This is a genomic window from Bacillus sp. AR4-2 (genome assembly GCF_008274865.1).
GTDB lineage: Bacteria > Bacillota > Bacilli > Bacillales > Bacillaceae_G > Bacillus_A > Bacillus_A cereus.
Window position 1 is genome coordinate 5,106,372 of sequence record NZ_CP031062.1, and the last position, 115,343, is coordinate 5,221,714.

Consider the following 115,343-nt stretch of genomic DNA (forward strand, 5'->3'; position numbering starts at 1 on the left):
GCTCTTGCCGGCGCTGTATTCACATTGCAAGACGCAACTGGCAAAGAAATTATGAAAGATTTAACAACAGATGATCACGGAGTATTAGTTATTCCTGATTTAGCACCAGGGGATTATCAATTTATCGAAACAAAAGCCCCTGAACATTATAAATTAGACAAAACACCTATTAAGTTCACAATTAAAAAAGGTAGTAAGGAAGATCTTCCTATCCCTGTTACTGTAAAAAATAGTTTACTTACAGGTGGCGTCACTTTAACAAAAGTTGATGATATTGATAGCACTACTCTTGAAGGTGCAGAATTTATAATCGTTGACGCTCATGATACTAAAAAGGTAATTCGCAAAGGTTTAACGACTGATAAAAACGGTAAAATTTCTGCTTCTGATTTACGTCCTGGAGACTATCAATTTATTGAAGTAAAAGCTCCAAAAGACTATACCTTAAGCAAAGACCCTATTCCGTTCACTATCGAAAAAAGTCAAAAAGAGAATATTACTGTTACTGCTACTAACAGTTTAAAGAAAGGTGCAGTAACATTAACAAAAATTGATGACATCGATCGTACGATGCTCGAAGGTGCAATTTTTAAGATTGTTGATATGAATGGTAAGGAAGTTCATACGAATCTCGTTACAGATAAAAACGGTAAAATTTCTGTTTCTGATTTACGCCCTGGAGACTATCAGTTCATTGAAACAAAAGCTCCTGAGCACTATGTATTAGATGAAACAACGATTCCATTTACAATTGAAAGAAGTCAAACGAAAGAGATCAATGTTACAAGCAAAAATGCTTTGAAAAACGGTAGCGTTGAACTAACAAAGATTGACGATATTGATATGAATACAAAACTTGCTAACGCCGTATTTAATTTATTAGATGCAGACGGGGAGCTAGTTGAAGAAGGCTTAAAAACAAATGATGAAGGTAAAATTGTTGTTGAAAATCTACGTCCTGGTACGTATCAATTCGTTGAAACAATTGCTCCTGAACATTACGATTTAGATAAAAAACCTATCGTATTTACAATTAAAAAGAGCCAAACTGAAACCCTTCATGTCACTGCTACAAATGCTTTAACAAAGGGTGCAGTTAAACTTTCTAAAGTAGACGATGTTGATGGCACTGTTCTTAAAGATGCAGTATTTAAAATTGTTAATATGAACGGTGATGTAGTTCATAAAAACCTTGTTACAAATGAACAAGGAATAATCGAAATTAACGACCTACGTCCTGGTGATTACCAATTCATCGAAACGAAAGCTCCTAAGCATTACGTTTTAGATGAAACACCAATCAAATTCACTATTGAAAAAGGACAGAAGAAAGATATTTCTTTAACTGCTACAAATAGCTTAAAACAAGGTAGTATCGAATTACTTAAAGTTGATGATTTAAACACTCAAACAAAACTTGCCGATGCGGTATTTAATTTACTAGATCAAGATGGCAAAGTACTTAAAACAGATTTAAAAACAAACAGTGAAGGTAAAATCGTTATCGAAAACTTACGTCCTGGTACGTATCAATTCGTTGAAATAACGGCTCCTGAACACTATGATTTAGACAAAAAACCAATTATATTTACAATTGAAAAAAGCCAAAAAGATATTGCTACCGTTACTATGGAAAATAGTTTAACAAAAGGCGGCGTGGAACTTTCTAAAGTGGATGAAGTCGATGGCACTACTCTTGAAGGCGCAGTATTTAAAATTGTGGATATGAATGGCACTGTAATTCGCAAAGATCTTGTTACGAATCAACAAGGTAAAATTAGCGTTTCTAACCTACGTCCTGGTGATTATCAATTCATCGAGACAACGGCTCCGAAACACTATGATTTAAACAAAGAGCCAATTCCATTCACAATCACAAAGAGCCAAGCTGATCCTATCTCCGTTACAGCTACAAATAGCTTAACGAAAGGCGCTGTGGAACTTTCTAAAGTTGATGATGTAGATGGTACTGCTCTTAAAGATGCGATATTTAAAATTACTGATATGAATGGTAACGACATTCGCACTGAGCTTACAACAGATGTACATGGAAAAATTTCTGTTTCTGACTTACGTCCTGGGGACTATCAGTTTATTGAAACGAAAGCTCCTGAACACTATAAATTAGATAGTACACCTATTAAGTTTACAATTAAGAAAAGCCAAAAAGAAATGCTCCAAGTTACTGCTACAAATAGCTTAACTGAGGGTGCTGTAGAATTAATAAAAGTGGATGATATAAACCCAGATACAAAACTTTCTGATGCAGTGTTTAACATCATCGATGCGAAAGGTAAAATTGTTCGCACTAATTTAACTACTGATAAAGATGGTAAGATTACTGCTACGAACTTACGCCCAGGAGACTATCAATTCATTGAAACGAAAGCTCCGAAAGATTACGATTTAAATAAAACACCTATTAGTTTCACTATCGAGAGAAGTCAACTAACTCACGCTTCTATTACTGCTAAGAATGGCCTAACAAAAGGTGGCGTGAAATTAACGAAAGTTGACTCTATAGATAAGAAAGAAATGCTAGAAGGTGCGGTATTTAAAATTACTGATCTGAACGGTAACGATATTCGTACGAATTTAGTTACCAATAAAGACGGAAAAATAATCGCTAAAGACTTACAACCAGGAGACTACCAATTTATTGAAACGAAAGCTCCTAAACATTACGACTTAAATGAAGAACCTATTAAGTTCACAATCGAAAGAAGTCAAACAAAGCATGTCTTCGTTACAGCTATTAATAGCTTAACGAAAGGTAGTGTGGAGTTAATTAAAGTTGATGATGCCAAGCAAAACACAACACTTGAAGGTGCAGTATTTAAAATTGTTAATAAGGATGGACACGATGTTCGTACCGATTTAACTACTGATAAAAACGGCCGTTTAGTTGTGGATGAATTACCACCAGGAGAGTATGAGTTTATTGAAACAAAAGCTCCTGAACACTATGACTTAAACGACACACCTATTAAGTTCACAGTTAAAAAAGGCCAAGAAAAAATCGCCTCTGTTACTGCTACTAACAGCTTAACTAAAGGCGCAGTTGAATTAACTAAAGTTGATGATATCGATGGTACTACTCTTGAAGGGGCTATCTTTAAAATTGTAGATATGGACGGTAAGGATATTCGTTCTGATTTAACTACTGATAAAGATGGGAAGGTTTCTGTTTCTGATTTACGTCCAGGAGATTATCAGTTTATTGAAACGAAAGCTCCAACTGGCTATGATTTAAACATTAAACCAATTCCTTTCACAATTACGAAAGGACAATCTCAGGTTACCTCTGTTACAGCTTTAAATAGTTTAACAGCAGGTTCAATTGAGTTAACTAAAGTTGATATTGATCACCATGGAACACTTGAAGGTGCCATTTTCAATATTTTAGACCAAGATGGAAAATTCATCCGAGAAGGTTTAAAAACAGATCAACACGGAAAAGTAATCGTAAATGATTTGAAACCTGGTACTTATCAATTAGTAGAAACAAAGGCTCCTAAAGGCTATCAATTAGATGCATCACCAATAAACTTTACAATTGATAAAGCCCAAGCTACGCCACTACAAATTACAGTTTCAAATAAAAAAATTGAATCTTCTTCAGGTGGGGATGACAAGCCAGTTACTCCTCCAAATAAAGAAGAAAACAAAGGCAATGAAATATCTGAGAAACACGAAAACGGAACTTCCGAAGAAACATCGAATAAAACAGATAACAAACAGCAAGATGATCGAAATACGGATAAACACCTTCCAAATACAGGTCATAAAGAAGACCCTACACAAACAGTAGGTATCCTTCTTCTACTAGCTGGATTATTAAGTATTTTGGCTACAAAACGCAAAAAAAATTATTAATAATTTTTTCACATCCAATCAATTTCTTAATTGATTGGATGTTTTTTTATACAAAAAGGACGATACATAAAGTATCGTCCTTTTAACGGGGTGAGGCTGCCCAAAAGTACGGAAAACCTTTGAACAGCCTCTTATTTTCATATGGATGCCTTACATATATCACTGATAATAATTATGAAATGCGGAAACATAATTACCATCAACTGATTCAAACATGAGAAATGAAACCCTACAGTGATTCCATTCCTCTACATAATCTAAAGTTTGGGTACACTAGATTCATGCAATGTAGGAGCTTTCAGAGTAGAAAGCGAACCTTCGTTTAAAATGATAGCATACATATCTCCCTCAAAAATATGCAAATATGCATATATCGTTTTTATTTCTCAATGTCTGAATATTGAAAAATAAAAGGTGCAAAGGTAAAATAAAGTCATTATCCGTCTTCTTTTGTCAGTCAGAGAGAATAGAAGAATAGGAGAGGAAAAAATGAGAAAATCATTGAAACAAAAAATAGTAAGCTCTTTGCTTGCTGTATCACTCGCTGTTAGCTTAGCTCCAATTGGGCAAGCAAAAGCGGATTCCACGTCAGAGGTTACACAAACTCCATCTATTACAAAACAGATTGATCCAAACCGCGCGATTGAACATGTTCGTTTCTTATCTGAAACAATTGGTCCTCGCCCCGGTGGAACAAAATCCGAAGAATGGGCTTCTCGTTACATTGGTATGCAGCTTAAATCAATGGGCTATGACGTAGAATATCAACCATTTCAGGTGCCCGATCAATACGTTGGATTCATTGAATCACCACTATCAACAAAACGTAATTGGCAAGCTGGTGCTGCTCCTAATGCACTCATTTCTACAGAAGCTGTTACAGCTCCCCTTATCTTTGTTCAAGGTGGGACAAAATTAGAAGATATTCCAAATGAAGTAAACGGTAAAATTGTTTTATTTGAAAGAGGAACAACAGTTACAGACTATAATAAACAAGTTGAAAATGCTGTTAGCAAAGGTGCAAAAGGTGTTCTTTTATACAGTTTAATTGGCGGACGCGGAAATTATGGACAAACCTTCAATCCCCGCCTAACGAAAAAGCAATCTATCCCTGTCTTTGGTCTTGCTTATGCGCAAGGAAATGCATTTAAAGAAGAAATCGCTAAAAAAGGGACAACAATTCTTTCCCTAAAAGCGAGACATGAATCTAAATTAACATCTCTAAATGTTATCGCCAAAAAGAAACCAAAAAAGAGTACAGGTAATGAAAAAGCAGTCGTTGTAAGCTCGCACTATGATAGTGTTGTCGGAGCACCTGGCGCAAATGATAATGCTTCTGGAACTGGATTAGTATTAGAACTAGCTCGTGCTTTTCAAAATGTAGAAACTGATAAAGAAATTCGCTTTATTACCTTTGGTTCTGAAGAGACTGGATTACTTGGTTCGGATTATTACGTGAATAGTCTATCCCAAAAAGAACGCGACCGTATTTTAGGTGTCTTTAACGCCGACATGGTTGCAACAAATTATGATAAAGCAAAGAATTTATACGCTATGACACCTGATGGCTCTACAAACTTTGTAACAGACGCTGCCTTGCAAGCAGGTAAACAACTAAATAATGACCTCGTCCTACAAGGTAAATTCGGTTCTAGTGATCATGTTCCATTTGCTGAAGCTGGTATTCCTGCTGCTCTATTCATTTGGATGGGTGTGGATAGTTGGAATCCATTAATCTATCATATTGAGAAGGTATACCATACACCTCAAGATAACGTATTAGAAAACATTTCACCTGAACGAATGGGAATGGCATTAGACGTTATCGGAACAGGAGTTTATAACTCGCTTCAAAAACCTGTTCCTCAAACTGAACAGAAAGCTGCTTAATCATTTAAAAGACCACTGATTTTATCAGTGGTCTTTTATTGAGAAAAAATATATATGCATAAAAGCATATTTTATCCTACCCATTATCGTATACAATATTAACTGTAACAACACCGATTACAACTAATAAGGAGGCTTTTTCTATTATGAAAAAAATGATTTTAGCAGGTGCATTAACTTTAGCAGGAATTACTGGAGCTACTGCGTTTATTCCTGAAACAAAAGTCGCTGCTGCCGCTCAAGAACAAAGCTTTACAAAATTTTATTCTTTGCAAACTGGAGGTAGTTCTGAACAAGAACCTATTTTCCTTCAAAAAGGACAAGAACTAACAATTCATCCTAACAGCAAAACTCCTAGTTACAGTGTTTATGACTCAAATCATAACCTAATTGGACGTTATTCTGATGGTTACGGCCGAATTTTCACTGCAAAAACAGATGGAAATATGTATGTTCAATTTCATGCACCTTACGTTTACTATAGTCCTGTTAGTTTTTCTGTTACTTATACTATTCAATAAAAAAGAGGTCCTTTATAGGGCCCCTTTTATTTCTCTTGCCAATTCACTTTTACGAATCCATCTTTCACTTTTAATCCACTTATATTCAATACATACTCTTCATTTGCTTTTAAAGTAACTGTAAAACTACCTTTTTTCGATTCACAGATTTCCTTTAACTCCTTTATCCACATAAGAAAGTTGGTGCCTTGATGAAAAAACCTTTATCCACGTCTCTTGAAAAATATCTTCCGCATCTTCTTTCGTTTTCGCTAACTTATAGCATAAGGAATATATTTGCTTCTTATATATATATCAATTAATTCTTCTACCTTTTCTTCCATCATAAGCCTCCTGTCATTTATATAAGACGACGCAAATTCCCTTTTTGTTTGATAAAATTTTATTTTTTTATTATCTCCACATAAAAAGGCAATCACAACATCGTGTGATTGCCTTTTATTTAAAAACGAAAGTCCGCTTCCGCTTTTCTTTATGTCCAGCTCTGCCTCCTAGCCCCTTCTGTCTAAGAACCTTCCCCACTAGAAGATAAAATGCATCTTCTGTGGGAAAGAACCTTAGCCTTCGGGACTAAACAGTCGGCTCCGCTTTTCTTTATTGTCTAGCTCCAGCAGCTAGAATACTCGGTGGCTTCGCGCCTTCCTCCGAGGCAAAGTACGCCTCTCTCTCAGGAGCTCCATCCCCCTCCTATTCTAAACGAGCCGCTTCCGCTTTTCTTAATTACATTTTTTCTGGTGCAGATACTCCTACGATTGCTAATGCATTTTGAAGTGTAGTGCGTACTGCTTTCATTAACTCGTAACGAGCTTTACTTAATTCTAAATTATCTTGGTTTAATACTTTTTCTGCATTGTAGAAGCTGTGTAATGTTGCTGCTAATTCAAATGCATAGTTTGTAATACGGTGTGGTAGACGTTTTTGTGCTGCATCCGCAACTACCGCTGGGAATTCACCAAGTTTTTTCAGTAACTCTACTTCTTTTTCAGAAGTAACAAGTTTGTAGTTCACATCTCCGCCTGTAGCTAATCCTAATTCTTCACCTTGGCGAAGGATGCTGCATACGCGAGCGTGAGCGTATTGTGCATAGTATACTGGGTTTTCATTAGATTTTGATACAGCTAAGTCCATATCGAAGTCTAAATGAGAGTCACCGCTACGCATTGCGAAGAAGTAACGCATTGCGTCCACGCCTACTTCTTCCATAAGCTCACGAAGTGTAACTGCTTTACCCGTACGCTTACTCATCTTCATTTTTTCACCATTTTGGTATAGTTGTACCATTTGGATGATTTCTACTTCAAGCGTGTCTTTATCGTAACCAAGTGCTTGAATAGCAGCTTTCATACGTGGAATATAACCGTGATGGTCAGCACCCCAAATGTTAATTAACTTATCGAAACCACGCTCTAATTTATCACGATGATACGCGATATCTGGCGTTAAGTATGTGTAAGAACCATCATTTTTAATTAATACACGGTTTTTATCGTCACCGTAAGTCATTGAACGGAACCAAGTTGCACCGTCTTCTTCAAAGATCTCATCGCGCTCTTTTAATACAGCAAGTGCTTGATCAATTTTCCCGTTTTTGTATAATGATGTTTCTGAGAACCATACATCAAATTTAACGCGGAAGCTTTCTAAGTCTTTTTGAAGTTTTGCTAATTCATATTTTAAACCGTACTCACGGTAGAATTCATAGCTTTCTTTTTCATCAGCTTTCGCATAACGATCACCGAATTCTTCTGCTAAACGTTTACCAATTCCAATGATATCCGCACCATGGTATCCGTCTTCTGGCATTTCTTTTTCTAAGCCTAAAGCTTGCATGTAACGAGCTTCAACAGAAAGAGCTAAGTTATGAATTTGGTTACCAGCGTCATTAATGTAGTACTCACGAGATACATCGTATCCTGCTTTTGCTAATAGGTTACATAAAGTGTCACCTACTGCCGCACCGCGTGCATGTCCTAAGTGAAGGTCACCTGTTGGATTCGCAGATACGAACTCAACTTGTACTTTTTCACCTTTACCAGTATTCGTTTCACCGTAAGCTTCACCAGCGTTTACGATTGTTGGAATTAAATCTGTTAAGTAGCTATTATCCATATAGAAGTTAATAAAACCAGGACCAGCGATTTCGATTTTTTCAATAGAAGCTTTTGCTTTATCGAAGTTTGCAACTATTTCTTCTGCAATCATACGAGGTGCTTTTTTCGCAACGCGTGCAAGTTGCATTGCCATATTTGTAGAGAAGTCACCATTTGTTTTATCTTTTGGAGATTCTAATACAACGTTTGGAATTTGTTCTTCTGTCGCTAATTCTGCCTTTAATACAGCAGCCTGAATTTCTTCTTTAATCAATCCTTTTACCTGTTCTAAGGAATTCATTATTTTGCCTCCTTCAAATTAATTGTAATAGTATATCTGCCAGCTTCTTGTTCACTTAGAAGCAATGCGTACGTTAAGAAGAGTTGTCCTTTTTTCTTTTCATCCGACCATTTAAAAAGAACGTTATCAGTCTTTGTTTGCAATGCAAACGTACCAAGTTCACTCGTATACGTACCAGTTGTCCATTCACCTTTCGCATGCGTCTGACGCATAGAAACAGCACCTGAACGCATAATGAGAACTTGTTCATCTTGAATTTTAATAATTGTTTTCACTTCGCCTTGTTCGTTCGGCTCCTGGAATGTTACATATGTACCTTGACCTTTTACATAGTATTGACCATTTGCTTCAAAAGCAACGGTTTCCTTCCTCGCCCCTTCACGGATTTCTGTTACGAAATGAACGTGTACCGGCAAGCCTGCAAGTTGTTTCTCCACGTCTTGCACACCTTTCAAATGTTATAGATATTAAATACTACTTATAATAAATCACTTTTCCTATCATATCAAAAAAAGACTCTGTCTGTCTGCTGAAAAATCAGGAAAACTCCATTTCAAAAAATAATTCACTTCTACTTTATTTCATATGATAAAATATTTTTTAAATCTAAATATTCTTTCAATTAAAGAGGTGAATGTAGTGATACCAACAAAGTTAAAAAAGGGTGCTGAAATACGAGTGATTTCACCATCGTGTAGTTTAAGTATTGTTTCAAATGAAAATAGAAAACTTGCTATAAAAAGATTAACTGACATGGGCTTTCAAGTTACATTCTCAAAATATGCTGATGAGATAGATCGATTTGCTTCCTCCTCTATTTCTTCCCGCATTCAAGACCTCCATGAAGCATTTCGAGACCCTAATGTAAAAGCTATTTTGACTACACTTGGCGGATACAACTCAAATGGTTTATTGAAACATCTCGATTATGATTTAATTCGTGAAAACCCGAAATTTTTCTGTGGTTATTCTGATATTACTGCCTTAAATAATGCAATTTACGCAAAAACAGGGCTTGTTACATACTCAGGACCCCATTTCTCTTCGTTTGGAATGGAGAAAGGGCTCGGGTATACAACCGATTACTTTTTAAAGTGCTTAACTTCTAATGAGCCTATTGAAGTTCTTCCATCTGAAACATGGAGCGATGATTCTTGGTATATAGATCAGGAAAATCGAGAATTTATTAAAAATGAAGGATATGTTTCAATTCAAGAAGGAGAAGCTACGGGAGATATTATCGGTGGCAATATGAGCACATTTAACTTACTGCAAGGTACACCATATATGCCAAATTTAAAGGAGAAAATTTTATTTATTGAAGAAGATAGTTTAACTGGAACATCTACTCTTAAAACTTTTGATCGTTATTTACATTCCCTTATGCAGCAGCAAGGTTTTGAATACATAAAGGGAATCGTTATAGGAAAGATGCAAAAAGGTGCAGAATGTACGATAGAAGACATTCAAGAAATGATTGCTTCAAAACCTGAACTTGCACATATCCCTATCATTGCAAACGCAAGTTTCGGGCATACAACCCCGATTTTCACTTTTCCAATTGGTGGACGTGCAAAAATTATTTCTCACAAAGAGAAGACATCTATCACTATTTTAACGTACTAAAAAAGGAGCGAATGAGTCGCTCCTTTTATGGTTTTTCTATTTTTTCCAACGCTTTTTGCGGAATGGATTCTTTCGGGATTTCAGCCCATCCTTTTCCTTGCATACCTTTTGCATAAATTTTTATAAACGCCCCCGTATGCAATTCACGGTTCATCATTCTTTTAATAACCTGTAACTTTCCATCTTCTGTATACCCTTTAAAAGTATACAAGTATTCTCCGTCTTTTTTCTCACCTTTATCTATAACCGCATAATAATCTTGTATTTCTTTATTTGAAAAGAAGTTGTCTACAAAAGCATGTACACCTTCTGTTTTTGTGTTCAAATAATACGCTGTTCCACCTAGAATAATGGCGAATACAGCTAAAACTTTAATTACCAATTTCATACATGAACCTCCTGTTTGCACTTCTTTCTCGCTAGTATTATATCTATACTTGTATTATACGGAAAAGAGCATACTATACTCTATCTAAAAGTCTTACACTTTCCTTACATTATTGTAAGGGATTTTTTCTTACAGCCAGTTCCCAAGAAAAAATTTTTCCGTTTCATACACTTTTATATTATTATTGAATGATACGAATTTTTATTACAAAAATCAAAGGAGACAGTTTTCAAATGGCTATCTTGCAAGGTTTAGCACTATTACTTGTTGTACTTTGTCTATTTACACTTTTCAGTTACCGTGCGCCTTACGGAATGAAGGCGATGGGTGCTTTAGCTAATGCAGCAATTGCAAGTTTTCTTATTGAAGCATTTCACCGTTATATAGGTGGAGAAATGTTTCATAATGACTTTTTACAATCAGTAGGAGAAGCTTCCGGTAGTATGAGCGGTGTCGCAGCAGCGATTTTAGTCGCATTAGCAATCGGTGTTTCCCCCGTATATGCTGTTTTAATTGGTATCGCTACTAGTGGATTCGGTATTTTACCAGGATTTTTCGCTGGATACGTTTGTGCCTTCGTCGTGAAATTTCTCGAAAAGAAATTACCAGCTGGTGTGGAATTTTTAGCAATCCTATTTATCGCTGCACCAATCTCACGCGGAATGGCAATGCTTATGGATCCGCTCGTTAACGCCACACTTGGTAAAATCGGTTCTATGATTTCAGTTGCAACTACAGAAAGTCCTATCATTATGGGTATTATGCTTGGTGGATTAATAACAGTTATTTCTACCTCTCCACTGAGTTCTATGGCACTAACTGCAATGCTTGGATTAACAGGTTTACCAATGGCAATTGGTAGTCTGGCTGTAGCAGCTTCAGCCCCAATGAACTTTATTTTCTTTAAACGCTTAAAAATTTGTTCAAAGAAAGATACAATTGCTGTAGCAATCGAGCCTTTAACACAAGCCGATGTTGTTTCAGCAAATCCGATTCCAATTTATGCGACAAACTTCGTTGGCGGTGCACTTGCTGGTATTATTACCTCTCTGTTCCAGCTCGTTAATAATGCACCAGGAACAGCATCACCAATCCCAGGACTTCTTGTCTTATTCGGATTTAATGACGTTGTAAAAGTAACAATTGCTGCTATATTATGTGGAATCGTTACCACTATTGTCGGATACATCGGATCTATTGTGTTCCGTAAATATCCGATCCGCTCTGCTGATGAAATTCGCGGAGTTACTTCGGAAGAGAAGGTTGCATAAGAAAAAGAGCTATTCCCATCGTTTAGGAATAGCTCTTTTTTGTATCGCGTAACGGCAAATGAAATTATATCGGCGGTTTTTTTAATATATCGGCGCAACTCGAATTATATCAGCGATTTTTTTAATATATCGACTTACCGGCACATAACGACAAAATAAGAGCCCTCTAATCATATAGAGGGCTCTTACTTTATCTAGCTGCAGCGGCTAGAATAATCGGTGGCTTCGCTTCTTCCTTCGAGGCAAAAAGCGCCTTTTGCAGGAAAGAACCTTAGCCACTGGGCCTAAACAGTCGGCTTCACTTTTATTTCACCCAACCGAGCAGCATTTCCCGCACGAATTTGCTTGCTGCGACTGGTGTTTGATCACTATGGTCGTAGACTGGAGCTACTTCTACCAAGTCTGCTCCAACTACATTTATATTTGAATTTGCAATTGCTACGATGGAATCTAATAATTCTTTAGATGTGATACCACCAGCTTCTAACGTTCCTGTTCCTGGAGCGTGAGCTGGGTCTAATACATCAATGTCGATTGTGACATAGACTGGGCGGCCAGCAAGTTTCGGTAATACTTCTTTTAACGGTTCTAATACGTCAAATTTGTATAAGTTCATACCTACTTCTTTCGCCCATTCAAATTCTTCCTTCATTCCAGAACGAATTCCGAAAGAATATACGTTTTCCGGACCAATTAAATCACACACTTTACGAATTGGTGTAGAGTGGGATAAAGGCTCCCCTTCATACGATTCACGTAAATCAGTATGAGCATCCATGTGGATGATTGCTAAATCCGGATATTTTTTTGCCATTGCCTTAAAAATTGGCCAAGACACTAGGTGCTCACCGCCGAGACCTAGTGGAAACTTATCGGCATCTAAAAGTTTTGATACATACTCTTCAATCATGTCTAAGCTGCGTTGTGCGTTTCCGAATGGTAATGGGATATCACCCGCATCAAAATATTTTACCTCTTCTAGTTCACGATCTAAATACGGGCTATATTCTTCAAGACCGATTGATACTTCACGAATACGTGCAGGGCCAAAACGAGATCCCGGACGGTAACTTACTGTCCAATCCATAGGCATCCCATAAATAACTACCTTTGACTCTTCAAAACTTGGATGACTTTTAATAAATACTTTACCTGAATAAGCTTCATCAAAACGCATATTCTTTTCCTCCTTATGTGGAACTTAAGGTATCCCAACCTTTCACTATTTCTCAAATTTGGAGCGAATTGCTCCTCTTTCTCGATTTACCGGGTCTTCTTTTTAACAACAAGAAGACGATTTTCTCTACAGAAGTGTAAGTAGCTAGCATGTTCAAGTCTTCTGGACAAACACCTTAAATGAGCTACTTACACTTTATTTGTTTGATACAATTCTCTTACTTAATTAAATCGCCAACAAATTTCGGTAATGCGAATGCTGCATTGTGTAATTCTTTTGTGTAGTATTTCGTTTCGATTTCGTGGAAACGCTCTTCACTTACTTCTAATGGATCATGTTTTTTAGATCCAATTGTGAACGTCCAAAGACCACTTGGGTAAGTTGGAATGTTTGCTGTGTATAAACGAGTGATTGGGAAGATCTCTTTTACGTCTTTAAACACAGTTGTAATTAGTTCTGGTGTAAACCAAGGGTTGTCCGTTTGTGCAACGAAAATACCATCTTCTTTTAACGCTTTTGAAATTCCAGCGTAGAAGCCTTTTGTAAATAGGTTTACCGCTGGTCCTACTGGCTCAGTAGAATCTACCATAATTACATCGTATTCATTTTCGCTTTCTGCGATATGTAGGAAACCGTCTCCTACTTTTACTTCTACACGCTCATTATCTAATGCGCCTGCAATTGATGGTAAGTATTGTTTAGAGTACTCAATTACTTTTCCATCGATTTCAACAAGAGTTGCTTTCTTTACACTTGGGTGTTTTAACACTTCACGAATAACACCACCATCACCGCCACCAACAACTAATACGTTTTCAGGGTTTGGATGTGTAAATAAAGGTACGTGTGCTACCATTTCGTGATAAACGAACTCATCTTTTTCTGTTGTCATAACCATGCCATCTAAAATAAGCATGTTTCCGAACTCTTCCGTTTCGACCATATCAAGTTTTTGGAATTCTGTTTGCTCCGTATGTAATGTGCGGTTAATACGCGCCGTAATCCCAAAATGTTTTGTTTGTTTCTCAGTGAACCATAGTTCCATCGTACAATCACGCCTTTCAATGCAAATTTATAATAGGGACATCATTAATGTCCCCTAACAAAAATAAAACAAAACATCCAAAATGTATAGTTAAAAGTACAAAAATACCGAAAATATATTTTAGTCAGAGGGTTCTAACATATGTGTGGAAAGGGTTTGCACCGTAAAAGGAAAGAAAACCCTTTCTTAAGAAAGGGTTTTTGTCTCTATTTCTAATGGTTTACGAATTGGAATTAGGATCATAATACAACCAACTAACACAACAATTCCACCTACTAAAAACGGACTTTGTGGTGAAACAGTATGACCGATAATTCCTGATAAAATCGGAGCAATCGCACCACCTAACCAACGAACAAAGTTATAAACACCTGACGTAACAGATCTTTCATAAGGTGAAATATCCATTACATAACTTGTATATAATGCATTGTTTAAGCCAGATGCCAACCCTGATAAAACGATAAGAGTAATTTGTAACCACATAATTTTCACAAAGAATAGTGCAATTAAGAAAATCGCAAATACGAGTAAACTACCCTTCAATAATGTTTTTGGTTCATATTTCCCTTCTAGCTTATGTGCTAAAATTGCAGAACCGTAAGCTAACGCGAGTCCCCATCCGCAAAATACAAAGCCTAATTGAATAGCTGATAAATGCATAATAAGTGGTGAATATGCTAACACGACAAAAAATCCGTAGTAGTATAGCATCCCTGAAATGGCACCTTGCATAAATGGTTTATACTTCACCAGGTTAAGTAATTCCCCTACGCCAGCAGCCTTACGCTTCACTTTTCGTTCTGGTTCTTTTACAAAAAAGAATACTAAAATAAATGCTAAGAAAATTAAAATACTCGTCGCGAAAAACGGATAACGCCAAGAATGACCACCTAATATCCCGCCTAATAACGGTCCGCCAGCCATACCTAAGCCGATAGCTGCTTCGTATAATCCTACTGCTTCATGAACTTCTTTACTTAATGCAATCAATAAAGTCATCGCCGTCGCGAAGAACATCGCATTCCCTAATCCCCATCCAGCGCGGAAAAGAGATAATTGAGCAATCGTTTGCGACATACCACATATAAACGCAAATACAGTCACAATCGCAAGACCGATTGTCATCATCCGTTTATCACCAAATCTCGATGCAAATATACCAGCTGGTAACATCATAATTGCCATCGTTAAAATATAAGCGGTAAATAACATTTCAACTTGCCAATGCGATGCACCAATTTTCTCTGCAATAATCGGCAAAATTGGGTCGACTACTCCTATACCCGAAAAGGCAAGGAAGGTAGCCACCACTGTAATCAATCTCCCTAGTTTTTGTTTGCTCTCCATTTTGATTACTCTCCTTTTGTGCTCTCTAAAAATGTTACTGCACGATGTAAACTATCTTCTAGTTCTGCCTTTACACGTTGCATTTGCTCCATTTTTTCGTCTAACGTTTGCACTTGTTTTTCAAGCATATCTTTAATTTCTTGAATCACTTCACGATCACGAGGGTTTTCGCTATTTCTTCTTTGCTCCATTCTTTCTTTTAGTGATAAGAAATGCTGCATTTCTTGAAGTGTGATTCCTAGCACTTCTTTCGCTTCTACAATTCTTTTAATTCTGGCAATATCCTCATCCGTATACAGACGGATATTTCCCTCACTACGTTCTGGGGGATGAATTAAACCAATTTCCTCATAATAACGAAGTGTACGTTTTGTTAAACCGACTTGCTTTGTTACTTCATCAATTTTATACATGTTTATTCCTCCCTTCACTTGATTATTACATTTTACGTTAACGTTAACTTTTCTGCAACTGTTAGACTTTTGTAAATGTTTGTCATATTCAATTGTATTTTCCCTAAAGCAGTTTCATAATAAAAGAAAAGAGATAATAAGGAGAATTTCACATGAGTAAACCACTTATTTTCGCTCACCGCGGAGTAAAAGGAACACATCCCGAAAATACGATGATTGCCTTCCAAGAAGCAGAACGCATTGGTGCTCACGGAATTGAACTCGATGTCCACTTATCAAAAGATGGTGAACTTGTCGTAATTCACGATGAAACCGTCGATCGTACAACAAATGGCGTTGGACTTGTTTCTGAAAAAACGGTAGAGGAACTACAATTATTGGACGCTGGTAGCTATAAAGACCCTTCTTTCCATGAAGCAAAAATCCCAACGTTGCGTGAGGTTTTCATTTGGCTTTCCACAACGAACTTACAACTAAATATTGAATTAAAGACAGATGTTATTCATTACCCAAATATTGAGGAAAAAGCTGTTGCACTTGTGCGTGAATATCATCTTTCTAATCAAATTGTATTTTCATCATTTAACCATGACTCTGTTTCATTATTAGCAGAAATTGCTCCTGAAATCCCAAGAGCAATTTTATATGATACACCACTTGCTGATCCAATTTCCGAAGCAAAACATAGAGAAGCAAGTGGATTACATCCAAACTTCCAGTTATTAACGAAAGAATTTGTGCAGTTAGCACAAGAGCAAGGATATGTTTTCCGTCCATATACAATTAATGAATACAAAGATTTACAAACTATGATTGATTATGGTGTAGATGTCATCATTACCGATTGGCCAGCACGTGCCTTTGAGCTCCTTTCTTAATGGAAAGGGCTTTTTTATTTTCGAAATTTCATTGTTTAAAATAAACGAAAACCCTCAATACTAATACAATAACGCTTGTATTAATGAGGGGCTGAAAAAAGATGGATCAAACTATGAATCCAAAACTTAAAAAATATAAACGTCTTTTCTTCACCGCAATGTTTTCGTGCGTCCTTTTCTTCGTTTTTTCTTTTTTTGTTATTATTATAGTTGCAAAAATTATGGGACCTCCTCCTGTTGCGGTCCCGCAAACAAGCGTCTTTTACGCAAACGATGATACTGTTATTGGACAAAGTAACGAAATTCAAAAACGTTACAATGTCTCTCTTAATGAAATTTCACCTTATGTAAAAGAAGCGACCCTTTCTATTGAAGATCAAAGATTTTATAAACATCACGGCTTCGATTTGAAACGGATTGCAGGTGCAATTGTTGCTGATTTAAAAGCGATGGCAAAGGTACAAGGAGCTAGTACAATTACACAACAATACGCGCGTAATCTGTATTTAGATCATGATAAAACGTGGAAACGAAAATTGTTAGAGGCAATGTACACTATCCGCCTTGAAGTAAACTATAATAAAAATCATATTTTAGAAGGATATTTAAATACAATTTATTACGGACATGGCGCTTATGGCATCGAAGCTGCGTCCCGTCTATATTTCGATAAAACGGCAAAAGAGTTAACATTAGCAGAAGCTAGTATGCTGGCAGGTATCCCGAAAGGGCCAAGTGTCTATTCTCCCTTTTTGAAAGAGGATCGTGCTAAAGGACGACAAGCTCTCATATTAGATGAAATGGTAAAGCAAGGATATATTACGAAGCAACAAGCAGCCTTAGCGAAGAAAGAAACACTAACTTTTGCCTCATTAGATACGAAAAAAGTAGCAGAGGTCGCACCATATTTCCAAGATGCTGTACAAGCTTCGCTTCTTCGTGATGTCGGATTAGACGAACAAGCTTTACAACGAGGTGGCTTACGAATTTATACAACGCTAGACCCTAAGCTACAAGCTGTAGCAGAACAAGCTGTAAAGGATCATATACCTGACACAACAAACATACAAACTGCTCTCGTCTCTATGAATCCAACGACAGGTGAAGTGGCTGCTCTTGTTGGCGGAACCGATTATACTACGAGTCAATTTAACAGGGCTACACAGGCCATTCGTCAGCCTGGTTCTACATTTAAGCCATTTCTATATTATGCGGCATTAGAACGAGGATTCACGCCTGCTACGCGCTTAAAAAGCGAATATACTGTATTCACCTTAGGTGACGGCGTTTCAAAGTATAAACCGAAGAACTATAAAGATTACTATGCCGATGATTTCGTAACGATGGCACAAGCTCTCGCAGTCTCTGATAACATATATGCTGTGAAAACGAATTTGTTTTTAGGAGATGACGCGCTTGCAAAAACAGCGAAACAATTTGGAATTACAAGTGCCTTAAAAGATGTACCTTCTCTAGCTCTCGGTACATCACCAGTAAAACCAATTGAAATGGTTAACGCTTATAGCATGTTCGCAAACGGTGGAAAAGGAGTAAAACCTACTTTCATTCGCCGCATTATGGATCATGAAGGAAATATATTATACGATGCTCATTTAGAGAGTAAACAAGTTCTCGACAAGAGCAAAGCGTTTGTAATGGAAGAAATGATGACTGGTATGTTTAATAAGAAACTAAGCAGTTATGCTGCTGTAACTGGCCAATCGATGTTATCAAAATTATCAAGAACATATGCCGGCAAATCTGGTTCTACTGAAACGGATAGTTGGATGATCGGATTTACTCCGCAAATCGTAACAGGTGTATGGGTCGGATATGATCAACCTAAATCTATTTCAAACGTAGCAGAACAAGGATATGCGAAGAAAATATGGACTGATACGATGGAGAAAGGCTTAGATGGACAGCCTAAAAAAGAATTTAAACAACCAAGTGACGTCGTAGCGGTTAATATCAATCCAGAGAACGGTAAAATTGCTACAAAAAATTGTCCTATTTCTGTGAAAATGTATTTCGCTAAAGGTACCGAACCGACTGAATATTGTATGGATCACGTCGATGATAAAGAAGAATTTGAAAAAACGACTGAAGAAAAGAAAAAAACAAGTTGGTGGAAAAAATATCTTCCTTGGTAAAAAAAATAGCTGACGGGCACCCGTCAGCTATTTTTTATTCACTTAATAATGCACGGCGCAATTCTTCACTAGATTCGTTCCAAATCGCTTCATTATGTTCTTTCAAGAACGTACCAAGTACCTTTTTAGATGATTCATCCATATGGTCAACCATAATGTGACGCTTCAATGATTTATCCATTTTATTTACGTGTTCTGGAAGTGATTTATATCCGCGGCGAATCTCACGGTCAACTGTCATTTCACAAGCTGTTACACCTGCGTAATACGCACCTGTCGCAGTTCTTTCAATTGTTACCCATACAAGCCAAAATGGTTTTCCATTTGGAACTTCATCTTTATTTGTTAAAAACTTAATACCTTTTTCTACTGTACTACGCGCATGCATCGCACCGATATCAACGAATGCAGTCTTCTCTAGTACATCAACAAATACAGGTGAAATGTTTTCTAAGCTTAATGCCCCAACACCAAATCCACCATGTCCATCTGTTGAATCATTTTTCACGATATTAAAACCGATTTTTTTCTTTTTCTCTGTCATATGTAAAATCCTCCTCACTTAAAAATTATAAAAGGCCAAAAATAGGCGCAATGATGCTATCTAAAAATACAAATACATGCGGAATAACTACCTGAAAAATAGGTTGAATTGTATAATTACTAAGCGGTGTAATAACGAGAATTAATAACGCAATTGCCCCGTATTTTTCATACTGTGTCATTTTCGCGCGAATATTTGCTGGCGCTAAATCCTCCACAACTCGATATCCATCAAGTGGCGGGATTGGTAATAAGTTAAATACAAGTAAAACGATATTCAGCATAATAAAAATCTGGAAAAATTGAGCTAACGTATCTGCCACTGCAGATGGAATTGAGTATAATACACCAAATTTTAATAAGCTATACCAAATAATTAAACCAATTGCACTTAAAATTAAGTTACTAATCGGCCCTGCAATTGAAACTAATATACCTGCCAGACGCGGTCTTTTAAAGTTATATGGGTTAACAGGAACTGGTCTTGCCCAACCGAATCCAAGAATTAATACTGCAATCAAACCGATAGGGTCTAAATGGGCCATCGGTGATAACGTTAAACGCCCTTGTCTCTTTGCTGTATCGTCCCCAAATTTATATGCAACATATGCATGTGCAAATTCGTGAACGGATAGTGCAATAATAATTGCCATTGCTACTAACGGAATTTCGTGCAATGGATATCTAAATAACTGATCCATACTTCATCTCCTCTTCCATATGTCAAAAAAAGAAATTATTTGTTTTTTCGATTGTTCTTCCCCATAATCCGCTATAATAAGAGTGTAACTTACATAAAAGGAGCGATTGTACATGCCATACGTAACAGTGAAAATGCTAGAAGGACGCACAGAAGAACAAAAGAAAGCTCTTGCTGAGAAAGTAACAACAGCAGTAAGCGAAACAACTGGTGCTCCTGAAGAAAACATCGTTGTTTTCATCGAAGAAATGTCTAAAAACCATTATGCAGTTGGCGGAAAACGCTTAAGCGACAAATAATTTCAAGTTTTTTCATAAGAAGCAGCCATTAGCTGCTTCTTATTTCTTTCCTTCTAACAACTCAATAATTCTCTCTTTATATTTTCCTTTTCTTCCATCTTCATAGATTAAATCATGTGGATAGAATAGCTTTTGATCCGTTCTTTTCTTACCTGTAATCGCCTCAACAATATCCGACTCACGTGAAAGCTCTCTAAGCTCTCCGTTTGGCATAAGAAGTAGGATTGGTAGACGCTCTTCTTCTTCTCCTGCACGATAAAAGTCATACGGTAAGTCTGATGTTGAATCAACTACTAAATAATACTCCGGATCAAGTCCAATCTTTTTAAATAAACTACTTAATTCCATCCAATTATCTAAACCGTGTTTATCTGTAAACTCTACATATTTAAATAGATTTCGATTCATAAAACGGCGGCATAAATCGCTTAAAATTGGATCTTCTTCTTCCTGCCATACTTGGAAGTAGTAATACATAACGTTCTCGTCTAACTTTAAATAATCCTCTACTGTTACTTCTTCTTCAAATAAAGAATAGAAATGAACAGGATGATTTTTAAATGTATAATACTTCTCGTGCAGTGATTTCGCACGGTGTAAAATCTTCGTTAAAATAACTTCTGCACTTCGCGTTACCGGGTGGAAATATACTTGCCAATACATTTGATAACGACTCATAATGTAATGCTCAACAGCATGCATACCACTATTTTTAATGACTACTTGATTCCCATACGGACGCATTACACGCAGTATACGTTCCATATCGAAGTTTCCGTACTTTACGCCTGTAAAATAAGCATCTCTTAATAAATAATCCATACGATCCGCATCAATTTGACTTGAAATCATACTAATCGCTAATTTATTAGTAGACGTTTTTGCAATTACATCTGCTACCTTTTGTGGAAACTCCTTATCAACACGACTTAATACATCATTAATCTCCGTATCGCCAACGATAATCTTTTGCGTAAATTTCTCATGATCTAATGAAAATACTTTTTCAAACGAGTGAGAAAATGGGCCGTGGCCGACATCATGAAGTAATGCCGCACATAAACATAACAATCTATCTTCAGCATTCCAATTTGGTCTGCCATCAAACACATCATCAATCATACGACGAATAATTTCGTATACACCTAACGAATGAGTAAAGCGACTATGCTCTGCACCGTGAAATGTAAAAAATGTCGTTCCAAGCTGCTTAATACGACGCAAGCGTTGAAATTCTTTCGTTCCGATTAAATCCCAAATAACACGATCACGCACGTGCACATATTTATGTACTGGGTCTTTAAACACTTTTGTTTCGCTGAGTTTGTCGTTTAAATATACCACTTTCCGACATCCCCCTTTCTTTACTACATTCTTACTTTATATTATAAACGAAATGAGAAACAGAAAGAAATGAAAGACTGTATTAATTCCCTTTATAAAAAGAAAAAATCACCTTTACCGAAGTAAAAGTGATTTCCTTTATACATTATTTACCTAAAACGAATTCAGCAACTTCGTCTAAGATCATATCTTTCCCAAGTGGGAAGTAACCTTTGTTTAAGTCTTCATTTTTAATTGTAAATACGTGGTTGTTTTTAACAGCGTTCATGTTTTTCCAAATTGATTCTTCTTGGAATTCTTTCAAGCGCTGAGAACCGTCACCAGTTGTAAACACGAATAAGTAATCTGGGTTGTAATCGATTAAAGCTTCTTTTTGTACTTGTACTAACGGTTTATCAGTTGGTGTGCCTTTAACTGCTGGTAGTTTTAAATCATTAAAGATTACGCTACCGTAACCGTAGTCACCGTATACGCGGAAAGCATTTGGATATGCAGCCATTTTCATAAATGTTGCTTCACCAGTTTTAGCAACGATTTTGTCATGTAATTTGCTTGCTTTTTCATCATACTTTTTGAACCATTCTTTTGTTTCTTTTTCTTTACCGAAGATTTGACCTACTTCTTCAAATTTTGGACGCCATTGATCTAATGGAGTGTTTAACATAACTGTTGGTGCAATTTTAGATAATTGATCATAAATCTTTTCTTGACGATTATTTACAAGAATTAAATCTGGTTTTGCAGCAGCTACTGCTTCGATGTTAATTTTATCGCCCCAAGCAGAACCAACTGGTTTAACGTCTTTTAGTTTCTTTTCAATATGTGCATCAATTTTTTCTTGAGATGTATTAGCAGTAATAACCGGTTTCATACCGAAAATTAATAATTCTTCTGTTGAACCACTAAGGTCAGCAATTTTCTTTGGGTTTGCAGGAATTTTAATTTCCCCTTTTGCATGTTTTACAGTGCGCTCTTCAGTCTTTGCATCTGCTTTCTTTTCTTCTTCTTTGTTAGAACAAGCTGCAAATAGTACAGAAGTCACAACTAGTACCATTGCTAATAGTGCCATTTTAAAATTCTTCATGTTCCCACTCCTTCTAGCTGTATTTATCTTATAAGTTACAACGAACTATAAGAAACAAAGATAACAATTAATCAATATATATTTATTAATTGTTGTTAATAACCCATTCTAACGGGCGTTCAACTTCCCATTCTTATATAAGAAGCTCAACGTCCATTAGAAGTCCCCCTCTTCACGAGGGGGTTCTACTTATGCTTTTTTACGCAATTGATTACTAATCATCGCTAAATCATATGTTAAACAAATTGGCTTACAGTTTACTGGACATGGAACGATTTGAGCTTCAATCTCAAATACGTTACGAAGTGTTTCACTTGTCATAACTTCATCTGGCGTTCCTTGTTTCATTAACTTACCTGCTTTTAATGCAATCATATGATCTGAGAAACGAGAAGCGTGATTTAAGTCATGGATAACCATAACAATCGTTCTACCTTCTTCTTCATTTAACTTTTTCAATAAGTTTAATACTTCTAATTGATGAGCCATATCTAAGTACGTCGTTGGTTCATCCAATACAAGTAATTCTGTTCCTTGTGCAAGAGCCATTGCAATCCAAACACGTTGACGTTGACCGCCTGATAGCGCTTCTGCTGGACGATTCGCAAATTCTTTCATTCCTGTCACTTCAAGTGCCCAGTTAATGTAGCGATAATCCTCTTCTTTCAACGTGCCAAACCCTTTTTGATGAGGGAATCTTCCATATGACACAAGCTCAAATACAGTAAGACCCGTTGGTACTTCTGCAGTTTGTGGTAAAATCGCCATTTTCTTTGCAATTTCTTTCGTTGGCTGTTTCTCAATTGCTTTTCCGTCAAGATAAACAGTACCTTGCTTTGCCTTCAAAATACGAGACGCCGTTTTTAATAATGTGGACTTCCCACAACCATTTGGTCCAATAATTGTTGTAATTTTCCCTTCCGGAATTTCAACTGTTAACCCATCAATAATTAAACCTTCATTATAGCCAACAGATACCGCATCCACCGCTAAAGTTGCCATACGAAAAGCCTCCCTTTATTTTGTCCTCATAAGTAAATAAATGAAATACGGTGCACCAATTACAGAAATAACAAGACCGACTGGTATTTCTGAAGTTGTTAGTACACTTCTTGAAATTACGTCTGCGAATAAAAGTAAAAACGTTCCTATTAGCGCAGCTGTGGGCAACATAATTTGATGTTTACCACCAACAAGGCGCCTTGCTAAATGCGGGGCCATTAAACCGATAAAGCCAATTCCACCGGCAACAGCAACAGATGCACCTGCTAAACAAACTGCAATAAATAATAATTTACGTCTTTCTTTTTCTACGTTTACACCAAGGCCAACTGCTGTAGAATCGCCTAGGTTCATTACATTTAATATGTGTGCTTTACTTATAGCAAGCGGTAAGAAAATAACCATCCATGGAAGTACACTTAATACGAATTTCCAATCTGTCCCCCATAGACTTCCCGCCAGCCAAATCGTAGCAAAACGAAAATCGTTAGATGTCATCTTCATAGAGAAAATTAAACTAACAGCTCCAAATCCAGCTGCAACGGCAATACCGACTAGTATTAATCGAGTCGATGAAACGCCGTCTTTCCATGCTAGTAAATAAATAATTACCGCTGCTAATATCGCTCCAACTAGTGCGAAGAATGGAAGAATGAATACAGATAAAAATGTACCAGTCCCTACTTTTCCGAAGAAGAAGTAGACGAATATAACAACTGTTAATCCCGCTCCAGCATTAATACCTATAATACCTGGATCAGCAAGCGGATTTCGTGATAAACCTTGCAAAATCGCGCCTGACATAGCTAAAGCAGATCCGACTAGTATAGCAATTACCATACGCGGCATACGGAATTCAAATAAAATAACAGACTGATCTTCAGCCCCTAGTCCAACCAATGACTTTAATACGTCCATTGGCGGGATTTTAAAAGTTCCTGTATTTAAACTAATAAGAAATATAGAAACGATTAGTCCTACTAAAATCGTTAATATAGAAATGTTCTTTTTTGTTAAGACACTCGTCCTCACATCTTTCCTCTCCCTTCATTACGTGCTAAGTAGAGGAAGAATGGAACCCCAATTAGCGCTGTAATTGCTCCAATTGGCGTTTCAAATGGCGGGTTAATAACGCGAGATAACATATCTGCACATTCAATTAACAGCCCACCTAAGACCGCAGAACATGGAATAACCCATCTATAGTCCGAGCCTACGAGGAAACGAGTCATATGCGGAATTACAAGACCAACAAATCCAACTGATCCTGCCATGGAAACTGCGGAACCCGTTAAAACAAGAACAAGTACTGTTCCGATAAATTTAATCAATGTCGTATTTTGACCAAGTCCAATTGCAATTTCTTCACCGAAGCTCAAAATTGTAATATATCTCGACATCATAATTGCGATAAAAAGACAAACAAGGCCAATTGGCACTAACATATTAATACTTTGCCATTTCACTCCAGCGACTCCGCCTGCATTCCACATACTCACCTCTTGGGCAAGATTGAAATACAATGCGATTCCAGATGAAATTGCCCCTAATAAAGCACTAATAGCTGCACCTGCTAAAGCTAATTTCACAGGTGTTAATCCACCTGGTGAAGAAGATCCAATTCCATATACAATGCTTGCACCAAACGCAGCTCCAATAAAAGATGCGATAACAAACATTAAATAAGGTGAATTAGGGAAAAATGCATACATAATTGCAATTCCAAATACAGCTCCATCTGTAATCCCCATTAACGATGGTGAAGCAAGTGGATTTCGCGTCATACCTTGCATAATTGCTCCTGATACCGCTAAAAAGGCACCTGCAACTACGCCCCCTATTGCTCTAGGCATGCGAAGCTCTTGAATTACGTTATGATGTGTAATAGATCCATCAAACTGAAATACAGCTTGCCATACAGTCTTTAAACTAATATCTGCAGCCCCAAAAGAAATAGAAACTGCCATGCTTAAAGCTAACAAAATTGTACCCGCTACTAAAATAATAGAAGCGATGAGCGGTCTGCTCTTAATCTCTTTAACATTCTCTTCTTGCTGTTCTATACTGCTTGCGCTCGCTTCCATCCCTCAACCATCCTAACCAATAACATATATTTATTGAAATGAAATTTATTCTCAAATAGTAATAAAAAAATTAGGTGAATTGTTATTTCCCTGATAATGATTCTCAGAATCAGACACTTCTATTCTACCTATCGCTTTAAAAGACTGTCAACCATTATTTTGAAATATAAATTTATATAAATTGGAATTTTAATACAAAAGTTATGTCCATCCTTTAGAAAACGTTCATCCACACAAGATTACTTTCGCAGAATAAACCATTCCTCTTATGGGCATAAAAAAAGAAGAGGAATCTTTTCACTCTTCTTTTTCTTACTTATTTAACTTTGCTTCAATTTTCATGATTAACTCATCTTCTGTTGGAGCCGCAACTGGACGGTTATTTACAAATGCGAATGATTTTTTACGACCAGGACCACAGTAAGACTGACATCCAACTTCAATCGTTGCACATGAATCTACTTTTTTTAGCTTCGGAACTAACGTTTTAACGTTCGTTGCCTGACAGTCATCGCACACGCGAAACTCGTTTCCCATTATATAACACTTCCTCTATTTTAAACTTTTCTCAAGTACATTTAAAAATAAACACTAAATGGTATTTTACCGCTCTTTGAAGCTCGTTGCAAGTTTCCCTACAAAGCCTATTCTCTACATATTGCTACATATTTATATGCTCTCCTACAGAAGCGCTCACCATTCATGGGAAAATTTTTACCTTTCATCGAAATCTACCATATTTTTAAAAGCTTTGTATAAAAGTTTATTTTTTTGCCCATTATAAAAATAGGAAGTTCATAAAAAGAAAGGGAGTTGAATCTATGAAAGTAAGACAAGATGCTTGGACAGATGAGGATGATTTATTACTTGCTGAAACGGTACTTCGTCATGTTAGAGAAGGAAGTACGCAATTAAATGCATTTGAGGAAGTAGGGGATCAGTTAAATCGTACATCTGCTGCTTGTGGTTTCCGCTGGAATGCTGTTGTTCGCTATAGCTATGAACAAGCTCTTCAACTAGCAAAAAAACATCGTAAAGATAAAATGCGTGCTGCAAGCGGTGAACAAGCGAAAAAACGTTTACTTTATACACCACCAGCTTCAGATTCGATAACTGATTATGAAGAATTAGTACAAGAAGAATCAATCGTACAATATAAAGAAGCTATTCCATATCAAGAATCTACTGCTCCTGCTGCAAGAAGCTCTATGACAATGCAAGATGTTATTTATTTTTTACAAACAGTCGGATCTTCAAATATAAAAGTGACAGCTCTTGAAAACGAGAATACGAGATTGAAACAAGAAATTAAAGCACAAATCCTTCGGAATGAGGAACTAGAAAAGAAACTAGAAAAATTAGAAAAGCAATCTCATACTGTACAAGAAGATTACGAAACACTTATGAACATTATGAACCGTGCTCGTAAATTGGCAGTCATGGATGACGAAGAACGTTCTCAAACATCTTTCCGAATGGACCGAAACGGTAATTTAGAAAAAATTGCAGAATAAGAAGGATGCATGTAATGCATCCTTTTTATTATTTCACCTCTAAGCTCCCCCTTTATATGTGAGAAAACTCCATTCTTCATTTTTTGCTATAATAGAGATTGTCATTTTAAAGATAAGGGGTTAGTTATATGAGCAATTCCCGTTCCATTTTATCTCAGCCAGAGTGGCGCATTGTAGATCAATCTAGTTTAGGACCAACATTCCATGCACTTCAGTCATTCGCAATGGACGACACATTATGCACAAGCATTGGAAATGGCAAGTCAGCCGCAACAATGCGTTCTTGGGTTCATCACAATACAATTGTCCTTGGCATTCAAGATTCACGCCTTCCGCATTTAGAAGAAGGTATTTCTTTTTTAAAACAAAACAACTTCAATGTCATTGTTCGTAATTCTGGCGGGCTTGCGGTCGTGCTTGATGAAGGTGTTTTAAATGTATCACTTTTATTTCAAGAAACAGAAAAAGGTATCGATATCGATCTTGGATACGATACAATGTGGCATTTGATTAAGGAGATGTTAAAGGATTACGACGTTACTATCGAGGCAAAAGAAATTGTTGGCTCTTACTGTCCTGGTAGTTATGACTTAAGTATTCGCGATCAAAAATTCGCTGGTATTTCACAACGTCGTATTCGCGGGGGTGTCGCTGTCCAAATTTACCTCTGTGCTACCGGAAGTGGCTCTGAGCGCGCCGCACTCGTTCGTGATTTCTACAACCTAGCAATTCAAGGGGAAGAAACACGCTTTACGTACCCTGAAATTGTACCAAGTACGATGGCCTCACTCTCAGAATTACTTGGCGAAACCATTACAGTACAAGATTTAATGATGCGTCTTTTAAAAACATTGCAGCAATTCGCTCCAAAGTTAACAACATCTCAATTAACAATAGACGAGATTCCTTTATATGAGACGAATTTACAACGTATTATTGATCGTAATAATAAAGCACTTGGCTTAGAAAAATAAAGACCGTCGCTATAATAGCGACGGTCTTTATTTCAATTCATTATAGAATTAAAGTGCTTGAGCTGCTGTAATTAAAGCTAACTTGTACACTTCTTCTTCGTTACATCCACGAGACAGATCATTTACAGGCATGTTTAAGCCTTGTAAGATTGGTCCTACTGCTTCGAAGTTACCTAAACGTTGAGCGATTTTGTAGCCGATATTACCAGCTTCTAAGCTTGGGAATACGAATACGTTAGCATCACCTTTAATTGTAGAACCTGGAGCTTTTTTCTCAGCTACAGATGGTACGAATGCAGCATCGAATTGGAATTCTCCATCTAAAGTTAACTCAGGAGCCATTTCTTTTGCAATGCGAGTTGCTTCTACAACTTTTTCTGTTTCTGGAGATTTCGCAGAACCTTTTGTAGAGAAGCTTAACATAGCAACACGTGGATCAATGCCGAATAACTCAGCAGTTTTCGCACTTTCGATACCGATTTCAGCTAAATCTTGGCTGTTTGGTGCAATGTTAATTGCGCAATCAGCGAATACATATTTCTCTTCTTCACGTACCATGATGAATACGCCAGAAGTTTTTGTAACGCCTGGTTTTGTTTTAATAATTTGAAGTGCTGGACGAACTGTATCAGCTGTAGAGTGAGCTGCACCACTTACTAAACCGTGTGCTTTGCCCATGTATACAAGCATTGTACCGAAGTAGTTTTCGTCTTTAAGGATTTTGCGAGCGTCTTCTTCAGTTGCTTTACCTTTACGGCGTTCAACGAAAGATGCTACCATTGCATCCATTTCTTCGTATGTAGCTGGGTCGTAAATATCAACGCCTGCTAATGTTAAATTCATGCTAGCAGCTTTTGCGCTAATTTCTTCCTTATTACCAACTAAGATTGGTTTTACTAACTCTTCTTTTGCTAAACGCTCTGCAGCGCCTAAAATTCTTTCATCAGTTCCTTCAGGAAGTACGATAGAAATGCCTTTTCCTTGAACTTTTTCTTTTACTGTTGTAAATAAGTTGCTCACGAATAAACCCTCCTACATATGTTAAAAAAACTCTATCTTTAAGAATACTGCTTTTCTTCTATATTTTAAACTTATAGCTCCCAAAAAATAGATAAAATAAAAATGATTATATTTTCATAAAATTCAGCCGTTAAATTCACCTTGCTTAAACACTTAAATGTGACAATTTTATGCGCCAAGGTTTTATATAGATGATTTTAAAACTATATATGCTATAGTTAACGTGTAAAACTATCATTAACTGAGGTGAATAGAATGAGTGAAGCAACAACAACGTTAGATGGCTGGTATTGTTTACATGATTTACGTTCTATTGATTGGGCTGCATGGAAAACATTATCTAGCGACGAACGCGGACAAGCAGTGTCTGAATTTTTAAATGTCGTTGAAAAATGGAACGAAGTAGCTACTGCGAAAAAAGGTAGTCACGCAATGTATACAGTTGTTGGCCAAAAAGCTGATATTATGCTTATGATTTTACGTCCAACAATGGAAGAGTTAAATGAAATTGAGACAGAATTGAATAAAACAACTTTAGCTGAATATATGGTTCCTGCATATTCTTACGTATCTGTTGTTGAATTAAGCAACTACCTTCCAGCTGATGAGGATCCATACCAAAACCCGCAAATTTTAGCTCGTTTATATCCTGAATTACCGAAAGCAAATCATATTTGCTTCTATCCAATGGATAAGCGTCGCCAAGGTGATGACAACTGGTACATGCTTCCTATGGAAGAACGTAAAAAAATGATGTACAGCCATAGTAAAATTGGTCGTCAATACGCAGGTAAAGTACGCCAAGTGATTTCAGGATCTGTTGGATTCGACGATTTCGAATGGGGCGTAACATTATTCGCTGACGATGTTCTTCAATTTAAGAAACTTATATACGAAATGCGCTTCGATGAAGTAAGTGCTCGTTATGGTGAATTTGGAACATTCTTCGTTGGAAACATTTTACCAGACGAAAAAGTAGAGAAATTTTTACACATATAAATGGTGAAAAGGAACGAAATTCGTTCCTTTTTTTATTCTTCTCTATATTTATCCTCAAAAATCTCCTTTTTTCTGCACTTTTGAAGAAAAACCAACATTTTTTCAAATTTCTTGTAAAATTGTAACCTTTTTATATGTAAAGATATGCTAAAATGATACGAGCTATATGCTAAATAACGATGCGAAGGTGATAATCTATATGAAAAAAATCTTGTCTATTTTACTATTGCTTGTATTGTCAATTTCTTCCTTAGGAGTAACAACATCCCATGCGGAAGAAAAAATACATATTGAGGCGGCGGCTGCACTTTTATTTGATGCAGATACAGGAAAAATACTTCACGAGCAAAATCCAGATGAATTGCTAGCTATTGCTAGTATGTCAAAATTAATTGTTGTTTACGCTGTTTTAGAAGCAATTAAAGAAGGAAAAATCACATGGGATACGAAAGTAAATATTTCTGATTACGCTTATGAAGTCTCTCGTAATAATGAATTCTCTAATGTACCGTTCGAAAAAGGACGTCAATATACTGTAAAAGAATTATATCATTCTATTGTTATATTCTCTGCAAATGGATCTAGTATTGCTTTAGCAGAACTTCTTGCAGGAAGTGAGAAAAACTTCTTAAATCTTGCAAATGAACATGCTAAAAAGCTAGGATTAAAGAAATATAAATTTGTAAACGCTACGGGCTTAAATAACGCTGACTTAAAAGGAAAACATCCTGAGGGTACTGATCCAAATGCAGAAAACTCTATGTCAGCTCGTGATATGGGTATGCTTTCAAAAGCAATGATTACAAAGTATCCAGAAATGCTAGAGGATACAAAACAAAGATTTAGAAACTTCCCAGACAATCACCCAAAACCAATTCGTATGGAAAACTGGAATTGGATGTTACCAGGAGCTGCTTTCGCTTATGAAGGTACTGATGGTTTAAAAACTGGAAGTTCTGATACAGCTGGATACGGATTTACTATTACTGCTAAACGTGGTGATGTACGTCTTATCTCGGTTATTATTAAAACAAAATCAATGGATGAACGTTTCACAGAATCTCGTGAATTAATCGAATATGGATTTAATAACTTTGAAAAACAAAAACTAAAAGTTAATAAGAACAATACAATCTCTGTAGTAAAAGGGAAAGAAGACCAAGTAACTGTTGCACCCGAAAAAGAAATAACAGTAATTGCGAAAAAAGGTAGCAAAGAACCTTATAAAATTGGGACTGAATTAGATAAATCTCTTGCTGAAGATGGACATTTAGTTGCTCCTATTAAGAAAGATGCCAAAGTAGGCTCAATTACTTTAGAATCAACTGATAAATATGGTTTCTTAGACGGTAGTAAAAGTATGAAAGTTACTGCAAAAACGACAGAGGAAGTTGAAAAAGCAAATTGGTTTGTGTTAACAATGCGCTCTATTGGTGATTTCTTCTCAAACTTATGGTCTAAAGTTTTTTAACAAAAAAGCTGGCTCACGCTAGCTTTTTTTATTTTCCGCTCTCAATGTAAAACTTCGTTTGGTTGTCATATCTGAGCCCTTTTCCTCATACGTATGAACTAGTAATTGTTACACACTTCATCTAGAGATAAACCTCTTTCCAAAAGGTATTCCAAAAAGAGAGGTGACACATAATGGGAGTTATTGCTTATAACGAAGAAGATGTAAAGTTGTTAGCTAGACTGATGCGTGCTGAAGCCGAAGGAGAAGGGCAACAAGGAATGTTAATGGTCGGAAACGTTGGGGTAAATCGTGTCCGCGGAAATTGTTTAGACTTTAAAAGCATTCGTAATTTACGTCAAATGGTTTATCAAAACCCCGGCGGTTTTGAAGCAACGCAAAAAGGATATTTTTATCAACGGGCACGCGAACAAGATATTGCCCTAGCGAGACGGACCATTCAAGGGCAACGTTTTTGGCCTGCCAACTTTGCCTTATGGTTCTTTAGACCTGAAGGTGCATGTCCACCAACTTGGTATAACCAACAAAACTCTGGTCGCTTTAAAAAGCACTGCTTCTTCCAGCCATCTGCTGGAGACTGCCCTAGCGTATATTAAGGAATAAAAATGAGGAGGGATTTTTGAATGGCACAGCAACAAAATCCGTACTATGGAACAGGTTTTTATCAACCATCTGGAACTTATGTACAACCGCAACAAATGACTCAACAACAGCAGCAAGCGATGCAACAACAAACAGCTCAAGCTGCGCAAGCTCAATATGCAATTTCTCAAGGCATGTTACCTCTAGAGCAATCCTATATTGAAAATATCCTTCGTTTAAACAAAGGTAAGCAAGCTACGGTTGTAATGACCTATGAACGTGGCAGTTCCCTTGGCACACAATCTTATACAGGTATTATTGAAGCAGCTGGCCGTGACCATATCGTTATTAGTGAACCGCAATCAGGAAAACGCTATTTACTACTAATGATCTACTTAGATTACGTAGAATTTCCAGAAGAAATTACGTATTTACCTAGTCAACAAGCAACTTATACTCCAAGACCATAAAAAAAGCTGGCAAATGCCAGCTTTTGTTTTTTATAATCCTTTTACAACTGCAGTCCCTACTAGAATCCACGCCACAATAAACGCTACACCACCAAGAGGTGTAATTGGACCAAAGAACTTAATACCTGTCGTACTTAATGCATACAAACTACCTGAGAACATAATAATTCCAGCTACCATTAGCCAACCAGCAGTAGTTAAAAGTGATGATTGAACCTTATCCATCAATAAAGCAACTACGAATAGTCCACCTGCATGAAACATTTGATATGTAACGCCTGTTTTCCACACTTCTAACATTTTTGCAGAAATTTTATTTTCTAAACCGTGTGCTCCAAAGGCCCCTAACGCAACAGATAGCCCCGCTGCAATACAACCTAGTAAAAAGAAAATTTTCATCTTAATTCCCCTTTTTTACCTTTATCATAAGCAATTTTTTCATATAAGCCAAACGATTTATCTTCTAAAAATCAAATAAAGAATTACCGTTTGCATCACTTTCTTTTATATATACTGGCTCCCCAGAAACAGGTGCAATTGGTTGCATAGTTGTTACTGGTTGTGATCCAATTACTTGCGATGGAATTTGCGGTTCTCTATATGTAGATGTTTCAACTTGTTCATCTAATAATAAGTCACATAAAGCACGCACAACTAATAAATGTTCTTTTGACTTTTGTCCTTCACTACTTTTCGCCTTCGCAATTTCATTCGCCATTTTATTTAAAATCTTGTCGCTAGATATTTGCATTCCTTATCACCTCGTACTTTGTAATTCTTTCTCGAATTGTCCCAATTTCTCTACTGAACCAAATACTATTATCATATCACGTTCTTTCAATTTTTCCTGCCCTGTCGGATTATGTATAATATTCCCATTTCTTGAAATCGCTAATATTGTTACATCAAACTGATTCCTTACATTACTCTCTAGTAACGATTTACCAACTAATATTGAATCTTTTCCAACTAGAATTTCTTCAATGACAAATGACTGTTCTACTCCATACAACACTGTATCAATATAATGAACGGTTAATGGATTTGCAATACCTTTTGCGATATGAATACCTGCCATACTAGATGGATTAATAACCTTATTTGCACCGGCGCGCCTTAATTTCTCTTCAGTTTCTGGCTTTTCAGATCTCGCAACAATTTTAATCGTATCGTTTAATCCTCTTGCTGTTAATGTAATAAATACATTTTCGGCATCATTTGCAACAATAGCAACTAAACCAGCCGCTTTTAAAATTCCGGCATTATGTAATACTTGATCTTCCGTTGCATCTCCATGTACAAATAAAAGCTTTTCCTGCTCCAATATACTTTCATCTTTATCAACAACGACAAACGGAATATTCTTTTCTTGCAATTCATGTACAACTTGAAGCCCCACTCTACCGCAACCACATACTATAATATGATTTTTCAACTGTGCTATTTGTTTATCCATCTTCTTCCTCCGTACTGCATGAAATAAATTCCCTTCAATAATCATAGCTGCCACTACCCCAATTGCATACGTAACAATACCTACGCCAACAGGAATAATAAGAAGCGCAAATACTTTCCCCGCTTGCGTTACAGGAACGGCATCTCCGTATCCAACAGTCAATACAGTAATCATTGTCATCCAAAATGCTTGAAACAAACTAATCTCTTCAATCGTCATAAATCCTATCGTTCCTAGAATTACAACAAAAGTCATACATATAACTGCTATCCATAATTGCTTACGTGCATTCATACCGTGTTTCAACTCTTTTCTCTATCTACATCTTTGCCAGTGGAAATAAAATACGTATATACTAGATACGGAATCTATGAAAGAGGTTGATATAATGAAGACATTTCTTTCCGCCTTACAATGGGCACTATTTATTTTAGCTGGAAGCCTTATTGTACCAATTAGTGTCGCAACTAGTTATGGCCTTGATGGTGCTGAAGCTATCGCATTCGTACAAAGAACGTTATTTGTTCTAGGTTTTGCTGGTCTCTTGCAAGCTATATTTGGGCATAAACTTCCTATTCAAGAAGGTCCTGCTGGCCTTTGGTGGGGAATTTTCTCCCTTTACGCAAGTTTAGGCGTCGTGCTATTTGGATCAAGCAATGAGACACTTAAAGTTCTTCAATATGCTTTCTTATTAAGCGGTATTATTTGTATTATTCTTAGCGTTTTTGGACTTATTGATAAACTCGTTCGCTATTTTACACCGACAGTCATTGGAACGTATTTATTTCTTCTTGTCGCGCAGCTTAGTGGCTCCTTCTTAAAGGGAATGTTTGGCCTTGATGGAAAACATACAGAAGTACAACCTAACGTATTTATTCTTTCACTCATTGTTATTTTACTATCCTTTTTCATCATGAAGCTACCTATTATTGGACAATATTCCGTTCTTTTCAGTATCGTATGCGGCTGGATATTATTCGCATGTTTCGGATTATCTAATCCAATAACACCAGTGACAGACATAATCCGTTTTCCATCCTTATTTGTTTTCGGAATGCCTCGTGTTGAATGGAACATGGTAATTACGGTCATTTTCGTTACACTCTTACTTCTAACAAATATGTTAGCAAGTATTCGCGTTGTACAAAAGGTTGTCTCTAAATATGAAGAAAACGCTGCATCAGATCGTTTTAAACAAGCTGGCATTATAACAGGAATCAACCAATTGCTAGGCGGCCTATTTTCAGCTATTGGGCCTGTCGCTATTTCTGGATCAGCAGGTTTTATTGCAACGACTAATATTTATAAACGTCTCCCGTTTATATTAGGGTCAAGCTTTATTATTGTCGTTAGTATATTTCCAAAGATTACTTCATTCTTTGCAGCAATCCCTGTTGCAGTTGGTTATGCCGCTATTTATCCTGTATTCGCAAGCATGATTGGTCTCGCCTTTCGAGAATACGAAACTGTCCAGGATAAAGAACGATTATTTAAAGTAGCCGGTCTTTCAATCTTTACAGGAGTCGGAGTTATGTTTGTTCCAGCAGGAGCATATTCCACCCTTCCACCATTTCTAGCATCGTTTTTAAGTAACGGTCTCGTTCTTGGATCTGTAATGGCAATCTTGCTAGAAATACTATTTTCTCGTTCCGCTACAAAACAAATATCTTAAATTGGAAAACTTCCATTATTGCACTCTACCTTTAGAGTTGTTACGATAAAATCAAACTTTAATCATTGGGGTTTTATTCTTCCCCAATGATTATTAACCAATATTATGAGCAACAACTCATAATAATTTATCTACTTCTTTTCAAAGAGGTTTGATGTCTTACTATTATTCCTCAACATCTTCATGAACATGTATTTTGATTTCAATTAAAGAAAGGAATTTTCTATATGACTTATAAAATGATTGTTTTAGATTTAGATGATACTTTATTACGTGATGACCATACTATTTCACCTCGTACGAAAGAAGCGTTAATGACTGCACAAGAGCAAGGTGTAAAGGTTGTACTTGCTTCTGGACGTCCAACGTTTGGTATGCGCAATGTAGCCAAAGAACTTCGTTTAGAAGAATACGGCAGTTTCATTCTATCTTTTAATGGTGCAAAAATTATTAACTGTAAAACAAACGAAGAAATCTTTAGTAGTACGCTATCTCCTGAAATCGTTCACAACCTATTTGAAATTAGTCAAACTGAAGATGTATGGATTCATACTTATATGGGCGATGATATCGTAACGGAAGAAAATAATCCTTATACTGAAATTGAGGGCGATATTACCGGTATGCCAATTGTTGTAGTAGATGACTTTAAAGCCGCAGTTAAAGAGCCTGTAGTAAAAGTATTAATGAATAAAGAGGCTGAACGCCTTGTTGAAGTTGAAAAGAAACTACAAAAACAACTAGAAGGCCAATTAAGCGTGATGCGTTCGAAACCATTCTTCTTAGAATTTACAGAAGCCGGTGTTACAAAAGGAACGAGCTTAAACAAACTGATTCAAAAGCTTGGCATTAAGCGTGAAGAAGTTATCGCAATGGGCGATAGCTATAACGACCAAGCAATGATTGAATTTGCTGGTCTTGGCGTTGCAATGGGCAATGCACCTGATGATATTAAAGAAATTGCAAACTACGTAACAGATACAAATATGAACGATGGTGTTGCAAAAGTTGTAGAGAAATTCGTTTTAAAAACGGATGTACTTGTTTAATATTTTCATTCACAAAACCTATTTGAAGTCAAATACTTCAAATAGGTTTTTATTTAAATTCTCATGCTTTTGTGACTATATTTTGAACTTTGCACTATTCTCGTAGTGTAAACTTTCTTTTTGTATATAATGAAACAAAATAGACTATTTTATTTTGAAAAAGAATACAAATTTACTATATACAAGCATACGTTAAAGGAGGCTACTTTATGTTATCTACACCAATCGGACGATTAAGAGCAATTGGACTAGTTGAAGGTATTTCTTTCCTATTACTATTATTTGTAGCAATGCCATTGAAATATTTCGCAGGATTTGCAACAGCTGTTAAAATTACAGGCATGGCTCATGGTGTTCTATTTATTCTATTCATCTTTGCAGTAATTCAAGTAACAATCGTACACCGTAAATCAATTTTATGGGCACTTGGAGCATTCGTTTCATCAGTTATCCCATTTGGTACTTTTGTACTAGATGCAAAATTAAAGAACGAGCAACAATGATAATAAAAAGGTAGTTAACAACTGTTAACTACCTTTTCTATTTATAAATTTGGAATTTCCCAATCAATTTCTCTTTCGCCCATATTAGCTAAAATCGTATTTATTTTAGAATATGGCTTACTACCAAAGAAACCACGTCTTGCCGATAATGGGCTTGGATGTACAGATTCGATAATATGATGGTTCGGATTTGTAATTAATTTCTTCTTCGCCTGCGCATGGCGCCCCCACAATATGAAAATAACTGGCTTTTCACGTTCGTTCAACAGTTCAATTACACGATCTGTGAAGTGCTCCCATCCTTTTCCCTTATGAGAATTTGCTTCGCCTTGACGAACTGTTAATACGGTATTTAGTAATAATACTCCTTGTTCCGCCCATTTTACTAAATAACCGTTATTCGGGATTTCATAACCATATTCATCTCGAAGTTCTTTATACATATTTAACAATGACGGTGGTGTTTTAACACCAGGTTGCACAGAAAAGCTTAAACCATGCGCTTGATTCGGTCCATGATATGGATCTTGCCCTAAAATGACAACCTTTGTATTTTCATAACTTGTATACTGAAGAGCGTTAAAAATATCTTCTACCTTCGGATAAACAACATGCGTGCTGTATTCTTCTGTCAAAAAACTGGATAGAGTAAGATAATACTCTTTCTCGAATTCTGGTGCCAATAGTGGCTCCCAATCATTCTTTAAAACATTTTCCATACTGTCACTTCCTGTCTAATTAATTCACCATATCCTGTCTTGTAAATACTACGAACGAAATAACAAGAGAAACAACTGCCCAAACAGTTAAATTCATCAAAGAAAATCCCATCGATAAACCTTGTAATGCAGGTAATTTTCCTGATAAATAATCCGTTAATGATAAATTCACACTAAAAATATATTTGGCGCCTTCCCAAGATGTTGCGAACGAGCTTAAAATACCGCCTGCAATTAATGCAGCTAGCATAACGCCCATACCAGCTGGTGTATTACGAATTAAAACAGAGACCATAAATGATATAGTTCCGACAACGATAGCAACAAACCAGGCTAGTCCATACGCCATTAAGATGTATTGCCACTGCGGAATAAGATGCACAAAGTTCGTATTTAACGTTTCCTTATCAATGACGAATCCTGTTAAAACAGGTAAATTCCATCCCGAGTACCCAAATACAAGCCCTGATAATATGTAAGCAAACAAACCTACAAGAAACAGTATGAGCGAAATGAAAAATAACATCGTCACGTATTTACTAAGGAGTATTTTCCAGCGCCGAATCGGCCGCGTAAGTAACATCTTCATCGTCCCATCACTTCGTTCTCCTGAAACGATATCAATGGCGACAATCATTACGAGAAGCGGAATAAATAATGTAATTCCTTGTTCAATAAATGCTCTGACAAAAGTCGGTGCACCCGGTGCCATCGGATTAATATCATGATCTAAATAATATTGTTGTTGCTCAACTCTTACCTTTAACCAATCACGCCATTCTTCTGGCAACCTAGAATTGTTCAACCGGTTCTGAGAATCAACAATTTGCTGTTGCAATGAAACCTTCCAATCAGTTGTACCGAGTCTTTTTTGTGTCGTTTCTATTTCACGATACTGCGCATACACAAAAAGCGGGATCAAGATTGCTAAAATAAGCATGACAACAAAAATACGTTTCTTGCGGTAAATCTTTTCTGATTCATTTAAAACTAGATTCGCAAATTCACGCATGCTGCTCACCCCTTGTGAGTTCAATAAATAAATCTTCTAGCGTAAATACAAGCTCCTTAACGCTATGTACATCTATTTCATTTGCGACAAAGTGTTTATTCCAACTACTTATAGATGCAATATCCATGCGGCATAGTAATCGATCGCCTTCTACACTCACTTCCCTTACTTCTTCGGCCGCTTCTAGCATATCTTTCGCCTTAGAAGTCGGTGTAACAATCCATTCTACACGATCACTTGCTGTTTTAATTAATTCTTCAACCTTGGCAACTGTTATCATCTTTCCTTTATGAATAATAGCAACGCGATCGCATATCATTTGCACTTCACTTAGCAAGTGGCTTGAAATAAACACGCTCATATTTTCTTCTTTTACAAGCTTATGTATAAATTCCCTAAGTTCTCTAATCCCTGCTGGATCTAAACCATTCGTTGGTTCATCTAATATGAGCAATTTCGGATTTCCAAGGAGCGCCTGCGCAATTCCAAGGCGTTGTTTCATACCAAGTGAGTACGTTTTTACCTTGTCATGAATTCTTTCATCTAAATGAACCATTTCAGCAATTTCAATAATACGTTCATCTGATATATCACCTAACATACGAGCAAATTGCTTTAAATTTTCCCATCCCGTTAAATATGTATACAACTCTGGGTTTTCAACGATACTCCCAATTTGACGCATCGCTTCTCTGAAATTTTCCTTAATCGAATAACCACCGATAGAAATCGTACCTTCTGTCGCCTTAATCAATCCGACTAACATTCGAATGGTAGTCGTCTTTCCAGCACCATTTGGTCCTAAGAACCCGAACACTTCTCCTTGCTTTACATCAAAGGAAATATTCTCTACAAGAGTCTTCTTTCCAATTACCTTCTTCAAGTCTCGTACGGAAAGTATCGTCGTCATTTTACCCCTCCTTGTTCTAGTTTTAATTTACTTACAACATTTTGAACTAAACGTTCTGCCATATACGTATAACCTACTTCGTTCGGATGAAAATGATCAGAGTATAATAAATCTTTCCCGCGGTTTTGGAATAAATCAAATGTCGGTGTAATATACACATTTTTATCGTTTAGCGCTAATTTCTCTAAAGATGCATTCCAGTCCACAACAATGTTTGAAGACCCTTTTAAATCTTCTACATCTTCAAAAGGATTGTATAAACCAAGCCAAAAAATCGGACTATCTGTATTTAATTTACGAATTTCTCCTATAATTTTCTTTGCTTCATTTTGAAACGTCTCTGTGTCAGGACGATACGTCTCTAAATCTATTTTCCCAAGTGATTCCCAGCCTGGGAACAAATCATTTCCACCAATCGTTAACACAATTACATCTGCTTGCTTAATTGAATATTGAGCGCCATTACTTTCAATTTGTTTTAATAAATCGGGCATTTTTGCACCACTAACTGCTAAATTTGTTAATGCAATTTTTTGCTTATAATCTTTTTGTAAATCCTCTTTCATTCGCCCAACATAGCCAATTCCTTCTTTATCACCAACGCCACGCGTTAATGAATCACCTAAACTAACGATTTGTAACGTTCCCGTTTTCTTTTTCTCTTTTGCCACTACATCGGTCTTTTTAATTAAATTTGAAGCTTTCGGATTTAATACATCATTTACACCTGAAACAAAGCCATATGCAAATAAACAGAAAGATGCAATTGTAATGAGTAGAATTACTTTTACTACTTTTGATCTCATATCAAAACCCCTTTTAGCCCTCATAGATTGTCCATAATTATACCAAACGAAATTTTGAAAAGCGATTTTCACACCTTCTCAATTATGTCGTTTCTCTATCTATTAACTCTGGTAATAACTCTATATGCTTCACATCTAATTTCTCTTCATTAATCTTTTCATATAATAATTCAAACGCTTTTACTCCAACGTTTTTACTAGAATGCGAAATCGTCGTTATACCCAATATATCTGCCACCTCTTGATCATCACACCCGATAATCGTAATATCCTCCGGAATACGAATTCCTTGTTTTTTTGCTTCTGTAACCATCCCCGCTGCAATATGGTTACAAGATACAAGGAACGCTGTCGGTTTTACTGACATATGAGCCCATTCTCTAATTACATTGCGTCCATCTTCCACTGTAAAACAACCTTCAAATTTCCAGGTCTCTAACGGTGTTACGATACTCTGTTGAAGCGAATCTTCATACGCCTTCTTTCGTCTTTGGCTATTAACACTATTACTTCTTCCAATACAATATCCAATACGTGTATGACCGGCATCTATTAAGCTTTTCATCCCACGTGAAAATACTTTGTAGTAATCGATATGGACACTTGAAATGCATTTTGAATCTATTTCTTCACACATAACAATCGGGCCGAATTTCGTATATTCTTCAAGCTTCTCCTTACTATTTGTCCGAGAACAAATAATAACCCCATCAAGCTTTTTCATTTTTAACATATTTAAAATTTCTAGTTCTCTTTCTTCGCTATAATTCGTCTGGCAAAGCATCATATTATAATTATTCTTTGCTGTTTCTTTTGATATTCCCTCGATAATAGCGCTATAATATTGATCATTTACGTGTGGCAATAAAACGCCAATTACATTCGTTTTTCCTTTCACTAAATGAATTGCATTCACGTTTTGCGTGTAATTTAATTCTTCTATAATCGCTAAAATTTCTTTTCGTTTCTGTTCATTTACGTACGGATGATTATTTAGTACACGTGAAACAGTTGAAACAGATACTCGAGCAAGTTCAGCAATCTTTCTTATATTTGTCATCTCATTTTCCCCTTCTCACAAAAATTCTCCCTTGACCTGGTAAGCTTTCCACAATATATCCTTTCCTAGCAAATACATTTAGAAAGGATATACAACTATGCTTCGATTCAAATTAGAATATATATTTTTCATTGGCGGTTTACTCATTCTTGCCATCGGTATTAATATGATGACGACAATTACTTCCTTTGGACTTAGCCCTTATGATTCCTTCTTTATTGCACTATATCAAAATTTTGGGATAAGTATTGGTTTTTGGATTTTCATGATTAACTTTGCCTTTACACTTATCGTACTCTTTTGGAATAAAAAACAAATTACAATCGGTACAATTATAACGATGGTTCTTATTTCTCTTTTTGTTGATTGGATTGGTTCCATTACAACTATTATGGACGCTATCCGCTCTCTTCCAAAATATATAACACTTATTTGCGGAAATCTATTCGTTGGAGCTGGAATTGGTCTTTACGTCTCTACAAACCTTTGTGCAGCGCCTCAAGAAGCTTTCGTTTTAACGGTTGCCGAGAAGAAAAAATGGACGTTTAGAAGAACAGAGATTTCATTAGCCTTTTTATTTTTAACGTTAAGCTTTTTATTAGATGGACCTATCTATTTTGGAACAATCATCTTATCCTTTACAACAGGCTGGATTATCCAAGCATTTATTCAAGTTGGTACGCAGATTTTAAATAGAAAAGAGCCTATTAAGCAAGCTGCTTAATAGGCTCTTTCTGTTTTATGGTAAGAGATACTACTTAGCATCCCCTTCAATTCGATAGTTCGCTTTCAAACAATCTATTTCTTCATACCCTTGCAACGTATGTAGAATATAATCATAATCAGCAAGAGACGCACGATGCGTTACAATTACAATTTCAGCCTTTCCTTTCTCTTCAAGCGGCATTTGAATAATTTTCTCAAAGCTAACTCCGCGCTCAGAGAACAATGAAGTAATTTTTGCAAATACACCAATTTCGTCTTTTACATGCAGTCTTAAAAACTTTTTCACGACAATTTCGTCTGGCTCTTTTAATACTTTTTGATATTGTGGGACTACAGCACTATTTCCTGTTACCCCTAATCTAATATTTTGCATTACAGCAACTAAATCCGAAACAACAGCTGTAGCTGTCGGTAAACTTCCTGCGCCTGGTCCATAAAACATCGTTTCCCCAACTGCTTCACCGTACACATACACAGCGTTATATTCATTTTGTACTGCTGCAAGAGGATGTGTATTTGGAAGTAAAGTTGGTTCAACTGTAACCTCCAATTTTTCACCATCTCGTTTTGCAAGACCGATTAATTTAATTGTATAACCTAAGCTCTTACTGTATTCAATATCTTCCTCTGTAATAGAGGTAATACCTTTTACTTTCACATCTCCAAGCTCTACATTTGTAGAGAAACCGAGGGTAGCTAAAATCGTCATTTTTCTTGCTGCATCTAAACCTTCTACATCTGATGTTGGATCTGCTTCTGCAAATCCAAGTTGTTGGGCTTCTTTTAACACGTCGTTATATGCTCTCCCTTCGTCTGACATTTTCGTCAAAATAAAATTTGTTGTTCCATTTACAATTCCCATTACTTTCGTAATAAGATCTGAAGAAAGTCCTTCTACGATACTGCGTAAAATTGGAATTCCCCCTGCCACACTCGCCTCATAGAATAAATCAGCCTTATTATCTTTTGCTGTCGCTAATAATTCAGCTCCATGTAATGCCATTAAGTCTTTATTTGCAGTTACAACATGCTTTCCGCTTTTTAAAGCTTGTAAAATATATGATTTTGCATCATCAATGCCACCCATCACTTCAATAACAACATCAATATTTGGATTATCTAAAATTTCATTTGCATCTTGTGTTAATAGAGTAGAAGGTACCTCTACCTCTCTCTCTTTCTCAATGTTTTGCACTAATACTTTCGTTACCTTCACTGGACAACCTACTTGGTGTATGAGTCGTTCTTGATGATCCGTAATAATACGAACCACACCACTGCCAACTGTCCCAAGACCTAATAACCCAACTTGAATTTCTTTCATAGTACTGTCCACCCCTCAAAAATTGTGTTTAGATGAAATTATATGAGTAAAAAATCTGAAAAACAATGTATTTTGAACATTCGGAAAAATAAAGGTTAATCTTTACAAGGAAAACGTTGCCACGTGTTACACAATCTTTCTTTACAATATATAAGGGGTTTCTTGATACACGTAATAATTCAACCAATTAGAAAACAATAAATTACCATGACTCCTCCACCTAACAAGCGGCTTTTCATCTGGATTATTATGTTTAAAATAGTTTTTTGGCACATCAATATTTAATCCCTTGTCACGATCTCGTTCGTATTCTTGTTTTAACGTCTCACAACTATATTCGCTATGTCCAAGGGCAAACACTTGCCTTCCTTCTGACCCAATAACAAGGTGAACACCTGCTTCTTCAGAGTTTGCTAACAATGTTAATTCTTTCACTCCTCTAATATCATTCTCTCGTACTTCTGTATGACGAGAATGCGGAGCAAAAAACAATTCATCAAATCCTTGTAATAATTTCACATGTTGCTCGCAAACTTCATGTTCAAATACACCGAACACTTTTTCCTTAAGGGGATACTTTGGAACACCATAATGATAGTACAAGCCAGCCTGTGCCCCCCAGCAAATATGGAGCGTAGATGTTACATTCGTTTTTGAATACTCCATAATATGTTTAAGCTCTTCCCAATAATCTACCTCTTCAAAAGCAAGGGTCTCCACTGGCGCTCCTGTAATAATGAGCCCATCAAACTTTTCATTTTCAATATCACGAAACGTTTTATAAAAGCTTGTTAAATGTTCTTGCGTTACATTACGCGATAGATGTGATTCCATATGAAGCAAATGAACATCTAATTGTAACGGTGTGTTTCCAATTAAGCGAAGTAATTGCGCCTCTGTATCTTGTTTCGTTGGCATTAAATTTAATATAGCAATTTTTAAAGCACGTATATCTTGTGTTTCTGCCCGCTCCTTCGTCATTACAAAAATATTTTCTTTTTGCAACACTTTGCGAGCCGGTAAATCTTTATCAATTATGATCGGCATGTGTTTTGCCTCCAACTAGAGCTGCTTCCAAATCTGCAATAATATCAGAAACATCTTCTATACCAACCGATAAACGAATTAAATCAGATGTAACACCCGCTAAACGCTGATCTTCAGCATTTAATTGTCTATGCGTCGTACTAGCAGGATGTATAACGCAAGTTCGTGCATCAGCTACGTGCGTTACAAGAGTTGCTAGTTTTACATTTGCGATAAATTCTTTTGCTGCTTCTAATCCGCCTTTAATACCGAAAGTTAAAACACCACTAGCACCTTTTTTCAAGTACTGTTGTGCTAATGAGTAATTTTCATTACTATCTAAGCCTGGATAATTCACCCATTCAATACGTTCATGATTAGCAAGCCACTTAGCAACTGCAAGAGCATTTTCACTATGACGTTCCATTCGTAAATGCAATGTTTCTAAGCCAATATTGCTAATATATGCATTGAATGGGCTCATACAATTTCCATAATCTCTTAATAGCTGAACACGTGCTTTCACAATATACGCTGCTGCACCAAAGTTTTGAACGTAACTTACACCGTGATAACTTGGATCTGGTTCAACAAGTTCAGGATACTTTCCATTTGTCCAATCAAAGTTTCCACCGTCAATTACAATACCGCCTAAGGAGCTCGCATGCCCATCGATATACTTCGTCGTAGAATGAACAATAATATTTGCCCCATGTTCAAACGCCTGGCATAAATAAGGAGTTGCTAATGTATTATCAACGATAAAAGGTACCTCTAATTCTTTAGCGGCAGCTGAAAATTCTTTAAAATTTAAAACATTCATCGCTGGATTTCCTAACGATTCTGCATAGATAAGTTTCGTCTTGTCATTAGCAAGCGCCGTGATTTCATCTGCCGTTAAATTTGGATTAAAGAACGTAACATCAATGCCAAGCTTACGTAAACTCACCCCAAATAAATTAAACGTTCCCCCGTAAACAGTTGAAGAGCAAAGTAAATGGTCTCCACTACTACAAATATTTAAAACTGCGAGCATAATAGCTGCTTGCCCAGAAGCCGTTGCAACAGCTCCTACACCGCCTTCTAAATCTGATAACTTCTGCTCAAATGCTGCTAGAGTAGGGTTTCCAATACGTGTATAAATATATCCTTCTGCCTCTAAGTTAAATAGAGCTGCTAAATCATCCGAAGTATCGTATTTATACGTTGTGCTTTGATAAAGTGGTAAAACACGTGGTTCACCATTCTTTGGCGTATAGCCACCTTGCACACAAATTGTTCCTTTTCCCCATGATTCTCCCATCTCTCATTCTCCTTTCTTTTATACAAAATAAAAAACTGCCCCTTTCCTGAAAACAAGAAAGGAGCAGTTTGAAAACACGCTCTAAAGGCTCTTTCTTATCTCTCAGGATTACTACCTGCAGGATTTGGCACAATTCCGTTATACGGCTGTTGCCAAGGTTTCATCGGGCCTGTCCCTCCACCTTTTCTTGATAAGACTATGCAATTACCGTTGATTTTATAGCAATAATTTCCTAATGTCAAACGGTTTTTCTGAATGTTCTAAAATAAATGTTAACAGTTTCATATAAAGCAACAAAAGAAATATATTCTAGTCTATTTCAAAAAAGACCTTTAAAAACCTCAAATCAGTCTATAAAATTAAATAAGTAATTTAACCTATAAATTCAAATTCCCCAAAAGTTAGCCTATATGTTGAATAGGCCATCTTCTCAAAAAGATACTATATATATTCAATCCATTTTTCACTAGTATATTTCACTTTTTTCCCTACTAAGATTTACATAACGGAGGTATAACATGACAAATAAAAAAGATATGCATTACATACTTGCTCTATATGGCATTCTTCTAGGATCTATAGTAGGAGCTACAGTCTGGTTATTTTTAGTCACAATAAATATTGGAATCCACTTTATTTGGGGATACTTGCCTGAAGTTCTCTCTTTTCCCTCTTATTACACCCTTTGCGTAACAATAATTGGCGGGGTCCTTGTTGGTCTATCACAAAAACATTTCGGTACATACCCACGCCTTATGCCTGAAGTAATGGTTGAATATAAAAAAACTGGTCGAATCGAATATCGCTTTGTCCATCGGGCTACTTTAACAGCGATTATTGTTTTAATTTTCGGTGCTAGTCTTGGTCCAGAAGCCGCACTAGTTGGAATTATAGGCGGACTGTGCACATGGGTAGGGGATCGCTTTAAATTTGCCTTAAAGGGTATGAATGAGCTAACCGAGATCGGAATTGGCGCTACTTTAAGTGTCATTTTTAACGCACCATTATTCGGTTATTTAGCACCAAATGAAAATGAGGGGGAACAAATTGCTGCTTTTTCTAAAGGAAAAAAAGCGATTGTATACTTAGCTACTACTTTTGCAGGTTTTTCTGTTTATTTACTACTGAGTAAACTTGATAATCGTGGATCCTTTATTGTTGATTTCGGGGAAGGTGCACTTTCTTTCAATGAATGGATTGCATTTCTTCCACTTGCTAGTATCGGCGCTATAGTTGGTTTCTTTTATTTCAAGTTAGAATTCACATTAGAAAAGTTAATTCACCCTTTTAGAGAATACAAGCTGACACTCGGAATTATCGGTGGTATTTTATTAGGAATTGGGGGAACTTTTCTTCCGTACACATTATTTTCAGGGGAACATCAATTAAAAGAATTAGTTGTTGAATGGAGCCATTTATCTTTTTGGATACTACTTCTTTCAGGGATTTTAAAGTTGTGCATTACTGCCGTTTGTTTGAACACAGGGTGGCGAGGTGGACATATCTTCCCAATTATATTTTCTGGTTCAAGTATCGGATACGCTGTAGCATCTATTCTTCCTATAGATCCAGTAGCATCTGTTGCCATCGTAACGACAGCAATTTCAAGCTATGCGTTACGAAAGCCAATAGCTATAACATTACTATTACTTATGTTTTTCCCGCTTAATTTACTATTGCCCATGCTTGGTGCAGCTGCTATCGGGAATGCCTTTCCACTCCCAAAACATAACGAAAATAAAAATTAATAAAAATAGGCAGTGGGGACGAAAGCTCCACTGCCTATTTTTATTACACATGCTGCTTTAATAAAGCTTCTAACTCCTCAAAATTATGCACTTCATATGTCGGTATAATCCCACTATCATTTAATTTCCTTTCTGGATTAAACCAACAAGTATCAATTCCCGCTACATATCCACCTTTAATATCAGCGCTTAATGAATCCCCAATAATCAGCCCTTCTTCAGGTGCAAAGTTAGGAATCCGTTCAAAAACATAATCAAAATACTCTTTCATCGGTTTTTGAAAACCTGTATCTTCCGAAACAAAGACATCTTTAAATAATGAATGTAACCCTGCATTACGCAAACGTTTATCTTGCGTCTTAGAAACACCATTTGTCACTATATACAATTCATACTCCCCTTGAATTTGATTTATAAATTCAAACGCACCTTGCATGAGTTGATTTCCTTCTTCTAAGTAGTTACGATAATTATTTTCAAATAATATTCCATTTACTTCTTCTCCATACTCTTTAAACAACAGAGAGAATCGTGTATTTACAACTTCATTGCGTGATAGTTCACCTTTTTCAAAAGCATCCCAAAGACCTTTATTTATTTTTTTATAACGAGTCTCTATCTCGTCTGTTAAAGGGATTCCCTTCTCTTCAAAAAGTACCCGTAAAGCCACTTTTTCAGCCTTTTGGAAGTCTAGTAATGTATCATCTACATCAAATAACAATGTTTTATATTTTTTCATAAATTCATCACACTCTCTTTTCTACAAAAACAAATTTACATAAATCGTATCATTCCTTCTTGTAAAGATAATAGGAGATATCTCATACTATACATAGGGGTGAAAATATGAAAATCAGCAAAAATGAGGAAGAAATTTATCAATACATGCGAATCCATCAATTCCATACCCTATTTTCATTTCATGTCTTGCCATATGTAGAGCTGCATTCTTTTCAAACGAAAGAGATGATATGTAGCGAAGGAAATGCTCTTCCTTATCTCTATTACTTAATTTCTGGGAGAGCCAAAATATATATGAGTCATAAAAACGGGAAGGTTTCATTAATTAATTTTATTCAAGCACCATCTTTTATCGGAGAATTAGGATTAATAGAAGTAGAAAATATTACTAAGTCCGTTGAAGTACTAGAAGATTGTGTATGTTTGGCACTTCCTCTTAAAGATTGTCAGCAACTTTTATTACAAGATGCAACGTTTTTACAGCACTTATGTAAATTTATTGGAGAAAAGACAATTACTCGCACTGAAAATTACGCAAAAAACTATAGTTATCCTTTTGAAAATCGATTAGCTGCTTTTATTTTATTAACAGAGCAAAATAATTGTTATATAGAAAAGCATACCGAGGCCTCGGAATATTTAAATGTCAGCTACCGTCATCTTTTATATGTATTAAATCAGTTTTGCCAACAAAATTATTTAAGAAAAGAAGGCCGAACATATTATATACAAGATCGAAATACATTAGAAAAGCTTGCTGATGAACTAAAAATATAAAAAAGCAGCATTAACGTTTACATGTTAATGCTGCTTTTTTCGAGTGACGATTATAATTTTAATTAAAATTTACTTGCTACTTTAGCTGCTTCTTCAAGACCTGCAGCGATGATTTCTTCTGCTTTATCTGGGAATTGGTTATGCCCTTCAATAACTACTGTTTCCATGTTTGTTGCGCCGAAGAAGCCCATCATACTTGCTACATATTTAACAGCCATTTCTACCTCAGCTGCTGGACCTTCTGAATATACGCCGCCTCTTGCATTTAATAATGCAATCTTCTTATCTCCAATTAGGCCAACTGGACCCTCTGGCGTATATTTAAACGTTTTACCAGCACGGTTTAAATAATCAATATATGTGTGCAATACTGCTGGAATCGTTAAGTTCCATAATGGGAAGCCGAAAACAACTTTATCAGCTTCTAGGAATTGATTTAAATACTTATCAGCAACTGCTACTGCTTTTGCTTCTTCTTCTGTTAAATCAAATCCTTTACCTACCTTGAATGTACCATTGATCATGTCTACGCCTACGTATGGTAATTCTTCTTTATATAAATCAAGTTCTACTACTGTATCATTTGGGTGTGCTTCTTTATAGTTTACTAAAAATGCCTCATATAATTTTACACTAACTGCTTGTTCCGCTGGACGGTTATTTGCTTTAACGAATAAAACTGTTGCCATTATTTATTCCTCCTAGTACTCACTCTTATGTTGTTATATGCTTTCAAAAAAGGTATCCCTTGTAATTGTTGTTTTGTTGCTTACAAACATATTTTATCTTTATATAAAGACAATTTCCTCCTCACATAGACGTATTTTTCCATAAAAAAAGTCCACCTTCTAAAGGCGAAGTTGGTCTTACGACTTTCGTCTTATACAATTCCATTTTTAACTGCATATAATGCCGCTTGCGTACGATCAGATAAATTCAACTTACTCAAAATGCTACTTACATGCGCCTTAACCGTCTTTTCTGTAATAACTAAAACAGATGCAATTTCCTTATTGCTCATCCCTTTCGCTAATAGCTGCAATACTTCATTTTCTCTCGCTGTTAGCACATCCACTTGAATAGAAGGTTCTTCTTCCTTTTCTTCTACAGGTAATGTTTGAGAGAGAAGAGCATTTGCTATATCCGGATGTAATTGAATATTACCTTTATATGCGCTTCGAATAGCCTCAACAAGCTGATCTGGTTCTACATCTTTTAAAATATACCCACTTGCTCCAGCCCTTAATGCAGGTAACACATGCGCCTGATCAGAAAAGCTAGTTAATACAATTACTTTCACATTTGGATACTCTTTTTTTATATATGCCGTCGCCTCAACACCATCCATTTCAGGCATATATAAATCCATTAATATAACATCTGGATTTGTTTCTCCTACTTTCACTAACGCTTCTTTCCCATTATTCGCTTCTCCAACTAACTCTAAATCTTCCTGTGTACTTAAGAAAAATGCTAATCCTTTTAAAACGACTGTATGATCATCAACTAACAATACTTTTATTTTCACAAACTTCCCTCATTTTCACATCATAATGGTACATTTACTTTTACGCTCGTTCGTTTATTACTACTTACAATTTTAATTGTTCCACCAACTAATTCTACTCTTTCACGCATCGTAGTCATACCTAGTGATTTCTTTTCTTTTATATTCTTTTCCACAAAGCCCTTTCCTTGATCAACTATTTCTAATGATACATTTTTCTCATTCACTGTAAAATAAATCGTCGCTTCTTTTACACCTGCATGCTTACTTACATTGTTCAGTGCTTCTTGGCCTATGCGCCACAAAGCTTCTTCTACTACACGAGGTAAATCACGAACACCCGTAACTTGCTCCCTAATTTTCAGTCCCAAATTTTCACCGTACTGCTTTAGAGCTGGCAATAATCCTTTTTCTAATCCTGCCGGACGAAGCTGCCAAATTAATGTCCTCATTTCTTTCAAAGCTCCTTGCGCAAGTTCACGCATCTCATGCAAAGATTGATCTACCTTTTCATTTTTACCTTTTAAAACTGCCTCGGCGCCTTTTGTCATGAAGGTTAATGAAAATAATTTTTGCGAAACAGAATCATGTAAATCTCTTGCTAACCGATTTCTTTCTTCCATTCGTACAAGTTCACGGCGCTGCTCGTTTAACCTCAAATTCTCTATTATTAACGAAACATGGTTCGATAATGCTTGAATTACATCTATTGTATTAGCATCAAACTCTCCATTATTCAAACTAACACATAAAACACCAAATATATGGTTTTGAATATGTATTGGTGTAGCAATAACAGCTCGATTTAGATGTACATTATGTCCTATTTGATGTTTTATTAGAACTGGTTCATCTTGTTCTAACGCCTTCTTGGCCGCCTTCTTGGCCGCCTCTTTTACATCCTCTTGTAACTCTTCCTGAACGTAAGACGCTCGCAGAGATAATTCTTTTTCCTCCCTAATAAAAAGCGCTACTTGATTCCATTGAAATACTTCACCTACGTGATTTACCACCTTTTCAGGTAGTACATTAAACTTATGAATCATTTTTAAATCTTGAATGAAACGCTCTAATTTCACATAATAATGTGCTCTTCTCTTTTCATTTTCATATAATTTTGTTCGCTTTAAAGCCGTACCAATTTGGAAGGCAACCGATTGGAGTAATACTAATTCTTCTTCTGAAAAATGTGTTTTACCCGGACTTGCAACATTTAACACCCCAAATTTTTCTCCCCCAGCTTTTAAAGGAACCGTAGCATGATGAAGAATGCCCTCCGTATCCCCCCAATTATATTCAATTGCATTATTAATTCTTTTACATTCAATAATATTAACGGCTCTCTCTAATTTTCCATCTACAAAACCTCGTAAACACCAACATTCACCTTCGCACATCGGGCGTTTATTTTTATATGTAAGTGCCTCTGGTAATTGATAATCAATTAACTTCGTATACTTCCCATTTTCATCCGCAAGAAAAATCCATCCTGTCGTTAAACCTGTTACACTTAGCAATTTCTCGAGGACAGCTTGCAATACATGATATGTATCATTTGATGTATTTAATGTTTCTGCAATTTCCTTTAATATAACTAATTCATTCGTACGATTATCTCGAAACATACTCATTCTCCTGCATACAAGATTTTAAATAGCTCTTAAAATAAATCATCTACTTTTCACTTTGTACTTATTCGTAACATTGATATAATGGTGAAAACATAGTTTTCATTATATCACTCGAGGGGGCTTTCATAATGACATTAAATAAAGCACTTACTATCGCTGGTTCTGACACAAGTGGCGGTGCTGGTATACAAGCAGATTTAAAAACATTCCAAGAACTGGGCGTATACGGAATGACATCTCTTACAACAATCGTAACGATGGATCCACATAACGGTTGGGCACATAACGTATTTCCAATCCCAGCTTCTACATTAAAACCACAATTAGAAACAACAATTGAAGGTGTTGGCGTAGACGCTTTAAAAACAGGTATGCTTGGATCAGTAGAAATTATTGAAATGGTTGCAGAAACAATCGAAAAGCACAATTTCAAAAATGTAGTAGTTGACCCTGTTATGGTATGTAAAGGTGCAGATGAAGCATTACACCCTGAAACGAACGATTGCTTACGTGACGTTCTTGTGCCAAAGGCATTAGTTGTAACGCCAAACTTATTTGAAGCTTACCAATTAAGCGGTGTGAAAATTAATTCTCTTGAGGACATGAAAGAAGCAGCGAAGAAAATCCACGCTTTAGGTGCCAAATACGTACTAATTAAAGGCGGAAGCAAACTTGGTACGGAGGCTGCAATCGACGTCCTATATGATGGAGAAACATTCGATCTTTTAGAATCAGAAAAAATTGATACTACAAATACACACGGCGCAGGTTGCACATATTCTGCTGCAATTACAGCAGAACTTGCAAAAGGAAAACCTGTGAAAGAAGCAGTAAAAACTGCTAAAGAATTCATCACAGCTGCTATTCGTTACTCATTCAAAATTAACGAATACGTAGGTCCAACTCACCATGGTGCATATCGTAAATTCGTTGTATCAAAAGAACTTGTCTAATATATAAATAAAAACACTCACAAGGTTCATACATTGCCTCTGTGAGTGTTTTTTATAAGCTTTATGTCTTCCGGTCATCTTATCTTTAAGATGCAGAGCTGACCTTATTTCTACCATTTCGTTTCGAGTAGTATAACGCATCATCCGCCGCTTGAATAAATTGCTCTGATGCCCCTTCATACTCTGAAACCCCTACCGAAACTGTAATTTTTATTTTTGTTCCATCTAACAATTCAAATGAATGTTTTTCAACAGCTATACGAGTTTGTTCCCCAACATGAATTCCATAAGCTATTCCTTTCCTTGGTATCAAAAGCGCAAACTCCTCTCCACCCTTTCGAAAAACCAAATCCGGAAATGCTGACATTTCTCGCAAAATATGCCCTACTTGTTTTAACACTTCGTCTCCCGCTGGGTGCCCATACGTATCATTTACATGCTTAAAATGGTCAATATCTATAAGTAGTAAACAAAGTGAATCATTTTTCAAGTGTTTATTACTAATATGACGATTCATCTCTAAATCAAACTGTCTTACGTTTCCTAGACCTGTCAATGCATCTATCGTTGCGTATTGCTTCATCGTTTGAAATAGCTCATTGGATTGTAAAACATAATTTGCACTTATGAATGTTATGTAACCTGTAATAATACTAGAAATTAAATATAATCCCACTATGTGGATCTCTTTAATTAACCATATATATAACGCTGGGATTAGAATAGATAAAATATATGCGTGTAACCATACCCACTTTTCCCCTAAAGAAAGCTTCATACGCGAAATAAAGATACTCCCTATTCCTATCGCAATGATTGTATAAAAGGCCACTTGAGAAGCTAATGAATAATCCATAAACAACAGTCTAGTTACTAAAATCATAATAATTGTTATGGTACTCGCTATCGGCCCTCCAATAATAACAGCTAGAATAACAGCTAAGTAGCGTAAATCCAATAGGATGGTACCAACACGAACACCGAAATACATTAGTAATATACCTAGTATCCCAGTAAAAATGCCTACTACACATTTCTGCCCAAAAGAGAATCCTTCTTTTAACGGCTTATCTCTTAAAAGCTGACCTCCAACAAAAATAAAGGAAAGAATAATTGTTGTATTTACAAATAAGTCCTTTAACATAAAATGATCTCCTTACTTTTCTATCTATCCCTTTCCTTACTTTATTGTATACGAAATCCCTATAATTCCCAAATTTTTTATTTATTTTTTGCTGTTCCACGTGAAACAGCAAAAAAATAAAAAGGGCGAAAACTCGCCCTTTTTCATTAACAACAGCGCGATATTTTTCCACCCTTTGCGTTAAATCTTGCTTCTTGTGCCTCAGCAAAAAATTGCTTTTGACATAAAACCTCTTCTTCAGGATGATGCTTTTTCATATGCTCCACATATACTTCATAACTTGGTACCCCAACGAGCAAACTAATAAAGCGTTTTCTTTCCCTCCATACTTGCCACAGCTTTTTAAGCATAGTTCCTCGACTCACTTTCATCTCTCGGAATATATGGTGCCTCCTTTAACGGCATTGGCTTATTTCTTAATACTTGTATCCAAATTCGAAGTGCTGAAATTAACACAGCGATTACAACTATCATAAAAATCCCACAAAGCGCTGCATCAATATAATCATTGAAAATAATTTGCTTCATTTGAGCGACATTTTTAGCTGGCGCTAACACTTTTCCCTCATCTAATGCTCTCTGAAATACCTTTGCATGCGATAGAAATCCAATTTTAGGATTTTCATGAAATAGCTTTTGATACCCCGCCGTCATTGTTACAATCAGCAACCCGACAGTTGGAATAAGTGTTACCCAAACGTACGCCTTTTTTCCCATTTTGAACAAAATTGTCGTTCCAAGTAATAATGCAATACCTGCTAGCATTTGATTTGCAATACCGAAAAGTGGCCATAATGTATTAATTCCACCGAGCGGATCTATTACCCCTTGGTATAAGAAATATCCCCACCCTAATACACATAACGTTGTAGCGATTACATTCGCTAATGTAGAATCCGTTTTCCCAAATGGCTTATATACATGCCCTAAAATATCTTGAATCATAAATCGGCCGACACGCGTTCCAGCATCAATCGTTGTTAAAATAAATAGGGCTTCAAAGAGAATCGCAAAATGATACCAAAATGCCATCATGGCCGTTCCACCTATTACTTGTGAGAAAATATATGCCATACCTATCGCTAATGTTGGCGCACCACCTGTACGTGATAAAATCGTTTGCTCTCCAACATTTACAGCAAGATCTTTTAGTTCATTTGGTGTAATAGCAAATCCCCATGAGGAAATAACTTGAGCTGCCTGCGAGACATCTGTACCGATAAGTGCTGCGGGACTATTAATTGCAAAATACGTTCCCGGTGTTAATACACAAGCTGCAATCATCGCCATCGCTGCTACAAACGACTCCATTAACATTGCTCCATAACCGATTGGCTGTGCGTGTCCCTCTTGCTCAATCATCTTCGGCGTCGTACCTGATGAAACAAGAGCATGGAATCCAGACACTGCACCGCAAGCAATAGTAATAAATAAGAATGGGAATAAGTTTCCAGAGAACACAGGACCAGTTCCATCAATAAATTTCGAAACTGCTGGCATTTGTAAATCTGGTGCTACAATTAAGATACCGATTGCTAACCCTACAATTGTTCCAACTTTTAAAAATGTACTTAAATAATCACGTGGTGCTAAAAGCATCCAAACTGGTAATGCAGATGCAATAAATCCATATACAATAAGCATAATAGCAATTGTTTCACCACTAAATGTGAACATACTCGCAAGTGTTGGATTTTCTGCTACATACTGTCCTCCAACAAGAGATAAAATAAGTAGGATAATACCGATTACTGATCCTTCTCCAACACGACCAGGCCTAATATAGCGCATATAAACTCCCATTAAAATAGCGATAGGAATCGTTGCTGCTATCGTAAACATTCCCCAAGGACTTCCTATTAGTGCCTTTACTACGACCAACGCTAATACTGCTAATAAAATAATCATAATTCCTAAAATACCTATCATTGCAATTAGTCCTGTAACAGGTCCAATCTCATCTTTAATCATTTCTCCTAACGATTTACCATTACGTCTCATTGAAGCAAATAAAATAACAAAATCTTGGACAGCCCCCGCAACAACTACCCCAACAATAATCCAAATGGTCCCTGGTAAATACCCCATTTGTGCCGCTAAAATCGGTCCTACTAAAGGTCCCGCTCCAGCAATCGCTGCAAAGTGATGTCCAAACAATACCCACTTATTTGTTGGAACATAGTCTTTCCCATCATTTAATGTATGGGCTGGTGTTTGCCGATTATCATCTAAATTAAAAACCTTTCTCGCTATAAATCTACTATAAAAGCGATAAGCAACTGCATATACACATACGGCAGCTACTAAGAGCCATACAGCATTAATGGTTTCACCTTGTGATAAAGCTATTACCCCAAAAGCACCTGCTCCTACTGCTGTAATAACGCCCCAAAGTAAGATCGATTTCAATGTCTTCACATACAATTCCCCCAATACTATTTCTTAGTGGAGATTGTACTAAATTTTCTGAATATTTAACTTGAATCCTCCCTATCATGAAGGATTTTCAGTTTATCATGTTAAAATACTCTCATTATCTACTATAATTCAATGTTATTTCGAAGGCGTTTTACATAATTACGACTGACTGGAATCGGTTGCTCATCATACCTATCTAAATACAAATTATACGTGCCATTATAATAAGGTTTCAGTTCTTTTACATATGACATATTAATTAAATAGCTTTTATGTACACGTAAAAAATCATATGCATTTAGCTTATTTTCTAATTCCTGAAGTGTATATGTTGAAATATACTGATTATTCGTTGTGTAAATTGAAACAGTTTTATTTTCTTTATTTTTACTTACATATACGATATCTTCTGGAAGAATATATCGTATGCCCTCTTGACTTTCTATCGGTAGTTTTCGCAAATAACTCTTTGCTTTCTCACCTTGTTCTTTACCTATTTTATATAAAAGAAATTGTAAATCTTCTTCACGAAATGGTCGCAATAAATAATAAAATGCTTGGAAACGAAAAGCTGTAATAGATTCTTCTATGTTTTCACCTACAAAAATAAATTTTGTATAGCAATTTATTTCTCGTAATAAACTTGCATATTCAAAACCAGTACCATCTAGTAATTTGGAACTTAAAAAAACAAAGTCTGGTATATGTTTTTTCATCATAAATAAAGATTCAGTTCCTGTCTTTGCTTCAAAACATTCTACATTTCTCATATTTTCAGTGAAATTTTCAGCTAACTCTCTTCTCTCTTCTGCCTCTTCCATAATCAGTAAAATTTTCATTTCTTCAACCACCTAATTCTTTGTCCATATGTCCTGTTGTATACATTCGCTTTTATAAGAAATAATCCCTTTTTCTTACTATACCATTATTTATCTAAAAAAACAGAAAAAAGGAAACCACTTCGGTTTCCTCTCCCCCTTTATCCCGTACTAACTGCCTATAAAGAGCCGAGTAGTGTAGGATGATAAACGATCCAGGATACGTTTAAATTTTCACTTTATACTAATTCTCGTTGCTTCGTTTCCTGTCCAAGTATTATTACAGCGAACACACCAATTAAAATTGAGCCACAGAAAATCGTAAATATTAATGATAGTGAAGCTTCTGAGGCAACTAAATATCCCACTAATAGTGGCCCAAGGATACCACCGATACGACCAAATGCTGCTGCCATTCCTGCACCTGTACCACGAATAACCGTTGGATACTGCTCAGGTGTATAGGCGTATAATGCTCCCCAAGCACCTAAGTTAAAGAAGGATAGTAGCATACCTGCCACAATTAATACTGTTAATGAATCCGCAACCCCAAACAAATAAGCACTGCAAGCTGTCCCAATTAAATACGTAACCAAAACAAATTTACGACCGAGACGTTCAATAAACCAAGCAGCGGTGAAATATCCTGGAAGTTGAGCTAACGTCATAATAAGTACGTATTGGAAACTTTTTATTAAACTAAATCCTTTTAGCACCATTACACTCGGTAACCAAAGGAACATTCCATAATAGGAAAAGACAACACAAAACCATAGAATCCATAGCATAATTGTTGCTTTACGATATTCCCCAGACCAAACTGATTTTATATTTTCAATAACAGATGGCCTTTTTTCAACTTTTTGGAACCTTGGGGAATCCGGTAAATTCCATCTTAAATATAAAGCATATAGTGCTGGAATTGCACTCAATACCATCGCAACTTCCCAACCATATTTAGGAATAACAAAATACGAGATAAGAGCTGCAATTAGCCATCCACCTGCCCAAAAACTTTCTAATAACACAACAATTCTCCCACGCTCATGCGCTTCAACACTCTCTGATACTAGTGTAGAGGCAACTGGAAGCTCTCCGCCAAGCCCCATACCAATTAAAAAGCGTAAAACGAGAAACATTGCAAGTGTTGTTGTTAATGCAGTTAAACCACTACCGATAGAAAATAACAATAATGTAATAATAAAGACTGATTTCCGCCCTATTTTATCTGATAGTATCCCAAAAATAAGCGCTCCTACTGCCATACCGATTGAGTTAATACTGCCTATCCAGCCCATTTCTTGCGTACTTAATCCCCAATCCTTTTGCAAGGCTACCATTACAAATGAAAGCATTCCAACATCCATTGCATCAAATAGCCATCCAAGCCCAGCTATACCAAGTAGTTTGCGCTTCGAAATTTCTTTTACCTTGCCCACTAGAAGTCCTCCTCACACAGGTGTCTTTACACATCATTTTACATGTGTGAATTGTATAAGTAAAATACTTTTGTGTAAAAAATTCTCCTTCATCATTCCCAAAAAGTAAAACGTCTATCCCGATTGGTGAGAGCTAATAATCAGTGAGGATGCCTCACTGATTAAAGTTTCAATTTATTAAAAATGAACAAATAAAAAAAGCAGCGATATTTCGCTACTTTTTCGAACGCATTACTTCTTTTAAAAATTCCGCTAATACTAACTGACGACGCCAGCGTGTTGGATTACTGCATAATCTATAAAACCACTCTAAATGAATCGCTTGAATCCATTTTGGTGCACGTTTTACCTCTCCAGCCCATACATCTAAACTTCCACCCACTCCAACAGCCATTTTCGTTTCTAAACGATGCTTATTGTTTTGGATAAAGTTCTCTTGTCTCGGGAAACCAAGTGCAACAAGTAATAAATCTGGTTTTGCTTCTTGAATGCGAGAAATAATATTCTCTTCGTCTTCTTGTTTAAAATAACCATCTTGTATACCGGCGATGGATACAGCTGAATATGTCTTTGTTAAATGATCTGCTGCAGCTTGTACAACATGCGGCTTTGCACCTAATAAGAAAACAGATACCGGCTTACTATCTTCTGATAACTTCGCAAGTAAATTACACATTAAATCAAAACCTGCTACACGTTCTTTTAAAGGTGTACCAAGCATCCCGCTTGCCTTTACAACCCCAATACCATCAGGTGTAATTAAATCTGTATTCAATAATGTTTGATAGAACTTTTCATCCTTTTTTGCGCACATAACAATTTCAGGGTTTGCTGTTACTACCTGAAACGTATGAGTTCGCTCCGCTTCTAGTTGTTCTTTTAAATATTGGACCGTTTCATCCATTGTCATTGTAGAAAAAGGAACGCCTAGAATATCAACTGTTTGTACTGCCATAGTTAACTATCCTCTCTATCATTACAAGTTTTTTGCTATTAATTGCTTATATGTTTCCTTTGTATCTTCATATAGTTTTTGAAGTGAGAAGTTCATAGTAGCATGCTCATAAATATGTTTACCCATTGCTGCTAACTCTCCAGTTTTCCACTTATCATACGCTTCTTCTAAAGCTAATGCTAATGCCTTTCCATCACCTGTTGGCACAATCCACCCGTAAGTTTCATCTACGATTAATGGTTCAATTTCTCCAGCCCTAGTCACAATTGATGGTACGCGTTGATTTGCCGCTTCTAATAAAACTAGTGGGAACCCTTCACTATGGGAAGTTAATAAATTTACATGTGACGACGCAAATAATTGTTTTACATCTTGACGATGTCCTAAAAACTCTACTTTATCGTTAATCCCTTTTTCAGTAGCTAATGACTTTAGATTTTCTTCTAATGGGCCATCGCCAACTAATAATACTTTAATTTTCTCTAATTTTGTTTGTTGTAACGCATCGAATAAAACTTCATGTCCTTTGACGGGATGTAATCGTGCTACTTGGATTGCCGTAAATACATCTTCATCAATATTGAACATTTCTTTTTTATTATAGCCTTCTGCTTTTTCCTGATCGTATTCAATTCCATTATAAATAACATGCATCTTGTCATTTGAAATGCCTAATGCTGCCAAGCTTTTTTTCAATCTATTTGTTACAACGAAAAATAAGTCTATATTTTTTAAGGCTTTCAAATTTAATTTCGTAAAAATCCAACCTTTTAAGCCCTGTTTAGTAAAGTCTTGAAATGGATCACTATGAATAGTCGTTACCCATTTTGCCTTTATTCTCTTTTTCATTAAAGAAACATAGAAATTAGCCCTAGGACCATGTGTATGAACTACATCAAATTTTTCTTTATTAATAAATTCACTTATATTCTTTAAAATGGATAAATCATAGCGCGATTTTTGTGAAAACACATGGACTTTTATCCCTAACTCCCTTGCTTCCTTCGCAACAATTCCATCTTCAAATACTGCTAATTCTACTTCACCAGTTGGAAACTGATCGAGAAGTGAAATAATATGTGTTTTCCCTCCCCCATCTTCTGCTCCTGCATTCATATGCAATATTCTCATATTTTTTCCTCCTTTAAATCCTCGCTACGTTTCCATCTATTTTTATTTTACTGTACTAAAAAATAAAAGCTAACAAAAGTTAGCTTTTATTTTTATCATTCAATTTCTAGGTCTACTATTAGATAAGCTAACACCACTACAAAGTAAATTCCAACTCCTGGTGCTGTTAAAATATGTCCTGCAATATAAGCAATACCTAACGCTAACAATAAGCTTGCTGAAATCATTCCATATTTTATATTAAATATGTCCTTAAATCTCGTAGCAAATGCTAGTAGAATTCTTAGCCCGTAATAAATAAATGGAATCATTAGTAATACAAAGCCAATAATACCGAAATCGTAAAACCAATCATGGAAGTCCATTTCAATTAGTTTTGGATCTGGCTGCTTTTGTTCATTGTATTTAAAGTTACCTGCATAACCCATTCCTAATAACTTTTGTGACATTGGCGCTTCTTTAAAGAACTGCTTATGTCTTTCTTCATATACTTGACGTCCACTGAAAATAAGGTTTTCTTGATTTTCTTTCTTTTGCTCTTTCTCAAGTTCTTTCTTAACTTCCTCTTCTATCTTCGCCTTTTCTTCTGGCTTTTCAACTTTATGATGATTTTCTTCTTTTGCTTTAAGTTCTTGTTCTTTTTTCAACTTATCTTTAATTTCTTGTTCTTTTTGGCCTTGCTGAGCCACATTTTGCTCTGATAAATAATTATTATGAATGCCCATATTTTGTGCTAATGGTGTTTGTTTAAACGTTCCAACTACACCAGCTAATAGGACAATAGCAATTACTGCGTTAAGTGCAAGAGATTTTTTGTTCGGATTTTTTCTATTAAATAATAATTGTAGTACAATGATCCCGATTGCTGCTGCCAACGTAGCACCAATTGAGCCCATTCCTACTTTTGTACCAACTTGAATTAATGAGTAAATCATTAAAAGTGATGGAATCCAATATAAAATATGTTTCCAGCTCTTTGTTTTTTGAATAGAATATAGTACCACAATAGGGAAAATAATAGCTAAGATTGAACCTAGTTCATTCCCTGCATAGAACCAACCTCGAGAACCAACCTTCATCCATTCATAACTACCAAAGTCAGTAGATGTTGAAATAGAAATAACCATAATTGCGTTAATGATTAATGTAGAATATACAATACTATTTCGAACCTTATCACTAATATTAACTTTCGTTTTCAATGATTTTAAAGCTAAAATGTATGATCCCAGCATAATATATATATATAATGCTTTCGCAACGAATTTAACTTCTTCACCAAGTACAATAGGATCCTTAACTAGTTTGTTATTAATAAATCCTATCCCTAAAACGCCGGCTAATAATATAAGGTAAATTAAAAACTTTCTATTTTCCTTCTCTTTTGCCTGAATTAAAATGTAAATACCACCAACAGCCATAATAAGGAATCTTACTAAAATTCCAACGGTAGCATTTGACTTTAATAAAGTGATGCTAAGAGACGTTAATAAATCTAAAACAGGCTGTAAAATAATAAAAAAGAGCAAAAAATGCTCAAATCTAACCCTAGCTTGATTTGCTAACATTCCAAGACCTCCATACAAAATCTTAACATTATCTTTTAATCATAATTTATTATCGTTAAAACACACCTAGCAATTATAACATAACTCATATTTAAATTGAGAACTATTTTTATACCGAAACTAGCCAATCCATCGTAAGTAGTACTAGAAAATATTATCCTTTAGCTATCCTTCCCTATCTCTATAAAAACTATCTAACACTCTTTCACTTATTATCAGCATTATAGTAACATTTGTTATTCACTTTATTAATATATAATATTTAATAATTACAAAATGACATCCACTCGGCTACCCTACAACTAAAAATTAACCTTTCTTCTTTTTCTCCTAAACATTTTCAAACGCTTTCTTTATGTATTTTATCCGTTTTTCTACATGTAACGAAAAGTAATTGTTATTTCCAATACTTTAGTGTATATTTTTTCTCTGGAACATCTTTAAGAGGAAGGGATTAAGGCCATGTTATTAATCGATATATTTACGTTTCTTGGCATTATCGCCGCTGCCATTTCTGGTACATTAGTTGGTTTAAAAAAAGATTTAGATTTATTTGGTGTCCTTTGTTTAGCTGTAGCTACTGCGCTCGGCGGCGGTATTATTCGTGATATCATGATTGGTAACCTGCCCCCTGTCGCATTTGTAAAACCCATTTACTTTTTCGTAAGTGTATTATCAGCATTATTTACTTGTATGTTTTTTGAGCGTATCAATAAACTTCAAGTCGTTATTATGCTTTCTGATGCTGTTGGATTAGGCGTTTTTACAGCTATTGGTGCAAATGCGGCAATGTCACATCATGTTGACGCCTCATTTCTAGTTGTTTCAATGGGAGTCATTACAGGTATTGGAGGCGGTATTTTGCGTGACATTTGTGCTCAAGATATCCCTTACGTATTCCGAAAAGAGATTTACGCAATCGCTTCTATCTTAGGAGCAATTAGCTTCCTAATCACATACGCTATGGGGGCGCACGTATTAGCTTTCTATGTTTGTTTATTAGTAACATTCGTTATTCGTGTCGTCACTGTAATATATAATGTGCATTTCCCTGTTTTCTTTAAAACACATGCTAAAATTAATAAAGGCCATTAAGAGAATTCTATCTAGAATTCTCTTAATTTATATACTATTCAACGAACTAATATAGAGTAATTATATATAAGCATATATAATTACTCTATATTAGTTTTAAAATTGAAAACGTTTTATATACAGGGGGAAGAATGATGCTTGGGGTTTTCAGAAAAAATATTAATAAAACAAATGCCAGTATAATCGAATTAAGTAAGGACCAACAAATAACTTTTAATGTACCTACTAATTCTGAATTGAAAATTCAAATGGATATGCTACATATTTCAAAAGAAGATTTACAAGTTGTAAAAGTACTACAGCCTTTTATTTATGCAGAAATTGATTGGATTACTGAAAAATTCTATGCCAACATTACAAAACAACCTAATTTAATTACTATTATTGAACGTTACAGCTCTATTCCAAAACTAAAACAAACTTTAAAAACACATATTAAAGAATTATTCAGCGGCAATATGCATGAAGATTTCATTGAACAGCGTGTTAGAATTGCCAAAAGACATGTGCAAATTGGTTTACATCGAAAATGGTATACTGCTGCTTATCAAGAATTATTCCGCTCTATCATGAAGATTTTGCAAACAAAAATAACAACAATCGATGATTTTTCCTATTCTATAAATGTCATAAATAAATTATTCACTCTTGAACAAGAACTTGTTCTTGCAGCTTATGAATCTGAATATGAAAGAATGCAAAAAGAGCATGAGAAAGAAAAAGAACTAACTGCTATGACAATTACGCATATTGCAACAGAACTAGCTGCTGTATCTGAAAAGACAAGCTCTTCTATTCAAAAACTAACCGCTAAGTCTGAAACTATTGTAGAGATTGCTAAAACAGGTACATCATTAGCTACAACATCTGAAGAAAAAGCGAATAAAGGGAAAGAACAATTAAACCAGCAAAACAAACGAATGGGATCTATTCAAATTAATATGGAAACGATTATTACAGATACTCATGAACTTCTTGATATTTCTAACAAAATTAACGAAATCATAGATATCGTTAAATCAATCGCGGAGCAAACAAATTTACTCGCACTAAATGCTGCTATCGAGTCTGCACGTGCTGGAGAATTTGGGAAGGGGTTTTCTGTTGTTGCTGGTGAAATCCGAAAATTATCAGAGCAAACGAAAGAATCTATCTTTAACGTTACAAAGCTCGTCGAAAAAACAAATGAACAAATTATCCGTGTCTCGTCTTCCGTGAAACAAATTAGCTCTCTCGTATCAGAAGGAACCGATAGTATGTCGGCAACAGATCGATACTTCCAAGAAATTGTAAAAGATATGTCTAACTCAAAAGAACAGAATAAGAAAATTGAACATGAGCTACAAGCTATTTCACAAGTAATGAAAGGAATTCAAGATGATTCCTCACAAATGGCTCTAACAGCCGATAATTTACAACTAGAACTAAAAGTGAAACTTTAATCAGCCCTCAACAATCGGGCTTTTACGGGCAGTCTGCCCCCACCTAACTTCTTTGCTTTCGCTGATTTTGAGGTGGGGGGCTTACTGCCTGGAAAATAACGGGATAAAATTCAGGTCCGGCATCCTTTCCATTTTGCACTGACTACTAAATTTCATCTTCCATCAAAAAAAAGAATCCAGAATGGATTCTTTTTATTTTCTGAAAAATATTTTTTGACAATACATATAACTCATATAAACACCAAAGCTCTGCAAAATAAACAATGCCGGCATAATTACATTGTAATATGCCATATCTACTTGGAAAAGCCTTAACAATACGTAGCCACTAATTAAAAATAAGAACAACATATATCCTTCATTTTGTTGTTTCTTAATAAGGAAGTGCAATAGAGCTATAGTCATAAACAATGTTACGGCTATATATATCAGTTTTTCACATTTGAAAAGAATAGAATTTATCCCCTCATCTGAAAACTGATTTATCATCGGTTCTAAAAGTTTAAATCTTTCTCCCTCAATCTCTTTTAACTTTTGATCAATATGCTCTGTTACACTTTGATTTTTCGATATTTTTTCCTCATGTTTCGTTTTTCCAATTAAGACAGATTGAACATACGTCTCATTCGAAATCGTATATTGTGACAATCCCATTGCCTTAATTCCATAATTCACACCAAAATGAGTACTATAAAATAGAATAAGTATCCCTACCATCTTTAGTAACACTTTTTGTTTCGTTGCTGATTGAGACACTTCAATTAATAATACATATACAGTGATAAAAATAGGAAGAAATAATCCTATCGGGAAAATCATATTACTAAATGCAAATAAAACCGCTGAAAACACCCACATATAAGGATGATCTAACCCTTTATATAAAAGTATGTAACAAGCAAAATAAAATAAAAATATTGCAAGTGACTCAGGAGTTAATACGGAACTCAGCAATATATTTGGAATATACAGAGCATAAAATATAGAAGCAATACGACCGCATTCTTCTCCAAAAACCATTGCCGCAATACGATAAATAAAAAATGCGGTTCCTGCGCAAAATAACACATTAAATAGTTGTAAAGCGAATAATGTATCACCGAATATACGAATGATTACTGACTCATATATAATAAAAGGCAAATGAGTTACAGTCCCTATATTATTACCAATTGCAATCTGCTTTGCAGACTCATACATCACTTTCATATCACCAATTATTGGAGCATCTACAAATAACAGCATACTAAGCCTCACAACTATAGATATACTTATAAGAAAAATAAGAAATTGTTTATCTGTAAAACGATATTGTAAAATTGATGCCACTAACAAAATAAGTATGACGAAAATTGCCAATATGATTGTTACACTTGTTGTACTTCCTCCAAAGAATTGCTTACTTGTCTCAAATGCTACCCAACAACTATAAACGAAAAATGCGAGCATCGCACCGATCGTAATTTTATTGAAGAAAGATGAAAAATTTGTTTGTATATGATTCATATGTCCATTGCACCTCTATTTCCATTCATAACAAAATGATTCTATCATGAATGGGTACACGGCTGATAGGGAATTTCTATGACGAATACATAGTCATTACTTTTTACTTGCAATGTAAGCGAATCCTCTTTTACACTACATTTTAGATAAAATAAATTTTCTTTCAGTTACATGAATACAAATACAGAAGTTTAAATAATCCTCTTTTGGAATACACTTTACTTCATTAAATATCTAATATGAGTACTCCACTTACACATATTATTCTGATTGAAAACAGACTATAGGGGCTGAATATATGGAAAAGAAATTCATGCGAGAATCTAAAGCAATTAAGACAACACGTGTTTTTCCTAACGATTTAAATAATCACCAAACACTTTTTGGAGGGAAATTATTAGCAGAAATTGATAGTATCGCTTCAATTGCGGCTGCAAGACATAGTCGTAAACATTGCGTAACAGCATCTATTGATTCAGTTGATTTTTTAACTCCAATTCACCAAGCTGATTCTGTTTGTTATGAAGCATTTGTGTGTTATACAGGGAAATCTTCAATGGAAGTTTTCGTAAAAGTAATCGCAGAAAATTTATTAGCAGGCGAGCGTAGAATTGCTGCTACTTGCTTCATTACATTTGTGGCTATAAAAGATGGAAAACCTTCGTCCGTACCACAAGTACTACCTGAAACTCAGGAAGAACATTGGTTACACACAACCGGTTTAGAACGCGCGGAAAACCGAAAAAAGGGACGTTTAAAAAGTAAAGAGATGGCTGAAGTTTTAACTTTAAGTAAGCCTTGGAATATTTAACATAATCTTCTCATCATACATGCACAGGTCCTTCCTTGCATGTATTTTTTATTATAAAAAATACTATCGCTTGCTTCATCATAATGCGGAATGGATAGCGCTTCATTAAAAGATATATAAATAATAGTATTGGATATAAAGCAACTTGTAGGCGTAAGTACAATGCTAAAAAGTAGAAAATGTTTCGTTTTATGAGTATCAGCTAATTTTAAGCTCCAATATAATAATCCCAATGAAAAGAATAGAAACTGTCCTTCTGTTAAAGTTAAATTTCCCACAACAATCTCTGGAGGATACACCGCTAATAAGAAAGCACCTATTAATCCTGCAGCGGGATTCAATAAATAAGTACCAATCTTATAAGTTAGTAAAATAATAAGTACTCCTAATAGGATAATAATTAATTCAGCTACAAAAAGGCCTTTATTACCATTTCCAAAAAAGTAAAATACAGTAACTAAAAACACTGGAAAACCTGGCATAATATGAATAGGTGGTTTATCAAGCTCATGATATATTAACATTCCTGTTTCCAATAAAATAGTTGCCATTTTTTGATAACCTATATCATCGCTAGCTAGAGTCAAATCTGCACCATGTGTTTGTAAAGTTGCAAAACGAAGCGCAAATCGCCTTAACATTTCATATTCCCCCTTAAAATACATAATTTTCAAATTTTATTTATATATTTTCACAAGAAAATATATTCTATAATAAATACTTTTTATACAAAGTACAATAATAGAAAGTTGATTTACAAAGTTTATATGCGTTAAACTGATACAGATGTTCTTGTAATCTTCTTCCTTTCAAAAGGCTTGTATATATGGTGCAAGACATAAAAAATTTGAGGAGATAAAAATTCTATGATGGAACAAAAACAACTTGTTTCTGTTGTCATACCCCTGTATAACACAGAAAAATATATTGAAGAAACGATGCAGTCAATACTGGATCAAACATATAAAAACATTGAAATTGTAATTGTAGATGATGGAAGTAAAGATCAATCACCTTCTATCGTAAAAAATCTTGCAGAAAAATATCCGGGTCAAGTAAAATACGTTCACCAAAAAAACCAAGGTGTTTCAGTAGCTCGTAATACAGGGATTGAAAATGCTAGCGGAGAATATGTCGCTTTCCTTGATAGTGACGACTTATGGCATCCAACTAAAATTGAGAAACAAATCGAGAGTATGCATAAAAACAACATGGACGCATGCTATTGTGGTTATATGAATTTCTACGAAGAAACAGACGAAAAGATTGAGCATAAAACAAACTTTATTAAAGGTGATATGGCAAAAGCATTCTTAACACACCAAGTTGTTGCTCAAACAAGTACTTGGATTTTCAAACGCTCTATCGCAATGAATCATAATATCCGTTTTACACCAGGATGTAGCTGGGGAGAAGATTTGGAGTTTTTATTTAAACTAATGAGTGTGACAAATGTATGCTATGTCGATGAATACTTAACATATTATAGAATCTTATCAGAAGGAAATCTTTCTTCTAAGTATAAAGATTATGAATTAAAAACGACAAAAGAGTTGGAAGTATTCAATCGTATGAAAGATTGGGTACATAACAAATCTCAAGACTTCATTACGAAAGACCCTCAGTCACTTATTGAGATTCTTGAGACTTATTTATTCCCTTATACTGTTATCAATAATGCTTGTATATACATTAAAGAAAACTCTCAATTAAATAATGCCCAAGTTCAATTAATCAAAAAAGATATAAAGAAATATTGCCATAAAATCTATTCAAAAAACGGAAAGCGTAGTAAAAAACTATATGCAATGCTTTGGTTTGTACGAATTAAATTTCTGTTTTCTTAAACTGAAAATATAGTACTCACCTCTCTTTCCGTAAACAAATCAAATTTACAAATAGGACGAACGAAAAAGGTCCTAAAGAATAGAAAGGTTTTTTCTCATGAAAACAAATAAGATTCTTAAAAATGCCTCCTACCTATTTGTAGGAAATATTACTGTTCGATTTGTACTTGCTATTGCGACGATTCTCTTCGCAAGATACGTTTCTCCCGGTGAGTATGGGATGTTCACAACTGCATTAGCAGTTTCCGCTGTTATTTGTTATTTCACAGATGCTGGTTTGACACATACGTTTATGCGTGAAGGAACGAGAAAGGATGCAAATATTAGCGTACTAATCAGTAGTTATTTACGCATTCGTTTCGTATTAGCTGTCGTAATTTCTGTACTCTTCGCTATTTTTGCTCAGTTCTTCTATACTGATGCCTACCTACGCGCCATGGTATATTGGGTTGTACTACCAACAATGTTTGGAGCAACTTTACAAGGCGTTGGAATGGCTTATTTCCAAGTAACAGAACGTATGCAATTTACAGCGATTATTTCTGTACTACAAGGTGTAACAGCCGCAGCTGCGCTTCTACTCGGAATGTCGTTGAAATGGTCACTTATGACGGTCGCTGCTATGTATGGGATATCTAGTCTTGTAACAGGAGTCATCGCCTTCATAATGGTACTCCGCCATACGACAGTTCATAAGGGCTGGGACAAAGGGATTTTAGATCAACTGCTGATTTTCACAATCAATGGCATTATCATTATGCTTTTACCGCAGTTAGGCCCTATTATATTAGAAAAAGTTTCGACGTACGAGCAAGTTGGATTCTTTGGAGCTGCATCAAAAATACCTGCAGTCCTTTATCAAATACCTGGTGTAATTGCAGCAGCCTTTTATCCAAAATTATTTGCGTTTGGAAATGAAAAGAATATTGATGAACATAGAAAACTATCTCAGTTTGAATTAAAACTGATGTCTTTTTTAGGAATGGGAATCTCCATTCCATTTATCGCTGATCCAAGCTTTTGGATTGTTACTTTATTAGGCAAAGAATATGCGCCAGCTGGTGATGCTCTTGCCATTTTAGCCTTTATGGTCATTTTACAATCTATTAACTATCCACTTGCTGATAATTTAACGACAATTGGTCAACAATGGAAACGCGCAACAACAATGGGAATCGGACTAGCTGTTGCCGTTATAAGTTACATCGTCTTAGGTAGTCAGTTCGGAATGATGGGAGCTGCTATTGCCGCTATCCTTACCGAGATTACGTTATTAATCGGATTCACTCTATTTGTTCGTAAAGGCTTCTCGTTACTATTTAAAGGGATTATATTCAATACCTTAGCCTTTATCATCAGCTATATTCTATACCGTACAATATTAATTACCTTACCGCCATTAGTTGCTTTAACAATTACTGGTATATTATACGGTATTATCGGTCTTGCAATCGATCCACAAATACGCGGATTGATTTTAGGATTTATAAATAAAAAGCTGGCTCGAAAATAAATAAAAATAAAAACTTCAAATCAAATTTGAAGTTTTTATTTTTATCTTCTTCACTTAGAAAATGAGCCCTTTTTCAATCTATATCTTAAATTGACTTGCCTTTCTGGAATGATTATACTTGGAAACGAACAGCACTAGATGTACAACACCTATTATTAAGGTAATTCATAGTTAATTCTTCATGTAAATATTAACTATTTACACCCTAAATTTACCATACATTGCACCAATAAACATTTTATTAATACTATTAAAAATCGCCGATTCATACACAGTTTTTCTTCATCCTAAAACGATATCCAGAGATGAAGAATGTGGCAATTGCATTTAAGGAGGCTTATTTATTTAATGACTTCAGAAGTAAATAAAAGAACATTTTTCACTAAAAGCACACTTATTATTATTCCATTATTAATAATATGTGCATTTGCTTTTCATTACTTTTTCCTAAAATCAGACAATGTATTTTCTAGTACAGGAGATGCATTATCACAATTTAGTTTCTTTACATTCCTTTTACAACACGCATTTAAAGATGGAAATTTATTTTGGTCTTGGGATTATGGCTTAGGTGGAGATTTATTCGGAGAATTTAGTTATTACTATAGTACAGCACCATTTTTCTGGCTTACGCTTCTACTTCCTAAACTAAATTTTGACCAAATCTTTGAGATGAAACTATATATGAGTATTTTAAAGAGTACATTAGCTATGTTATTCATGTATGGTTCTTTACGTTATCACAATAAAACTATTTTTTCTTCTTTCATTTCTGCCATTATATATGGAGGATGTGTAACTTTCATTCGCCATTCTTTATTATGGGATTTCATGGCAGATGCTATAGTGTTTTTACCTTTAGTAATATGGGGATTAGATAAATATATTTTAGAGCGAAAAAAAGGGTTATTCCTGTTTGCAACAGCACTTATGCTTGCATCAAATTTCTATTTCGCTTTCATTACTAGTATTTTTATCTATATTTATGCCTTTTTCCAATATTTCGCTACACAACAGAACAAAACAATTAAAACATTTATAATTTATTATATTAGAATTGCTTTTCTATATGCTTTATCACTAGGTTTATCTGCTGTTTGCTTTATACCATCTGTAAATGGTGTATTTAGTTCCGATCGGCTCGCTACAAAATTTACTATACCGTTATTTTTTGAAGGTACGTTTTATAAAAACTTAATGGAAAGTATCTTTTTCATTAATAATACAGAGGATTATCAGCTTGCATTCCCTGTTTTCATCCTCTTCCTTATTACTAGCGCGCTTCTAATACGCAATAAACTTGTCACAAATAAATTAATCTTTACTGGGTTTATGTTAGTGCTATATATGCTTCCATATACGTATTCCGTATTTAATGGCTTTTCTGCCATGCAATACAGATGGTTTTACTTATTTGCATTTGTGGTTGCACAAACTGTCGCCTACATTTTAGATTGGATGCTACTCAACAAAAAAAAGGTCAATTCTTTAATAGGTCCTTTGCTAGCAACAACATTATTTATTTACGCATTCTATAGAAAAGTAAATATAAACGCACAGCCGCTACAAACAATTGATAAAATTTTAATTTGCACTACTGTATTATCTATTATTACAATATTACTATGGCGCTATTTATCAAAAGTAGCCTTACAATGTTTCATTGTATTAAATGTACTCGTCAATGTAATATTTATTAATTACTTCTATTCAGATTTTGCTCTTAGTAAACACTTTAATCAAGCAGGCGTGACAAAAGAATCATTACACGGGCCAGGTCTTGATAATAAGGATGAAATTGACGCAATTCGTTATATACAAAATCAAGATAAAGATTTTTATCGAATTATCAATCCAAACAATAATTATAAAAATACGCCGATGTTGCAAGGTTATCATGGTACAAGTACTTATCAAAGCTTAGTCAATTATCATGTTCATGACTTTATGAAAAATAAGTACAATGTTTTCCAAGGATACGATAGTCCATCTATGTTCTTCCAGTTAGATAAACGATTATTCCTTGAGAACATGCTAGGGGTAAAATATTATGTACTAAGTGAAGGTGCTAATAAAACTGAAATTCCTTATGGTTATAAGCATTTACAACAAGTAGGTCCTTACAACATTTATAAAAATGAATTTGCACTACCATTAGGCTATGTATACGAAGCTGGAATAAGTGATGAAGAATTTTCAAAACTTAATTTTGCCGAGAAAGATCAACTTTTATTAGATGCTGTAGTTGTAAATGATGTTGGAAGTCTCCCACTAAAACAATTTAATACAAAACAGCTAGATTCAAAACAAATTAAGATTAATCCAAATAAAATGAAGTGGGAAAATATAGAGAAAGAGAAAGATATACTCACTGTTCATGAAAATGGGCGTATAATAGTACCTATTGATAATAACGATATGTTAGGTGATCTTCTTGTTGAAATTAAAATTAGAAATATAAATAAGGAATCATTTGGGGTTACCGTGAATGACAAATCTATGATAAAAGGTAATGAAGATGGAGCTTATGCTTATCCGTTAGAAAGATTTGTTTACAACTTAGGAAAAGATGCAAAGCCAACCGAGCTAATCATTTCTATTCCTACTCCTGGTCAATATGAGTTGAAAGATTTACAAATCAACAGTACTAACTATCAGACTGTCCCGAAAAAAGTAAATACTTTAAAAGAAAATAGCCTACAAAACATTTACTATGAAGGTAACTCCTTAAAAGGTGATATTAATTCCACTAAAGATGGATTACTATATTTATCGGTACCATATAGTAAAGGATGGTCAATAAAAGTTGACGGTAAAGAAACGGAATTTACGAAGGCTAATTCCGCCTTTATTGGCGTTCCTATTTCCAAAGGGCAACATGTAGTTGAAATGAAATACGTCACACCTTATTTCAAAATGGGTCTCGTTATTTCTATCATTTCATTTATCATTTGCATCTCGCTTCTAGTTCTTGGAGATACGAAAAGATATTCAAAATTAAAAAATCGTTTTAAAAAAAGGTATTAAAATGAAGTGAAGTAAAAGTTGAAGATGATTGCTTCACTTTTACTTCATGCCCACTTTAAAATTACACCTAAGGAGGTCCTAACATGACCCTTTCAATAGTAGTACCATGCTACAATGAAGAAAAGGTGCTTCGAGCCTTTTATTCAGAGACTTCCCTTGAAATTCATAAATTAACTACCGATTATGAATTTGTTTTTGTTAATGATGGTAGTAAAGATGATACATTAAATATTTTACGTGATTTAGCTAGTGTAGATTCATCGGTACACTACATATCATTTAGTCGAAACTTCGGAAAAGAAGCTGCAATGTTAGCTGGTTTAAAATATGCTACAGGCGATGCAATTGTTATTATGGATGCTGACTTACAACACCCTCCTACGTTAATAAAAGAACTGTTAGAAGGATATAACGACGGCTACGACCAAGTCATTGCAAAAAGAACAAGAACTGGTGATTCACCCGTTCGCTCTTTCGTCTCTCGTCTTTACTATAAAGTGATGAATAAATTTGTAGATATTGAATTAGTAGACGGTATTGGTGACTTTAGACTTTTAAGTCGAAGAGCAGTAGATTCTTTATTATCTTTAAGTGAATACAACCGATTTTCAAAGGGCTTATTTTCTTGGATCGGTTATAACGAATTAATCATTGAATATGAAAATGTATTACGTTCTGATGGAGAAAGTAAATGGACCTTCTCGAAATTATTAAATTATGGAATTGATGGTGTAATTTCATTCAATAATAAACCGTTACGTCTATCTATATATCTTGGATTACTAACAACCATTTTAGGACTTTTATACGTAATCACTACGTTCGTTCAAATCATCCTCGGTGGTGTGGAAGTTCCTGGTTACTTTACTCTCATTTCCGCTATACTATTTATTGGCGGTATTCAACTCATATTCCTAGGTGTTATTGGTGAATATATCGGTCGTATTTATTATGAAACAAAACGTAGACCGCATTTTATTGTAGCTGAAAAGAAAGTTAGTGAAGTTAAACAAAAGGCATAACCAAAAAGTTACTTCTGTAGGAGAAGTAACTTTTTTATATACTAACATTTACAAACACTTCTTTTGAAAAAATATACATTTTGAAATGATAGCATTATATGAAAGAATTTAGTATCATGATTCAAGGTACTATTTCAAGTTGGACGGAGGATACTATGAGCTTATTAACAGTTGAAAAATTAGGACATACATTTGGCGATCGTACATTATTTAAAGATGTATCTATGCGATTATTAGCAGGTGAGCACGTTGGATTAGTTGGTGCAAACGGTGTTGGTAAATCAACATTCATGAATATCATTACTGGTCAGCTTATTCATGACCAAGGTCGCGTAGAATGGACACCGGGCACACATTACGGCTACTTAGATCAGCATACTGTTTTAACACCTGGGCGTACAATCCGTGACGTACTAGCGGATGCATTTTTACCGTTATTCGAAAAGGAAAAAGCTTTAAATGAAGTTACAGAAAAAATGGGAACTGCTACACCAGAAGAACTAGAAGAACTTCTTGAGCAAATGGCAGAAATACAAGATGCACTTGAAGCAGGTGGTTTCTACTTACTAGATATGAAAATTGAAGAGGCTGCACGTGGTCTTGGAATTGATGCAATTGGTTTAGATCGTGATGTTTCAGCACTAAGTGGCGGACAACGTACAAAGGTATTGCTTGCAAAGCTATTACTTGAACAGCCAGAAGTGTTATTGCTTGATGAACCTACTAACTATTTAGACGTTGAACATATTCATTGGTTAACAAATTATTTGAAAGAATATCCACATGCATTCTTATTAATTTCTCATGATACGGAATTTATGAACAAATGTGTTGATGTTATTTTCCATCTAGAATTCACAAAAATGACACGCTATACAGCGACATATGAAAAATTCCTAGAACTAGCAGAAATCAATAAAAATCAACATATAAACGCTTATGAAAAACAGCGCGAGTTTATCAAAAAGCAAGAAGACTTCATTGCAAAGAACAAAGCTCGTTATTCAACGACAGGTCGTGCAAAGAGTCGTCAAAAACAACTTGATCGCATGGAGCTTATTGATCGTCCGGAAACAGCAATTAAACCGGAATTCTCATTTAAAGAAAGTCGTGCAAGTAGTCGCTTCGTCTTTGAAGGTGAAAATGTAGAAATCGGATATACACATCCGCTACTACCAAAGCTATCAATGACGATTGAACGTGGTGAAAAAATTGCTATTGTTGGATGTAACGGTGTTGGTAAATCAACGTTGCTAAAAACAATCTTAGGTAAAATTAAACCTTTAAGCGGTAAAACAAGTCTTGGTGACTTCTTAGAGCCTGCATACTTTGAACAAGAAGTTAAAGCTGATAATATAACACCAATTGATGATGTATGGAATACATTCCCTGGCCTAGACCAGCATCAAATTCGTGCGATGTTAGCAAAATGCGGATTAAAAAATGAACATATTTCTCGCCCATTAAGTCAATTAAGTGGTGGAGAACAAGCAAAAGTTCGTTTATGTAAGCTAATGGGTGAGGAAAGTAACTGGCTATTATTTGATGAGCCGACAAACCATCTTGATGTTACAGCAAAAGCGGAACTTAAGAAGGCTATGAAAGCATATAAAGGAACAATTCTCCTTGTATGTCACGAACCGGACTTCTATGAAGATTGGATCACAAAAGTTTGGGATGTTGAAGAATGGTCTCAAAATAGTAAGTAGTCTTTAAGAAAAAACTCCTTGTGTAGACAAGGAGTTTTTTACTTATTTTTATTAAGAATTTTTTATATTGTAGTATCCTATAAGGCGTAATCGAAATTCTTTTAATTCCGGATACGCCTCTAAATTTGCTAACATACCTCTAATTACCGGAATTCTTGGATTAAGCAATCGTATTTCCGCCTCTAAAACATCTAATGTAACCAACAGCTCATCATCCTCTAATTGATCAGCTAAAGTGCGCTTAAATACAATAATCTCTTTTAAAAAATGTTCTTTAACTTGTTCCTTAATAAGCTCTGATTTACAAAGGAATTCTCCAAGCTTTTCTTCATGTAAAATAGGTTCTTCCGAAGATTCTACTAAGCCATCTACTAAATTATCTACTCTTTTTAAAATAAAAGCAGCTACATACGATAAATCAATTTCTGGTGCTTGTAAAATAATTAATTCTAAATACCCACGGCATATGCCTTCTACCATAATTACTAAATCCAATAAATATGGCATAACCTTTTCACCATAAATGGACAATAAACTATTCCGATAAAATGCATGAGACTCTAACTTCATCCGCATCATAAATTCTTCTACTTCTTTATTAAACGGAATCGCATTTTCTCTCGCATGCATAATAATAAATTCTTTATGCTTTTGTATATCATTAAACTGACAATGTAATTGTTTTGCAAATTTTTCACGTGGTAATAAAGACTCTTGTTCAATATCCAGCATTTTCTTTTGGATTTTGTCATAATAATATCGAAGTGTCGCTAATAAAAGCTCATCTTTCGATTTAAAATATAAGTAAAAAGCTCCCTTAGATATACCACTAGCTGTCACAATTTCCTGCACTGATGTCGCATTTACACCCTTAGTAGCAAATAACTTCATAGCCGATTCTATAATTAAACGCTCTTTTTCTTTCATATCTTCTCTCCTAAATTTAATCTCGCATCTTATTATAAATGTATTATACCATCTCTTTTTATTGACGATTGACCGAACGGTCAGTTATATTATGTATTAGACTGACCAGTTGGTCAATATAATAAAAAGGGAGCGCAAACATGAACAAAATCATCAATTTCTCGTTAAAAAATAAGTTCGCAGTTTGGCTACTAACCATTATTGTTACTATTGCGGGGATCTACTCTGGACTCAATATGAAGCTGGAAACAATCCCTGATATTACAACACCGATTGTGACAGTAACTACGGTCTATCCTGGTGCTACACCAGAAGAAGTAGCTGATAAAGTTTCAAAGCCGATGGAAGAACAACTACAAAATTTAAGCGGTGTTAACGTTGTGAGTTCATCATCTTTTCAAAACGCATCTTCTATTCAAGTAGAATATGATTTTGATAAAAATATGGAAAAAGCAGAAACAGAAATTAAAGAAGCTCTCACAAATGTAAAACTCCCAGAAGGTGTTAAAGATCCTAAAGTTTCACGAGTAAACTTCAATGCCTTTCCAGTTATTTCGTTAAGCGTGGCAAGTAAGAATGAATCTTTAGCTACCTTAACTGAAAATGTAGAAAAAAATGTTGTACCAGGATTAAAAGGACTTGATGGTGTTGCATCTGTTCAAATTGCTGGCCAACAAGTAGATGAAGTACAGCTTGTCTTCAAGAAAGATAAAATGAAAGAACTAGGACTAAGTGAAGATACCGTAAAAAATGTGATTAAGGGATCGGATGTATCTTTACCACTTGGCTTATACACATTTAAAGACACGGAAAAATCAGTTGTTGTAGATGGCAATATTACAACGATTAAAGCGTTAAAAGAACTTAAAATCCCAGCTATACCTTCCTCACCTAACGGTCAAGGTAGTCAAAATGCTGGCGCTGGTGCACAAACGCCGCAAATGAATCCAGCTGCTATGAACGGGATTCCAACAGTTACATTAGACGAAATTGCTGACATTAAAGAAGTTGGGAAAGCAGAATCTATTTCTCGAACAAATGGAAAAGAAGCAATTGGAATTCAAATTGTGAAGGCCTCTGATGCAAATACAGTTGATGTTGTAAATGCAGTAAAAGATAAAGTAAAAGATCTTGAGAAAAAATATAAAGATTTAGAGATCATTTCAACATTCGACCAAGGTGCACCTATTGAAAAATCAGTTGAAACAATGCTGAGCAAAGCAATTTTCGGTGCTATCTTTGCGATTGTTATTATTATGCTGTTCCTACGAAATATTCGAACAACGCTAATTTCTGTCGTTTCAATACCACTTTCTTTATTAATTGCTGTTTTAGTCATAAAGCAAATGGATATTACGCTTAACATTATGACACTTGGAGCAATGACCGTTGCTATAGGCCGCGTTGTCGATGACTCAATTGTTGTTATTGAAAATATTTACCGACGTATGTCGTTATCAGAAGAGAAATTACGTGGAAAAGATTTAATTCGTGAAGCTACGAAAGAAATGTTTATCCCGATTATGTCTTCCACCATTGTAACAATTGCTGTATTTTTACCGCTTGGACTAGTAAAAGGTATGATTGGTGAAATGTTCTTACCATTCGCCTTAACTATCGTCTTCGCTTTATTAGCATCATTACTAGTAGCAGTTACAATCGTACCGATGCTAGCTCATTCCTTATTTAAGAAAGAGAGCATGAGGGAAAAAGAAGTACATCATGAAGAAAAACCAAGTAAATTAGCAAATGGGTATAAACGCATACTTGCATGGGCTTTAAATCACAAAATTATTACATCAAGTATCGCTGTCCTTCTATTAGTTGGTAGTCTTGCACTTGTACCAGTTATCGGTGTAAGTTTCTTACCTTCTGAAGAAGAAAAAATGATTATTGCAACATATAATCCTGAACCAGGTCAAACGTTAGAAGACGTTGAAAAAATTGCAACAAAAGCTGAGAAGCACTTCCAAGATAATAAAGACGTCAAAACAATTCAGTTCTCATTAGGTGGAGAGAATCCAATGAGTCCTGGTCAATCAAACCAAGCAATGTTCTTCGTGCAATATGATAACGACACGAAAAACTTTGAAAAAGAGAAAGAACAAGTCGTTAAAGATTTACAGAAGATGTCTGGCAAAGGCGAATGGAAAAACCAAGACTTCGGAGCAAGTGGCGGTAGTAACGAAATTAAACTATACGTTTATGGAGATAGCTCAGAAGACATTAAGCCTGTCGTAAAAGATATTCAAAATATCATGAAGAAAAATAAAGACTTAAAAGATATAGATTCTAGTATTGCAAAAACATATGCAGAGTACACTTTAGTCGCAGATCAAGAAAAGCTGAGTAAAATGGGCTTAACGGCTGCTCAAATTGGAATGGGACTTTCTAATCAACATGATCGCCCTGTTCTGACAACAATTAAAAAAGACGGTAAAGATATCAATGTATATGTAGAAGCTGAAAAACAAAATTATGAAACAATCGATGACTTAACAAATCGCAAAATTACAACACCACTTGGTAATGAAGTAGCTGTGAAAGATGTTATGACTGTAAAAGAAGGTGAAACATCGAATACAGTAACACACCGAGATGGACGTGTTTATGCAGAGGTTAGTGCCAAATTAACATCTGATGACGTTTCAAAAGCATCTGCTGCAGTACAAAAAGAAGTAGATAAAATGGATCTTCCTTCTGGTGTAGATGTTTCTATGGGCGGTGTTACTAAAGATATTCAAGAATCATTCAAGCAACTTGGCCTAGCGATGTTAGCTGCGATTGCCATTGTATACTTCGTTCTTGTCGTTACATTTGGTGGTGCCCTAGCACCATTCGCAATTTTATTCTCGCTACCATTTACAATTATTGGGGCTCTTGTTGCCTTATTAATCTCTGGTGAAACATTAAGTGTATCTGCAATGATTGGTGCGCTTATGTTAATCGGTATCGTTGTAACAAACGCAATCGTGCTTATCGACCGCGTTATTCATAAGGAAAATGAAGGACTATCAACACGTGAAGCTTTATTAGAAGCTGGTGCAACACGCCTTCGTCCAATTTTAATGACTGCAATTGCAACAATCGGTGCTCTTATCCCGCTTGCATTAGGATTTGAAGGTAGTGGCTTAATTTCTAAAGGACTTGGCGTAACGGTAATTGGTGGATTAACAAGTTCAACGTTATTAACACTTCTTATTGTTCCAATCGTTTATGAAGTATTAAGCAAATTTAAAAAGAAAAAAACAAAATAACAAAAAAATAACCTCGCTAACTGCGAGGTTATTTTTTATTTCCAAACAAGATTAGGAAATCGCCATAGCCTTCTTTCTCTAATTCCTCTTTTGGAATAAATCGAAGAGCTGCGGAATTAATACAGTAACGAAGGCCATTTGGTCCTGGACCATCTGGAAATACGTGCCCAAGATGTGAATCTCCTTCTTTACTTCTCACTTCTGTACGTGTCATATTATGACTCACATCCATCTTTTCTTTCACACTTGCTGACATCACTGGTTTTGTAAAACTAGGCCATCCACATCCACTATCAAATTTATCTAGAGAAGTAAACAACGGCTCACCTGAAACGATGTCTACATAAAGACCTTCCTCTTTATGGTTCCAATACTCATTTCGAAATGGTGGTTCTGTACCATTTTCCTGTGTTACATAATACTGCATCTCATTGAGTTTTTCTTTTAAATGAGCATTATCCTTTGGCCAATGTTGCTTAATAAAAGCATCTCGTCCTGAGCCTTTACGATATAACTCATAGCGGAATGTGTTTTTCTTATGGTATCCTTGGTGATATTCTTCAGCTGGATAAAATGTAGCTGCTGGTAGTATTTTTGTCGCAATTGGTTTTGAAAAGCGTCCACTCTGCTCAAGCTCTTCTTTTGAGGTCTCTGCTTTTTTATGTTGTTCTTCATTATGATAAAAAATCACCGTTTCATAAGACTGTCCGCGGTCGTGGAATTGTCCACCAATATCGGTCGGATCAATTTGTCTCCAATATATATTTAACAATTCCTCATACGGCATTTTATTTGCATCAAATGTAATTTGTACTGCCTCATAATGTCCCGTCGTTTCTGAACATACTTCTTTATACGTTGGATTCTCTTTATGACCACCTGTATAGCCAGAAACAACCTTTATAATCCCTTCCATCTCTTCAAATGGCGAAACCATACACCAGAAGCACCCTCCAGCAAATGTAGCCAATTCTACCTTTTCATTTACAGCCATTACTTCACCCCTATTCTATGTTCTGCTTACAGTATGGCATAAGAAACATCATATTATAAAAGAAAAAGCACCGAACATCGATGCTTTTTCTTTACTTCACTTTATTTTTTCCAACATCCTTCTCCATTTCATCACTTGTCACGTCTAAAACATCTAATAAGAAGATGAAGATTGGAATACCGATAATTAATCCCCATACACCTAAGAAGTGTTCTGAGAAGATTAATACCATAAATGTATAGAAAATCGGTAAATTTGTTTTTTGCGACATAAACTTCGGGTTTAATACGTAACTTTCAAGCGCATGAATCACTGTTACGATAACCAAAATATAAACAACGTACATGATACCGCCAATATTGTAAGCAATCATACAAAGTGGGAATAACGAAATGATAACCCCTGCTACTGGAATTAAGCCAAGCAAGAAAATCATTAACGCTAAACCTAATAATTGTGGGAATCCTAATATCCATAATGCGATAACTGAAAGAACACAGTTAACAACAGCAATTAAAAATTGCGCTTCGATTACCTTTCCAAATGAACGTGCAAATTTCTTTCCGAAGTACTCAATTTCAGTATAGAAAATTGCAAGCCTGCTTTCTTTAAACTTTGCAGTAAAACCGACAATACGAGATTTTTCTAATAAGAAAAACAAACTCAAAATTAAAGAAAGTAAAACTTGAAGGCCAAATTTACCAACATTCGTAATCGATTTATACAAAATGTCTACGCCTTGTCCTACATATTTAGAAAGCTCCATATGATTGACAGCATTAACTGCATACTTAATTAGTTCACTATCTGGTGGGTTTCTTAAAAATACATTGAATTGGTAAATCAGTTGTGAAATTTGTATCGTCAATACTGGTAAATATTTAAATAGCGTAATAGCAATTCCACCAATTAACATTACATATAGAAACGCTATAATAATTTTTCGATTAATAGGCATGAAATGATCTAATTTGCGTGAAATAAACTTTTGGAATCGATCCATTAAATACGTGAGAATAAACGTAATTAATATTAAATTCAACATACTTTGCAGCCCGTATAACACGAGAGCAAGTATTACTAATACGAGTAACCTCTGGAATCCTTTGCTTTGAAACAGGTTTTTTATTTGCATAATCGACGAATACTCTCTCCTGTCCTATAAACTAAAACGTTAATAAGTAGATTTCTCTCTCTTTTCTACTTTTAATTATTCATTCATATTAAGATTTTTATAAACTCATTATATGCCTACCTTACCAGGTATATAGTAGCCTACTTCTTATTTTACAATACAATGACCTAATTCAAAACGTATTCTACATAGTATTAATGAAGATTTAAGGAAACTTACATTTTTTAATAGGTCTTACCACTACTGTAACATAAAAAGCAAGCTATCAGTAGAAATCTGTCCTACAAATAGCTTGCTTTTCTTATTTTTTAAGTAAGTTTTACTATCCAATGAATGGCATGAACATTGGGATGACAACTACTGTTACAACCCCAACTACCGTTACAGCAATACTTGCCATCGCTGCCTCTACCTCACCCATTTCAATTCCTACTGCAACTCCTAATGCATGACCCGCTGTTCCAAGTGCTAAACCTTTTGCAATCGGATGTTTCACTCTAAATGTTTTTAAGAATAATGCTCCTAATGCGTATACGATAACTGCGTTGAAAATAACTGCAAACGATGTAATTGCTGGAATACCACCAATACTTTCTGAAATTGGTAACGCAATTGCTGTTGTTGCTGCTTGTGGTAGCATTGAATTCATTACTGCTGTATCTAAACCGATTGCTTTTGCAACAATGAACACGACAATTACTGAGCAAATAGATCCAACCACGATAGCTGATAAAATTTGCCACCAATATTTTTTCAACTTATCAACTTGTTTATATAGTGGGATAGCGAATGCAATTGTTGCTGGCTCTAAGAAGAAACTAATCATTTTTCCGCCAGTATTATATTCTTCAAAAGTAAAGTTACCTACCTTTAGAAATACAATCCCTAATACCATCGCCACGAATAATGGTGTAAATAGGAAGAACCCTTTTGAATGCTTGAATAATAATGTTCCGATTCCGTATGCGATTAATGAAACGACGATTCCGAAATATGGAGTCATTGTGCTTGCCATGTTCATTACCTCCCAACAATATATAAATACAATGGTTACGCAACCTTTCCGTGCTTGCGTCCTTTATTTACTACTTTCAATTCTTTTGTATCTTCTGTTTCTTTTTCATCTTTTCCTAAAATAAATTGTGCAAATAATCCTGTTACAGCGAGTAAAATAACTGTTGCTACAACAATTACAGTTAAAATTTGTACAAAGTATTGTCCCATTACACCAAGAGAATTAATAACTGAAATACCTGATGGGACGAATAAGAATCCAATAATACCTGTTAAAGCTGTTCCAAGTGATTCAACTTGCTCCAATTTAATAACTTTTAAACATAATAGACTAAATAAAATAACTAACCCGATTACCGATGAAGGCATTGGAATTGGTAAATGTGTTGCAATAATATTAGAAATTAACATAATAGCTGAGAATATAAATGCTTGTGATAAGAAACTATATACTTTTTTCGTACTCATTTTGGCCACCTCTTTCGATTTGGTACCTTTATTGTATAGGATATAACCGCCTGAGTAAGCGTTTACATAACAGAGCGTCAAATATACAGAATCAGTTACAAATATAAAAGGATGAAATACAAAAGCTGCTCCTTAAATACGAAGCAGCTTCTTGAGTTCTTTTGCATATGTACGGCTAACAGGTACTTTTGATCCTTCTTTCATGATTAAATTATAAGTAGAATTGAACCATGGCTGAATTTCAGTAATATGATTAATATTCGCAATAAAACTACGATGGATGCGCATGAAACTTACTTGCGGCAACTTCTTTTCCAAAATCACAAGTGTATCGTGTGTTACATATGTTTCCCTCATTGTTTTTACTGTCACTTTTCCGTCCACAAGTCCTACATATACAATATCTTCAATATTAACAAGTACGATTGATTCTTCAATTGGTAATGCTAATTTATGCATCTCTACTGTTACATCTGTCCCCTTTATTTCGTGCTTCGTTTCTATTTGCGATTGTTTTTGTTTTTTATACTTCTTTAATGTCTGCACAATACGCTCTTCATCAAATGGTTTTAAAATGTAGTCTAACGCATCTACTTCAAATGCTTGCAGTGCATATTGATCATAGGCAGTAGCAAATACAATTGCAGGTGGATTTTTCATCTTCTTTAATATATTGGCGATTTCAAATCCGTTATCATCGGATAATTGAATATCTAAAAACACAATATCTGGTCTACTTTGCATTAGTTCTTCTAATGCGTCTTCCACACAATCAGCCTCACCAATTATCTCAACTTCTTTCGTTCTCTCTAATAAATACTTTAGTTCATCACGTGCTAACATTTCATCGTCAACTACTAATACTTTTAACAATCTGCTCTTCCTCCCCTACTTTTTTTGGAATAACAAAAGTAATCTCTGTCCCCTCATTTAATTCACTTTCGATATGAAGCATCGTTTCTTTTCCAAATAATCCAATAAGACGTTCATTAATATTATATAAAGCTGTTCCAGTCCCTTTCTTTGACGAAACTACCATCTTTCCTAATTGTTCTAAACGTTCTTCCTCAATTCCCTGCCCATTATCTTTTACTTCAAAATGAACCATACCCTCTTTTTCAAAAACATGCACTTCTACTTCACATACTGGTTGCTTCTTCGGAAAAGCGTGTCGCAATGCATTTTCAACCAATAGTTGAAGAACAAATGGTGGTACTAAAGTTGTCTTTAGCTCGTCCTCAATATACATCTTTACCTCATACTTATTTGGGAACCTTGCTTGTTCTAAGGATAAATATGCCTGTACATGGTTTAATTCTTGTTCTAGTGGAATCAATAACTGACGTGCCCCTTGCAAATTACATCGGAAATATACGCTAAGCTGTAATAATAACTTCCTTGCTTTTTCTACATCTGTTCGGCATAAAGCTGATACTGTATTAATCGCATTAAATAAAAAATGCGGGTTAATTTGTGCTTGTAATGCCTTTATTTCCGCATCTTGCAATAATTTACTTTGCAACTCAGCTTCACCTAATTCAAGTTGTGTAGAGAATATTTTTGCTAATCCTTCTGCTAATTCCTCTTCCACACGACTTAACTGGTTAGGATTTTTGAAATACAGTTTTAATGTCCCTATTGTATTTCCATGTGAAGTTAGTGGAATAACAATCGCCGCTTGCAAAGGGCAGCCTTCATGTTGACAATTAATAACCTCACGTGATTTTGCTTTCATTATTTTCCCTGTGTGTAACACTTCTTTCGACAAACCAGTTATTAAACTATGTGACGGAATATGGTGATCTGATGCTAATCCAACATGAGCTAATATTTTCTCTGTATCTGTTAAGGATACCGCATCTGTTCCTGTAAAGCGGTGAATAATTTGTGCCACATGCTTACACGATTCTTCTGTTAAGCCTTGGCGAAAATATGGTAACGTTTTATCTGCAATACGTAATACCTTATGAGTCTGAAGTGCCTTTGCGTTCTCTTCCTGACGCAAAATAGCTTGTATCATAGAAAGTAAAATAAAACTTCCAAAACTATTTACAAGGATCATTGGTATCGCAATTGTTTTCACAATGCTCATTCCATCCTCTACAATTAATAGGATCATAATCATTTCTAAAGAAACGATAAAAACACTTAAAATCGCTGAAAACTTAGGGGTAATTGTACGGTTATATTTTTTAAAAATGTATCCGATATAACCAGTTATAACGCCTGCTAAAATTGAAGAGATTGCACAACTTAGAGCTGTCGTCCCTCCAAGCATATAACGGTGAATACCAGCAATTGATCCTACCCCAATTCCGACGATAGGACCACCAAGCAATCCACTAATTCCAACACCCATAATACGTGTATTTGCAATGGTACTCGATGATGAAACACCTTGTAACCAATTTTCATTCATAATCGTATTTCCTGCTATTTCAATCCCAGTGTAATTGCTTACAATTGTAAATACCGAAAAAATACAAATAAGCTTAAGCTTATCTACATAGCCATCCTGTTTATGAAGGAGGCGTCTGAAAGTTTTAATATGAGAGAGTAAAAATCCTAAAATAACTATAAGTCCGACTCGTTCAATCATCATGAGTACTAAATTTAGCATCTTTGATTCATTCCTTTTTATTTAGTTAGTTTTATTATGGGAAAATAATGAAGTCGGCGTCAAGAAGAACGAAATGTTTTTTGAAATATTTTACACATAATAACTTCCTCTTTATTTGACAATACATATAGAAGAGTGCTAAAAATAAAGTAATATAATACAGTCCTTTAACCCAACCCCGTGAGGTTGAGAAGGAAGTCGGAATACAATATACGTATGTTCTTTTCTTGGGGATACGTATGCTTTTTTGGCCTTCTCATCATATCAGGTGAGAAGGCCTTTTGTTATTCTTCCATAGCGACTGTAGAAAATAAGGAGGAGTAATAATGAACGTCACTACTGATGTACAACAAACAACAGAGGAGACAAAAGCGAAAAGATATAAAACATTATTTGGTTCTGCGCTAGGATATGCAGCAGAAGGTTTAGATATGTTGCTATTATCTTTCGTACTTGTCTATATTTTAAAAGAGTTTCACTTAAGTCCTGTTGAAGGTGGAAACTTAACTTTAGCTACCACAATAGGAATGTTAATTGGTTCTTATTTATTTGGATTTATTGCTGATTTATTTGGCCGTATTCGTACAATGGCCTTCACAATCTTACTGTTTTCACTAGCAACCGCACTCATTTATTTCGCAACAGACTACTGGCAATTATTAATTCTGCGCTTTTTAGTTGGAATGGGAGTTGGTGGTGAATTCGGAATCGGAATGGCCATCGTAACAGAAACATGGTCTAAAGAAATGCGCGCTAAAGCGACATCTGTTGTTGCACTTGGATGGCAATTTGGTGTACTGATTGCTTCACTCCTTCCAGCATTTATTGTCCCACACTTTGGATGGAGAGCCGTTTTCTTATTTGGATTAATTCCAGCTTTACTAGCTGTCTATGTCCGTAAAAGTTTAAGTGAACCGAAAATATGGGAGCAAAAACAACGCTACAAAAAGGAACTATTGCAAAAAGAAGCTGCAGGTAAATTAACAACTACTGAAGCAGAACAACTAAAACATATAAAAAAATTTCCACTTCGAAAGTTATTTGCCAATAAAAAAGTAACAATTACAACAATTGGTCTTATTATTATGTCGTTCATCCAAAACTTCGGATATTACGGAATCTTCACATGGATGCCCACTATTTTAGCAAATAAATATAACTATACATTAGCAAAAGCAAGTGGCTGGATGTTCATTTCTACCATCGGTATGCTAATTGGAATTGCAATCTTTGGTATTCTAGCTGATAAAATTGGTCGCCGTAAAACTTTTGCAATCTATTATATTGGCGGTACAGTATACTGTCTCATTTACTTCTTCTTATTCACAGATTCAACATTATTATTATGGGGAAGTGCATTGCTTGGATTCTTTGCAAATGGAATGATGGGAGGATTTGGAGCAATTTTAGCTGAAAACTATCCTGCTGAAGCTCGCTCTACCGCCGAAAACTTTATTTTCGGTACAGGACGTGGGTTAGCTGGATTTGGGCCTGTTATTATTGGCTTACTTGCTACAGGTGGCAACCTACTTGGAGCATTGTCCTTGATTTTTATCATCTACCCAATCGGGTTAATTACAATGCTACTATGTGTACCAGAAACAAAGGGAAAAGTATTAGATTAAACGTAAAAGAGGAAGCATCTCATTTAAGATGCTTCCTCTTTTACGTTTTTATTTATTTTGATTTACTAGCCTTCTGAAATAAGAATGCAGTTTTATCTTCTTCTTTTACAATACCTTGTTTTAATGCTAATTCTCCCGCAACTTTAGGCGCTAACCATAGCATTGGGAATAACAAAATTGATACCGGAACTGCCGTCACCACGATAAACGATTGTAGCGCATTAATACTTCCTTCACCCATATATAAAAGAATTGCTGCAACTGCGCCCATAATAAGCGACCAAAAAATTCGCAAACTAATTCTAGGATCTCCGTCTCCAGTCACTGCCATTGAAATGGAATACGCCATTGAATCTCCTGTTGTCACTACAAATAAAATTGTTAATAAAAGAAATGCTGGTCCAATAATATTAGAAAGTGGCAATTGCCCTGTAATTGCAATCATAGCTGCCGGCATACCAGATTCACTTAATGCGTCCGAGATAGACCCAGGATTCATCAACTCATAAAACACGCCTGATCCACCTAATATAGTAAACCAAAATGTTGTAATAATAGGTGCGATAATTCCAATTGCAACGATGATTTCTCGAATCGTTCTCCCTCTTGAAATTCGACTCACTAAAATTGCCATCATTGGTCCGTATCCAATAAACCATCCCCAGAAAAAGATTGTCCAAGATCCTAACCAACTTGTATCACCACGGTATGTGCTCATCGGTATAAACTCATTTACATAAAATCCAAACGAAGAAACAAACGAATCAATAATAAATCCACCTGGCCCAAATAGTAATATGAATGCCATTAACACAATTGCTAATCTAACATTTAAATTACTTATAATTTGAATCCCTTTATCAATACCTGTTACTGCCGATATGGTAGACACGGCCACCACACAAACAATAATTGCTAATTGAGTAGTAAACACATCAGAAACTCCAAATAATTCTTGTAATCCATAACTTGCTTGTAAACCTAAAAATCCAATTGGGCCAATTGTACCTGCAGCTACTGCAATAATTGCAGCTGCATCAATTATCGTTCCAAGCAGGCTCTTTCTTAATTTTTCCCCAAAAATAGGATATAAAAGTGTTCGAGGTTTTAGCGGCATATCTTTATGATAATGTCCATACATCATAACTACCGCACTAATTGTACCTAAAATCGTCCATGCTAAAAATCCCCAATGCATATAACTTTGTGCTAAAGCAGGCATGACTGCTTCTTTCGTTCCAGCAGATATACCATCATGTATTGGTGGCACCGTCATCAAATGATACATTGGCTCTGCTGCTGCCCAAAAAACGCCACCTCCAGCAAGTAATGTAGACATAATAATAGCAAGCCATTTTGCCGTACTAATCTCAGGTTTTTCTAATCCCCCAAGCTTAACTCTCCCATATTTGGAGAAAGCCATACACATCGCAACAATAAATGTACCTAATAATAAAACTTGCCAGAAGGCACCGAAATATTTAATTGAAAAAGCGAAACTTTTATTAATCGCACTCTCTACATAATCCTTGTTCAAAAAAACTGCAATTACAAATAATAAAAGTGAACCACCACTAATAATAAATACAGGCCAATCAGTTTTTCGACTCTTCATCCTCATTTATACTTCCTCCTTCCTCAGCAATCAAAAAAAACAACTTTATTATGTTTTATTGTTTAAACCCAAAACATAATAATTATATATGCATAACATTTTATCGACTTCCCACATACTTATGTTGTCCCTAAAAATATGCCAAATCCCTTATTAAAAAGAAAAATCCTCTTCCTCTTACATAAAAAAGCAAAACAAAAGACCTTATATTTCTATAAGGTCTTCGAAACAGAAATTTGATTATAACATAAGGTACTCCTTGGTTCAAAAAGCCTCTTCCAAAAATAACCGAGAGTAAAGGCTTCCATTTGCTACATAACAGTAATTAAAAAAAATTATATTTCACAGAAAAAACCTACACTAAATATTATTTATGAAAGAAATTTGGCTTCAAAATTTCATTCGGATACGGTTTATGATAAATGTGAGTGGTAGCTGGAGATAATGGCGGAATAAGCCATACCCAATTACCTGTTACAACACGACCACAAGCAGCTTCTTGCTTCTCAAATTGCTGAAATTGTTGTGCAGCAGTATGGTGATCAACAATACTAACTCCTTGTTTTTTAAAGGAGTGTAGTACGGCAATATTCAACTCAATTAGCGCCTTATCTTTCCATAAGGTACCGTTTCTCGATGTATCTAAATCCATCATCTCCGCAACAGCCGGAAGTAAATTATAACGATCATGATCTGCTAAGTTACGCGCCCCAATTTCTGTTCCCATATACCATCCATTGAACGGAGCGGCTGTATAAGAAATACCGCCAATTTCTAAACGCATATCTGAAATCATTGGAACACCATACCATTTTACTCCAAGTGATGAAATAGGGTATTCTGGGTGTTCAATTGGCACTTCTTTTACTTCTTCTCTCGGAATTTCTTTATATGTAGGCGCCTTCCCGTTTATAGAGAACACAAGTGGCAATACATCGAAATTCGTACCTTCTCCTTGCCAACCAAGCCCCTGACAAAAGTCCGTAAATGTAGCGGAATGAGAATCACCAATCACTCCCGTTTCTGTTTTATATCCTGCATATCGAATCAATTGGTGATTATAAATTCTTATATTATTTTCCTCACCTTGATATTGCTTAAAAATCGTAATGGTTGGTTTAACTTTCCCGTTGTTCGTTGCATATTTAATATGATGAATTAATGCATTATATACACCCTCTTCATCATTTACTTCGCGCGCATCTAATATGTGCATCTTACTCCAAAATAGTCTTCCAATACATCTATTACTGTTACGCCATGCCATTCGTGAACCATGAACAAGTTCTTCAAATGTATGCTCATATGTCCCTGTCTTTTCTATCTCAATTTGAATTTCTTTTATACGTTCTTCTATCAATTGTTCTTTATGAAGCTCCTTATAACAAATCGTAATAAAATTACTTGCTTCCTCTATTAATTGTTTCGTTTTACTCATAAACAATCTCCTTCTATTTCAACAAAACCCTGCTACTTTACAGTATAAGCAAAAAGGATAGGAGTCACAAATGAAAGTGAGAGTGTTACTTTTATTGTAATATTTTTCAGAAAATTAATGGACTTACTATTGACTTATATGGAAAATGGGTGTATTTTTGACTCAGGTAAAGTATTTTTACCTAGACCAACTTTTTAAGTGGAAAGGAGGTAATGTTATGTCTTCATTTCAATTGCCAAAGCTTTCATATGACTATGATGAACTAGAGCCACATATTGATAGCAATACACTTTCCATTCATCATGGAAAGCACCATGCGACATACGTAAACAATTTAAATGCTACTTTAGAAAATTATACTGAATTACATAATAAATCTTTAGAAGAATTGCTATGTAATTTAGATGCTTTACCGAAGGAAATTGTTACAGCTGTACGAAATAACGGTGGTGGTCACTATTGTCATAGTCTTTTTTGGGAAGTGATGAGCCCACGAGGTGGCGGTGAGCCTAATGGAGACGTTGCAAAAGTAATTGATTATTATTTCAATACCTTTGACAACTTAAAAGATCAACTTTCCAAAGCAGCTATTAGTCGTTTTGGAAGTGGCTATGGATGGCTTGTTCTTGACGGTGAGGAACTCTCTGTTATGAGTACACCAAATCAAGATACGCCTTTGCAAGAAGGGAAAATCCCCTTACTCGTAATTGATGTATGGGAACATGCTTATTATTTAAAGTATCAAAATAGGCGCCCAGAGTTTGTTACCAACTGGTGGCATACAGTAAACTGGGACCAAGTAAACGAGAAGTATTTACAAGCAATTCAATCACAAAAACATTAGTCGTACGTATAAGGTAAATTTGGTAATGTAAAATCAGTATTGTCGAAATCCTCCAGAATCCCCCGGATTGCCACCGGGGGATTTATGATTACTTCATTGTATTTATATAATGTTTTAAAACATTTTTCATTTCTAGTTTCAGCTCTCGGAACAAAAATCCGAATTCACGAGCCTTTCCATTATGTAATGTACAGTTAGTTACCTCATTATAAGGAGCTATATTTTCCCCAGCTTTCTGAATGAGTGCTTTTATTCCTGTCTTCTCTTCTATGAAATGAATAATTTCTTCCGTAGAAACTACCCCGTTACTACAGGCGTTAATTGGCCCTTTCACATTTTCCATTCCGCACCAAGCTAGAAACTCTCCTGCCTCTTTTTCATGTATAAATGACAAAGTTCCATCTACATGATCCACAACGATAGGTTTTTGGTTCACAATACATTCAACGTAAAATTGTAACCTTTTCGTATAATCGTTTTCTCCAATAACAACTGGAAAACGAACTGCAACAACTGGGAATGTTGCTTGTTGAAATACAACGGCTTCAGCTAATCTCTTTCCTTCACCATAATTGAAGTCATTCCTATCTCCATACGCGATTGCATAATCGTACGGATTAAAGTCTTCTTCTGATAAGCTTAGGGCAGGTTCATAGACGGCCATTGAAGATGTCATAACATATTTCTTCGTTTTCCCTCGTAACACTTCACATATTATCTTCGCTGCATTCGAGCTATAGCATAAATTATCGTATACAATATCATAACTTTTTCCTTCTAGACGCTTTTCTAGTAGCTTTCCATCTTCTCTATCAATAATTATTCTTTTTACTGCGCTACCAAAAGAATCTTCAGTAACTCCCCTCGTCGCAATCGTTACATCGTGCCCCTCTTGCAAAAGTGCTTCTACTAAATGTTTACCAAAAAATCTTGTTCCCCCTAGCACCAATACTTTTTTCAACTTCATCATCCCCATTTTAGCAAATTGTAAAATACTACCTCTCTATTATAAGTGCCAACATATAAAAAGCATGGAATTCGTTTAACGATTCCATGCTTTTCTACAGAAAATATATTAACGTACTCGATATTTATAAATACAATAACAGAAGTACAAAATAGAAATTACTGATACATAAACCCATAGTTCATATACAAATCCCTCTCCCCACACTCCCATAAAATAAAAGAGTGAAGGTAAAGTCAATGTTACCCATGATTGTATGAAGGCAATCCTTCCAAGATATTGATTAATGTTCTTCTTTTGTGTATTTAATACAAAGAATAAATACCAAAGTAATGCCCACATAAACCACGTTAACGCATTAACAACATCATGGAATTGAACAAATGAAACAACCATATAGAATAAGGCTATAATTGCTACCCAAATACAAAACCATCCTAGACCACTACTATCCATTCCTTTTATAAAAGTAACACCTACATATAAATAAGTTAATCCAAATAAGAAAGTAGCCGCATATGAATACACTGTCCAATTGCTTTGGTCAGAAATCATGATCAAATAAAACGGAATAATAATTTGTAGTGCACCCACAAATAAATTAAAAACACCCGCACTTTTCATCTCTGCTTTCCCTAATATAACAAGACTATTTAAAAATAAAGCTGCCCCTGAAAGTAATAATCCTACATAACCCATATATATTCGTGTGAAAATCTTTACCTTTCACACTTTTAACCTCCCCACACTATAAAGTGATACTTATATTATTTTTCTTCCCATTTAAAACTACATACATAATTTTTCATCCAAATAAGTCAGACCTCCTACCTCAAAAAGGAGCGAACTTAAAACGCTTTCAATAATAAATAATCCTATTAAAACATGAACTAGGATTCCTTGATTATAAACGGACTCTAGCAATGATACAAGTGTTGGAATACTTTTCAATAATACGCTTTCAATTTCTATAAAAAATTAATAAAACAATACATTCCTCTATCTCATTCTACTACCTTCTAGCATAAGATATTGTAAAATCACATCATTTAAAACAGCGAACGTTCTTTTCTAGGTTCGCTAATAAAATTAATAAAAAATGACCTCTTGCTTTTATGCAAAGGTCATTTTTTATATTCATCATTAAACTTCTAAATAGCCATTTTTATTATTTGATTGCCATTTCCAAGAATCTGCACACATTTCTTCTAATCCGCGTGTTGCCTCCCAGCCTAATTCACGCTTTGCTTTCGATGCATCAGCAAAACATACTGCCACATCACCTGGGCGACGCTCTGTAATTTTATAAGGAACTTTCTTACCCGAAACTTTTTCAAACGCTTCAACCATCTCTAGTACACTATAGCCCATACCTGTGCCCAGGTTATAAGCATCTACTCCCGTTGTACTCAGTACTTTCTCAAGCGCCTTTACGTGACCATTTGCTAAGTCCACAACATGGATGTAATCACGGACTCCTGTTCCATCTTTCGTTGGATAGTCATTTCCGAATACGCTTAATTCTTTTAACTTACCTACCGCTACTTGCGTTACATATGGCATTAAGTTATTTGGGATTCCATTTGGATCTTCTCCGATACGCCCACTTTCGTGTGCACCAAATGGATTGAAATAGCGAAGTAACGCGATACTCCATTCTGCATCTGCAAATGCTACATCACGCATAATTTGCTCAATCATTAATTTCGTTTGACCATATGGATTTGTTGCACTTAATGGAAACTCCTCCGTAATCGGTGACGTTTCCGGGATACCATATACAGTTGCAGATGAACTAAAGATTATCTTCTTTACATTATGTTTCTGCATTACTTCACATAGCACTAACGTGCTTGTAATGTTGTTATGATAATATGTTAATGGAATCGCTACTGACTCCCCTACAGCTTTAAATCCTGCAAAGTGAATAACTGCTTCAATTGCATTTTCTTCAAAAATTGCGTCAAGCGCTTCGCGATTTAAAACATCTTCTTTATAAAACTTAAATTGTTTTCCTGTTATTTCTTTCACTCGATTTATAGATTCTACCGAGCTATTCGAAAGGTTATCCACTACTATAACTTCGTAACCGCTATTTAGTAATTCTACACATGTATGACTACCAATATATCCTGCTCCACCTGTTACAAGTATTGCCATAATTATAGTCCTCCATATTTCATTCATTATAAACTTCTCAAAGTATATCACATATTTCTTATCCTATGTTTAACATGCGAACACAGAAACTTACATTTTATCCCATAATAATTTTATAACATATACGATTCTAATCAGTTAATAAAAAAACGCCACATAATTTTTATTATGTGGCGTTTTTTTATTAAATTACATAACAATATACACTTAGAAAATGCGCAAGACTACCTAATAATACAAAAACATGAAAAATTTCATGATGCCCCATATATTTAAACTCTAACCATTTTGGCTTTGTTCCATAAATAAATCCACCAATTGTATAAAAAATGCCCCCAAGTACTAAGAAAATAATGCCTCCTGTACTTAAATTCTCAGCTAACGGTGCAAAGAATAACACAATTAACCAACCCATCGTAATATAAATTGCTGTCGATAACCATCTTGGACAATTAAACCAAAACATTTTAAATACAATGCCACAAATCGCAGTTGCATAGACTAAACAAAATAATAGTAAACCACTTGCTGAATTTAATGTAATTAAGCAAAAGGGTGCATATGTACCTGCAATTAATATAAAAATCATAGAATGATCTAGCTTCCTAAAGAAGTAAATAACACGTTCATTGGCCACAACACTATGATACACAGCTGACGCCGTATAAAGGACCATCATTCCAATACCAAACAAAATAACAGCTGTAATTGCAGCAAATGATGGCATCTTGATAGAAACTTTCACAAGCATAGCTAATAAGGCAATAAATGATAATATCGCTCCACCTAAGTGAGTAAATGCATTAACTGGTTCCCTTACATAAGCATTCATAATAACACCCCTCATATAATTACATGTAGTTTTAATAACTACATGTAATTATATACACATTTCTTTTTAAGGTCAACATTTACAATTCATTTGTTTCGTAATACCATATTTAAAGATATATTAAACATTAAGTTCCACTAAGTTATAAAAGTGAGGGATTCTACGTGGAAAATATAAATGAATTACTTGAGACATTGCATTTAGAAAAAAACATTAAACTTGAGGATATTCCAAATGTTGACTTATATGTAGATCAAGTTGTTCAACTATTTGAGAATACTTATGCAGATACAACGAGAACTGATGATGAAAAAGTATTAACCAAAACGATGATTAATAATTACGCAAAAGGAAAACTATTCATCCCCATCAAAAATAAAAAGTATTCAAAAGAGCATATGATTTTAATTAGCCTAATTTATCAATTAAAGGGAGCTCTCTCCATTAACGACATAAAAAGTTCATTAGAAACTATAAATGACTCCTTATTAAATGATGATTCATTCGAATTAAATACGTTATACAAAAATTATCTTGCTCTTACTGAAAGCAATGTCGAAAGCTTTAAACAAGACGTAAATAACCGTGTTACAGAAGTAAATGAGATTTCTTCCTTAGAAGATACAAAGCTAGAAAAATTTCTACTACTAACATCCTTCGTGACTATGAGTAATATGTATAGACGTTTAGCGGAGCAACTAGTGGATGATTTAAAAGAATCATAAATAAAAAACTATCCACCTATTAAAGTGGATAGTTTTTTATTTACTTAATTGCTTCATGAACTTTTAGTTGTTTCCCTTTAATCGTTGTAGTCTTCATGACTTTCAAGACAAGTGGTCCTTTTCCATTTAATATTTCAACGTAAGAAACATTATCTTGTATCGTAATAATGCCTATATCTTCTGCTGTAACACCTTTAATTTTAGCAATTGTACCGACGAAATCTACCGCCCTAATTTTCTTTTTCTTCCCGCCATTAAAGTACAGCTTCATAATGCCTTTGTTGATGTCTGCATTTTTATCTTTCTTTATAATTGGTTTAGCATGTATCTTTTCTTCAAATGCAGCTTTCTCTTTCATAACTTCTTCTTTTGAAGGTCCAATTGCCTTTGGAATTTCAAATCCAATATACTCCTCAATCTCTTCTAAAAATCTATTTTCATATGGTGTTATAAATGTAATAGCTTTTCCACTATTTCCAGCTCGTCCCGTTCTTCCAGTACGATGTACATAGCTTTCTTTTTCAAGTGGAATATCATAATTAATAACATGTGTAATATTGTCAATATCAATTCCTCTCGCAGCTACATCTGTTGCTACTAAATAACGGAATTTTCCTTTTCTAAAATCATCCATGACTTCAAAACGATCTTCTTGTACCATACCACCATGTATTTTGTCACAAGGATAGTTAGCTCGTTTTAATTGTCTATATACATGATCTACATTTTCTTGTGTACGGCAGAAAATAATACAGCTATCAGGATTCTCAATCGTTGTTACATCTTTAAGTAGTGAAAGCTTCTCGTCTTCTATCACCTCAAAAAGAGTATGTTCAATTTTATCCGTCGTAATCCCAGCCGCTTTAATTTCAATATGAGTTGGTGAATTCATATATGTACGAGACAATTTCTCAACATCTTCTGGAAGTGTTGCTGAAAATAACATTGTCATTCTTTTTGTAGGTAATTCATCAATAATTGCCTCTACTTGATCGATAAAGCCCATATTTAGCATCTCATCTGCTTCATCAATAACTAAATACTTCAAACACTCTAAAGAAAGGGTACCCTTCTCAATATGATCCAACACACGACCAGGAGTCCCAACTACAATATGTGTCTTTTGCTTTAATTCTAATTTTTGACGTGCAAATGGAGATTTCCCATAAACTGCCGCAGCCTTAATCCTTTTGAATCGACCTATATTTGTAATATCTTCTTTTACCTGTACCGCAAGCTCTCTCGTTGGTGTTAAAACTAATGCTTGTGGTTTATTCTCTTCCCACTCCACCATTTCACAAAGTGGAATACCAAATGAAGCTGTTTTTCCACTTCCAGTCTGGGATTTCACAACAAGATCCTTCTTTTGTAATGCAACTGGAATAACCTCACCTTGTACTTCCGTTGGATGATCATACCCTAACCCAGTAAGTGCCCTTACAATTTCCTTACTTAATTTATAATCAGAAAAACTTTTTTTACTCATATATTAACCTCATTTTATTCTGTATTATTTTCTTTTTTATCTTTTGTATACGTTACTATCACCCTACTTATTATACTTGAAACCTCACATAAAAGGTGAATCATACCAGATTCATCTTTTTATAGTATCCTACATCCACTCAAAAAAACAAAAAGAATACATACACCCTTGTATAATTATCTTAATTTTTCAACCCTTCCCATAAACGAACAATAAAAACAAAAAAACGTTTTAAATTCGTTTTTAACGTTTTTTTTCAGATGTAAAATCTACTTTTTTAAAAAATGTTAAGAAATCCTTTGACTTCTTAATAAAAATAATGTAAATTATCCTATGGACGAACATTTTTGATTAATAAAAATAAAATATTCGTATTTTAGGGGTGTAAATGATGGAAAACGTATTTGACTATGAAGATATTCAATTAATTCCTGCAAAATGTATTGTAAATAGCCGCTCTGAATGTGATACAACTGTCACTTTAGGAAAACATAAATTTAAATTACCTGTCGTGCCTGCAAATATGCAAACGATTATTGATGAAAGAATTGCAACTTATTTAGCTGAGAACAACTACTTTTATATCATGCATCGTTTCCAACCAGAGAAACGAATCTCATTCATTAGAGATATGCAATCACGTGGATTAATCGCTTCTATCAGCGTTGGTGTAAAAGAGGACGAATATGAATTCGTACAACAATTAGCTGCTGAGCAACTTACACCTGAATATATCACGATTGATATCGCACACGGTCATTCTAATGCTGTGATCAACATGATTCAACATATTAAAAAACATTTACCAGAGAGCTTCGTTATCGCTGGAAACGTTGGAACTCCAGAAGCGGTAAGAGAATTAGAAAATGCTGGTGCCGATGCAACAAAAGTTGGTATTGGACCTGGTAAAGTTTGTATTACTAAAATTAAAACAGGCTTCGGAACTGGTGGTTGGCAGCTAGCTGCACTTCGCTGGTGTGCAAAAGCTGCAAGTAAGCCAATTATCGCTGATGGTGGTATTCGTACACACGGCGACGTAGCTAAATCTATTCGATTTGGGGCAACTATGGTCATGATCGGTTCTCTATTCGCTGGTCACGAAGAGTCTCCAGGGGAAACAATTGAAAGAGATGGCAAACTTTATAAAGAATACTTCGGTTCTGCTTCTGAATTCCAAAAGGGTGAGAAGAAAAACGTTGAAGGTAAGAAAATGTTCGTTGAGCATAAAGGTTCTTTAGAAGATACGTTAATCGAAATGGAACAAGATCTTCAATCTTCTATCTCTTACGCTGGCGGAACAAAATTAGACGCTATTCGTACTGTAGATTATGTTGTCGTGAAAAACTCGATTTTCAATGGTGACAAAGTATATTAATTCTTAAATTAACTCGAAGGACAAGCATTTTCATGCTTGTCCTTCTTTTTTGTATATAAAAATATAAAATATTTTAATTTAACTGAATTTTCTAGTATCATGTGTTTAGATAGTCTTAATAAGGAGGAGATACGACTTGAAAAATGTAATGGAAAATCGCCTTAATCGCGCAGAGGTACCTGCTGAACTAACATGGGATTTATCCGATTTGTATAATTCTGATGCCGAATGGCATGCTGCATTAAACGCATTGGAAAATGATATACAGAAACTTGATTCATTTAAAGGGCATTTACATACTAGCTCCCACACTTTATTAAATTGCCTACTTTTAGAAGAAGAGCTTTTAATGACGTTAACAAAACTATACTCATATGCAAATTTAAAAGAATCTACTGATCGTACAAATCCAAGTATTCAAGCGAACTCTTCCAAAATTTCTGCTTTATGGACGAAAGTACATACTGCACTATCCTTTATTCATAATGAAATCCTCTCATTCGACGAAGGAACAATTGAAAAATATTTAACTGAAGAAACAAAACTCGAACCTTTCCGTAAATCGTTACTAGAAATACTACAAAAAAGACAGCACACACTCTCTCCTGAAACAGAAGAAGCACTTGCTGCACTTGGCGAAGTTCATAGTTCTCCATACAAAATTTACGGCATGACTAAATTGGCCGATATGGATTTCACTTCTATACAAGACGAACAAGGAAACGAACTTCCTGTTTCATTCTCATTAGTTGAAAGCAAATATGAATTTTCTCCAAGCACATATATACGTCGAAAAGCATATTCATCATTTGTTTCCACACTAAAACGATATAAAAATACAATTGCCACAACATATGCTACTGAAGTAAAAAAACAAGTAACACTTTCTCGTTTACGTAAATATGAATCCGTTACCCATATGCTATTAGAACCACAAAAGGTTCCACTTGAAATGTATAACAACCAACTTGATATTATTTATAAAGAACTAGCACCTCATATGCGCCGTTTTGCAGATTTAAAAAGGAAAGTATTAGGACTCGATCAAATGCTTTTCTGTGACTTACATGCACCTTTAGATCCCGAATTTAATCCGTCGATTACTTATGAAGACGCAGGCACGCTCATTCAAGATTCTTTAAAAATATTAGGCGATGAATATAGTTCCATAATCGAAAAAGGATTCAAAGAAAGATGGGTAGATCTTGCAGATAACGTAGGTAAATCAACAGGAGCATTTTGCTCAAGTCCATACGGCTCTCATCCCTATATTTTAATTACATGGCAAAATACGATGCGCGGATGCTTTACATTAGCACATGAATTTGGACATGCTGGTCATTTTTATTTAGCAAATAAAAATCAACGTATTATGAACGTACGCCCATCTATGTACTTTGTTGAAGCACCATCAACTATGAATGAATTACTATTAGCTCAGCATTTACTAGCGACTACTGACGATAAGAGAATGCGCAGATGGGTTATTCTGCAACTACTTGGCACATATTATCACAACTTTGTTACTCACTTACTTGAGGGTGAATATCAACGTAGAGTATATGCTCTAGCAGAAGAAGGACAGGCCCTTACAGCTACAACTTTAACTGAAATCAAAACGAATGTCCTATCGACATTCTGGGGAGATTCTGTAGAAATCGATGAAGGTGCAGGCTTAACTTGGATGCGTCAACCTCATTATTATATGGGGCTATATTCTTATACATATTCCGCAGGCCTCACTGCATCCACTGCAGTAGCTCAAATGATTAAAGAGGAAAGACAACCTGCTATTGATCGCTGGTTAGATGTGCTTCGTGCTGGTGGTACAATGAAACCACTTGAACTAATGAAACATGCCGGAGTAGATATGTCAAAACCAGATGCAATCCGTAAAGCTGTTTCTTACGTTGGTTCATTAATTGATGAATTAGAGCATTCTTATCAAGAATAAAAAAATAAGCCCTCGCTTTAATGAGGGCTTATTTCATATTTACTTCCCAAACCGTTTGCGATATCCACATTTCCTGCAAAGTTCTTCAACCGCAACTCTTTTCGAAAATCCATCGACAATGTTTGTTGCTCTTTCACCTTCAATAATGTTAGAAAATGAATCATTATTAATATTCCCAAGGTTAATAATCCCTTCACCATCTAAACAACAAGGAATAACTGTTCCATTCGCTAAAATACCCGCTTGATTACGAAGTCCATGACAGAATCCTTTCCCATCATCCTCTTCCTCATGTAATGCTGGCCACTGGAATTCATAGTCTTGATTAATAAAGACACGTTCTGCAATTTTTATACCTTTTCCTGGTGTAAGCTTCTCTTCAATTTGATAAGATAGATCAAATTCATTTTCAATTATAGATAATAACTCTCTATTTTTCTGGATTTCAGCATTTGTTTTATTATCCTGAGTTAAATTCCATAACCTTAACGATACAATTAAATCTGATTGACTTGTCGCTTCCCTAATGAAGGAAAGTATACTCCTTACATAGCCCTCTTTATCTTGCGAACCTGGATGTCCATCAAAACTATGCAGTGAAAAATTCATTTGTCTTAACGCAGGCTTATTTAACAGCCTATGTCTTCTCTTATTAATTAACGTTCCGTTCGTTGTAATATTAACTTTAAACCCTTTTTCATGACTTAAGTCTAATAGTTGATCTATTTTCGGATGGAGCAACGGCTCACCCTTCACGTGCAAATAAATGTAGTCTGTGTGAGGTTTAATTTGGTCTAATCTTTTAGCAAAATCCTCCACAGAAATGAATTGCTTCTGCCTTTCCGTCGGCGGACAAAAGCTACACGCAAGATTACATACACTCGTAATCTCCAAGTAAAACTTCTTAAACTTCTTCACCTTTAATTCCTCACTTCTCTAACTACTTATACTTTTTCCTCTTCATATTACAGCATATTTTTATGGAAATAGAAACATACTTATTTTAGGAAATCTATATAACACCTATTAATGTGAAAAAGACCATCGGTAATTTTTGTCCAATGGTCTTTTTATCTTTTTATATACAAAGAATAAATTTATTTATGATACGGTTCATCGTAACTATTCTAAATAAGGTTATTTTTTATTATTTTTATAATTAAATTTAACAAAAAAGGTAGTGCCTTCCGATCCTGTTTGAATTTCTATTTTTGCATTATGGCGGGCAGCAATGGCATAACATACACCTAACCCCAATCCAGTTCCATTATCTTTGGTCGTGTAAAACGGCGTACCCAGTTTCTCTAATACTTCAGGCCTGATACCTTTTCCTTGATCCCGCACTGCAAGCACCACACAATTTTGACCTTCCTTGTAAGTGCTAATGGTTAGAACTTTCCCTGTATTCATCGCTTCTAAGCCATTACGATATAGATTCATTAATAATTGCCGTATCTCATTACGATTTAAAAGTAATTCTGGAATGTCATTTGTATCGACTTGAATATATTTATTTTGATTGTACGTATCAATCTTTATTAAAGGAATAATATCGCGGATAATTGAATTTAAATCTAACATCTGCAAATCCAATTTCCTTGTATTACCCATTGAGAGAAATTCAGTAATAATAGAATTGGCACGGTTAAGTTCTTCAATCATTAAATGAAAGTACTTATTATGTTTCTCATAGGTATTCTCTTCTTTTAATAACTGTAAAAATCCTAGTACTGTTGTCATTGGATTTCTAATTTCATGGCTGATACCTGCTGCCATTTGCCCTATTAAATCTATATTGGATAATCTTTTCAATTCCTGTTCATATTTCTTTTTTTCCGTTATGTTTTTAAAAATACAACAAATACCATCATCATATGGGTATGCAATAACTTCGTGCCAATATTCATCTGCAGTAGAAAGAAATTCGAAATGAACTGTAGTTCGCTCTGACATCGCACGATGAAATTCCTTATACATAACTGTGTCAATTTCACTCGGGAAAACATTCCATATATTCTTTCCTAATACATCTTTTGCTGTTTTTCTTTGCGGAAAATATTGGTGCTTATTTACGTACGTAAATTCCCATTTATTATTTAAAATAAAAAATCCATCCGTAATACATTCAATCACACTTGTAACTTTTTCATTAGCAGCAGCTAACTCTCTCGTTCGCTCTTCCACTATGCTCTCTAGTTGATCCATATACAACAAATTCGAAAACGTAGGGGCTGTGGCATCAACGATAGATTTTGCTAGTTGCAGTTGGGAATCATCATAATTGTGAGCTTTTCCTTCTTTGCCAACGACGATTACCCCTAATACTTCTCCCATTGAAACCAATGGAATCATCAATAGACCCTTACTATCTATATTTTTTGTTTGAATAACCTCTTGGATCTTGGCTTCATAGCTTTTCTCTGTCCAATCCGCTTCTGTCCAATGACAGTCCTTACTTAATTTCGTTGTTTTAATTGTTGTTTTATCTAGCGGATCTAGAAGATGAGCAGTCATATTTTTACTCTCTAAAATCTGTTCTAGGTAAAAAAAGCATTTATCAAAACTCTCCTGTATCGAGGAACACATCGATAAATCACGTGTAACATTTAGTAACAGTTGTTTCTCAGCAATAAGGTTTTCCTTTTGTTTTAAATTATTTGCGTTTTGAATTGCAACCGCAGCCATATTTACATAAGCTTCAACACTTTGAATTTCTGAATCTGTTAAGTTCATCGGAATTCCATAATCAAATAAAAAAACTAGACCAAATAACTCTTGCCCAAATGAGATAGGCAGAGCTAATAAGGACTTAATTTTGAATGTATTAACCGGTCTCGGATCTGGTCGATGATCCTTTGAGGTATCAGGAATATAGATGGTTCTTTTCGTTTCAATAACTTCTTTTGCCAGTAAGTCTATTTCAGGATCAATTACTTGAGTATCGAGCGTTACACCATTTATAGTCTCTGGTTTTCCTGCAAACCCTCTAAATGTTCCATCTTCCTGGGGTAAATAAATTCCAACAGCGTCGCACCTAACAATCTCCTCTGATATCGCCATTGTCACACGCTGCAATACGTCACGTAGTTCTAATTTCGTATTTATTATTTTTGTTATATTCGCGAGCCTAGAATATCTCGTCTGATCACTTACCATTCACATAGCCTCCAGTTATAGGCATAATAAAATAAATATGATAATATCAGTGTTTTATATAGAATACATTACTTATGATACGGTTCCCCACGATTAATCCGAAACGCTCTATACACTTGCTCAAGCAACACTAATCGCATTAATTGGTGTGGTAACGTCATCTTTGAAAAAGAAAGTGATTCGTTTGAACGCTTCATCACTTCTGAGCTTAGTCCAAGTGATCCACCAATTACAAATGCGACTTTACTCTTTCCGTATGTAGCAAGGCGATCTAGACTTATCGCGAATTCTTCTGATGACTTTTGCTTTCCTTCTATAGCTAATGCAATCACATGCGTGTCATCAGAAATTTTATCCAGTATACGTATACCTTCTTTTTCCTTTACAATTAACATTTCTGCTTCACTTAAATTTTCTGGCGCCTTTTCATCAGGCAATTCAATTACTTCTACTTTTGCGTATGCAGATAATCGTTTTAAGTATTCTGCTATACCTTGTTTCAAATATTTTTCTTTTAATTTCCCAATTGAAATAATCGAGATATTCACACGTATCCTCCACCTTACAAACATGTTATCCACAAAACTTATCCACATATCCACAAATACTACCCACATATTGTGTGAGAATCTGTGTTCGATACAACATATGTCGCCTCATTTTGACAAAATTCACATGTTTTTTTCTCTTTTTCCGAGTTATCCACATTGTTGATAACTGGCGCAACTTCACACTCATCCACAATAATATCTAACGCTAATTCAACATGCTCTAAACAACAAGGTAAATTCATTTTCTTCACCTCACTTTTCTACAATAGAAAACAGGAGGTAGGCCCTCCTGTTTTTAATACTTTTGAATGCCTAATTTCACTGTTGTTGTTACTCTTTTTGTGCCACGATAAAACGTAAGAGTCATTTTATCATTAATTTCCTTATCATATAAGGCCGTACGGAATCCAATAATATCGCGAATCGGTTTTCCATCTACCGCCACAATAACATCATGTTCTCTTAAACCAGCATCCGCACCTGGCGAAGGACTTTTCACATCCAAAATACAAACTCCCTCTGTTACAGTACCTGGTAAATGTAATGTTTTTGACCAATAATAGTTTGGAATTTCATTTAATGACCTAAGTTCAATCCCAACATATGGTCTTCTTACTTTTCCATACTTCTCAAGTTCATTCATAATCGGAACAGCTCTAGTCACCGGAATAGCAAGGCCGATTCCTTCTACTTCTTTTGCAGCAATTTTCATTGAATTAATACCAATTAATTGTCCTGCTGCATTTACAAGCGCACCGCCACTATTCCCCGGATTAATCGCTGCATCTGTTTGTAACACTTCTACTTGCCAATCATAATGTCCATCTTGATCTAAATCTACAGGGACAATACGTTCATTAGCTGAAATAATACCTTGTGTAACTGTTCCAGAAAATTGCAGTCCAAGTGGGTTTCCAATCGCAATAACTGGCTCTCCTCTGCGAACAGTATTAGAATCGCCAATTTCAATTATTTTTTTCACATGCTTTGCATCTATTTCTAATACAGCTAAGTCTGTGACTACATCGGTTCCTAATACTTTTCCAGGAACCTTCTTACCGTCACTTAGACTTACTTCAATACGATTCGCTCCAGCTACAACATGATTATTCGTTACAATATAAGCTTGACCATCTGTCTTTTTATAAATTACTCCTGATCCTGTACCGGCCTCTGAATCTGCCTCTGAAAAGTTATCTCGTTGAATGTTAATAACACCCACAACAGCTTCAGATGCACGATCAACAGCATCTACAAAGCTAATCTGTTTAATCCCTTGAGCTTCGGCCATATTACTTCCGCTTGCTTCAGCTTGCGGAAGCGTATCAGCAGAATTTGAAAATAAAGGCGCTCCAAACGCGAATAAAGAAGCTCCTACAATTGTTCCCGCTATACTAGAAAGAACTATACCTTTGTGCTTCTTTTTTCCTGCACGTTTCATACGATAATTTTCTTCATCAATAAAGGACATATTTGTTCACCTATCTTCCTGAAAACAACTATATTCACCTTTATTGTTTACTAAAATGAAGAATTATACGTATTGAATTTTTGTAGGCATTTTTGGATCTGTATCGTGAATTTCAAAGGATTCACCCACTCCAAATCCTTTTTCCTCTAGTACTTGTGATACTGACATACGCGCTAGTTCTTTCATGTTATTATCTAAGCTTAAATGGGCTAAATAAATATGCTTTGTCTCATCTGTAATTACATCTGCCATCGCTAATGCAGCATCCTCATTACAAACATGCCCAACGTCACTTAAAATACGTCGTTTAATGCTCCATGGATAACGTCCCATACGAAGCATTTCTACATCATGATTACTTTCAAATACGAAAGCATTAGCTCCCTTAATAACGCCTTTCATACGGTCACTTACGTATCCCGTATCTGTAATAAGCGCTAACTTCCTATTATTGTTATGGAAAGCATAAAACATCGGTTCTGCCGCATCATGAGAAACTCCAAATGACTCGACTTCAATATCACCAAAGGTTTTCACATCACCAACTGAGAAAATAAACTTTTGTTCAGTTGGGATATTTCCTATTAAATGTTCCATTGCATTCCATGTTTTCTCATTCGCATAAACAGGCAAATCATATTTACGTGCCAGTACACCTAATCCTTTAATATGATCACTATGCTCATGCGTTACAAGAATACCTGATACATCATTTATATTCAGTTCTGCTTGTTTAAATAAAGCCTCTGTTGCTTTACCACTTAAACCTGCGTCGACTAGTAATTTTTTTTCATCGGTTCCTACGTATAGCATATTTCCTGTACTTCCACTTGCAAGTACGCTAAAATGCAACCCCATTCTTTCTCACTCCAGTATGTTCATCAACCACTTGATTTTCCTTTTCTCCTAATTCCATAACTTGTCCTTCAATTGCATTCACAAAGAAGTCCTGCTTCTGCTCCGTTTTCAAATTCCACGTTGGAGCCAGTACTTGGTTATTAGAAGTAGATGCGGTAAGAGTGGCATAACCAATTTGCGCTTCTTTAACATGCGTATTTCCATGAATTTTATTTTTTAAATACAAATTTTCTAAAGCTGTTTGAGCCGTAATAATTTCTTGCTCTTTCGTTTTTTCACCTTCGCCCATTTCTTTTAAATCAGTTAGCATTGTCTGCGTATATGAAACAAGTTCATTTTTTTCATTTAATTCCACAACAATCATCGCCTGATTATTATAGAAAATAGGCTTATCTTTATATTTTTGGAAGAAATAAATTTTAGAGTCTTTCACCGCTCCAAATTCATACTTTTGTCCATCCAATACATAGTTCTTCAAAAATTCATTATACTTATCTTTTGATAATGATTTCGTATTTAAAAAAGGCTCTTTTAGCTTACTTTCTATCTTGTACATATTTTGTATATGCACTGTTTGATTTTTCAAAGACTGTATATCTTCTTCTTTAAAAGCTTTATTTTCCGCTCTAATAAATGACTCTTTTTTCGGTTCTTTAGGGATATTTCCCATCGTAATTTTGTTTGCTTTTAATTCTTGATCTATCTTTGTTTCTGCAATAAGCTCCAATTGATTACTATCTTGCTTTTGAATGAATTGGAAAATGAGAAAGAGGTCCAAAACAAAAAAGGTCACAATAAATATGGTTTTAATCCGATCCCAATCCATTTAGTCCTCCCTCACTCCACTCATAGATTTTCTGTTTACCTGTTTCATCTTCAACAAGCTTTACATACCAAATTGGTTGTAATCGAACTACTTGTCCATCTAGTGATAACTTGTATCCAATACCAATATCCTTAATTACTTGTTTCTTTATCTCTGGATTATTTTCTAGAGATGCTATTACAACATGCCCTGACGGAAGAGTAACCTTCTGTTCTATACCTTTAGTATTTAAAGACAGCAACGGTCTTTCATATTCCATTACTTCTTCTGATCCCCATATTTGTCTCAATTCAGCTAATCCATCTTCATTGAATACTGAATATCCATCTTCATTTAAACGAAATACTGTCTCTCCTTTATTCATATAGTCCAAACGATATGAATCCAAACTTCCACTGTGACCACTTACGAATTCAAAGCTTTTTTGTAAAAGCATTAAATTATCTATCGTTTTCTCAGTTAAGACAGAAGAGTTTTTATACTTTAGCATGTGACGATCGTTTTCAATTTCCATGGATCTAATACCATCTGTAAATGTTTCTTTCGACATCTCGGTAATCGGACTTAAATAACGAGGATCACTAAACAGAGCATTCTTAAACGTATCAACTGCTAAATTAGATGAAATATATGTTATATTGTTTAACTCTGTCGTTCCATCTGGTAAAAATAACTTTTTCATATCATTAAGTTGATAATCAAAATAAGGCTTTGCTGATACTATAAATTGATTTTGGGCATTTACAATATCTTTTAAATACACGCCACTTAATTTTGCCTCGTATATTTTAAAGTTATCACCATCAGAAACAAAGTTAATTTTAATTTCTTGATCCTTACTTCGAGAAGGATCGAGGAGAATACGATTAAAATGTTTAGGCTTATCTGTACTCTTCTCTTTCATGTTAAACATGGATTTTACTGCATCAAATGGGATATCGGTAGGGAAAACAAGTTCAACTTTCCCTTCACCATGCACATATGAAAGGAAATCACCCTTAGTGATTGATATCTCTTTAAAATCATGTAGTTCCCCTACTTCCAGAGGCTTATAGATTGATTCTATATCTGCCTCTCTTCTGCTCCCATAATGATTTTTATCTTTATGCACGATGATAGAAGTAGGACGGACAACATCGGAAATTTTAGTTTGGTTCATTCCTTCATTTCCCTGCACAAATTTCGCGTTTTGCATGGATGTAGAATCTGGCACATACGTCCATAGGTTAAAAGTAAGAAATAGGCTAATTACAACTAGGTTAATTAAAACTATTGTTTTAAAGTTTTCCATACTCATTCCCAATCGTCCTCTTCATCTGCTGCCATTGGTAACGTGAAATAAATAGTTGTCCCTTTTCCTTCTTCACTCTTCGCCCAAATAGAGCCACCATGTGCCTCAATCATTTCTTTTGCAATTGCTAATCCAAGCCCAGTACCACCCATTTGTCTTGAACGAGCTTTATCTACGCGATAAAAACGTTCAAAGATTTTATCAACGTTTTCTTTTGGAATACCCATTCCTTGGTCACTTACACTAATTTCTAATAAATCACCGCGATCACGTAAACGATATGTTACTGTTCCACCTTCTGGTGAATACTTTAATGCGTTAGAAATAATGTTATACAGCACTTGAGTAATTTTGTCAGTATCCATATCAATAAATCTAGATTTCTTAGAGAAAGATCGTTTGAAACTTACATTTTGCTCTTTAGACATTTCAAAGCGATCAATAATATTATTAAAGAAATCAGTAAAGTCGACCCATTCTTTCATTAAACGATGCTCTGTACTATCAAGTTTAGATAGCTGTAACAACGCATTTACAAGTCTAATCATTCTTTCTGTTTCTTCTTGTGTAACCGTTAAAAATTGTGGTGCAATATTTGGATCCTGCCATGCTCCATCTGTAAGTGCCTCTAAATAACTGCGCATCGTCGTTAATGGCGTCCTTAATTCATGAGAGACATTCGCTACAAACTCACGGCGTTCCCGTTCTATACGCTCCTGCTCTGTTACATCATATAGTACAGCAATTAAGCCATTTGCCTTCCCTGTTTCTTTTTGAATAACAGAGAAACTAGCACGTAAAATATATGGTTCGTTTCTCGTACTAAAATCTAATAAAACAGAATCTGGCTCTTCATATAAATGATCGAGCGTAAATTCTTCCTGTATTCCTAATACCTCTAAAACAGATTGATCGAGCGCTGTTTCACGAGAAACATTTAACATCTTTTCCGCAGGATCATTTAGTAAAATAATATCCCCTTTTCGGTCAGTAGCAATTACTCCATCTGTCATATGTGATAAAACAGATGATAATTTACGCCTTTCACTTTCTGTAGAAGAACGAGCTTGTTGTAATTTTTTCGATAAATTATTGAAGGATAATGCCAGTTGTCCAATTTCATCATGGCTATGCACTTTTACTTTTCTCGAATAATTTCCTTTTGCCATTTCGATTGCTTGTCTCCGCATATCTGAAATTGGTCTTGTAATTGTTTGAGCCAATAAAATCCCAAGTACGGCCGTTACTAATAAAGCAATTACTGTTCCCGTAGCAAAAATTTGATTTATATCCTTCATTTGTTTATATACATCTTCCATAGATGCCACAATGTAAATAACACCAAGCGCATCCTTACCGTTATCATCTAGAATCGGAGTAAGCATAACTTGAACACGATGACCTGTACTACCATCCTTCTCAATTTTCACTTCCGGCTTTTTTTGTACTAACACTCGCTGAACAGCTATATCAGTTGATGTTCGATTCACCTTATTCTGCTTTGATTCATCTGAAATAGCCAGTAACTTTCTGTGCGAATCAAATACACTTACCTCTTGTATAACTTTCTTCTGATCAGAGGCAAATTTTCGAATTGAAGTTTTAATCGTTTCATCTGTTGACTCTGTTTCTGCTTTTGTATAACTTTTTTTAAACTCTTGCTTCAAATTATATGATAATAAGTTTGTTTGCTGCGTTAAAGAATCCCTAAAACCTTGTACTAAGCTCTTCTCTAATTCCCTTACGAAATATACTCCAATAACTTGCATCGCTATTAATATTAATAGCATATATATAAGCACAAATTTTAAATGAATAGATTGAAAAAAACCAACTTTCTTCATATACTATTCCTGCTCTGGGTCACGCAAGTAATACCCTACTCCACGTCTAGTTACAATTAAAGTAGGATGGCTTGGATTATCTTCAATTTTTTCACGCAAACGACGTACTGTAACGTCTACTGTGCGCACATCTCCAAAATAGTCATAACCCCAAACTGTTTGTAATAAATGTTCGCGTGTCATAACTTGTCCTAAATGTTTCGCTAAATAATGTAGCAACTCAAATTCACGATGTGTAAGCTCGATATTTTCCTCACGCTTCGTTACACTATATGCATTTGGATTAATCACAATTGGTCCAATAACCATTTCTGTATTTTCTTCTTTTTCCGCAGCACCACCTTGTTGATGGCGGCGTAAATTCGCCTTCACACGAGCAAGTAATTCCCTTGTACTAAATGGCTTCGTTACATAATCATCTGCCCCAAGCTCAAGCCCTAATACTTTATCAATCTCAGAGTCCTTTGCTGTAAGCATAATAATCGGCATTTCTGAGCTTTTACGTATTTCACGGCAAACCTCTAAGCCATCTTTACCTGGTAGCATAATATCTAATAAAACCATATCTGGTTGCTCTTCATTAGCCTTTTCAATTGCTTCATCACCATCATGCGCCATTACTATTTCAAAACCTTCTTTTTCTAGGTTAAACTTCAAAATATCTGCAATCGGCTTTTCATCATCAACTACTAAAATTTTCTTTCCCATCATCGTCTATTTCCTCCTTATAAAAATATGGTCAATAATCCCTAAACATATTGATGTTTACATAGTATGTCCTATATGACCGCATCCTTTGTTTAAGTATTTTCTCCTCTATTCTCATAGACTCATGTATGATCCACTTTTACACGGCATCCTATACGATCTATAGAAAAACCTCTAGCTTCAACTGCTAGAGGCTCCTCGTTCTATTTTAAAATAACTACTCAGTTTTGTAAAATTACATAAATAAAAAGGATATTAAGTGGGCCCACTTAATATCCTGAGAGTGGCTCGGGACGGAATCGAACCGCCGACACGAGGATTTTCAGTCCTCTGCTCTACCGACTGAGCTACCGAGCCAAAACTATATATAAAACCACTAATGGTGGTATAAACAAAAGTGGCGGTCCCGACCGGGGTCGAACCGGCGATCTCCTGCGTGACAGGCAGGCATGTTAACCACTACACCACGGGACCAAAAATAAGCAAAAAAAACATGACCCGTACGGGATTCGAACCCGTGTTACCGCCGTGAAAGGGCGGTGTCTTAACCACTTGACCAACGGGCCACGAAAAATAAAATGGTGAGCCATGAAGGACTCGAACCTTCGACCCTCTGATTAAAAGTCAGATGCTCTACCAACTGAGCTAATGGCTCATACTCACCAACGTCATATTTTCGTGACGACAAGATGTATCATAACATGTATTGTGTATTTATTGCAATACTTTTTTTGTTTTTTTATAAAAGAATAAGAAAAAACTCATGCAGACATGAGTTTTTTCTAAAAAATGTTAATTAAGCTTCGTATACGTTACGAACAATATTTGTTTGGTTACGATCTGGTCCAACTGAGAACATAGATATTTGAATTCCTGTTAACTCAGAAACACGTTCTACGTATTTTCGTGCATTTTCAGGAAGTTCATCTAATGATTTTACACCAGTAATATCTTCTTCCCAACCTGGAAGCTCTTCATATACAGGCTCACATTTCGCTAAAATGTTTAAGTTAGCTGGAACTTCATCAATAACTTCGCCATTGTATTTGTAAGCTACACAAATTTTAAGAGTTGGAATACCTGTTAAAACGTCGATAGAATTTAATGATAGATCCGTTAAACCACTAACACGACGTGCATGTCTTACAACAACGCTATCGAACCAACCTACGCGGCGTGGACGACCAGTTGTCGTTCCATACTCGCGACCAACTTCACGAATTTGATGACCAATTTCATCATGAAGCTCAGTAGGGAATGGACCATCACCAACGCGGCTTGTATATGCTTTACATACACCTACAACGCGAGTAACTTTCGCAGGACCAACTCCAGTTCCAACTGTTACACCGCCAGCAATTGGGTTAGAAGATGTAACGAACGGGTACGTACCGTGGTCAATATCAAGCATAACACCTTGCGCACCTTCAAATAATACACGGTGATTATTATCTAATGCATCATTTAATACAACAGACGTATCACATACATATTGCGCGATTTGTTGCCCGTACTCGAAGTACTCTTCAAAAATTTCTTCTACAGTGAAACCTTCTGTATCGTACATTTTTTCAAATAAACGATTTTTTTCTACTAAATTGCGCTCAAGCTTCTCTTTAAATGCTTCACGGTCTAAAAGATCAGCCATACGAATACCAATACGAGCAGCTTTATCCATATATGCAGGACCGATACCTTTTTTCGTTGTACCGATTTTGTTATCACCTTTACTTGCTTCTTCTAACTCATCTTGTTTTAAGTGGTAAGGT

The 115,343-nt window shown here is 35.3% G+C and carries 100 protein-coding genes, 4 tRNA genes, 5 pseudogenes and 1 riboswitch (2 of these 110 cut by a window edge); of the genes and pseudogenes, 36 read left to right on the forward strand and 73 right to left on the reverse strand.

All coding sequences use genetic code 11. From position 1 onward, the window contains the following. The 3 genes from DN399_RS26435 to DN399_RS26445 form a co-directional block, all read left to right on the forward strand. Window positions 1-3,876 carry the end of a SpaA isopeptide-forming pilin-related protein gene (locus DN399_RS26435; RefSeq protein ID WP_149150087.1) on the forward strand. 5,478 nt of this gene lie to the left of the window's left edge, so only the last 3,876 of its 9,354 coding nucleotides appear in the window; the start codon falls outside the window, past its left edge; its stop codon occupies window positions 3,874-3,876. Window positions 3,877-4,365: 489 nt separating this feature from the next. After that, window positions 4,366-5,766: a M28 family metallopeptidase gene (locus tag DN399_RS26440; protein ID WP_149150088.1), complete on the forward strand. Its 1,401-nt coding sequence runs from the start codon at window positions 4,366-4,368 to the stop codon at window positions 5,764-5,766. A 146-nt stretch (window positions 5,767-5,912) separates the two neighbouring features. After that, the gene (locus DN399_RS26445) at window positions 5,913-6,287 is read left to right on the forward strand and encodes a hypothetical protein (RefSeq protein ID WP_000738221.1); all 375 of its coding nucleotides are present in this window, start codon (window positions 5,913-5,915) and stop codon (window positions 6,285-6,287) included. Between the two features lie 26 nt (window positions 6,288-6,313). Here DN399_RS26445 and DN399_RS26450 read toward each other — a convergent pair. The 4 genes and pseudogenes from DN399_RS26450 to DN399_RS26465 form a co-directional block, all read right to left on the reverse strand. Continuing rightward, window positions 6,314-6,454 (reverse strand): annotated as a pseudogene (locus tag DN399_RS26450) (anti-sigma factor); the annotation flags it as partial. Beyond that, window positions 6,453-6,673, reverse strand: a pseudogene (locus DN399_RS26455) (sigma factor); the annotation flags it as partial. The pseudogenes DN399_RS26450 and DN399_RS26455, both read right to left, overlap by 2 nt. A 334-nt stretch (window positions 6,674-7,007) precedes the next feature. Continuing rightward, on the reverse strand, window positions 7,008-8,678 hold the full coding sequence (argS, locus tag DN399_RS26460) for an arginine--tRNA ligase (protein WP_149150089.1): 1,671 nt from the start codon (window positions 8,676-8,678) through the stop codon (window positions 7,008-7,010). Then, window positions 8,678-9,115, reverse strand: a complete 438-nt coding sequence (locus DN399_RS26465) for a YwiB family protein (protein ID WP_000414865.1) — start codon at window positions 9,113-9,115, stop codon at window positions 8,678-8,680. The genes argS and DN399_RS26465 overlap by 1 nt, the downstream gene beginning before the upstream one ends. A 202-nt stretch (window positions 9,116-9,317) precedes the next feature. On the opposite strand from DN399_RS26465, the gene DN399_RS26470 reads away from it, so the two are divergent. After that, a complete protein-coding gene (locus DN399_RS26470) occupies window positions 9,318-10,304 on the forward strand; it encodes a S66 family peptidase (RefSeq protein ID WP_006922030.1) in 987 nt (328 codons plus the stop codon). Between the two features lie 25 nt (window positions 10,305-10,329). Here DN399_RS26470 and DN399_RS26475 read toward each other — a convergent pair whose 3' ends face one another. Continuing rightward, window positions 10,330-10,692: a YxeA family protein gene (locus DN399_RS26475; protein WP_000779921.1), complete on the reverse strand. Its 363-nt coding sequence runs from the start codon at window positions 10,690-10,692 to the stop codon at window positions 10,330-10,332. A 233-nt stretch (window positions 10,693-10,925) separates the two neighbouring features. Here DN399_RS26475 and DN399_RS26480 point away from each other — a divergent pair, with 233 nt between their 5' ends. Next, window positions 10,926-11,963 carry a PTS sugar transporter subunit IIC gene (locus tag DN399_RS26480; protein WP_000996319.1) on the forward strand — a complete coding sequence of 346 codons (1,038 nt, stop codon included), beginning with the start codon at window positions 10,926-10,928 and terminating at the stop codon, window positions 11,961-11,963. A gap of 304 nt (window positions 11,964-12,267) precedes the next feature. Here DN399_RS26480 and speB read toward each other — a convergent pair whose 3' ends face one another. From speB to DN399_RS26500, 4 genes are all read right to left on the reverse strand, one after another. Then, window positions 12,268-13,140, reverse strand: coding sequence for an agmatinase (gene speB, locus DN399_RS26485; protein ID WP_001209831.1), 873 nt, complete (start codon window positions 13,138-13,140; stop codon window positions 12,268-12,270). Between the two features lie 217 nt (window positions 13,141-13,357). Then, window positions 13,358-14,185, reverse strand: a complete 828-nt coding sequence (gene speE, locus DN399_RS26490; RefSeq protein WP_000424696.1) for a polyamine aminopropyltransferase — start codon at window positions 14,183-14,185, stop codon at window positions 13,358-13,360. Window positions 14,186-14,371: 186 nt separating this feature from the next. After that, complete coding sequence (locus DN399_RS26495) at window positions 14,372-15,535, reverse strand: MFS transporter (protein WP_000444227.1); 1,164 nt, start codon at window positions 15,533-15,535, stop codon at window positions 14,372-14,374. Between the two features lie 5 nt (window positions 15,536-15,540). Continuing rightward, window positions 15,541-15,948 (reverse strand): MerR family transcriptional regulator, encoded by a 408-nt coding sequence (locus DN399_RS26500; protein WP_000276560.1) that lies wholly within the window; start codon window positions 15,946-15,948, stop codon window positions 15,541-15,543. A 152-nt stretch (window positions 15,949-16,100) separates the two neighbouring features. Here DN399_RS26500 and DN399_RS26505 point away from each other — a divergent pair, with 152 nt between their 5' ends. Next, entirely contained in the window at window positions 16,101-16,826 is a 726-nt protein-coding gene (locus DN399_RS26505; protein ID WP_017656744.1) for a glycerophosphodiester phosphodiesterase, read from the forward strand. 101 nt (window positions 16,827-16,927) lie between these two features. Then, the gene (locus DN399_RS26510) at window positions 16,928-18,979 is read left to right on the forward strand and encodes a transglycosylase domain-containing protein (protein WP_149150090.1); all 2,052 of its coding nucleotides are present in this window, start codon (window positions 16,928-16,930) and stop codon (window positions 18,977-18,979) included. A gap of 34 nt (window positions 18,980-19,013) precedes the next feature. Here the strand turns inward: DN399_RS26510 and DN399_RS26515 are convergent, their stop codons facing one another. Both DN399_RS26515 and DN399_RS26520 read right to left on the reverse strand, forming a co-directional pair. Beyond that, window positions 19,014-19,523 carry a YwhD family protein gene (locus DN399_RS26515; RefSeq protein WP_000136678.1) on the reverse strand — a complete coding sequence of 170 codons (510 nt, stop codon included), beginning with the start codon at window positions 19,521-19,523 and terminating at the stop codon, window positions 19,014-19,016. 25 nt (window positions 19,524-19,548) lie between these two features. Continuing rightward, on the reverse strand, window positions 19,549-20,223 hold the full coding sequence (locus tag DN399_RS26520) for a site-2 protease family protein (protein ID WP_000372445.1): 675 nt from the start codon (window positions 20,221-20,223) through the stop codon (window positions 19,549-19,551). Window positions 20,224-20,335: 112 nt separating this feature from the next. On the opposite strand from DN399_RS26520, the gene DN399_RS26525 reads away from it, so the two are divergent. Further along, the gene (locus tag DN399_RS26525; protein ID WP_001147172.1) at window positions 20,336-20,521 is read left to right on the forward strand and encodes a 2-hydroxymuconate tautomerase; all 186 of its coding nucleotides are present in this window, start codon (window positions 20,336-20,338) and stop codon (window positions 20,519-20,521) included. 39 nt (window positions 20,522-20,560) lie between these two features. Here DN399_RS26525 and DN399_RS26530 read toward each other — a convergent pair whose 3' ends face one another. The 6 genes from DN399_RS26530 to DN399_RS26555 form a co-directional block, all read right to left on the reverse strand. After that, complete coding sequence (locus tag DN399_RS26530; protein WP_000262730.1) at window positions 20,561-21,865, reverse strand: HD domain-containing protein; 1,305 nt, start codon at window positions 21,863-21,865, stop codon at window positions 20,561-20,563. A gap of 145 nt (window positions 21,866-22,010) precedes the next feature. Continuing rightward, window positions 22,011-22,949: an ABC transporter substrate-binding protein gene (locus DN399_RS26535; protein ID WP_000787724.1), complete on the reverse strand. Its 939-nt coding sequence runs from the start codon at window positions 22,947-22,949 to the stop codon at window positions 22,011-22,013. Window positions 22,950-23,138: 189 nt separating this feature from the next. Continuing rightward, a complete protein-coding gene (locus DN399_RS26540) occupies window positions 23,139-23,951 on the reverse strand; it encodes an ABC transporter ATP-binding protein (RefSeq protein ID WP_000212068.1) in 813 nt (270 codons plus the stop codon). 15 nt (window positions 23,952-23,966) lie between these two features. Then, window positions 23,967-24,983, reverse strand: a complete 1,017-nt coding sequence (locus tag DN399_RS26545) for a FecCD family ABC transporter permease (RefSeq protein WP_001260757.1) — start codon at window positions 24,981-24,983, stop codon at window positions 23,967-23,969. Then, a complete protein-coding gene (locus tag DN399_RS26550) occupies window positions 24,980-26,035 on the reverse strand; it encodes a FecCD family ABC transporter permease (protein ID WP_000388294.1) in 1,056 nt (351 codons plus the stop codon). The genes DN399_RS26545 and DN399_RS26550 overlap by 4 nt, the downstream gene beginning before the upstream one ends. Before the next feature lie 312 nt (window positions 26,036-26,347). Then, a complete protein-coding gene (locus DN399_RS26555) occupies window positions 26,348-26,572 on the reverse strand; it encodes a YuzB family protein (RefSeq protein ID WP_149150091.1) in 225 nt (74 codons plus the stop codon). 284 nt (window positions 26,573-26,856) lie between these two features. On the opposite strand from DN399_RS26555, the gene DN399_RS26560 reads away from it, so the two are divergent. Together DN399_RS26560 and lipL are read left to right on the forward strand one after the other, a co-directional pair. Then, the gene (locus DN399_RS26560) at window positions 26,857-27,549 is read left to right on the forward strand and encodes an RsfA family transcriptional regulator (protein ID WP_000868358.1); all 693 of its coding nucleotides are present in this window, start codon (window positions 26,857-26,859) and stop codon (window positions 27,547-27,549) included. Window positions 27,550-27,677: 128 nt separating this feature from the next. Next, window positions 27,678-28,523: an octanoyl-[GcvH]:protein N-octanoyltransferase gene (gene lipL, locus DN399_RS26565; RefSeq protein ID WP_000071951.1), complete on the forward strand. Its 846-nt coding sequence runs from the start codon at window positions 27,678-27,680 to the stop codon at window positions 28,521-28,523. A gap of 48 nt (window positions 28,524-28,571) precedes the next feature. Here lipL and pta read toward each other — a convergent pair whose 3' ends face one another. Next, window positions 28,572-29,543 (reverse strand): phosphate acetyltransferase, encoded by a 972-nt coding sequence (gene pta, locus DN399_RS26570; RefSeq protein WP_000067215.1) that lies wholly within the window; start codon window positions 29,541-29,543, stop codon window positions 28,572-28,574. Between the two features lie 255 nt (window positions 29,544-29,798). On the opposite strand from pta, the gene hemQ reads away from it, so the two are divergent. The 4 genes from hemQ to gerQ all read left to right on the forward strand — a co-directional run bounded on the left by hemQ (window position 29,799) and on the right by gerQ (window position 33,065). Next, window positions 29,799-30,542 (forward strand): hydrogen peroxide-dependent heme synthase, encoded by a 744-nt coding sequence (gene hemQ, locus DN399_RS26575; RefSeq protein ID WP_001287595.1) that lies wholly within the window; start codon window positions 29,799-29,801, stop codon window positions 30,540-30,542. Between the two features lie 199 nt (window positions 30,543-30,741). Beyond that, complete coding sequence (locus DN399_RS26580) at window positions 30,742-32,013, forward strand: serine hydrolase (RefSeq protein WP_000722867.1); 1,272 nt, start codon at window positions 30,742-30,744, stop codon at window positions 32,011-32,013. Between the two features lie 173 nt (window positions 32,014-32,186). Further along, on the forward strand, window positions 32,187-32,609 hold the full coding sequence (gene cwlJ, locus DN399_RS26585; protein ID WP_000538167.1) for a cell wall hydrolase CwlJ: 423 nt from the start codon (window positions 32,187-32,189) through the stop codon (window positions 32,607-32,609). Between the two features lie 27 nt (window positions 32,610-32,636). Further along, complete coding sequence (gene gerQ, locus DN399_RS26590) at window positions 32,637-33,065, forward strand: spore coat protein GerQ (RefSeq protein WP_000068652.1); 429 nt, start codon at window positions 32,637-32,639, stop codon at window positions 33,063-33,065. A gap of 30 nt (window positions 33,066-33,095) precedes the next feature. Here the strand turns inward: gerQ and DN399_RS26595 are convergent, their stop codons facing one another. From DN399_RS26595 to DN399_RS26605, 3 genes are all read right to left on the reverse strand, one after another. After that, window positions 33,096-33,464, reverse strand: a complete 369-nt coding sequence (locus DN399_RS26595) for a DUF423 domain-containing protein (RefSeq protein WP_000688315.1) — start codon at window positions 33,462-33,464, stop codon at window positions 33,096-33,098. Between the two features lie 64 nt (window positions 33,465-33,528). Further along, window positions 33,529-33,816 carry a YwdI family protein gene (locus tag DN399_RS26600; RefSeq protein WP_001167352.1) on the reverse strand — a complete coding sequence of 96 codons (288 nt, stop codon included), beginning with the start codon at window positions 33,814-33,816 and terminating at the stop codon, window positions 33,529-33,531. Between the two features lie 6 nt (window positions 33,817-33,822). Beyond that, complete coding sequence (locus tag DN399_RS26605; protein ID WP_000993984.1) at window positions 33,823-34,815, reverse strand: potassium channel family protein; 993 nt, start codon at window positions 34,813-34,815, stop codon at window positions 33,823-33,825. Between the two features lie 94 nt (window positions 34,816-34,909). On the opposite strand from DN399_RS26605, the gene DN399_RS26610 reads away from it, so the two are divergent. The 3 genes from DN399_RS26610 (at window position 34,910) to DN399_RS26620 (ending at window position 37,745) form a co-directional block, all read left to right on the forward strand. After that, the gene (locus DN399_RS26610) at window positions 34,910-36,193 is read left to right on the forward strand and encodes a purine/pyrimidine permease (RefSeq protein ID WP_149150092.1); all 1,284 of its coding nucleotides are present in this window, start codon (window positions 34,910-34,912) and stop codon (window positions 36,191-36,193) included. Window positions 36,194-36,420: 227 nt separating this feature from the next. Beyond that, window positions 36,421-37,242: a Cof-type HAD-IIB family hydrolase gene (locus DN399_RS26615; protein WP_000221395.1), complete on the forward strand. Its 822-nt coding sequence runs from the start codon at window positions 36,421-36,423 to the stop codon at window positions 37,240-37,242. A gap of 209 nt (window positions 37,243-37,451) precedes the next feature. Next, window positions 37,452-37,745, forward strand: a complete 294-nt coding sequence (locus tag DN399_RS26620) for a DUF3817 domain-containing protein (RefSeq protein WP_000953396.1) — start codon at window positions 37,452-37,454, stop codon at window positions 37,743-37,745. Window positions 37,746-37,786: 41 nt separating this feature from the next. Here DN399_RS26620 and DN399_RS26625 read toward each other — a convergent pair whose 3' ends face one another. From DN399_RS26625 to DN399_RS26645, 5 genes are read right to left on the reverse strand one after another with little or no spacing between them, the layout of a single operon-like run. After that, window positions 37,787-38,464, reverse strand: coding sequence for a uracil-DNA glycosylase (locus DN399_RS26625; protein ID WP_000432519.1), 678 nt, complete (start codon window positions 38,462-38,464; stop codon window positions 37,787-37,789). A gap of 19 nt (window positions 38,465-38,483) precedes the next feature. Next, window positions 38,484-39,476: a DUF2705 family protein gene (locus tag DN399_RS26630; protein WP_001206477.1), complete on the reverse strand. Its 993-nt coding sequence runs from the start codon at window positions 39,474-39,476 to the stop codon at window positions 38,484-38,486. Next, entirely contained in the window at window positions 39,469-40,386 is a 918-nt protein-coding gene (locus DN399_RS26635) for an ABC transporter ATP-binding protein (RefSeq protein ID WP_149150093.1), read from the reverse strand. Before DN399_RS26635 ends, DN399_RS26630 begins: the two co-directional genes overlap by 8 nt. After that, the gene (locus DN399_RS26640) at window positions 40,383-41,264 is read right to left on the reverse strand and encodes an SGNH/GDSL hydrolase family protein (protein WP_141444333.1); all 882 of its coding nucleotides are present in this window, start codon (window positions 41,262-41,264) and stop codon (window positions 40,383-40,385) included. The genes DN399_RS26635 and DN399_RS26640 overlap by 4 nt, the downstream gene beginning before the upstream one ends. A 10-nt stretch (window positions 41,265-41,274) precedes the next feature. After that, window positions 41,275-42,252, reverse strand: coding sequence for a LacI family DNA-binding transcriptional regulator (locus DN399_RS26645; protein WP_149150094.1), 978 nt, complete (start codon window positions 42,250-42,252; stop codon window positions 41,275-41,277). Window positions 42,253-42,349: 97 nt separating this feature from the next. On the opposite strand from DN399_RS26645, the gene DN399_RS26650 reads away from it, so the two are divergent. Further along, window positions 42,350-42,976: a YczE/YyaS/YitT family protein gene (locus DN399_RS26650; protein ID WP_149150095.1), complete on the forward strand. Its 627-nt coding sequence runs from the start codon at window positions 42,350-42,352 to the stop codon at window positions 42,974-42,976. A 30-nt stretch (window positions 42,977-43,006) separates the two neighbouring features. Here DN399_RS26650 and DN399_RS26655 read toward each other — a convergent pair whose 3' ends face one another. The 3 genes from DN399_RS26655 to DN399_RS26665 all read right to left on the reverse strand — a co-directional run bounded on the left by DN399_RS26655 (window position 43,007) and on the right by DN399_RS26665 (window position 46,631). Further along, window positions 43,007-44,302 (reverse strand): homoserine dehydrogenase, encoded by a 1,296-nt coding sequence (locus DN399_RS26655; protein ID WP_000659109.1) that lies wholly within the window; start codon window positions 44,300-44,302, stop codon window positions 43,007-43,009. A 141-nt stretch (window positions 44,303-44,443) separates the two neighbouring features. Further along, entirely contained in the window at window positions 44,444-45,349 is a 906-nt protein-coding gene (gene metA, locus DN399_RS26660; RefSeq protein ID WP_006921973.1) for a homoserine O-acetyltransferase MetA, read from the reverse strand. Further along, the gene (locus tag DN399_RS26665) at window positions 45,333-46,631 is read right to left on the reverse strand and encodes a bifunctional O-acetylhomoserine aminocarboxypropyltransferase/cysteine synthase (RefSeq protein ID WP_000504780.1); all 1,299 of its coding nucleotides are present in this window, start codon (window positions 46,629-46,631) and stop codon (window positions 45,333-45,335) included. Before DN399_RS26665 ends, metA begins: the two co-directional genes overlap by 17 nt. A gap of 92 nt (window positions 46,632-46,723) precedes the next feature. Further along, a riboswitch (SAM riboswitch) is annotated at window positions 46,724-46,828 on the reverse strand. A gap of 321 nt (window positions 46,829-47,149) precedes the next feature. On the opposite strand from DN399_RS26665, the gene DN399_RS26670 reads away from it, so the two are divergent. Further along, on the forward strand, window positions 47,150-48,379 hold the full coding sequence (locus DN399_RS26670; RefSeq protein WP_149150096.1) for a chloride channel protein: 1,230 nt from the start codon (window positions 47,150-47,152) through the stop codon (window positions 48,377-48,379). Window positions 48,380-48,422: 43 nt separating this feature from the next. Here DN399_RS26670 and DN399_RS26675 read toward each other — a convergent pair whose 3' ends face one another. Then, window positions 48,423-49,118: a YjjG family noncanonical pyrimidine nucleotidase gene (locus DN399_RS26675; RefSeq protein ID WP_069604551.1), complete on the reverse strand. Its 696-nt coding sequence runs from the start codon at window positions 49,116-49,118 to the stop codon at window positions 48,423-48,425. A 107-nt stretch (window positions 49,119-49,225) separates the two neighbouring features. Between DN399_RS26675 and DN399_RS26680 the strand changes: the two genes are divergently transcribed. Continuing rightward, window positions 49,226-49,897, forward strand: coding sequence for a transcriptional regulator YeiL (locus DN399_RS26680; RefSeq protein ID WP_149150097.1), 672 nt, complete (start codon window positions 49,226-49,228; stop codon window positions 49,895-49,897). 62 nt (window positions 49,898-49,959) lie between these two features. Here DN399_RS26680 and DN399_RS26685 read toward each other — a convergent pair whose 3' ends face one another. From DN399_RS26685 to DN399_RS26695, 3 genes are all read right to left on the reverse strand, one after another. Then, a complete protein-coding gene (locus DN399_RS26685) occupies window positions 49,960-50,586 on the reverse strand; it encodes an FMN-dependent NADH-azoreductase (protein WP_000246744.1) in 627 nt (208 codons plus the stop codon). 191 nt (window positions 50,587-50,777) lie between these two features. Then, window positions 50,778-51,425, reverse strand: a complete 648-nt coding sequence (locus DN399_RS26690) for a response regulator (RefSeq protein WP_000695799.1) — start codon at window positions 51,423-51,425, stop codon at window positions 50,778-50,780. Between the two features lie 20 nt (window positions 51,426-51,445). Continuing rightward, the gene (locus tag DN399_RS26695) at window positions 51,446-53,029 is read right to left on the reverse strand and encodes a GAF domain-containing sensor histidine kinase (protein ID WP_149150098.1); all 1,584 of its coding nucleotides are present in this window, start codon (window positions 53,027-53,029) and stop codon (window positions 51,446-51,448) included. 134 nt (window positions 53,030-53,163) lie between these two features. Here DN399_RS26695 and pdxK point away from each other — a divergent pair, with 134 nt between their 5' ends. Next, entirely contained in the window at window positions 53,164-53,988 is an 825-nt protein-coding gene (pdxK, locus tag DN399_RS26700; RefSeq protein ID WP_149150099.1) for a pyridoxine/pyridoxal/pyridoxamine kinase, read from the forward strand. Between the two features lie 85 nt (window positions 53,989-54,073). Here pdxK and DN399_RS26705 read toward each other — a convergent pair whose 3' ends face one another. The 8 genes from DN399_RS26705 to DN399_RS26745 all read right to left on the reverse strand — a co-directional run bounded on the left by DN399_RS26705 (window position 54,074) and on the right by DN399_RS26745 (window position 63,461). Next, on the reverse strand, window positions 54,074-55,132 hold the full coding sequence (locus tag DN399_RS26705; RefSeq protein ID WP_000910190.1) for a GGDEF domain-containing protein: 1,059 nt from the start codon (window positions 55,130-55,132) through the stop codon (window positions 54,074-54,076). Window positions 55,133-55,278: 146 nt separating this feature from the next. Further along, window positions 55,279-55,482: a YbdD/YjiX family protein gene (locus DN399_RS26710; RefSeq protein ID WP_000914505.1), complete on the reverse strand. Its 204-nt coding sequence runs from the start codon at window positions 55,480-55,482 to the stop codon at window positions 55,279-55,281. Then, on the reverse strand, window positions 55,475-57,550 hold the full coding sequence (gene cstA, locus DN399_RS26715) for a carbon starvation protein CstA (RefSeq protein WP_000854314.1): 2,076 nt from the start codon (window positions 57,548-57,550) through the stop codon (window positions 55,475-55,477). Before cstA ends, DN399_RS26710 begins: the two co-directional genes overlap by 8 nt. A gap of 122 nt (window positions 57,551-57,672) precedes the next feature. Continuing rightward, window positions 57,673-58,389, reverse strand: coding sequence for a LytR/AlgR family response regulator transcription factor (locus DN399_RS26720; protein ID WP_000698256.1), 717 nt, complete (start codon window positions 58,387-58,389; stop codon window positions 57,673-57,675). A 218-nt stretch (window positions 58,390-58,607) separates the two neighbouring features. Further along, window positions 58,608-59,807, reverse strand: coding sequence for an MFS transporter (locus DN399_RS26725; protein WP_000521080.1), 1,200 nt, complete (start codon window positions 59,805-59,807; stop codon window positions 58,608-58,610). Window positions 59,808-60,021: 214 nt separating this feature from the next. Beyond that, the gene (locus tag DN399_RS26735; RefSeq protein WP_000290748.1) at window positions 60,022-60,762 is read right to left on the reverse strand and encodes a WecB/TagA/CpsF family glycosyltransferase; all 741 of its coding nucleotides are present in this window, start codon (window positions 60,760-60,762) and stop codon (window positions 60,022-60,024) included. Window positions 60,763-60,783: 21 nt separating this feature from the next. Continuing rightward, a complete protein-coding gene (locus DN399_RS26740) occupies window positions 60,784-61,893 on the reverse strand; it encodes a glycosyltransferase family 4 protein (protein WP_053563282.1) in 1,110 nt (369 codons plus the stop codon). Between the two features lie 95 nt (window positions 61,894-61,988). Beyond that, complete coding sequence (locus DN399_RS26745; protein WP_053563281.1) at window positions 61,989-63,461, reverse strand: O-antigen ligase family protein; 1,473 nt, start codon at window positions 63,459-63,461, stop codon at window positions 61,989-61,991. A gap of 462 nt (window positions 63,462-63,923) precedes the next feature. On the opposite strand from DN399_RS26745, the gene DN399_RS26750 reads away from it, so the two are divergent. The 3 genes and pseudogenes from DN399_RS26750 (at window position 63,924) to DN399_RS28800 (ending at window position 65,998) form a co-directional block, all read left to right on the forward strand. Beyond that, window positions 63,924-64,556 (forward strand): trimeric intracellular cation channel family protein, encoded by a 633-nt coding sequence (locus DN399_RS26750; RefSeq protein ID WP_000924377.1) that lies wholly within the window; start codon window positions 63,924-63,926, stop codon window positions 64,554-64,556. Window positions 64,557-64,690: 134 nt separating this feature from the next. Beyond that, window positions 64,691-65,236 (forward strand): annotated as a pseudogene (locus DN399_RS28795) (protoglobin family protein); the annotation flags it as partial. Window positions 65,237-65,290: 54 nt separating this feature from the next. Then, complete coding sequence (locus DN399_RS28800; RefSeq protein ID WP_481747803.1) at window positions 65,291-65,998, forward strand: methyl-accepting chemotaxis protein; 708 nt, start codon at window positions 65,291-65,293, stop codon at window positions 65,996-65,998. 192 nt (window positions 65,999-66,190) lie between these two features. On the opposite strand, the gene DN399_RS26760 is transcribed toward DN399_RS28800, so the two are convergent. Next, on the reverse strand, window positions 66,191-67,504 hold the full coding sequence (locus DN399_RS26760) for an ArnT family glycosyltransferase (protein WP_149150101.1): 1,314 nt from the start codon (window positions 67,502-67,504) through the stop codon (window positions 66,191-66,193). A gap of 298 nt (window positions 67,505-67,802) precedes the next feature. Between DN399_RS26760 and DN399_RS26765 the strand changes: the two genes are divergently transcribed. Then, window positions 67,803-68,315, forward strand: a complete 513-nt coding sequence (locus tag DN399_RS26765) for an acyl-CoA thioesterase (RefSeq protein ID WP_000412126.1) — start codon at window positions 67,803-67,805, stop codon at window positions 68,313-68,315. Between the two features lie 61 nt (window positions 68,316-68,376). On the opposite strand, the pseudogene DN399_RS26770 reads toward DN399_RS26765, so the two are convergent. Beyond that, window positions 68,377-68,980 (reverse strand): annotated as a pseudogene (locus DN399_RS26770) (4-amino-4-deoxy-L-arabinose transferase); the annotation flags it as partial. Between the two features lie 201 nt (window positions 68,981-69,181). Here DN399_RS26770 and DN399_RS26775 point away from each other — a divergent pair. From DN399_RS26775 to DN399_RS26795, 5 genes are all read left to right on the forward strand, one after another. Beyond that, window positions 69,182-70,162, forward strand: coding sequence for a glycosyltransferase family 2 protein (locus DN399_RS26775; RefSeq protein WP_149150103.1), 981 nt, complete (start codon window positions 69,182-69,184; stop codon window positions 70,160-70,162). 97 nt (window positions 70,163-70,259) lie between these two features. Further along, on the forward strand, window positions 70,260-71,675 hold the full coding sequence (locus tag DN399_RS26780; protein WP_000856149.1) for an oligosaccharide flippase family protein: 1,416 nt from the start codon (window positions 70,260-70,262) through the stop codon (window positions 71,673-71,675). Window positions 71,676-72,023: 348 nt separating this feature from the next. Then, window positions 72,024-74,702: a YfhO family protein gene (locus DN399_RS26785; protein ID WP_070180717.1), complete on the forward strand. Its 2,679-nt coding sequence runs from the start codon at window positions 72,024-72,026 to the stop codon at window positions 74,700-74,702. 83 nt (window positions 74,703-74,785) lie between these two features. Beyond that, the gene (locus DN399_RS26790) at window positions 74,786-75,724 is read left to right on the forward strand and encodes a glycosyltransferase family 2 protein (RefSeq protein ID WP_149150104.1); all 939 of its coding nucleotides are present in this window, start codon (window positions 74,786-74,788) and stop codon (window positions 75,722-75,724) included. A gap of 155 nt (window positions 75,725-75,879) precedes the next feature. Beyond that, the gene (locus tag DN399_RS26795) at window positions 75,880-77,433 is read left to right on the forward strand and encodes an ABC-F family ATP-binding cassette domain-containing protein (RefSeq protein WP_000055410.1); all 1,554 of its coding nucleotides are present in this window, start codon (window positions 75,880-75,882) and stop codon (window positions 77,431-77,433) included. 51 nt (window positions 77,434-77,484) lie between these two features. Here the strand turns inward: DN399_RS26795 and DN399_RS26800 are convergent, their stop codons facing one another. Then, the gene (locus tag DN399_RS26800) at window positions 77,485-78,360 is read right to left on the reverse strand and encodes a TetR/AcrR family transcriptional regulator (protein ID WP_000659648.1); all 876 of its coding nucleotides are present in this window, start codon (window positions 78,358-78,360) and stop codon (window positions 77,485-77,487) included. Between the two features lie 140 nt (window positions 78,361-78,500). Here DN399_RS26800 and DN399_RS26805 point away from each other — a divergent pair, with 140 nt between their 5' ends. Next, the gene (locus tag DN399_RS26805; RefSeq protein ID WP_001033494.1) at window positions 78,501-81,617 is read left to right on the forward strand and encodes an efflux RND transporter permease subunit; all 3,117 of its coding nucleotides are present in this window, start codon (window positions 78,501-78,503) and stop codon (window positions 81,615-81,617) included. A gap of 28 nt (window positions 81,618-81,645) precedes the next feature. Here the strand turns inward: DN399_RS26805 and msrB are convergent, their stop codons facing one another. The 7 genes and pseudogenes from msrB to lytS form a co-directional block, all read right to left on the reverse strand. After that, a complete protein-coding gene (gene msrB, locus DN399_RS28510) occupies window positions 81,646-82,098 on the reverse strand; it encodes a peptide-methionine (R)-S-oxide reductase MsrB (protein WP_224201069.1) in 453 nt (150 codons plus the stop codon). Window positions 82,099-82,143: 45 nt separating this feature from the next. Continuing rightward, window positions 82,144-82,611, reverse strand: a pseudogene (msrA, locus tag DN399_RS28515) (peptide-methionine (S)-S-oxide reductase MsrA); the annotation flags it as partial. A 91-nt stretch (window positions 82,612-82,702) separates the two neighbouring features. Further along, complete coding sequence (locus DN399_RS26815; RefSeq protein WP_001166010.1) at window positions 82,703-83,746, reverse strand: AI-2E family transporter; 1,044 nt, start codon at window positions 83,744-83,746, stop codon at window positions 82,703-82,705. A 322-nt stretch (window positions 83,747-84,068) separates the two neighbouring features. Continuing rightward, the gene (lrgB, locus tag DN399_RS26820) at window positions 84,069-84,761 is read right to left on the reverse strand and encodes an antiholin-like protein LrgB (RefSeq protein ID WP_000168869.1); all 693 of its coding nucleotides are present in this window, start codon (window positions 84,759-84,761) and stop codon (window positions 84,069-84,071) included. Window positions 84,762-84,796: 35 nt separating this feature from the next. After that, on the reverse strand, window positions 84,797-85,228 hold the full coding sequence (gene lrgA, locus DN399_RS26825) for an antiholin-like murein hydrolase modulator LrgA (RefSeq protein WP_000104901.1): 432 nt from the start codon (window positions 85,226-85,228) through the stop codon (window positions 84,797-84,799). A 132-nt stretch (window positions 85,229-85,360) separates the two neighbouring features. Beyond that, the gene (locus DN399_RS26830; RefSeq protein ID WP_000921842.1) at window positions 85,361-86,101 is read right to left on the reverse strand and encodes a LytR/AlgR family response regulator transcription factor; all 741 of its coding nucleotides are present in this window, start codon (window positions 86,099-86,101) and stop codon (window positions 85,361-85,363) included. Then, complete coding sequence (lytS, locus tag DN399_RS26835; RefSeq protein ID WP_000933561.1) at window positions 86,079-87,848, reverse strand: two-component system sensor histidine kinase LytS; 1,770 nt, start codon at window positions 87,846-87,848, stop codon at window positions 86,079-86,081. Before lytS ends, DN399_RS26830 begins: the two co-directional genes overlap by 23 nt. Before the next feature lie 326 nt (window positions 87,849-88,174). Here lytS and DN399_RS26840 point away from each other — a divergent pair, with 326 nt between their 5' ends. Beyond that, entirely contained in the window at window positions 88,175-89,473 is a 1,299-nt protein-coding gene (locus DN399_RS26840) for an MFS transporter (protein ID WP_001103412.1), read from the forward strand. 52 nt (window positions 89,474-89,525) lie between these two features. Here the strand turns inward: DN399_RS26840 and DN399_RS26845 are convergent, their stop codons facing one another. Together DN399_RS26845 and DN399_RS26850 are read right to left on the reverse strand one after the other, a co-directional pair. Continuing rightward, a complete protein-coding gene (locus DN399_RS26845) occupies window positions 89,526-91,094 on the reverse strand; it encodes a BCCT family transporter (protein WP_001242445.1) in 1,569 nt (522 codons plus the stop codon). A gap of 361 nt (window positions 91,095-91,455) precedes the next feature. After that, a complete protein-coding gene (locus tag DN399_RS26850) occupies window positions 91,456-92,526 on the reverse strand; it encodes a nitric oxide synthase oxygenase (protein ID WP_049106901.1) in 1,071 nt (356 codons plus the stop codon). 217 nt (window positions 92,527-92,743) lie between these two features. Here DN399_RS26850 and sodA point away from each other — a divergent pair, with 217 nt between their 5' ends. Further along, complete coding sequence (gene sodA / locus DN399_RS26860) at window positions 92,744-93,370, forward strand: superoxide dismutase [Mn] (RefSeq protein ID WP_000094037.1); 627 nt, start codon at window positions 92,744-92,746, stop codon at window positions 93,368-93,370. An 88-nt stretch (window positions 93,371-93,458) separates the two neighbouring features. Here sodA and DN399_RS26865 read toward each other — a convergent pair whose 3' ends face one another. The 4 genes from DN399_RS26865 to trhA all read right to left on the reverse strand — a co-directional run bounded on the left by DN399_RS26865 (window position 93,459) and on the right by trhA (window position 97,329). Beyond that, on the reverse strand, window positions 93,459-94,346 hold the full coding sequence (locus DN399_RS26865) for an NAD-dependent epimerase/dehydratase family protein (protein WP_002025132.1): 888 nt from the start codon (window positions 94,344-94,346) through the stop codon (window positions 93,459-93,461). Between the two features lie 99 nt (window positions 94,347-94,445). Further along, on the reverse strand, window positions 94,446-95,036 hold the full coding sequence (locus DN399_RS26870) for an AmiS/UreI family transporter (RefSeq protein ID WP_049106905.1): 591 nt from the start codon (window positions 95,034-95,036) through the stop codon (window positions 94,446-94,448). 444 nt (window positions 95,037-95,480) lie between these two features. Further along, complete coding sequence (gene galE, locus DN399_RS26880; protein ID WP_000996540.1) at window positions 95,481-96,497, reverse strand: UDP-glucose 4-epimerase GalE; 1,017 nt, start codon at window positions 96,495-96,497, stop codon at window positions 95,481-95,483. A 184-nt stretch (window positions 96,498-96,681) separates the two neighbouring features. Next, a complete protein-coding gene (trhA, locus tag DN399_RS26885; protein WP_000995363.1) occupies window positions 96,682-97,329 on the reverse strand; it encodes a PAQR family membrane homeostasis protein TrhA in 648 nt (215 codons plus the stop codon). A gap of 164 nt (window positions 97,330-97,493) precedes the next feature. Here trhA and DN399_RS26890 point away from each other — a divergent pair, with 164 nt between their 5' ends. Further along, entirely contained in the window at window positions 97,494-98,054 is a 561-nt protein-coding gene (locus DN399_RS26890) for a DUF1836 domain-containing protein (RefSeq protein ID WP_000427879.1), read from the forward strand. 40 nt (window positions 98,055-98,094) lie between these two features. Here the strand turns inward: DN399_RS26890 and dbpA are convergent, their stop codons facing one another. Further along, window positions 98,095-99,540: an ATP-dependent RNA helicase DbpA gene (dbpA, locus tag DN399_RS26895; RefSeq protein ID WP_000039350.1), complete on the reverse strand. Its 1,446-nt coding sequence runs from the start codon at window positions 99,538-99,540 to the stop codon at window positions 98,095-98,097. Window positions 99,541-99,931: 391 nt separating this feature from the next. On the opposite strand from dbpA, the gene guaC reads away from it, so the two are divergent. Both guaC and pepF read left to right on the forward strand, forming a co-directional pair. Then, the gene (guaC, locus tag DN399_RS26900; protein WP_000432447.1) at window positions 99,932-100,915 is read left to right on the forward strand and encodes a GMP reductase; all 984 of its coding nucleotides are present in this window, start codon (window positions 99,932-99,934) and stop codon (window positions 100,913-100,915) included. 136 nt (window positions 100,916-101,051) lie between these two features. Continuing rightward, the gene (gene pepF / locus DN399_RS26905) at window positions 101,052-102,869 is read left to right on the forward strand and encodes an oligoendopeptidase F (protein WP_000800228.1); all 1,818 of its coding nucleotides are present in this window, start codon (window positions 101,052-101,054) and stop codon (window positions 102,867-102,869) included. Between the two features lie 39 nt (window positions 102,870-102,908). Here the strand turns inward: pepF and DN399_RS26910 are convergent, their stop codons facing one another. From DN399_RS26910 to DN399_RS26980, 15 genes are all read right to left on the reverse strand, one after another. Further along, window positions 102,909-103,787 (reverse strand): radical SAM/SPASM domain-containing protein, encoded by an 879-nt coding sequence (locus DN399_RS26910; RefSeq protein ID WP_000713633.1) that lies wholly within the window; start codon window positions 103,785-103,787, stop codon window positions 102,909-102,911. Window positions 103,788-104,006: 219 nt separating this feature from the next. Continuing rightward, window positions 104,007-106,025, reverse strand: a complete 2,019-nt coding sequence (locus DN399_RS26915) for a GAF domain-containing sensor histidine kinase (RefSeq protein ID WP_049107367.1) — start codon at window positions 106,023-106,025, stop codon at window positions 104,007-104,009. Window positions 106,026-106,093: 68 nt separating this feature from the next. Then, complete coding sequence (gene rlmH / locus DN399_RS26920) at window positions 106,094-106,573, reverse strand: 23S rRNA (pseudouridine(1915)-N(3))-methyltransferase RlmH (protein WP_001027000.1); 480 nt, start codon at window positions 106,571-106,573, stop codon at window positions 106,094-106,096. 59 nt (window positions 106,574-106,632) lie between these two features. Further along, window positions 106,633-106,818 (reverse strand): CxxH/CxxC protein, encoded by a 186-nt coding sequence (locus DN399_RS26925; RefSeq protein WP_001052827.1) that lies wholly within the window; start codon window positions 106,816-106,818, stop codon window positions 106,633-106,635. 53 nt (window positions 106,819-106,871) lie between these two features. Next, window positions 106,872-108,047 carry a S1C family serine protease gene (locus DN399_RS26930; RefSeq protein ID WP_000008031.1) on the reverse strand — a complete coding sequence of 392 codons (1,176 nt, stop codon included), beginning with the start codon at window positions 108,045-108,047 and terminating at the stop codon, window positions 106,872-106,874. A gap of 63 nt (window positions 108,048-108,110) precedes the next feature. Then, window positions 108,111-108,905: an MBL fold metallo-hydrolase gene (locus tag DN399_RS26935; protein WP_000522837.1), complete on the reverse strand. Its 795-nt coding sequence runs from the start codon at window positions 108,903-108,905 to the stop codon at window positions 108,111-108,113. Next, window positions 108,889-109,731: a two-component system regulatory protein YycI gene (locus tag DN399_RS26940; RefSeq protein WP_000383740.1), complete on the reverse strand. Its 843-nt coding sequence runs from the start codon at window positions 109,729-109,731 to the stop codon at window positions 108,889-108,891. The genes DN399_RS26935 and DN399_RS26940 overlap by 17 nt, the downstream gene beginning before the upstream one ends. Further along, window positions 109,712-111,028, reverse strand: coding sequence for a YycH family regulatory protein (locus tag DN399_RS26945; RefSeq protein ID WP_000061560.1), 1,317 nt, complete (start codon window positions 111,026-111,028; stop codon window positions 109,712-109,714). Before DN399_RS26945 ends, DN399_RS26940 begins: the two co-directional genes overlap by 20 nt. Then, window positions 111,025-112,866: a cell wall metabolism sensor histidine kinase WalK gene (walK, locus tag DN399_RS26950; RefSeq protein WP_000755367.1), complete on the reverse strand. Its 1,842-nt coding sequence runs from the start codon at window positions 112,864-112,866 to the stop codon at window positions 111,025-111,027. Before walK ends, DN399_RS26945 begins: the two co-directional genes overlap by 4 nt. 3 nt (window positions 112,867-112,869) lie before the next feature. Next, window positions 112,870-113,577, reverse strand: a complete 708-nt coding sequence (gene walR, locus DN399_RS26955; protein ID WP_000971865.1) for a cell wall metabolism DNA-binding response regulator WalR — start codon at window positions 113,575-113,577, stop codon at window positions 112,870-112,872. A gap of 281 nt (window positions 113,578-113,858) precedes the next feature. Next, window positions 113,859-113,931, reverse strand: a tRNA-Phe gene (locus tag DN399_RS26960). Between the two features lie 41 nt (window positions 113,932-113,972). Continuing rightward, a tRNA-Asp gene (locus DN399_RS26965) sits at window positions 113,973-114,048 on the reverse strand. 20 nt (window positions 114,049-114,068) lie between these two features. Then, window positions 114,069-114,140 (reverse strand) — tRNA-Glu (locus DN399_RS26970). A 13-nt stretch (window positions 114,141-114,153) separates the two neighbouring features. After that, window positions 114,154-114,229 (reverse strand) — tRNA-Lys (locus DN399_RS26975). A gap of 141 nt (window positions 114,230-114,370) precedes the next feature. Next, window positions 114,371-115,343, reverse strand: partial view of an adenylosuccinate synthase gene (locus tag DN399_RS26980; RefSeq protein WP_000100238.1) — the 3' portion only. 317 nt of this gene lie beyond the right edge of the window; only the last 973 of its 1,290 coding nucleotides appear in the window; its start codon lies beyond the right edge, outside the window — the gene reads right to left on this strand; it ends in the stop codon at window positions 114,371-114,373.

Bases quoted from the DNA above. Each gene is read 5' to 3' on its own strand.
- DN399_RS26440 (WP_149150088.1), top strand. From the start codon at position 4,366: ATGAGAAAATCATTGAAACAAAAAATAGTAAGCTCTTTGCTTGCTGTA.
- DN399_RS26445 (WP_000738221.1), top strand. From the start codon at position 5,913: ATGAAAAAAATGATTTTAGCAGGTGCATTAACTTTAGCAGGAATTACT.
- argS (WP_149150089.1), bottom strand. From the start codon at position 8,678: ATGAATTCCTTAGAACAGGTAAAAGGATTGATTAAAGAAGAAATTCAG.
- DN399_RS26475 (WP_000779921.1), bottom strand. From the start codon at position 10,692: ATGAAATTGGTAATTAAAGTTTTAGCTGTATTCGCCATTATTCTAGGT.
- DN399_RS26480 (WP_000996319.1), top strand. From the start codon at position 10,926: ATGGCTATCTTGCAAGGTTTAGCACTATTACTTGTTGTACTTTGTCTA.
- speB (WP_001209831.1), bottom strand. From the start codon at position 13,140: ATGCGTTTTGATGAAGCTTATTCAGGTAAAGTATTTATTAAAAGTCAT.
- speE (WP_000424696.1), bottom strand. From the start codon at position 14,185: ATGGAACTATGGTTCACTGAGAAACAAACAAAACATTTTGGGATTACG.
- DN399_RS26495 (WP_000444227.1), bottom strand. From the start codon at position 15,535: ATGGAGAGCAAACAAAAACTAGGGAGATTGATTACAGTGGTGGCTACC.
- DN399_RS26500 (WP_000276560.1), bottom strand. From the start codon at position 15,948: ATGTATAAAATTGATGAAGTAACAAAGCAAGTCGGTTTAACAAAACGT.
- DN399_RS26505 (WP_017656744.1), top strand. From the start codon at position 16,101: ATGAGTAAACCACTTATTTTCGCTCACCGCGGAGTAAAAGGAACACAT.
- DN399_RS26510 (WP_149150090.1), top strand. From the start codon at position 16,928: ATGGATCAAACTATGAATCCAAAACTTAAAAAATATAAACGTCTTTTC.
- DN399_RS26515 (WP_000136678.1), bottom strand. From the start codon at position 19,523: ATGACAGAGAAAAAGAAAAAAATCGGTTTTAATATCGTGAAAAATGAT.
- DN399_RS26520 (WP_000372445.1), bottom strand. From the start codon at position 20,223: ATGGATCAGTTATTTAGATATCCATTGCACGAAATTCCGTTAGTAGCA.
- DN399_RS26525 (WP_001147172.1), top strand. From the start codon at position 20,336: ATGCCATACGTAACAGTGAAAATGCTAGAAGGACGCACAGAAGAACAA.
- DN399_RS26535 (WP_000787724.1), bottom strand. From the start codon at position 22,949: ATGAAGAATTTTAAAATGGCACTATTAGCAATGGTACTAGTTGTGACT.
- DN399_RS26540 (WP_000212068.1), bottom strand. From the start codon at position 23,951: ATGGCAACTTTAGCGGTGGATGCGGTATCTGTTGGCTATAATGAAGGT.
- DN399_RS26550 (WP_000388294.1), bottom strand. From the start codon at position 26,035: ATGGAAGCGAGCGCAAGCAGTATAGAACAGCAAGAAGAGAATGTTAAA.
- DN399_RS26555 (WP_149150091.1), bottom strand. From the start codon at position 26,572: ATGGGAAACGAGTTTCGCGTGTGCGATGACTGTCAGGCAACGAACGTT.
- DN399_RS26560 (WP_000868358.1), top strand. From the start codon at position 26,857: ATGAAAGTAAGACAAGATGCTTGGACAGATGAGGATGATTTATTACTT.
- lipL (WP_000071951.1), top strand. From the start codon at position 27,678: ATGAGCAATTCCCGTTCCATTTTATCTCAGCCAGAGTGGCGCATTGTA.
- hemQ (WP_001287595.1), top strand. From the start codon at position 29,799: ATGAGTGAAGCAACAACAACGTTAGATGGCTGGTATTGTTTACATGAT.
- DN399_RS26580 (WP_000722867.1), top strand. From the start codon at position 30,742: ATGAAAAAAATCTTGTCTATTTTACTATTGCTTGTATTGTCAATTTCT.
- cwlJ (WP_000538167.1), top strand. From the start codon at position 32,187: ATGGGAGTTATTGCTTATAACGAAGAAGATGTAAAGTTGTTAGCTAGA.
- gerQ (WP_000068652.1), top strand. From the start codon at position 32,637: ATGGCACAGCAACAAAATCCGTACTATGGAACAGGTTTTTATCAACCA.
- DN399_RS26595 (WP_000688315.1), bottom strand. From the start codon at position 33,464: ATGAAAATTTTCTTTTTACTAGGTTGTATTGCAGCGGGGCTATCTGTT.
- DN399_RS26600 (WP_001167352.1), bottom strand. From the start codon at position 33,816: ATGCAAATATCTAGCGACAAGATTTTAAATAAAATGGCGAATGAAATT.
- DN399_RS26605 (WP_000993984.1), bottom strand. From the start codon at position 34,815: ATGAATGCACGTAAGCAATTATGGATAGCAGTTATATGTATGACTTTT.
- DN399_RS26610 (WP_149150092.1), top strand. From the start codon at position 34,910: ATGAAGACATTTCTTTCCGCCTTACAATGGGCACTATTTATTTTAGCT.
- DN399_RS26615 (WP_000221395.1), top strand. From the start codon at position 36,421: ATGACTTATAAAATGATTGTTTTAGATTTAGATGATACTTTATTACGT.
- DN399_RS26620 (WP_000953396.1), top strand. From the start codon at position 37,452: ATGTTATCTACACCAATCGGACGATTAAGAGCAATTGGACTAGTTGAA.
- DN399_RS26625 (WP_000432519.1), bottom strand. From the start codon at position 38,464: ATGGAAAATGTTTTAAAGAATGATTGGGAGCCACTATTGGCACCAGAA.
- DN399_RS26630 (WP_001206477.1), bottom strand. From the start codon at position 39,476: ATGCGTGAATTTGCGAATCTAGTTTTAAATGAATCAGAAAAGATTTAC.
- DN399_RS26635 (WP_149150093.1), bottom strand. From the start codon at position 40,386: ATGACGACGATACTTTCCGTACGAGACTTGAAGAAGGTAATTGGAAAG.
- DN399_RS26645 (WP_149150094.1), bottom strand. From the start codon at position 42,252: ATGACAAATATAAGAAAGATTGCTGAACTTGCTCGAGTATCTGTTTCA.
- DN399_RS26650 (WP_149150095.1), top strand. From the start codon at position 42,350: ATGCTTCGATTCAAATTAGAATATATATTTTTCATTGGCGGTTTACTC.
- DN399_RS26655 (WP_000659109.1), bottom strand. From the start codon at position 44,302: ATGAAAGAAATTCAAGTTGGGTTATTAGGTCTTGGGACAGTTGGCAGT.
- metA (WP_006921973.1), bottom strand. From the start codon at position 45,349: ATGCCGATCATAATTGATAAAGATTTACCGGCTCGCAAAGTGTTGCAA.
- DN399_RS26665 (WP_000504780.1), bottom strand. From the start codon at position 46,631: ATGGGAGAATCATGGGGAAAAGGAACAATTTGTGTGCAAGGTGGCTAT.
- DN399_RS26670 (WP_149150096.1), top strand. From the start codon at position 47,150: ATGACAAATAAAAAAGATATGCATTACATACTTGCTCTATATGGCATT.
- DN399_RS26675 (WP_069604551.1), bottom strand. From the start codon at position 49,118: ATGAAAAAATATAAAACATTGTTATTTGATGTAGATGATACATTACTA.
- DN399_RS26680 (WP_149150097.1), top strand. From the start codon at position 49,226: ATGAAAATCAGCAAAAATGAGGAAGAAATTTATCAATACATGCGAATC.
- DN399_RS26685 (WP_000246744.1), bottom strand. From the start codon at position 50,586: ATGGCAACAGTTTTATTCGTTAAAGCAAATAACCGTCCAGCGGAACAA.
- DN399_RS26695 (WP_149150098.1), bottom strand. From the start codon at position 53,029: ATGTTTCGAGATAATCGTACGAATGAATTAGTTATATTAAAGGAAATT.
- pdxK (WP_149150099.1), top strand. From the start codon at position 53,164: ATGACATTAAATAAAGCACTTACTATCGCTGGTTCTGACACAAGTGGC.
- DN399_RS26705 (WP_000910190.1), bottom strand. From the start codon at position 55,132: ATGTTAAAGGACTTATTTGTAAATACAACAATTATTCTTTCCTTTATT.
- DN399_RS26710 (WP_000914505.1), bottom strand. From the start codon at position 55,482: ATGCTTAAAAAGCTGTGGCAAGTATGGAGGGAAAGAAAACGCTTTATT.
- DN399_RS26720 (WP_000698256.1), bottom strand. From the start codon at position 58,389: ATGAAAATTTTACTGATTATGGAAGAGGCAGAAGAGAGAAGAGAGTTA.
- DN399_RS26735 (WP_000290748.1), bottom strand. From the start codon at position 60,762: ATGGCAGTACAAACAGTTGATATTCTAGGCGTTCCTTTTTCTACAATG.
- DN399_RS26740 (WP_053563282.1), bottom strand. From the start codon at position 61,893: ATGAGAATATTGCATATGAATGCAGGAGCAGAAGATGGGGGAGGGAAA.
- DN399_RS26745 (WP_053563281.1), bottom strand. From the start codon at position 63,461: ATGTTAGCAAATCAAGCTAGGGTTAGATTTGAGCATTTTTTGCTCTTT.
- DN399_RS26750 (WP_000924377.1), top strand. From the start codon at position 63,924: ATGTTATTAATCGATATATTTACGTTTCTTGGCATTATCGCCGCTGCC.
- DN399_RS28800 (WP_481747803.1), top strand. From the start codon at position 65,291: ATGACAATTACGCATATTGCAACAGAACTAGCTGCTGTATCTGAAAAG.
- DN399_RS26760 (WP_149150101.1), bottom strand. From the start codon at position 67,504: ATGAATCATATACAAACAAATTTTTCATCTTTCTTCAATAAAATTACG.
- DN399_RS26765 (WP_000412126.1), top strand. From the start codon at position 67,803: ATGGAAAAGAAATTCATGCGAGAATCTAAAGCAATTAAGACAACACGT.
- DN399_RS26775 (WP_149150103.1), top strand. From the start codon at position 69,182: ATGATGGAACAAAAACAACTTGTTTCTGTTGTCATACCCCTGTATAAC.
- DN399_RS26780 (WP_000856149.1), top strand. From the start codon at position 70,260: ATGAAAACAAATAAGATTCTTAAAAATGCCTCCTACCTATTTGTAGGA.
- DN399_RS26785 (WP_070180717.1), top strand. From the start codon at position 72,024: ATGACTTCAGAAGTAAATAAAAGAACATTTTTCACTAAAAGCACACTT.
- DN399_RS26790 (WP_149150104.1), top strand. From the start codon at position 74,786: ATGACCCTTTCAATAGTAGTACCATGCTACAATGAAGAAAAGGTGCTT.
- DN399_RS26795 (WP_000055410.1), top strand. From the start codon at position 75,880: ATGAGCTTATTAACAGTTGAAAAATTAGGACATACATTTGGCGATCGT.
- DN399_RS26800 (WP_000659648.1), bottom strand. From the start codon at position 78,360: ATGAAAGAAAAAGAGCGTTTAATTATAGAATCGGCTATGAAGTTATTT.
- DN399_RS26805 (WP_001033494.1), top strand. From the start codon at position 78,501: ATGAACAAAATCATCAATTTCTCGTTAAAAAATAAGTTCGCAGTTTGG.
- DN399_RS26815 (WP_001166010.1), bottom strand. From the start codon at position 83,746: ATGCAAATAAAAAACCTGTTTCAAAGCAAAGGATTCCAGAGGTTACTC.
- lrgB (WP_000168869.1), bottom strand. From the start codon at position 84,761: ATGGCAAGCACAATGACTCCATATTTCGGAATCGTCGTTTCATTAATC.
- lrgA (WP_000104901.1), bottom strand. From the start codon at position 85,228: ATGAGTACGAAAAAAGTATATAGTTTCTTATCACAAGCATTTATATTC.
- lytS (WP_000933561.1), bottom strand. From the start codon at position 87,848: ATGCTAAATTTAGTACTCATGATGATTGAACGAGTCGGACTTATAGTT.
- DN399_RS26840 (WP_001103412.1), top strand. From the start codon at position 88,175: ATGAACGTCACTACTGATGTACAACAAACAACAGAGGAGACAAAAGCG.
- DN399_RS26845 (WP_001242445.1), bottom strand. From the start codon at position 91,094: ATGAGGATGAAGAGTCGAAAAACTGATTGGCCTGTATTTATTATTAGT.
- DN399_RS26850 (WP_049106901.1), bottom strand. From the start codon at position 92,526: ATGAGTAAAACGAAACAATTAATAGAGGAAGCAAGTAATTTTATTACG.
- sodA (WP_000094037.1), top strand. From the start codon at position 92,744: ATGTCTTCATTTCAATTGCCAAAGCTTTCATATGACTATGATGAACTA.
- DN399_RS26865 (WP_002025132.1), bottom strand. From the start codon at position 94,346: ATGGGGATGATGAAGTTGAAAAAAGTATTGGTGCTAGGGGGAACAAGA.
- DN399_RS26870 (WP_049106905.1), bottom strand. From the start codon at position 95,036: ATGGGTTATGTAGGATTATTACTTTCAGGGGCAGCTTTATTTTTAAAT.
- galE (WP_000996540.1), bottom strand. From the start codon at position 96,497: ATGGCAATACTTGTAACAGGTGGAGCAGGATATATTGGTAGTCATACA.
- trhA (WP_000995363.1), bottom strand. From the start codon at position 97,329: ATGAATGCTTATGTAAGGGAACCAGTTAATGCATTTACTCACTTAGGT.
- dbpA (WP_000039350.1), bottom strand. From the start codon at position 99,540: ATGAGTAAAAAAAGTTTTTCTGATTATAAATTAAGTAAGGAAATTGTA.
- guaC (WP_000432447.1), top strand. From the start codon at position 99,932: ATGGAAAACGTATTTGACTATGAAGATATTCAATTAATTCCTGCAAAA.
- DN399_RS26915 (WP_049107367.1), bottom strand. From the start codon at position 106,025: ATGGTAAGTGATCAGACGAGATATTCTAGGCTCGCGAATATAACAAAA.
- DN399_RS26925 (WP_001052827.1), bottom strand. From the start codon at position 106,818: ATGAATTTACCTTGTTGTTTAGAGCATGTTGAATTAGCGTTAGATATT.
- DN399_RS26930 (WP_000008031.1), bottom strand. From the start codon at position 108,047: ATGTCCTTTATTGATGAAGAAAATTATCGTATGAAACGTGCAGGAAAA.
- DN399_RS26935 (WP_000522837.1), bottom strand. From the start codon at position 108,905: ATGGGGTTGCATTTTAGCGTACTTGCAAGTGGAAGTACAGGAAATATG.
- DN399_RS26940 (WP_000383740.1), bottom strand. From the start codon at position 109,731: ATGGATTGGGATCGGATTAAAACCATATTTATTGTGACCTTTTTTGTT.
- DN399_RS26945 (WP_000061560.1), bottom strand. From the start codon at position 111,028: ATGAGTATGGAAAACTTTAAAACAATAGTTTTAATTAACCTAGTTGTA.
- walK (WP_000755367.1), bottom strand. From the start codon at position 112,866: ATGAAGAAAGTTGGTTTTTTTCAATCTATTCATTTAAAATTTGTGCTT.
- walR (WP_000971865.1), bottom strand. From the start codon at position 113,577: ATGATGGGAAAGAAAATTTTAGTAGTTGATGATGAAAAGCCGATTGCA.